This window comes from Maribacter confluentis, assembly GCF_030505015.1.
GTDB classification, from domain to species: domain Bacteria; phylum Bacteroidota; class Bacteroidia; order Flavobacteriales; family Flavobacteriaceae; genus Maribacter; species Maribacter sedimenticola.
On the sequence record NZ_JAUKUC010000001.1, the window covers coordinates 4,267,692 to 4,355,437 of the forward strand.

The 87,746-nt window shown below is 37.0% G+C and carries 97 protein-coding genes and 4 pseudogenes (1 of these 101 only partly in view); 71 read left to right on the forward strand and 30 right to left on the reverse strand.

Going from position 1 to position 87,746, the window contains the following annotated elements; genetic code table 11:
- The 13 genes from Q2T41_RS18695 to hisIE all read left to right on the forward strand — a co-directional run.
- On the forward strand, positions 1 to 633 hold the 3' portion of the coding sequence (locus tag Q2T41_RS18695) for a prohibitin family protein (RefSeq protein ID WP_304437318.1). The gene continues 183 nt to the left of window position 1, outside the view; 633 of the gene's 816 nt are visible here — the last part of the coding sequence; the start codon falls outside the window, past its left edge; the stop codon is at positions 631 to 633.
- 234 nt (positions 634 to 867) lie between these two features.
- A complete protein-coding gene (hisG, locus tag Q2T41_RS18700; RefSeq protein ID WP_058102627.1) occupies positions 868 to 1,725 on the forward strand; it encodes an ATP phosphoribosyltransferase in 858 nt (285 codons plus the stop codon).
- Between the two features lie 147 nt (positions 1,726 to 1,872).
- Entirely contained in the window at positions 1,873 to 3,156 is a 1,284-nt protein-coding gene (hisD, locus tag Q2T41_RS18705) for a histidinol dehydrogenase (protein WP_304437319.1), read from the forward strand.
- A 13-nt stretch (positions 3,157 to 3,169) separates the two neighbouring features.
- Positions 3,170 to 4,246 carry a histidinol-phosphate transaminase gene (gene hisC, locus Q2T41_RS18710; RefSeq protein WP_436798789.1) on the forward strand — a complete coding sequence of 359 codons (1,077 nt, stop codon included), beginning with the start codon at positions 3,170 to 3,172 and terminating at the stop codon, positions 4,244 to 4,246.
- A gap of 1 nt (position 4,247) precedes the next feature.
- Positions 4,248 to 5,384 (forward strand): bifunctional histidinol-phosphatase/imidazoleglycerol-phosphate dehydratase HisB, encoded by a 1,137-nt coding sequence (gene hisB / locus Q2T41_RS18715; protein ID WP_304437320.1) that lies wholly within the window; start codon positions 4,248 to 4,250, stop codon positions 5,382 to 5,384.
- An 83-nt stretch (positions 5,385 to 5,467) separates the two neighbouring features.
- Positions 5,468 to 6,049: an imidazole glycerol phosphate synthase subunit HisH gene (hisH, locus tag Q2T41_RS18720; RefSeq protein WP_304437321.1), complete on the forward strand. Its 582-nt coding sequence runs from the start codon at positions 5,468 to 5,470 to the stop codon at positions 6,047 to 6,049.
- The gene (locus tag Q2T41_RS18725; protein WP_304437322.1) at positions 6,049 to 6,471 is read left to right on the forward strand and encodes a GNAT family N-acetyltransferase; all 423 of its coding nucleotides are present in this window, start codon (positions 6,049 to 6,051) and stop codon (positions 6,469 to 6,471) included. Before hisH ends, Q2T41_RS18725 begins: the two co-directional genes overlap by 1 nt.
- Before the next feature lie 70 nt (positions 6,472 to 6,541).
- Positions 6,542 to 6,892, forward strand: a complete 351-nt coding sequence (locus Q2T41_RS18730) for a four helix bundle protein (RefSeq protein WP_304437323.1) — start codon at positions 6,542 to 6,544, stop codon at positions 6,890 to 6,892.
- Between the two features lie 108 nt (positions 6,893 to 7,000).
- A complete protein-coding gene (gene hisA / locus Q2T41_RS18735; RefSeq protein ID WP_304437324.1) occupies positions 7,001 to 7,732 on the forward strand; it encodes a 1-(5-phosphoribosyl)-5-[(5-phosphoribosylamino)methylideneamino]imidazole-4-carboxamide isomerase in 732 nt (243 codons plus the stop codon).
- Positions 7,725 to 8,240: a DinB family protein gene (locus Q2T41_RS18740; protein WP_304437325.1), complete on the forward strand. Its 516-nt coding sequence runs from the start codon at positions 7,725 to 7,727 to the stop codon at positions 8,238 to 8,240. Before hisA ends, Q2T41_RS18740 begins: the two co-directional genes overlap by 8 nt.
- A 158-nt stretch (positions 8,241 to 8,398) precedes the next feature.
- A complete protein-coding gene (hisF, locus tag Q2T41_RS18745) occupies positions 8,399 to 9,154 on the forward strand; it encodes an imidazole glycerol phosphate synthase subunit HisF (RefSeq protein WP_304437326.1) in 756 nt (251 codons plus the stop codon).
- 175 nt (positions 9,155 to 9,329) lie between these two features.
- The gene (locus Q2T41_RS18750) at positions 9,330 to 10,022 is read left to right on the forward strand and encodes an aspartate/glutamate racemase family protein (RefSeq protein WP_304437327.1); all 693 of its coding nucleotides are present in this window, start codon (positions 9,330 to 9,332) and stop codon (positions 10,020 to 10,022) included.
- 95 nt (positions 10,023 to 10,117) lie between these two features.
- A complete protein-coding gene (gene hisIE / locus Q2T41_RS18755; RefSeq protein WP_304437328.1) occupies positions 10,118 to 10,726 on the forward strand; it encodes a bifunctional phosphoribosyl-AMP cyclohydrolase/phosphoribosyl-ATP diphosphatase HisIE in 609 nt (202 codons plus the stop codon).
- Positions 10,727 to 10,729: 3 nt separating this feature from the next.
- Here hisIE and Q2T41_RS18760 read toward each other — a convergent pair whose 3' ends face one another.
- The 4 genes from Q2T41_RS18760 to Q2T41_RS18775 form a co-directional block, all read right to left on the reverse strand.
- Positions 10,730 to 11,467, reverse strand: a complete 738-nt coding sequence (locus tag Q2T41_RS18760; RefSeq protein ID WP_304437329.1) for a class I SAM-dependent methyltransferase — start codon at positions 11,465 to 11,467, stop codon at positions 10,730 to 10,732.
- On the reverse strand, positions 11,460 to 11,879 hold the full coding sequence (locus Q2T41_RS18765; protein ID WP_304437330.1) for a GNAT family N-acetyltransferase: 420 nt from the start codon (positions 11,877 to 11,879) through the stop codon (positions 11,460 to 11,462). The genes Q2T41_RS18760 and Q2T41_RS18765 overlap by 8 nt, the downstream gene beginning before the upstream one ends.
- A 43-nt stretch (positions 11,880 to 11,922) precedes the next feature.
- Entirely contained in the window at positions 11,923 to 12,084 is a 162-nt protein-coding gene (locus Q2T41_RS18770) for a hypothetical protein (protein WP_304437331.1), read from the reverse strand.
- A gap of 174 nt (positions 12,085 to 12,258) precedes the next feature.
- A complete protein-coding gene (locus tag Q2T41_RS18775) occupies positions 12,259 to 12,579 on the reverse strand; it encodes a winged helix-turn-helix transcriptional regulator (protein WP_304437332.1) in 321 nt (106 codons plus the stop codon).
- Between the two features lie 116 nt (positions 12,580 to 12,695).
- On the opposite strand from Q2T41_RS18775, the gene Q2T41_RS18780 reads away from it, so the two are divergent.
- Positions 12,696 to 13,208, forward strand: coding sequence for a VOC family protein (locus tag Q2T41_RS18780; protein ID WP_304437333.1), 513 nt, complete (start codon positions 12,696 to 12,698; stop codon positions 13,206 to 13,208).
- 211 nt (positions 13,209 to 13,419) lie between these two features.
- Positions 13,420 to 13,563, forward strand: a complete 144-nt coding sequence (locus Q2T41_RS18785; protein ID WP_304437334.1) for a hypothetical protein — start codon at positions 13,420 to 13,422, stop codon at positions 13,561 to 13,563.
- A 375-nt stretch (positions 13,564 to 13,938) separates the two neighbouring features.
- Here the strand turns inward: Q2T41_RS18785 and Q2T41_RS18790 are convergent, their stop codons facing one another.
- The 5 genes from Q2T41_RS18790 to Q2T41_RS18810 form a co-directional block, all read right to left on the reverse strand.
- A complete protein-coding gene (locus Q2T41_RS18790; RefSeq protein ID WP_304437335.1) occupies positions 13,939 to 14,415 on the reverse strand; it encodes a VOC family protein in 477 nt (158 codons plus the stop codon).
- A 74-nt stretch (positions 14,416 to 14,489) separates the two neighbouring features.
- The gene (locus Q2T41_RS18795) at positions 14,490 to 15,305 is read right to left on the reverse strand and encodes an AraC family transcriptional regulator (RefSeq protein ID WP_304437336.1); all 816 of its coding nucleotides are present in this window, start codon (positions 15,303 to 15,305) and stop codon (positions 14,490 to 14,492) included.
- A gap of 291 nt (positions 15,306 to 15,596) precedes the next feature.
- The gene (locus tag Q2T41_RS18800; RefSeq protein ID WP_304437337.1) at positions 15,597 to 15,938 is read right to left on the reverse strand and encodes a hypothetical protein; all 342 of its coding nucleotides are present in this window, start codon (positions 15,936 to 15,938) and stop codon (positions 15,597 to 15,599) included.
- 175 nt (positions 15,939 to 16,113) lie between these two features.
- Positions 16,114 to 16,644 carry a hypothetical protein gene (locus tag Q2T41_RS18805; protein WP_304437338.1) on the reverse strand — a complete coding sequence of 177 codons (531 nt, stop codon included), beginning with the start codon at positions 16,642 to 16,644 and terminating at the stop codon, positions 16,114 to 16,116.
- Between the two features lie 153 nt (positions 16,645 to 16,797).
- Positions 16,798 to 17,574 (reverse strand): DUF1853 family protein, encoded by a 777-nt coding sequence (locus tag Q2T41_RS18810; protein ID WP_304437339.1) that lies wholly within the window; start codon positions 17,572 to 17,574, stop codon positions 16,798 to 16,800.
- Between the two features lie 544 nt (positions 17,575 to 18,118).
- Between Q2T41_RS18810 and Q2T41_RS18815 the strand changes: the two genes are divergently transcribed.
- Positions 18,119 to 19,270, forward strand: coding sequence for a vWA domain-containing protein (locus tag Q2T41_RS18815; protein WP_304437340.1), 1,152 nt, complete (start codon positions 18,119 to 18,121; stop codon positions 19,268 to 19,270).
- Between the two features lie 144 nt (positions 19,271 to 19,414).
- Positions 19,415 to 20,878, forward strand: a complete 1,464-nt coding sequence (locus Q2T41_RS18820; protein WP_304437341.1) for a magnesium chelatase — start codon at positions 19,415 to 19,417, stop codon at positions 20,876 to 20,878.
- A gap of 45 nt (positions 20,879 to 20,923) precedes the next feature.
- On the opposite strand, the gene Q2T41_RS18825 is transcribed toward Q2T41_RS18820, so the two are convergent.
- Positions 20,924 to 21,061, reverse strand: coding sequence for a hypothetical protein (locus Q2T41_RS18825; RefSeq protein WP_304437342.1), 138 nt, complete (start codon positions 21,059 to 21,061; stop codon positions 20,924 to 20,926).
- A 31-nt stretch (positions 21,062 to 21,092) separates the two neighbouring features.
- Here Q2T41_RS18825 and truA point away from each other — a divergent pair, with 31 nt between their 5' ends.
- The 3 genes from truA to Q2T41_RS18840 all read left to right on the forward strand — a co-directional run bounded on the left by truA (position 21,093) and on the right by Q2T41_RS18840 (position 23,746).
- Positions 21,093 to 21,878, forward strand: coding sequence for a tRNA pseudouridine(38-40) synthase TruA (gene truA, locus Q2T41_RS18830; RefSeq protein ID WP_304437343.1), 786 nt, complete (start codon positions 21,093 to 21,095; stop codon positions 21,876 to 21,878).
- A 36-nt stretch (positions 21,879 to 21,914) separates the two neighbouring features.
- Positions 21,915 to 23,009, forward strand: a complete 1,095-nt coding sequence (gene corA / locus Q2T41_RS18835) for a magnesium/cobalt transporter CorA (RefSeq protein WP_304437344.1) — start codon at positions 21,915 to 21,917, stop codon at positions 23,007 to 23,009.
- 197 nt (positions 23,010 to 23,206) lie between these two features.
- A complete protein-coding gene (locus Q2T41_RS18840; protein ID WP_304437345.1) occupies positions 23,207 to 23,746 on the forward strand; it encodes a hypothetical protein in 540 nt (179 codons plus the stop codon).
- A 72-nt stretch (positions 23,747 to 23,818) separates the two neighbouring features.
- Here the strand turns inward: Q2T41_RS18840 and cysM are convergent, their stop codons facing one another.
- Together cysM and epsC are read right to left on the reverse strand one after the other, a co-directional pair.
- Entirely contained in the window at positions 23,819 to 24,703 is an 885-nt protein-coding gene (cysM, locus tag Q2T41_RS18845; RefSeq protein ID WP_304437346.1) for a cysteine synthase CysM, read from the reverse strand.
- Positions 24,696 to 25,487, reverse strand: a complete 792-nt coding sequence (gene epsC, locus Q2T41_RS18850) for a serine O-acetyltransferase EpsC (protein WP_144800487.1) — start codon at positions 25,485 to 25,487, stop codon at positions 24,696 to 24,698. The genes cysM and epsC overlap by 8 nt, the downstream gene beginning before the upstream one ends.
- A gap of 94 nt (positions 25,488 to 25,581) precedes the next feature.
- On the opposite strand from epsC, the gene Q2T41_RS18855 reads away from it, so the two are divergent.
- Positions 25,582 to 26,262: a DUF2461 domain-containing protein gene (locus Q2T41_RS18855; protein ID WP_304437347.1), complete on the forward strand. Its 681-nt coding sequence runs from the start codon at positions 25,582 to 25,584 to the stop codon at positions 26,260 to 26,262.
- Here the strand turns inward: Q2T41_RS18855 and Q2T41_RS18860 are convergent.
- Entirely contained in the window at positions 26,251 to 26,658 is a 408-nt protein-coding gene (locus Q2T41_RS18860) for a glyoxalase (RefSeq protein ID WP_304437348.1), read from the reverse strand. The two genes, Q2T41_RS18855 and Q2T41_RS18860, sit on opposite strands and share 12 nt — an antisense overlap.
- Before the next feature lie 273 nt (positions 26,659 to 26,931).
- Between Q2T41_RS18860 and Q2T41_RS18865 the strand changes: the two genes are divergently transcribed.
- Positions 26,932 to 27,336 carry an acyl-CoA thioesterase gene (locus Q2T41_RS18865; protein WP_089260432.1) on the forward strand — a complete coding sequence of 135 codons (405 nt, stop codon included), beginning with the start codon at positions 26,932 to 26,934 and terminating at the stop codon, positions 27,334 to 27,336.
- Here Q2T41_RS18865 and Q2T41_RS18870 read toward each other — a convergent pair.
- On the reverse strand, positions 27,333 to 28,622 hold the full coding sequence (locus tag Q2T41_RS18870) for a dipeptidase (protein WP_304437349.1): 1,290 nt from the start codon (positions 28,620 to 28,622) through the stop codon (positions 27,333 to 27,335). The genes Q2T41_RS18865 and Q2T41_RS18870 overlap by 4 nt on opposite strands.
- Before the next feature lie 143 nt (positions 28,623 to 28,765).
- Here Q2T41_RS18870 and Q2T41_RS18875 point away from each other — a divergent pair, with 143 nt between their 5' ends.
- The 6 genes from Q2T41_RS18875 to Q2T41_RS18900 are packed head-to-tail and all read left to right on the forward strand — an operon-like array spanning position 28,766 to position 38,368.
- Positions 28,766 to 30,547, forward strand: coding sequence for an ATP-binding protein (locus Q2T41_RS18875; protein WP_304437350.1), 1,782 nt, complete (start codon positions 28,766 to 28,768; stop codon positions 30,545 to 30,547).
- Entirely contained in the window at positions 30,537 to 30,905 is a 369-nt protein-coding gene (locus Q2T41_RS18880; RefSeq protein ID WP_304437351.1) for a response regulator, read from the forward strand. The genes Q2T41_RS18875 and Q2T41_RS18880 overlap by 11 nt, the downstream gene beginning before the upstream one ends.
- A gap of 9 nt (positions 30,906 to 30,914) precedes the next feature.
- Positions 30,915 to 33,215, forward strand: a complete 2,301-nt coding sequence (locus Q2T41_RS18885; RefSeq protein ID WP_304437352.1) for a hypothetical protein — start codon at positions 30,915 to 30,917, stop codon at positions 33,213 to 33,215.
- Entirely contained in the window at positions 33,208 to 34,638 is a 1,431-nt protein-coding gene (locus Q2T41_RS18890) for a glycosyltransferase family 2 protein (protein WP_089260427.1), read from the forward strand. The genes Q2T41_RS18885 and Q2T41_RS18890 overlap by 8 nt, the downstream gene beginning before the upstream one ends.
- 8 nt (positions 34,639 to 34,646) lie before the next feature.
- Positions 34,647 to 37,031: a sulfatase-like hydrolase/transferase gene (locus Q2T41_RS18895; protein WP_304437353.1), complete on the forward strand. Its 2,385-nt coding sequence runs from the start codon at positions 34,647 to 34,649 to the stop codon at positions 37,029 to 37,031.
- On the forward strand, positions 37,031 to 38,368 hold the full coding sequence (locus Q2T41_RS18900) for a YaiO family outer membrane beta-barrel protein (RefSeq protein WP_304437354.1): 1,338 nt from the start codon (positions 37,031 to 37,033) through the stop codon (positions 38,366 to 38,368). The genes Q2T41_RS18895 and Q2T41_RS18900 overlap by 1 nt, the downstream gene beginning before the upstream one ends.
- Positions 38,369 to 38,425: 57 nt before the next feature.
- On the opposite strand, the gene Q2T41_RS18905 is transcribed toward Q2T41_RS18900, so the two are convergent.
- Together Q2T41_RS18905 and Q2T41_RS18910 are read right to left on the reverse strand one after the other, a co-directional pair.
- Positions 38,426 to 39,721 (reverse strand): interleukin-like EMT inducer domain-containing protein, encoded by a 1,296-nt coding sequence (locus Q2T41_RS18905; RefSeq protein WP_304437355.1) that lies wholly within the window; start codon positions 39,719 to 39,721, stop codon positions 38,426 to 38,428.
- A gap of 759 nt (positions 39,722 to 40,480) precedes the next feature.
- Positions 40,481 to 41,344, reverse strand: a complete 864-nt coding sequence (locus tag Q2T41_RS18910; protein ID WP_089260423.1) for a sigma-70 family RNA polymerase sigma factor — start codon at positions 41,342 to 41,344, stop codon at positions 40,481 to 40,483.
- 172 nt (positions 41,345 to 41,516) lie between these two features.
- Between Q2T41_RS18910 and Q2T41_RS18915 the strand changes: the two genes are divergently transcribed.
- The 4 genes from Q2T41_RS18915 (at position 41,517) to Q2T41_RS18930 (ending at position 45,912) form a co-directional block, all read left to right on the forward strand.
- A complete protein-coding gene (locus Q2T41_RS18915; protein WP_304437356.1) occupies positions 41,517 to 42,026 on the forward strand; it encodes a DUF6155 family protein in 510 nt (169 codons plus the stop codon).
- Between the two features lie 3 nt (positions 42,027 to 42,029).
- Positions 42,030 to 42,959 carry a 2-hydroxyacid dehydrogenase gene (locus Q2T41_RS18920; protein ID WP_304437357.1) on the forward strand — a complete coding sequence of 310 codons (930 nt, stop codon included), beginning with the start codon at positions 42,030 to 42,032 and terminating at the stop codon, positions 42,957 to 42,959.
- A 97-nt stretch (positions 42,960 to 43,056) separates the two neighbouring features.
- Entirely contained in the window at positions 43,057 to 44,568 is a 1,512-nt protein-coding gene (locus Q2T41_RS18925) for a DEAD/DEAH box helicase (protein ID WP_089260420.1), read from the forward strand.
- 105 nt (positions 44,569 to 44,673) lie between these two features.
- Positions 44,674 to 45,912, forward strand: coding sequence for a glycosyltransferase (locus Q2T41_RS18930; RefSeq protein ID WP_304437358.1), 1,239 nt, complete (start codon positions 44,674 to 44,676; stop codon positions 45,910 to 45,912).
- Positions 45,913 to 46,119: 207 nt separating this feature from the next.
- Here Q2T41_RS18930 and Q2T41_RS18935 read toward each other — a convergent pair whose 3' ends face one another.
- From Q2T41_RS18935 to Q2T41_RS18945, 3 genes are all read right to left on the reverse strand, one after another.
- A complete protein-coding gene (locus Q2T41_RS18935; protein WP_304437359.1) occupies positions 46,120 to 46,719 on the reverse strand; it encodes a hypothetical protein in 600 nt (199 codons plus the stop codon).
- 351 nt (positions 46,720 to 47,070) lie between these two features.
- Positions 47,071 to 47,400 (reverse strand): DMT family transporter, encoded by a 330-nt coding sequence (locus Q2T41_RS18940; RefSeq protein WP_304437360.1) that lies wholly within the window; start codon positions 47,398 to 47,400, stop codon positions 47,071 to 47,073.
- A 178-nt stretch (positions 47,401 to 47,578) separates the two neighbouring features.
- Entirely contained in the window at positions 47,579 to 48,751 is a 1,173-nt protein-coding gene (locus Q2T41_RS18945; RefSeq protein ID WP_304437361.1) for a metallophosphoesterase, read from the reverse strand.
- Positions 48,752 to 48,970: 219 nt separating this feature from the next.
- Here Q2T41_RS18945 and Q2T41_RS18950 point away from each other — a divergent pair, with 219 nt between their 5' ends.
- Positions 48,971 to 49,786, forward strand: a complete 816-nt coding sequence (locus Q2T41_RS18950) for a sensor histidine kinase (protein ID WP_304437362.1) — start codon at positions 48,971 to 48,973, stop codon at positions 49,784 to 49,786.
- Positions 49,786 to 50,481, forward strand: coding sequence for a LytR/AlgR family response regulator transcription factor (locus Q2T41_RS18955; RefSeq protein ID WP_367186902.1), 696 nt, complete (start codon positions 49,786 to 49,788; stop codon positions 50,479 to 50,481). The genes Q2T41_RS18950 and Q2T41_RS18955 overlap by 1 nt, the downstream gene beginning before the upstream one ends.
- Positions 50,482 to 50,526: 45 nt before the next feature.
- Here Q2T41_RS18955 and Q2T41_RS18960 read toward each other — a convergent pair whose 3' ends face one another.
- Positions 50,527 to 51,288, reverse strand: coding sequence for an SDR family NAD(P)-dependent oxidoreductase (locus Q2T41_RS18960; protein ID WP_304437363.1), 762 nt, complete (start codon positions 51,286 to 51,288; stop codon positions 50,527 to 50,529).
- Positions 51,289 to 51,356: 68 nt separating this feature from the next.
- A complete protein-coding gene (locus tag Q2T41_RS18965) occupies positions 51,357 to 52,085 on the reverse strand; it encodes a phosphatase PAP2 family protein (RefSeq protein WP_089260411.1) in 729 nt (242 codons plus the stop codon).
- Between the two features lie 181 nt (positions 52,086 to 52,266).
- Here Q2T41_RS18965 and Q2T41_RS18970 point away from each other — a divergent pair, with 181 nt between their 5' ends.
- Positions 52,267 to 53,109 (forward strand): 1,4-dihydroxy-2-naphthoyl-CoA synthase, encoded by an 843-nt coding sequence (locus Q2T41_RS18970; RefSeq protein WP_304437364.1) that lies wholly within the window; start codon positions 52,267 to 52,269, stop codon positions 53,107 to 53,109.
- A gap of 485 nt (positions 53,110 to 53,594) precedes the next feature.
- Here the strand turns inward: Q2T41_RS18970 and Q2T41_RS18975 are convergent, their stop codons facing one another.
- Positions 53,595 to 54,926, reverse strand: coding sequence for a serine hydrolase domain-containing protein (locus Q2T41_RS18975; protein WP_304437365.1), 1,332 nt, complete (start codon positions 54,924 to 54,926; stop codon positions 53,595 to 53,597).
- A 42-nt stretch (positions 54,927 to 54,968) separates the two neighbouring features.
- Here Q2T41_RS18975 and Q2T41_RS18980 point away from each other — a divergent pair, with 42 nt between their 5' ends.
- The gene (locus tag Q2T41_RS18980) at positions 54,969 to 55,844 is read left to right on the forward strand and encodes a pirin family protein (RefSeq protein WP_304437366.1); all 876 of its coding nucleotides are present in this window, start codon (positions 54,969 to 54,971) and stop codon (positions 55,842 to 55,844) included.
- Here the strand turns inward: Q2T41_RS18980 and Q2T41_RS18985 are convergent.
- A complete protein-coding gene (locus Q2T41_RS18985; protein ID WP_304437367.1) occupies positions 55,839 to 56,240 on the reverse strand; it encodes a DUF2452 domain-containing protein in 402 nt (133 codons plus the stop codon). The two genes, Q2T41_RS18980 and Q2T41_RS18985, sit on opposite strands and share 6 nt — an antisense overlap.
- Before the next feature lie 183 nt (positions 56,241 to 56,423).
- Between Q2T41_RS18985 and Q2T41_RS18990 the strand changes: the two genes are divergently transcribed.
- From Q2T41_RS18990 to Q2T41_RS19005, 4 genes are read left to right on the forward strand one after another with little or no spacing between them, the layout of a single operon-like run.
- Positions 56,424 to 57,857, forward strand: coding sequence for an FG-GAP repeat domain-containing protein (locus tag Q2T41_RS18990; RefSeq protein ID WP_304437368.1), 1,434 nt, complete (start codon positions 56,424 to 56,426; stop codon positions 57,855 to 57,857).
- Positions 57,858 to 57,862: 5 nt separating this feature from the next.
- Positions 57,863 to 58,285: a 3D domain-containing protein gene (locus Q2T41_RS18995; protein ID WP_315897737.1), complete on the forward strand. Its 423-nt coding sequence runs from the start codon at positions 57,863 to 57,865 to the stop codon at positions 58,283 to 58,285.
- The gene (locus tag Q2T41_RS19000) at positions 58,282 to 58,941 is read left to right on the forward strand and encodes an N-acetylmuramoyl-L-alanine amidase (protein ID WP_304437369.1); all 660 of its coding nucleotides are present in this window, start codon (positions 58,282 to 58,284) and stop codon (positions 58,939 to 58,941) included. The genes Q2T41_RS18995 and Q2T41_RS19000 overlap by 4 nt, the downstream gene beginning before the upstream one ends.
- A 51-nt stretch (positions 58,942 to 58,992) precedes the next feature.
- A complete protein-coding gene (locus Q2T41_RS19005; RefSeq protein ID WP_304437370.1) occupies positions 58,993 to 60,456 on the forward strand; it encodes a M14 family metallopeptidase in 1,464 nt (487 codons plus the stop codon).
- 75 nt (positions 60,457 to 60,531) lie between these two features.
- Here Q2T41_RS19005 and Q2T41_RS19010 read toward each other — a convergent pair whose 3' ends face one another.
- Positions 60,532 to 61,353, reverse strand: a complete 822-nt coding sequence (locus Q2T41_RS19010; protein ID WP_144800507.1) for an OmpA/MotB family protein — start codon at positions 61,351 to 61,353, stop codon at positions 60,532 to 60,534.
- 206 nt (positions 61,354 to 61,559) lie between these two features.
- Positions 61,560 to 62,651 (reverse strand): vWA domain-containing protein, encoded by a 1,092-nt coding sequence (locus Q2T41_RS19015; protein WP_304437371.1) that lies wholly within the window; start codon positions 62,649 to 62,651, stop codon positions 61,560 to 61,562.
- A 203-nt stretch (positions 62,652 to 62,854) separates the two neighbouring features.
- Here Q2T41_RS19015 and Q2T41_RS19020 point away from each other — a divergent pair, with 203 nt between their 5' ends.
- Genes Q2T41_RS19020 through Q2T41_RS19030 form a run of 3 tightly spaced genes read left to right on the forward strand, consistent with a single transcriptional unit; the run spans position 62,855 to position 65,585 of the window.
- Positions 62,855 to 63,862, forward strand: a complete 1,008-nt coding sequence (locus Q2T41_RS19020; protein WP_304434021.1) for an XdhC family protein — start codon at positions 62,855 to 62,857, stop codon at positions 63,860 to 63,862.
- Positions 63,862 to 64,473 carry a nucleotidyltransferase family protein gene (locus Q2T41_RS19025; RefSeq protein WP_304437372.1) on the forward strand — a complete coding sequence of 204 codons (612 nt, stop codon included), beginning with the start codon at positions 63,862 to 63,864 and terminating at the stop codon, positions 64,471 to 64,473. The genes Q2T41_RS19020 and Q2T41_RS19025 overlap by 1 nt, the downstream gene beginning before the upstream one ends.
- Before the next feature lie 5 nt (positions 64,474 to 64,478).
- On the forward strand, positions 64,479 to 65,585 hold the full coding sequence (locus tag Q2T41_RS19030) for an amidohydrolase family protein (protein ID WP_304437373.1): 1,107 nt from the start codon (positions 64,479 to 64,481) through the stop codon (positions 65,583 to 65,585).
- Positions 65,586 to 65,587: 2 nt separating this feature from the next.
- Here the strand turns inward: Q2T41_RS19030 and Q2T41_RS19035 are convergent, their stop codons facing one another.
- On the reverse strand, positions 65,588 to 65,737 hold the full coding sequence (locus Q2T41_RS19035; RefSeq protein ID WP_304434028.1) for a hypothetical protein: 150 nt from the start codon (positions 65,735 to 65,737) through the stop codon (positions 65,588 to 65,590).
- 209 nt (positions 65,738 to 65,946) lie between these two features.
- Here Q2T41_RS19035 and Q2T41_RS19040 point away from each other — a divergent pair, with 209 nt between their 5' ends.
- Positions 65,947 to 66,438: an RNA polymerase sigma factor gene (locus Q2T41_RS19040; RefSeq protein ID WP_304437374.1), complete on the forward strand. Its 492-nt coding sequence runs from the start codon at positions 65,947 to 65,949 to the stop codon at positions 66,436 to 66,438.
- A 3-nt stretch (positions 66,439 to 66,441) separates the two neighbouring features.
- Positions 66,442 to 67,041, forward strand: coding sequence for a hypothetical protein (locus Q2T41_RS19045; protein WP_304434033.1), 600 nt, complete (start codon positions 66,442 to 66,444; stop codon positions 67,039 to 67,041).
- Here Q2T41_RS19045 and Q2T41_RS19050 read toward each other — a convergent pair whose 3' ends face one another.
- The gene (locus Q2T41_RS19050) at positions 67,042 to 67,671 is read right to left on the reverse strand and encodes a GntR family transcriptional regulator (RefSeq protein ID WP_089260396.1); all 630 of its coding nucleotides are present in this window, start codon (positions 67,669 to 67,671) and stop codon (positions 67,042 to 67,044) included.
- A gap of 161 nt (positions 67,672 to 67,832) precedes the next feature.
- On the opposite strand from Q2T41_RS19050, the gene Q2T41_RS19055 reads away from it, so the two are divergent.
- The 3 genes from Q2T41_RS19055 to Q2T41_RS19065 all read left to right on the forward strand — a co-directional run bounded on the left by Q2T41_RS19055 (position 67,833) and on the right by Q2T41_RS19065 (position 70,386).
- Positions 67,833 to 68,615, forward strand: coding sequence for a hypothetical protein (locus Q2T41_RS19055; protein WP_304434036.1), 783 nt, complete (start codon positions 67,833 to 67,835; stop codon positions 68,613 to 68,615).
- Positions 68,616 to 68,976: 361 nt separating this feature from the next.
- Positions 68,977 to 69,435, forward strand: coding sequence for a cold-shock protein (locus Q2T41_RS19060; protein ID WP_304434038.1), 459 nt, complete (start codon positions 68,977 to 68,979; stop codon positions 69,433 to 69,435).
- Between the two features lie 15 nt (positions 69,436 to 69,450).
- Positions 69,451 to 70,386 carry an EamA family transporter gene (locus Q2T41_RS19065; protein WP_304437375.1) on the forward strand — a complete coding sequence of 312 codons (936 nt, stop codon included), beginning with the start codon at positions 69,451 to 69,453 and terminating at the stop codon, positions 70,384 to 70,386.
- Here the strand turns inward: Q2T41_RS19065 and Q2T41_RS19070 are convergent.
- A complete protein-coding gene (locus Q2T41_RS19070; protein WP_304434039.1) occupies positions 70,379 to 70,963 on the reverse strand; it encodes a pseudouridine synthase in 585 nt (194 codons plus the stop codon). The two genes, Q2T41_RS19065 and Q2T41_RS19070, sit on opposite strands and share 8 nt — an antisense overlap.
- A 119-nt stretch (positions 70,964 to 71,082) precedes the next feature.
- On the opposite strand from Q2T41_RS19070, the pseudogene Q2T41_RS19075 reads away from it, so the two are divergent.
- A pseudogene (locus tag Q2T41_RS19075) lies at positions 71,083 to 72,635 on the forward strand (DEAD/DEAH box helicase).
- Between the two features lie 57 nt (positions 72,636 to 72,692).
- Here the strand turns inward: Q2T41_RS19075 and Q2T41_RS19080 are convergent.
- Positions 72,693 to 74,945, reverse strand: a complete 2,253-nt coding sequence (locus Q2T41_RS19080; RefSeq protein WP_304437376.1) for a TonB-dependent receptor — start codon at positions 74,943 to 74,945, stop codon at positions 72,693 to 72,695.
- Positions 74,946 to 75,226: 281 nt separating this feature from the next.
- Here Q2T41_RS19080 and Q2T41_RS19085 point away from each other — a divergent pair, with 281 nt between their 5' ends.
- The 12 genes from Q2T41_RS19085 to Q2T41_RS21040 all read left to right on the forward strand — a co-directional run bounded on the left by Q2T41_RS19085 (position 75,227) and on the right by Q2T41_RS21040 (position 82,147).
- Positions 75,227 to 76,336: an alkene reductase gene (locus Q2T41_RS19085; protein WP_304434043.1), complete on the forward strand. Its 1,110-nt coding sequence runs from the start codon at positions 75,227 to 75,229 to the stop codon at positions 76,334 to 76,336.
- A 64-nt stretch (positions 76,337 to 76,400) separates the two neighbouring features.
- On the forward strand, positions 76,401 to 76,817 hold the full coding sequence (locus Q2T41_RS19090; RefSeq protein ID WP_089260384.1) for an OsmC family protein: 417 nt from the start codon (positions 76,401 to 76,403) through the stop codon (positions 76,815 to 76,817).
- 142 nt (positions 76,818 to 76,959) lie between these two features.
- A complete protein-coding gene (locus Q2T41_RS19095; RefSeq protein ID WP_304434046.1) occupies positions 76,960 to 77,595 on the forward strand; it encodes an SDR family oxidoreductase in 636 nt (211 codons plus the stop codon).
- A gap of 164 nt (positions 77,596 to 77,759) precedes the next feature.
- Entirely contained in the window at positions 77,760 to 78,947 is a 1,188-nt protein-coding gene (locus tag Q2T41_RS19100) for a PQQ-dependent sugar dehydrogenase (protein WP_304434048.1), read from the forward strand.
- 122 nt (positions 78,948 to 79,069) lie between these two features.
- Entirely contained in the window at positions 79,070 to 79,879 is an 810-nt protein-coding gene (locus Q2T41_RS19105) for a sugar phosphate isomerase/epimerase family protein (protein WP_304437377.1), read from the forward strand.
- Between the two features lie 220 nt (positions 79,880 to 80,099).
- Complete coding sequence (locus Q2T41_RS19110) at positions 80,100 to 80,273, forward strand: hypothetical protein (protein WP_304437378.1); 174 nt, start codon at positions 80,100 to 80,102, stop codon at positions 80,271 to 80,273.
- 298 nt (positions 80,274 to 80,571) lie between these two features.
- Complete coding sequence (locus tag Q2T41_RS21015) at positions 80,572 to 80,682, forward strand: hypothetical protein (protein WP_436798783.1); 111 nt, start codon at positions 80,572 to 80,574, stop codon at positions 80,680 to 80,682.
- On the forward strand, positions 80,648 to 80,896 hold the full coding sequence (locus Q2T41_RS21020; RefSeq protein ID WP_436798784.1) for a hypothetical protein: 249 nt from the start codon (positions 80,648 to 80,650) through the stop codon (positions 80,894 to 80,896). Before Q2T41_RS21015 ends, Q2T41_RS21020 begins: the two co-directional genes overlap by 35 nt.
- A complete protein-coding gene (locus tag Q2T41_RS21025; RefSeq protein ID WP_436798785.1) occupies positions 80,844 to 81,062 on the forward strand; it encodes a hypothetical protein in 219 nt (72 codons plus the stop codon). Before Q2T41_RS21020 ends, Q2T41_RS21025 begins: the two co-directional genes overlap by 53 nt.
- A 17-nt stretch (positions 81,063 to 81,079) precedes the next feature.
- Positions 81,080 to 81,541, forward strand: coding sequence for a BatD family protein (locus Q2T41_RS21030; protein ID WP_436798786.1), 462 nt, complete (start codon positions 81,080 to 81,082; stop codon positions 81,539 to 81,541).
- Between the two features lie 47 nt (positions 81,542 to 81,588).
- Entirely contained in the window at positions 81,589 to 81,945 is a 357-nt protein-coding gene (locus Q2T41_RS21035) for a hypothetical protein (RefSeq protein ID WP_436798787.1), read from the forward strand.
- A gap of 43 nt (positions 81,946 to 81,988) precedes the next feature.
- Positions 81,989 to 82,147 (forward strand): hypothetical protein, encoded by a 159-nt coding sequence (locus Q2T41_RS21040; protein WP_436798788.1) that lies wholly within the window; start codon positions 81,989 to 81,991, stop codon positions 82,145 to 82,147.
- Here Q2T41_RS21040 and Q2T41_RS19120 read toward each other — a convergent pair.
- On the reverse strand, positions 82,099 to 82,308 hold the full coding sequence (locus tag Q2T41_RS19120) for a hypothetical protein (protein WP_304437379.1): 210 nt from the start codon (positions 82,306 to 82,308) through the stop codon (positions 82,099 to 82,101). The genes Q2T41_RS21040 and Q2T41_RS19120 overlap by 49 nt on opposite strands.
- 20 nt (positions 82,309 to 82,328) lie before the next feature.
- Between Q2T41_RS19120 and Q2T41_RS19125 the strand changes: the two genes are divergently transcribed.
- From Q2T41_RS19125 to Q2T41_RS19170, 10 genes and pseudogenes are all read left to right on the forward strand, one after another.
- Positions 82,329 to 82,466, forward strand: a complete 138-nt coding sequence (locus tag Q2T41_RS19125; protein WP_304437380.1) for a tetratricopeptide repeat protein — start codon at positions 82,329 to 82,331, stop codon at positions 82,464 to 82,466.
- A gap of 68 nt (positions 82,467 to 82,534) precedes the next feature.
- Entirely contained in the window at positions 82,535 to 82,909 is a 375-nt protein-coding gene (locus tag Q2T41_RS19130) for an SH3 domain-containing protein (protein WP_304437381.1), read from the forward strand.
- 152 nt (positions 82,910 to 83,061) lie between these two features.
- Entirely contained in the window at positions 83,062 to 83,256 is a 195-nt protein-coding gene (locus Q2T41_RS19135) for a hypothetical protein (protein ID WP_304437382.1), read from the forward strand.
- Positions 83,257 to 83,333: 77 nt separating this feature from the next.
- A pseudogene (locus Q2T41_RS19140) lies at positions 83,334 to 84,923 on the forward strand (SulP family inorganic anion transporter).
- A 39-nt stretch (positions 84,924 to 84,962) separates the two neighbouring features.
- Positions 84,963 to 85,085, forward strand: a complete 123-nt coding sequence (locus Q2T41_RS19145) for a hypothetical protein (protein ID WP_304437383.1) — start codon at positions 84,963 to 84,965, stop codon at positions 85,083 to 85,085.
- The gene (locus Q2T41_RS19150; RefSeq protein WP_304437384.1) at positions 85,043 to 85,414 is read left to right on the forward strand and encodes a universal stress protein; all 372 of its coding nucleotides are present in this window, start codon (positions 85,043 to 85,045) and stop codon (positions 85,412 to 85,414) included. Before Q2T41_RS19145 ends, Q2T41_RS19150 begins: the two co-directional genes overlap by 43 nt.
- Positions 85,415 to 85,428: 14 nt before the next feature.
- Positions 85,429 to 85,584 carry a hypothetical protein gene (locus tag Q2T41_RS19155; protein WP_304437385.1) on the forward strand — a complete coding sequence of 52 codons (156 nt, stop codon included), beginning with the start codon at positions 85,429 to 85,431 and terminating at the stop codon, positions 85,582 to 85,584.
- A gap of 78 nt (positions 85,585 to 85,662) precedes the next feature.
- On the forward strand, positions 85,663 to 85,788 hold the full coding sequence (locus Q2T41_RS19160; protein WP_304437386.1) for a hypothetical protein: 126 nt from the start codon (positions 85,663 to 85,665) through the stop codon (positions 85,786 to 85,788).
- Positions 85,789 to 85,794: 6 nt separating this feature from the next.
- Positions 85,795 to 86,451 (forward strand): annotated as a pseudogene (locus Q2T41_RS19165) (carbonic anhydrase family protein).
- A 164-nt stretch (positions 86,452 to 86,615) separates the two neighbouring features.
- A pseudogene (locus Q2T41_RS19170) lies at positions 86,616 to 87,746 on the forward strand (SulP family inorganic anion transporter); the annotation flags it as partial.

Sequence of the window (87,746 nt, forward strand, 5' to 3'; positions counted from 1 at the left end):
TGGAATAAGGTTTTTGTATATGAAGTTAGACAGCAAGAAGTTTTTGAGAAAATGAATGTGCTTTCTAGTAATGGTCTAGATATCAAATTAGATGCCTCAGCTTGGTTTCAACCTAAATTCAATGAGTTAGGAAAATTACATCAAGAAAAAGGCGAGGATTATGTGCAGCGCGTCTTATTACCAACAATAAGATCGGCAGCTCGTTCGGTAGTTGGTCGTTATACACCAGAACAATTATATTCAAGCAAAAGAGATGCAATACAAGCAGAGATTTTTGAGGAGACCAAAAAAATTGTGGAAGATGAGTACATTCAATTAAATGAAATATTGGTGCGTGATGTAACCTTGCCTCCGACGATTAAAGAGGCTATTGAAAGAAAGTTACGTCAAGAACAAGAATCATTGGAATATGAGTTTCGTTTGGTGACGGCTAAGAAAGAAGCAGAAAAAGTGACGATTGAGGCGCAAGGTAAAGCCGATGCCAACAGAATATTAAGTGCTTCCCTGACCGATAAGATATTGCAGGACAAAGGAATCGATGCAACGTTAAAGCTTTCTGAATCTCCCAATACCAAGGTGATAGTAGTTGGTGGTGGAGAATCTGGTCTTCCTTTAATTTTAGGTAATAACTAAAACACGCAGCGCATTATTTTTGTTTCATTTTAAACTTTTGTTTTGCGAAATGAAAAATACCTTTTACTTTTACAACAGAATGAAAAACAGAACTACACATCATCATATTCATACACACGCTCAGGCGAGGTAGGAATGTATTGTAGTAGAACAACATATTTAAAAACCCGTTTGAGCAATCAAACGGGTTTTGTATTTAAATCTCTTTTGGTTGCAAAGCATTAAATTAAAACAATGACTAAAATTAGAATTGCTATTCAGAAATCGGGAAGACTTAATGAGGAATCCCTTCAAATTTTAAAAGACTGCGGAATTTCAATTGATAACGGCAAAGATCAATTAAAAGCATCTTCAAGAAATTTTCCAATGGAGGTTTTTTATCTAAGAAATGGTGACATCCCGCAGTACTTAAGAGATGGTGTAGTAGATATTGCTATTATCGGAGAAAATGTATTGATTGAAAAAGGAGAAGATATTTCCATTGCAGAAAAATTAGGTTTTTCTAAATGCAAAGTTTCGTTGGCCGTACCAAAATCCGTTAAATATAATTCGGTTAAGGATTTTGAGGGTAAACGTATTGCTACGTCTTACCCAAATACAGTACTTAACTATTTGAAGGATAAAGGGGTTAAGGCAGACCTGCACATTATTAACGGTTCTGTTGAAATAGCGCCTAATATTGGACTTGCAGATGCTATTTGTGATATTGTATCTAGTGGTAGTACTTTATTCAAGAATAACTTAAAAGAAGTAGAAGTAATGCTTACCAGTGAGGCGGTGTTGGCGGTTTCTCCCAAAATATCTAACGAGCGAAGAGAATTGCTTGAGAAACTACAATTCAGAATTCAATCGGTTTTACGTGCAAGAGCTTCAAAGTATGTCTTGTTGAATGCACCTAATGAAAAATTGGAAGGTATTTTAAAATTATTACCGGGCATGAGGAGTCCTACAGTTTTACCTTTAGCTGATGCAGGATGGAGTTCTGTGCATACCGTAATCAATAAAGATACTTTTTGGGAAGTGATCGATGAATTAAAAAAAGCCGGTGCAGAAGGTATCTTGGTTTGCCCAATTGAAAAGATGGTATTGTAAAATAGTATTAAGTACTAAGTAGTATTATTTGGAATTGATATTAGATGGAAATGTTCATTGTTCTATTTACATTTCGTAAACCAAAAACGAACAACTATCAACGAACAACTATCAACGAACAACCATCAACGAACAACTAAATAAATAATGAACAAAATATATAATCCACAGAGAGTAGATTGGAACAACGTTTTAAAACGACCTACGCAAACCGTTGCTGATATAGAAGGTTTGGTGAATGGTATTTTTGAGGAGGTACGATCAAATGGTGACGATACCATTAAAAAGTATACAGAACAATTTGATAAGGTGGTCTTGGAAAATATGCTTGTGACAAAGGCGGAAATTGAAGAGGCACAAAAATTGGTTTCAGATGATTTGAAAGAAGCCATAAAGCTCGCAAAAACTAATATAGAAATATTTCATAAAGCCCAAAAAACCGAGCGTATTGAAGTAGAAACTGCTGCGGGAGTTTCTTGCTGGCAAGAGAAACGACCAATTCAGAAGGTAGGATTGTATATACCTGGAGGTACGGCACCTTTGTTTTCAACAATTTTAATGCTGGCCGTGCCTGCAGCTATAGCTGGTTGTAAAGAAATTGTATTGTGCTCTCCACCGGATAAGGAGGGTAAACTAAACCCGGCTATTCTTTATACGGCAAATTTATGCGGTGTCACCAAAATAGTAAAAGTAGGTGGTATACAGGCTATTGCAGGAATGACTTTTGGTACAGCCACTATTCCTCAGGTGTATAAAATATTTGGACCGGGTAACCAGTATGTAACCGTCGCCAAACAGATTGCCACCAAGTATGGTGTAGCCATAGATATGCCGGCAGGTCCTTCAGAATTATTGGTGGTTGCAGATGATTCTGCAAACGCCGCCTTTGTTGCTTCAGACTTACTGAGTCAGGCTGAACATGGGGTAGATAGTCAAGTGATTTTGGTATCGACTTCAAAAAGTATGATCGATGCTGTTGAGAAGGAAGTAGCCCTTCAAATAGAAGAATTGCCACGTAAGGAAATCGCAAAGCAAGCAATTTCAAATAGTAAATTAATATATGTTGATAATGATCAAGATGCTATTGATTTAATAAATGAATATGGACCGGAACATTACATTGTTTGTGTAGAAAATGAAAATTTCTACATTGACAACACCCAAAATGCAGGTTCAGTGTTCATAGGAAATTATACGCCTGAAAGTGCCGGGGATTATGCATCGGGTACCAATCATACCTTACCTACCAATGGTTATGCCAAGCAATATAGCGGTGTAAACTTAGATAGTTTTATGAAGAGTATGACCTTTCAAAAGATAAATGAAAATGGTATCCAAACCATAGGCAAAGCAATTGAGCTAATGGCTGAGGCTGAAGGCTTGCAGGCTCACAAAAATGCTGTTACCTTAAGATTAAACAGTTTAAAATAACGTCATTTTGGTTATGCTGAATGACCAATTCAATGTTGAACTAATGAATTTCAATTTAAAGAATATTACAAGGGAAAACGTTAAGGGTTTAAGTCCGTATTCTTCGGCACGTGACGAATATGTGTCCGATGGTTCTACCATGGTTTTTTTGGATGCTAATGAAAATCCGTTTGAAAACGGTGTCAATAGATATCCTGATCCACAACAACGTAGTTTAAAGACAATTTTAGCTGCACAGAAAGGTATTAAGGAAGAAAACATCCTTTTAGGCAATGGTAGTGATGAAGTATTGGATCTATTGTTCAGGGCTTTCTGTGAGCCTAAACAGGATAATATTATCACTTTGCCGCCTACATACGGTATGTACAAGGTACTTTCGGGTATCAATTTAGTCGAAAATAGAGAAGTATTACTGACTACTGCATTTCAGCCGAATATTGCAGAAATTACAAAGGCAATTGATGAGCATACAAAATTGTTGTTTATATGTTCTCCAAATAATCCTACAGGCAATAGTTTCTCTACTGCAATTATTGAAGAGCTTTTAAATTCTTTTAATGGGCTAGTAGTAATCGATGAAGCGTATATCGACTTTTCATCCGAAGAAAGCTGGACATCGAAATTAGCAGATTATCCTAATTTAATTGTTACTCAGACCTTGTCAAAAGCTTATGGTATGGCAGGTATTCGTTTGGGTATATGTTTGGCATCTCCGGAGATTATCGCGGTAATCAATAAAATTAAACCGCCATATAATGTCAATCAGCTTACCCAAGACAAGGCTATTGAAAGGGTATCTGACCAAAAAGCCGTGCAAACAGAAGTTGCTTCAATTCTTGAAGAGCGTGAAAAACTTATGGAAACATTGAAAACCATATCTTTTGTTTCTACCATTTATCCTACCGATGCTAATTTTATTTTGGCTAAAGTTGATGATGCTACACGTCGTTATAATCAGTTATTGGAAAAAGGTATAGTTGTACGTAACCGAACTACGCAACCCTTATGCGAGAATACGCTTAGATTTACCGTGGGTACATCAGAAGAAAATAATATTGTAATTACCGCTTTAAGAGCACTATCAAACTAATATGAAAAAAAGAGTACTATTTATAGACCGAGACGGTACAATTATAAATGAAACTGTAGATGAGCAGATCGATGCATTTGAGAAAATGATTTTCTATCCTAAGGCATTTACATATTTAGGTAAAATAGCGAAAGAATTGGATTATGAATTGGTCATGATTACCAACCAGGACGGATTGGGTACAGATGTATTTCCAGAGGATACCTTTTGGCCGGTTCATAATTTCATTCTTAAGTCTTTCGAGAATGAGGGCGTTGTTTTTGATAAGGTTTTTCTTGACCGTACTTTTCCCCATGAAAATGCAGATACTAGAAAACCTGGCACCGGATTATTGACCGAATATTTTTCCGAGGATTATGATCTGGAGAATTCCTTTGTGATCGGTGACCGATTAACGGATATGGAATTGGCTAAAAACCTTGGTTCTAAAGGGATTTTTATTAATGACAATACAAATCTTGGTACCGGTGAAATCACAGTAAAGCGTGATGAATTAGATAGCCATATTGCTATTGAAAGTAATGATTGGGAAAAGATATATGAGTTTTTAAAGCTGAATGATAGAACGGCTGAAATTCATAGAAAGACCAATGAAACCGATATTGCCATACAATTGAACTTAGACGGTACCGGTAAAAGTGATATTAATACCGGATTAGCATTTTTTGATCATATGCTAGACCAATTGGCTCGTCATGGGCAAATGGATTTAACCATTAAGGTTGATGGCGATTTAGAAGTTGATGAACACCATACTATTGAAGATACCGGTATTGCATTAGGTGAAGTTTTTTATAATGCCTTAGGGAATAAATTGGGCATAGAACGCTACGGATTCTGTTTACCAATGGATGATTGTTTGGCGCAATCCGCTATTGATTTTGGTGGTAGAAATTGGCTAGTATGGGATGCAGACTTTAAGCGTGAAATGGTAGGCGATATGCCAACGGAAATGTTTCACCATTTCTTTAAGTCGTTCACAGACGGAGCAAAAGCCAACTTGAACATTAAAGCCGAAGGTACCAACGAACATCATAAAATAGAAGCTATATTCAAAGCTTTTGCAAAAAGCATTAAAATGGCCGTAAAAAGAGATGTAGAAAAGATGGTGTTACCAAGTACTAAAGGAGTTCTATAATAGTACAAAGTATTAAGTATAAAGTATTAAATCGTTCTAAGATTTACTTTGTACTTCATACTGAGTACTTAATACTAGTTTTAATGAAAATTGTTATCATAAATTACGGCGCCGGAAATATACAGAGCATAAAATTTGCCATCAAAAGGTTAGGTTTTGATGCTGTTTTAAGTAGCGATGCCGAGGAAATAAAAAATGCCGATAAAGTAATTTTTCCGGGAGTAGGTGAGGCAAGTAGTGCCATGAAAATGCTGTTGAATAGTGGTCTGGATAGCATAATACCAACCTTAAAACAGCCTGTTTTAGGCATATGTTTAGGCATGCAATTAATGTGTAATTCATCCGAGGAGGGGAATACCAAAGGATTGGGCATTTTTGATGTTGATGTCATAAAATTTGATACTAGCGTAAAGGTTCCCCAAATTGGTTGGAATCAAATATCAAACCTAAAATCAAATTTGTTTAGCTCGATTGCCGAGGATGAGCATATTTACTTGGTTCATAGCTTTTATGCCCCATTGTGTAGCGAAACTATAGCTGAATGTTCATACGGACTCAACTATAGCGCAGCATTACAAAAAGGAAATTTTTACGGTACGCAGTTTCACCCAGAGAAATCTAGTGATGTTGGTGAGAAAATTTTAGAGAACTTTTTAAAAATGTAATGAAGCCTAATTACTTTATTTCCAAAGATAAAAGTCTATTAAACGTAGAAGCCATACAGGAGTTTATCGCAAATTCTTATTGGGGAAATAATAGGACTATTAAAGATGTAAAGACCACTATTGAACATTCGTACTGTTTTGGTATTTATACCACTGATAATGAACAAATTGGTTTTGCCAGGGTAGTAACCGACTATATCTATTTTGGTTATTTTATGGATGTCATTATCCTTGATAAATTCCAAGGTCAGGGTTACGGTAAAAAATTGGTAGCCTTTATGTTAGAAGACCCAATCATAAAAAACCTAAAAACACTTGCATTAAAGACCAAGGATGCCCATAAAATGTATGAGCGTTACGGATTTAATAAAATAGGAGATTCAGCATTGTGGATGTCTTTTGATAAACAAATTTTAGAATAGTTAGTGAATAGTACAGAGTATTAAGTATGAAGTAAAGAGTGCAAAATGCAAAGTACATAGTATTACGTGGATGAATAATTATAGAGAACTCCATATTTGGAAAAAAGGGATGCAGCTTGTTGAGGAAATTTATTTCTTATCAAAAAAATTACTGGATGATGAAAAATTTGGATTGACTTCTCAAATTAAAAGATGTAGTGTTTCTATACCATCAAACATTGCAGAGGGAGCAGGTAGAAATTCGAATAAAGAATTCGCCCATTTTCTTAGTATTGCAAATGGCTCAACCACAGAACTTGAAACACAATTAATACTAACTGTAAACTTGAAATTTTTACTAGAAACAGATATAAATAATGCTTTGGTGTTATGCCAAGAAATTAAGAACATGAATTATGCTTTACAAAAAAGCTTAAAATAATGATAGTTAACATAAGTAAGATGTATGTAGTTTAGTAATGACTTATTCCTAAGGACTAAATACTTTGTACTTTTTACTTAATACTAAAGACTTAATACAACTATTAAAATGAGAATAATACCAGCCATAGATATCATAGACGGTAAGTGTGTACGCCTTTCTAAAGGGGATTATGATACCAAGAAGATATACAATGAAAACCCGTTAGAAGTTGCCAAAGAGTTTGAAGCGCACGGAATAAAACATTTGCATTTAGTGGATTTAGATGGTGCAAAATCCAAACATATTGTGAACCATAAAGTGCTAGAGCAAATTGCAAGCAAGACTGGTCTACAGATTGATTTTGGCGGCGGATTAAAAACGGATGAAGATTTACGTATCGCTTTTGAAAGTGGTGCCAAGCAAATTACTGGGGGTAGTATTGCGGTCAAGGATGCTGAAACATTTATGGGTTGGATAGAAAAGCATGGTTCCGATAAAATAATATTAGGAGCCGATGCTATGGATGAAAAAGTAGCTGTTTCGGGCTGGTTAGAAGAATCTAAAGAAGAGTTGATTCCTTTTATACAATCGTACCAAGTAAAGGGAATTCAATACGTAATTTGTACGGATATTAGCAAGGATGGTATGTTAGAAGGTCCGTCTTTTAATTTATACTCAAAAATTATCAGTTCAACGGAATCTGGAATTAAATTGATTGCAAGCGGCGGAATATCTACTTTTGATGAGTTGCCTAAACTAGCCGAAATGGGTTGTGAAGGGACAATTATAGGTAAGGCTATTTACGAGAACCGTATTGGTTTAAAACAGTTGGAATCTTATATTTTAAGCAATGGATAAGGAATTTCAAATCATTGAAGAGCTAAAGCAAAATGCTTTGTATCGTATGGATGAAAGTACACGTATGATCAAGAAAAGCCTTGCTGATATTTCTGAAGAAGAAGTATGGCAAAAACCGAACGCTTCTTTAAATAGCATTGCAAATTTAATTCTTCATTTATGTGGTAATATATCGCAATACGCCATATCGTCTTTAGGAGAAAATGAAGACACAAGAAATCGTGATGTAGAATTTGCGGCTACCAATGGTTACACTAAAGAAGAGCTGCTAAAAAAGTTGGACGATGTGCTAGATTCGGCAAAAAGAATCATTTTTGATGCTTCAACAGCTCAATTGGTTCAAAAACGTTCGGTACAGGGATTTTCCTTTTCTGGAATAGGTATTATTCTCCACGTAGTAGAACACTACTCATATCATACTGGGCAAATAGCCTTTTGGGTAAAACAGCTGAAGAATAAGGACCTTGGCTTTTATGACGGTATAGATTTGAATATAAAAAATAAGTAACGAGATAAAAGTACAGAGTAATAAGTATCAAGTACAAAGTGCGTAGTACTTAGTTATACGTTTTGGATAGCTATAAAAAGTAACTTGATGTTAGAATAAAATATTTATTATAAAAAACTTAGTACTAATTACTTAGTACTTAATACTTTTAAAAAAAAATGCTTGCAAAAAGAATAATTCCCTGTTTGGATATAAAGGACGGTAGAACGGTTAAAGGCGTAAATTTTGTTGATTTGCGTGATGCCGGTGACCCTGTTGAACTTGCTGAAATTTATAGTAAAGAAGGGGCAGATGAATTGGTCTTTTTAGACATTTCTGCAACGGAACAAAAACGCAAAACATTGGCTGATTTGGTGTACAGAGTTGCAGAAAAAGTGAATATCCCATTTACCGTAGGTGGCGGAATTTCCTCTGTAGAAGATGTAGATGTTCTATTGCAAAATGGTGCAGATAAAGTGTCTATAAACTCATCGGCAGTAAAGAATCCGCAGTTGATTAATGATTTGGTGGCTAAATTTGGTTCACAATGCATTGTGGTGGCTATAGATGCCAAACAGATAGATGGAGAATGGATCGTGCATTTAGTGGGTGGAAAAGTACCTACAGAGCGTAAGTTGTTTGAATGGGCCAAGGAAGTTGAAGAGCGCGGTGCTGGTGAAATTCTATTTACATCAATGGATAATGATGGTACTAAAGATGGTTTTGCCAATGAGGCTTTGGCTAGATTATCCACAGAATTGAATATCCCGATTATCGCTTCTGGTGGTGCAGGTAATATGCAGCATTTTTCAGATACTTTTATAGAAGGAAAAGCAGATGCAGCTTTGGCGGCAAGTGTTTTTCATTTTAAGGAAATAGGGATTCAGGAACTGAAACTTGAATTACAGGAGAACGGAATTCCTGTGAGGGTTTAGTTTCAATAAGTAGTCGATCATTGGTTAGTAGGTAGTTACAGTTTTCGTTAGTCGGAATGTCTCCTGAATTTACCTGCAAAGACAGACGCTTTAGAAGGCTTTAGGACACGATTTTTCAAATCGCTTACACTGAGTGAATTGAATAAAAATAGGGGCAACAAGAAGAAGTTATACAATGAAAAAAATAGGATTAATAGGTGGTATTACTTGGCAGTCTACTCAGTTGTACTACCAATTGTTAAATACAATGATGGCAGAAGAACTGGGCGGACAAAGTTCTTGTCACTGCATTATTGAATCTGTGAACTTTGCTGAGTTTTCTAAAAAACAAGCTGCAGGAGATTGGGACGCTTTGCATAAAGAAATGACGAATATTGCATTAAGGCTACAAGATGCCGGAGCGGAAATTATCGTTATTTGCGCCAATACCATGCACCTAAGTGCTCCAATAATGAAGAAAAGTTTGACTGTTCCGGTGCTTCATATTGTTGAAGTAATCGGTAAGGCTATACAAGCCAAAGGTTGTAAAAAGGTTTTGTTATTGGGTACCAGGTATACCATGGAGATGGATTTTTTCAAGGATATTCTTAGAGATCAATTTGGTATTGAAGCTTTGGTTCCAAACAAAAATGATAGAGATACGGTGCATAACATCATTTATAATGAACTTGCAAAAGGTGTAATTAAAGATGAGTCTAGAAAAAAATATGTGGATATCATCAAAAAAGGGGAGAAGGAAGGTGCACAAGCCGTAATTTTGGGCTGTACGGAAATACCATTGTTAATTTCCCAAGCAGATTGTGACATACCTGCATTTGACACAACAAAGGAACATGCTAAAGCTGCCGTTGAATTTGCATTAGGGTAACAGCGGACAATTTTCAAAACTGCACGTCATTTTGAGTTTACCTTACGGTTAACAAGATTTAGAATAATATAAAGTAAAAATAGAAGATAGTATATATGGAGTTTAAAACACCAGATTGGAATAAAACAAATGACGGATTAATACCTGCAATCATACAAGATGCACGTACCAAAAACGTATTAATGTTGGGTTACATGAATGCTGAAGCGCTAAGTAAAACCACCGAAACGGGTAAGGTTACTTTCTTTAGTAGAACTAAAAACCGATTATGGACCAAAGGTGAGGAAAGTGGTAATTTTCTAAATTTGGTATCCATTAAAAATGATTGCGATCAAGATTCTTTACTAATAATGGTAAATCCTATAGGTCCTACATGCCATACAGGTACCGATACTTGTTGGAAAGAAAGCAATGATTCAAACTTCGGGTTCTTTTCTGAATTGGAAGCGACTATTGAACAAAGACGCACGAATGCCGATGGAGAAAAATCATATGTAGCTTCATTATTTGCAAAAGGTATCAATAAAGTAGCCCAAAAAGTGGGAGAGGAGGCCGTTGAAACTGTAATTGAGGCTATGGATAATAATGATGAGCTTTTCTTGTACGAAAGTGCCGATCTATTGTTTCATTATCTAATGCTCTTACAAGCAAAAGGTTTTACACTTAAAGATATTGAGGCTGAATTGATGAAACGTAAAAAATAATCTTTACAACCCATATTTTTTTACCGTATATGCGCTTAAAAATGTGTTTGCTTTTATTGTAGTATGGGTTGTATTCAACTTGGTTTCTAATTCTTGTTGTAGCTTTTCAAATAAATTTTCTGTTCCAAAAGTATTTGCCATTGTTGTGTAGTCGTTTTTAGAGGACAACAACACATGTGCTAAATCGGCTACTGTGATATCAAAGCGAATTGACTGTTTGTACTGGCTATTTAAATGTACGTTCGTGGTGTGTAGTCCAGAAAAGTTGATTTCATGATCATAGCCAGAAGTAGAATCTGTTTCTGTACCTACGCCAAGCAGTTTTAATATATCTGTCAAAAGAATTTCAAAATCATAAGCTATGATGAGGGAATTAGCTTTTGATACCCTTATGCATTCATCTAGTAGTTCTTGAGATTTTGCATAAAATAATGACCCTGCAAACGTAATGATATCAAACCTATCACTGTCAAAGTTCAGGGTTTTGGTTTCCATTAATTCATAGCTAATGCCAGTATGTTTAATGGACTTTTTGATCATCTCCTTACTTGGGTCAACTCCAATTACGGTATTACAAAATTTGGATAGGGCTATGGTAGATTGCCCAGTACCGCAACCAATGTCTAATCCATAATTACTTTTAAGGGTAGTGGGCAGATACGTTTTTAGAATATTTGCATGTAAAGAAGGTCTATAAGCTGCGTAATGCAAGGCTGTTATTTGGTCATACTCTTTACTCATATTCAAAAGTTCTTTCCATGATTACGAAATCAATTCCCCCTTTCACATAGGTTTTATTGGTTTTGTGCATTTGGAATTTGGTGTAAAAGGTGCTTTTGTTCTGTCTGGCATTACACCAAATCTTTGTCAATTTTTTTGTGTTCGCAATGTGCATTATTTCTTCTAATAACAAGCTTCCATAGCCTTTTCCTTGGTAGGCTTCTAACGTAGCAAATTTTCGAAATTGGCCTTCATCGCCATCAATAAATAAAGAAATAACCGATATAAGTTTGTGGTCTATAAATAGTCCGTAATGCAGACCTTCATGGTCTTTTGGAAGCTTTACATAGTCCAATGGTTGATTTGGCCACATAACCAAATGTCTTATAGGTAGTGTGTCTGCGGCAGAAATCTCAATTATTTTTGTGGTCATTGACATGGTATATGCATGACCTCAAATATAACTAGGTTCTAGATTATTCAAGTACTAAACAATCTTGAACTTTTTCAATTGACACCCAATTAAATGAAATAGGGTGCCATTCTGTTTTTAGGTTTTTTTTTAGCGAAGTAATTTTCTTTATGAATACCTGATTATTCTTCGTAAATACATGTTGTGTTTTAATTGCCTTTTTCAAACAAACCTTTTTAGAATTCTCTTTATCTATCATCACACTATATACTAATAACTGACCCAATGGGAGTGGTTGAACTTTATTGTATTAAGTATGCCTAATCTTTAAATTGTCACATTACTTTTTTATAAACCTAAATTTCTACATTTTGTTGTGCAAAAATCCCTCTAATTGCTTTTAAACTAGCTTATTAGAGGTGTCATTGGCGCCCCATGAGTCAAGACTAAGTAAAATAGTTTTAAGGGATTTTCCACGTTCGGTCAAACCATATTCTACTTTTGGTGGTACAACAGGATACACTCTACGTTCTACCAAGCCATCTTTTTCCAATTCGCGCACGGTTTGTGTAAACATTTTATTGGATATTCCCGGTACTTTTTTCTGTAATACACCAGATCGTAATGCGCCATCCAATAAATGAAAAAGTACAATAGGTTTCCATTTGGTACCAATTAGATTCATCGTATGGTCTAACGGGCAATATTTTTTAGTATTCATTTAAGATTTAATTATTTAAAAATCAATATTTTACTCTTTTTGGTAACTATAGCACTTTTAGGTAAGTTATTGTCCATAAGGCAAATATAGATTTATTTTGTAGTAAAAATAGAACTATGGATAAGAATAAAGAATACCCAAAATCATTTTCGCATATTGGCATTACAGTACCGGACTTAAAGAAAGCGGTAGAATTTTACTCAGAAGTAATGGGTTGGTATGTTATTATGAAACCATCAAAAATTAAAAATGAAAAAGAAACAGCGATCGGTTTAATGTGTATTGATGTTTTTGGTGATGACTGGGAAGAGTTTGAAATTGCACATATGTCCACTTCTGATGGTATAGGCGTAGAATTGTTCTCTTTTCCTCATGGAGTTAAAGTAGCACCGGAATTTAATCCGTTTAATACAGGATTATTTCATTTTTGCATTCAAGACCCAAATATAGAAGATTTGGTCGCTAAAATTGTGGCGCATGGAGGCAAACAGCGTATGCCTATACGTTCATACTACCCAAATGACAAACCCTATAAAATGTGTTATGTTGAAGATCCTTTCGGGATTGTTTTTGAAGTATATACGCACAGTTATGAACTAACCTATTCGTCTGGTGCGTATTCAGAATAATAATTCTTAAATGTTGATAAATGCGATTGCAATCTATTGATTGTCATCGCATTTTATATATACTTCTCTATTCCTCAGACTGTTTCATTTAAAAATAACTCAATACATGGAATAATCTGTTCAAATCTTTCGATTATTTCTTATTAGTATTATCTGGCTTTCATTTGTTTCCCGTTCTAAATCTTTTGATCACTATTTAAATCCTATGGTTTTGGCAGAATGGGAGTTTAAAACAGACGGACTCTATTTTGTCGAATTTTACGATTATATTTTTCGTAGTCATTTTGAGAATCTGGAAATGAAAAGGGACGATATGTTCTTTTTGGTCATTTTCGATAAATATTTACGTGCTTAAGGTGGACAATACGATTCTTATTTACTAGCAGATATAGATTAAGTTTTGAATCATGTCTGTAAGACGTAAGAGATTATAAAAAAGGTTGGGGAGATATAATTAGTAGGATTTCTGTCTAATATACTTGAATTGGTAGTGGTTTGTATTCCAAGCCGGAACTTTATACCGCCTATGCGGAAATTGATTAAATTTAATGGTCGGAGGCTTTTCTCATTACATTTGAAAACGGATTACCCAATTGCATTTAATTTTCTGACTTTCCGCAAAACCATTAAACACCCAATGGTGGTAAATTAGCCAATTATGAAGTGCGAAAGTACGCCAAATAATTATTTACAAATAAAATACATCTAAATTCAGTGCTTGGTTTTTCATTTAGTTTGGTGAATGCAGGCCCATTTTATTGCCTTCAGAGTCTAGGAATATAGCGTAATAACCGCTTTCGTCTGCATGAAGCGATTTTGGAACCATAATTTCGCCACCGTTGATTTCGACTTTGTCGAGTATGGATTGTAAGTTATCACCACCATTTAAATAAATGGTTATTCCGTTTGCAGAAGGGGTATAGCCTTCAGCTTTCATGATAACTCCAGTGACCATTTGATTTTCATAGGGGAATATACCCATTTGCATTTCCGGAAATTCCATTTTTTCAATTTCTATGTCCAAAATAGCTTGGTAAAAATTTACCGCCCTAGTAATATCCGTAGCCGGAATTTCAAAAATGGAAATAAAACTTTTCATATCGCTTTTGTTTTCAGTGGTATGCGTATTCATTGTTTTGTCTTGAGCATTACAGTCAATTACCCAAAAAGTAAATAATACCGCACCTAATAGTATTGCCTTTTTCATTTGTAGTGTTTACATGTAAAATACAAATATGGAATAGTATTCAACTAAAAAATTGTAAAAATGCGACACGCAGGCTATTTATAGAACAAGGTAGAGAGTGCCATTTGTTCATTGCTTAAGAATGCTGTGGGGCTAATGCCGGTAAATTCCTTAAAATCCTTATTGAAATGGGCTTGGTCAAAATAGTCGCTTTCGTAGGCAATTTTGGTAAGGCTGTCCGTTTCTTTGTTCAGTAGCATTTTTAATGCAGATTGCAATCGTATGACCTTGCCCAATTGTTTAGGACTAACGCCAATCTGCTTTTTAAAATTTCTCTCCAATTGTCTTCTTTTGGACAAATCTTCTTTGAGAATGGTGGTAATAGCCGCAGTACCGTTTGAGGTTAAAAGTGCATCTACGGTTTGCTTTACAATAGTATCAATGGTGGATTGTTCATTCAACCTTTCTAAAAGAAATTTTTCAATTATTATAATGCGTTGTTTTGTGCCTTCTGCATTAATGATGTTGCGTTCCAGTGTATTGACAATTGAAGCATCAAACAGTGAGGTTAACGGGGTTTCTTTATTTGCCAATTGTTCAATGGGTGTAGTAACAAAATTGGCAAAGCCATAAGGGTAAAAACGTATGGCAAAAGTGTTTACATATCCCGTGGGTTCAATAAAAAAGGGTGCTAGGGTTTGCCCAAGTACCATGGCACGAGGCTGTAGTATAAATTCATCTAGCGAAGTATAGCGTTTTATATCATCCCCAAGAATAAACGCCATTTCAATACAACCATCGGGTACTATGCGCTGTCTTTCTGCACTATATTCAGCAGGAATTTCCAAAGTCCAATAACAACTGACCAAAGCTTCCAGGTCTTGATGTGGTTGAAATGTTTGGTAGTTCATTGTTTTAGGATGTTGTTGGTTTGGAGTGTAGCTGTTGGGCTAAGCGTAGTGCGGTAATAAGGAAATCTTTCGTTTCCGTCTTAGCAGGAAGCTAGAGCTTATTGCCTGTCTACAAGCAGGCAGGCTTAGTTTAATTTTTCCTTGCACAAAGCTAACTCCATAATATTTAGCAACTTCATAAATATACACAGACCTTTCGAATTAGCCCATGAGTCCGCATTACGTTTAGGTTGTTTATAGCAAGTATTATTTATACGCAAATTAGAGCTTTTAAGAGTTAAACAGAATTATTTATCTATCCAATTTATCCACAATTTGATATACTAGCGCAATATGTAATATTAAAAGGCCAGCCAAAATCGGGTTAATTCCGAAGCTTCCAAATCCAACTTTGAAAGTTGAATAGTAAAAGTCAAGAAGCCCGAATATCCCAATCAGAAGAGTTAGTCCATAAAGTACGTAGTAAGTCATTCTATTTTTAATGTAGAAATAGATTGAAAGCACCACACATCCAATTCCTATATAGTGTTTTAAGCTTAGAGCATAATTGGAGGTAGCAATTACCACTAATGAAACTAGAATTAGAATTATGGAAATTCCTAATGGTATAAAATCGAAATCTAGTTTTTTCATATTTGCTACAATAATTGCATATGCACACAATTGCACATATCGGTTGGGCTATGAGTAGTTGCGTGGGTTAGCACGTAATTTTGTAAGTACTCGCCAAACTGAAGATCTGTGAGGATTTTCAGAAGTAGGCGAGGACGAGCAAATAATTATACACGTTATTTTACGCAGTTTTTATTCAGTATTTTATTTTTTCCAAGTTCATAATTTTGTCATATACGTAAAGAATTCTGTCAGCTTCATAGAACGGAATTTGGTATAAATTACAAACGTTTCTCAATTCTGTTAAATAGTCCAAATACTGAATTATATTATCGTTTAAGTTTGTTTTTAATTTCAGTTCGGCTCCGTAAATCATTCGATAAACTCTTTGGTCGATAATTTGATAAATTCTTGGATTCCGAAATCTCAAAATGGTCGAAGCCATTGGTAAGCGAATTCCTTTCGTTTCGAGTAAATGCATTAGGATTTCGCCAGTCAGGGCAGAATCGATAAATTCCGATTTTTGGTCAATTTTATTTATCAAATTCAGCGTTTTGTAATTCAATTCAGCGTAACGATTGGTTTTCCACAACACAATTTCGTTTATCAATTCCTGATTAAAGTCAGATTTAAATTTATCTAACTTTTCGGTCAATTCAGGTTGAAAGTTATACTCCAAATTCAGAAGTTCGTCTGTAGATGGATTATATTCTTGTATTTTCTTCATTTCGTTGGTTTGGTTAAATTGCGTAGAACTATTGTATATGCACACAATTGCACATATTTCATCTATAAAAGTAATCTAATTCCCACCCACATTAAAAAAGACCTATCAACAGTTATTAACAGGCATTTGTGTGTTTAAACTTAGAAGTTATGCTTACCACCATACCACAAAGAACTTCTCAAACGTGTTGTTTTTCTTCATCCAAACCATAGGTGCGCTGTTGTTTTCTAAGCGTTCTGTAATAGCTATAGCTATTTCTTTGTGTGAGCGCCATGCTACGGTGTCCATGGGGTGCAACACCCATTCGCTTTTGGTAGGGATATAAAATGTATGTGGTGTAAAGTCAGCCGTATAAAATGCTGCCAAGCGTAGCCAATAGCCTATAATACAATTTTTGTTTAACGGTGCAATGGATAATGCCTCACTAGAATAAGGTTGAAATAACTGGGCTTTATAGCAAACTTGCTGCGTCATGTTTTCGGGATCAATTCCTTTTTCCAACAATGCGGAGCGCCCAATAGGCGTGTGAATCAATGAAAATTGGTTGTTCTTTATCTTTTCTAGCTTGGCATAAAAGGCATCGCGCCGGTTGGGTCCTACCATTTGGTGTATGGGTTCTTTGATATCAGTGTCGATCAAATAGAATTTATAGGTCAATTCTATATGAATTAACTGCTTTGTAGCGGTTTCCTGAACAATAAAATCAATTTCACCAATAGTCCGTTTTTCTTCCCGTATGGGTAAATTATGCAAGAGTACATTATACGCATTACTAGCCTCTAATAACTGTTTGCACACAAATTCCATTTGATGCCCCAAACGTAATTTTTCCGGTATTTCACTTACTACAAAACTATCTACTGCCACCTCAGGAAACTGGAACTGAGATACACCAAACTGCACACCTTCCCAAAGCGGTGGAGTGCTCAAAAACCCTTGTATCTGTTTGATGGTTGCTAGTTGGTCGATGGTTTATCTTTTTAATTGTTGGTTCTCGGTTGTAGGTTTTTTGTAAATAGTGTTGCTGAATACCGGTAACTGAGCGTAGCCGAAGTTACTTTTTAAAACGCTACGCGCAAAACCTTGCATGTTATTCGTATTGTACTGGTATCTTTTCGCTATGATATGTAGATATATAGCTTATCTGCATAATAAATGAATCTTGAGTTCACGACACAAATAGCTTGTTTCTTCCCTAAAAAGCTTCTCGCAAATACGAATTTTTTATGCCAAGCGCTAATCGCTTTAAGCTATTCGCTTTGCCTCAGCAACTATCCTAAAGAAAAAAGCGCACAGCGTATTACGTTCGGTGACCAGCGAACAGCCGACAACCATCAACGATCAACCAACAACGAACAACCAACAACGAGCAACCGATAACGAATAACAAACAACCAACAACCAATCTTAAACAACAACGTTAACATTTCCCAAAAGCCGTGGGCATCCAAGGTAAAAGTGTTAATTTTATAGTATGGCTATGAACGTAAGAAAAGGGTATCGGTTTCAGAAATACGAAGCACCCGAACAATCAATTTTTGAGCGGCTTTTTGATGTTTTTCAAGAGCTGATCACACATACTTCTGGCGATTTTGACGAAGCCATAGACTGGTTACGTGAGCTGGACAAGGAATATGAACTGACTACCCAAGACTATACCATTGAAGATTTTATTGAAGATTTAAAGTCGAAAGGGTACATACGCGAAGAGTTTAAAGATGGTGGTGGCGACGGTGAAGATGGGGAAGAAGGTTCTGGCGGCGGAGATATTTCCATAACCGCAAAAATGGAACGTATTATTCGTCAGCGTGCATTGGACCAAATTTTCGGCAAGTTAAAACGTAGTGGTGCGGGTAACCATAAAACAGGCAAATCCGGACAAGGTGATGAGCACACGGGCGATTTTAGGGAGTACCGTTATGGCGATGGACTGGATAATATCTCGATGACCGAGAGCCTTAAAAATGCCCAGATCAATCACGGTATGGGCAGTTTTCAATTGAGTGAGGAAGATTTGGTGGTAGAAGATACGCAGTACAAAGCGCAGATGAGTACCGTACTCATGATCGATATTAGCCATAGTATGATTCTCTATGGCGAAGACCGCATTACGCCCGCAAAAAAGGTGGCAATGGCTTTGGCCGAGCTGATTACCACGCGTTACCCAAAAGATACACTTGATATTTTGGTGTTCGGTAACGATGCGTGGCCCATTCCAATTAAAGACTTACCGTATTTAAAAGTGGGTCCGTACCATACCAATACCGTGGCCGGTCTACAATTGGCGATGGATATGCTACGTAGAAAACGGAATACCAACAAACAGATTTTTATGATTACCGACGGAAAGCCTAGTTGCCTGCGCATGCCAGACGGTACCTATTATAAGAACAGTGTGGGCCTGGATGATTTTATTGTGGAAAAATGTTACAATAAAGCCAGGGAAGCGCGTAAATTACATATTCCCATTACCACTTTTATGATTGCGCAAGACCCGTATTTAATGCAGTTTATACGTCATTTTACGGAAGCGAACAAGGGAAAAGCGTTTTTCACGGGACTAAAAGGCTTGGGGGAAATGATTTTTGAAGATTATGAGGCAAACAGGAAGAAGCGACTTAAATAGTTGTTCGTTGTCGGCTCATAGTTGAATTATATAAAAGTATTGAACAGATAAGATTTAAAATAAAAGGAAAATAATATAACATTCAAAGGTTGAAACTGGTTCGGTGATACCGTCAACAACCAATTATCAACCATCAAGAAATATATGAAGCATACAGAAATAAAAACTTTGGGCCAATTGGTCAAGTCCGGATATCAATTCAAAAAAATAAAGGACGAATTACGTGATAATCTTCGCGAAAATATAAAAGCAGGAAAAGATAGCTTTGAGGGAGTTTGGGGATATGAGGATTCCGTTATACCGGAATTGGAGCGTGCCATTCTATCCGGCCATAACATTAACCTATTAGGATTACGGGGTCAGGCAAAAACACGTTTGGCCAGATTAATGGTCAACCTGTTGGATGAATGGATTCCCGTTGTAGAAGGTTCTGAAATTAATGATGACCCATTGCTACCCATGTCACGTTACGCGTTGGAACTCATTGCCGATAAGGGTGATGACACACCTATTTCATGGTTGCACAGGGAAGACCGCTTTTATGAAAAACTTGCTACTCCAGATGTTACCGTGGCCGATTTAATTGGTGATGTAGATCCCATTAAAGCTGCTAATTTAAAGTTGTCCTATGCGGATGATCGTGTTATTCATTTTGGAATGATTCCCCGTGCCAACCGTTGTATTTTCGTCATTAACGAATTGCCCGATTTACAGGCACGTATACAAGTATCCCTTTTTAATATTTTACAGGAAGGTGATATTCAGATTAGGGGATTTAAGTTGCGATTACCGTTAGACCTTCAATTTGTTTTTACGGCAAACCCGGAAGATTATACCAACAGAGGTAGTATTGTTACCCCATTGAAAGATAGAATTGGTTCCCAGATCTTGACCCATTATCCAGAGGATATAGAAACGGCTCGTAAAATTACCGAGCAAGAGGCAAAATTGGATGCGCGGCAGTCAGAAAGTATTTATGTGCCCAGCCTGGCCAAGGATTTATTGGAACAAGTAAGTTTTGAGGCTCGTGAGAGTGAATATGTAGATTCCAAAAGTGGGGTCAGTGCACGTACCAGTATAACGGCATTTGAAAATTTGCTCAGTACGGCCGAACGTAGAACCTTATTGAACGGAGCCGATACGACCATGGTACGGTTAAGTGATTTTACGGGAATTATTCCTGCAATTACAGGGAAGATAGAATTGGTATATGAAGGTGAACAGGAGGGTGCGGACGGTGTAGCCGAAATATTAATAGATGATGCCGTAAAATCCCTATTTCCACAGTATTTCCCAAAAATCAATAAACTGGAACGAAAGGATGAAGAAACCGTATATGACGAGTTGCTGCATTGGTTTTTTCAAGGAGAGGGGTTTGAACTGTTAGATGATTTTACCGATGAGGAATACAAACGCGCCTTGGACAGTATACCTGCATTAAACCAATTGATCAAGGACCATCAACCGGAATACCCAGAAAAAGATGTGTATTTTCTAAAGGAACTTTTGCTATGGGGTCTTGTGTCGCATAAAAAACTAAACAAGCAACGTTTTACGGACGGTTATGAGTTCAAGGACCTGTATAGTAGTTTTTTAAAGGGTATTTAATAACAAGATTTAAAAATCTATACGGCCCTTTCACGAATGAAAGGGTCATGTTATATATCGTACATTTGTTGGATTATAGTAGTTCTTAAGATTATCTATTTTAAATGGTATTGTTTCTAAACCCATATAATCCATTAGGTAAAACTTGTTTCCTTTAAAGGTTTGTACGGCCCCTTCGTTCAAAAATCTACTTTTTGTATATACATTTACACCTATGAGCAAGTACCGTTATCGTTATATTGTCCGGTTACAATACTTAGGGTTTAGATATAGTGGCTGGCAAATCCAGCCCAAGCACAAAACAATTTCAGGAATGCTTGAAAAAACCTTTGTGTTTCTTAATCCCGACCAAGATTTTAAAATATTGGGAGCAGGCCGTACGGATGCCAAGGTTTCTGCCTTAGATGCCGCTTTTGAGCTTTTTTTAATTAATGAATTACCAGATTTGGGGATATTTCTTGAAGACTTCAATAAGAATTTACCCTCGGATATCAGATTGGTTTCCATAGAACCTATAGGTGAGGATTTTAATATAATCAAGGACAGCAAAATCAAGGAATATCTCTATTTCTTTTCGTTCGGGACTAAAAATCATCCGTTCAGTGCTCCTTTTATTACCAATTATTTAGAACCATTAAACCTTGATCTAATGAAAGAGGGTGCTACCTTGTTTCAAGGAAAACATGATTTTTCGGTCTTTACAACGGCAGATAAGCCCAGGCATAATAAAATAAGGACTATAACTTCATGTAGTATTATTAAAAACACCCTTTTAGAGGCCAATTTTTTTCCGGATGATAGTTACATATTAAAAATTCATGGTGAAGGATTTATGCGTTACCAAATACGGCTGATCATGGGCGCATTGGTACAATTGGGCAGAAACGAACTGACTCTTGACCAAATTAAGTCGGCCTTAGAACCGGGTAGCGAGCATAAACTTACTAGTATTGCCCCTGGTTCTGGTTTGTTATTAAACCAAGTAAATTTTAAAGGGTAGATTTCAGTTTTAGTATATTTAAGAAAATTAAATTAGATGGCGCTTCGTAAAAAGTTAGCATTCCCAAAGAGAAAAAAGAAAAAATCCCGTGTACATAATAAAATGGGCAAGGCTCCCGGTACGGTGAGCTATATGGGTAATAAAGAGCGATCGGACAGTACTATTTTCAATATTTTATACAATCCATCGGGTTTTGAACAACAGGAATTCAACATTCTCGATGATTTTTTGGCTTCTAATCGTAGTGAAAAAATTTCATGGGTCAATATCGTAGGTATATCAGACGAGCCTTTCATAGAACAATTGGGCAAACACTTTAATTTAAACCCTTTGGTACTTGAAGATATAGTGAATACGGAACAAAGACCAAAAATAGATGAATACGAGGATTATATTTTTGGGGTATTCAAAATGTTATATATCTCAGAAGAGGAAAAAGTAGTGGGGGAACATATTGCCTTGGTACTGTTGGAAAATACGGTATTGGTATTCCAAGAAGTTAAGGAAGATGTATTCAACGGGCTTCGGGACCGTATTACGGGTAAATTGGGCCGTATTAGAAGTAGGGGGGCAGATTATCTTTTCTTTGCATTGTTGGATGCCATTGTGGACAATTATTTTCTTGTCATAGAAAATCTAAACCATAGGATAGAGCAATTAGAAGACGAGGTCTACAATAACCCGGAACCGGAGGTTGCCAAAAACATTCAATTGCTCAAAAAAGAAATACTTCAGGTAAGAAGGTGGATCTATCCGGTAAAGGAATTGATCAGTAGGCTTATCGACACGGAAAACAATCTGATAAAAAAAGATACAAAGCTGTTTTTACGCGATGTACAGGATCATACCATAGAGATTAACGAGAGTTTGCAAATTTATCGTGAAATGTCCATGAGTTTAATGGAAATGTATATGAGCAATATGAGTAATAAAATGAACGAAGTCATGAAGGTATTGACCATAATGGCTTCCATTTTTATACCACTCACCTTTATTGCAGGTATTTACGGTATGAATTTTGAACATATGCCCGAACTTCACTACAAATATGGCTACCATGCCGTTTGGGCAGTAATGATTGTTCTATTTATTGGTATGATGATATATTTCAAAAAAAAGAAATGGCTATAGGAACCAAAACTCTTTACAATTAAAGGTTTGTTCATTTGGGTCAGTGCTTACGCTCGTAACACCATATCTTGCACATAGGCTATGTTGCCATAGAAAATACATAATATGATTTTTCTGATTTTTTTATGCTATGTCATTGGCAAATAGTATTGGGTATACCATATTGGTATGCGTAGAACTAAAAAATGAATATTGCTATGAAAAAGATAATTCTTACACTTTGTATTACCGGGCTGTTCTTAACGAGTATACATGTAACGTCCCAAGAAGTTGACCCAGAGGTTCTTGATACGAAAATATCTAAATCGTATACGATTAATGATGGTAAAAAACTTATTAAAAACACCGTAGAAATCACCACAAAGCGACTAAATACTATAGAAAGGGACGAAAAGGACGAAGGCAAAATAGATCAGGCCAGGGTAGTGGACAGTATTGCCACAATTGTAAAAACGGTTAGAATAGACAATGATGAAGACGATGATTTTGATGAGAAAATTGTGTTCAGTTATGAATCTAAATCGCCAGAGGATTTCGTGTTGGTCTCTAAAAACGATGAACTGGTCGTTGCCATGGACGATGGTGAAAATTTAAAAATCGTAGAGAACCTAAATTTAAAATCCAAGAAAATGGATAATGATAGGGCTACTTATATTTTTACGAACGAGCAAGGTGAAAATATTGAATTTTTAGTGGAAGAATATAATAAATCTTATAGCCACACTTCCAGTAGATAAACAATTCTATTATCAAAATTTAAAAAGAGCCTATTATGGCTCTTTTTTTTTATTCAAATTATGGAGTTGTTATTAACCAAAAAGATCAGAGGAAAGATAACGGTCTCCACGGTCGCACACAATAGATACTATAGTTCCTTCTCTTAGTTCGTTTGCCAGTCGTAAGGCTACTGTAGCGGCGCCACCACTGCTCATACCTGAAAAAATACCCTCTTCCTTCGCTAAACGTTTCGCCATTTCCTTAGCTTCATCCTCACTTACTTCCATAACTCGGTCTACTTTGGAACTATCAAAAATTTTCGGCAGATATTCTTTTGGCCATTTTCGTATGCCCGGTATACTAGACTCATCCGTAGGCTGTACGCCTACTATTTGAATCTGATGGTTCATTTCCTTTAAATAGGTAGATGTTCCCATAATGGTACCGGTTGTACCCATAGCAGAAACAAAATGGGTAACATTACCTTGGGTATCGTTCCAAATTTCTGGACCGGTAGATTTATAGTGTGCCTGCCAATTGTCATTATTTCCAAATTGGTTCATCATTATGAATCCTTCGTTCCGTACCTTTTCCTCAGCATAATCACGCGCTCCTTCAATACCAATATTTGCTGGGGTAAGGGTAACTTTTGCTCCATAGGCGCGCATGGTCTGTACCCGTTCCTTGGTCGCATTCTCTGGCATGACCAATTCAATATCCAATCCGTATATACCTGCGATCATGGCCAATGCAATACCGGTATTTCCACTGGTTGCCTCGATCAATTTACTGTTTTCGTTAAAATCACCGCGCTCCAAGCCCATTTTAATCATATTATAGGCTGCCCTGTCCTTTACACTGCCTCCGGGATTATGACCTTCCATTTTAAAATATAGGCTTACATTGGGGTTAGTGTTAAGTACCCTTGACTTCACCAACGGTGTATTACCGATTAATGCTTCTATGGTATTAGACATTTGGTAAGGTTTTAATTTTTATTTCAGGCGTATGGAAAACAGTAGAATGGGGTGGAACGGAAGCGGTTATCCAAGCATTTCCTCCAATAACACTATTGGCGCCAATTATGGTATCACCTCCTAATATAGTGGCATTTGCATAAATAGTTACATTGTTTTCTATTGTTGGGTGCCGCTTGGTCTTTTGTAGGTTCTTGGCAACAAATAAGCCGCCAAGGGTTACCCCTTGATAAATTTTAACATCATTCTTAATAATAGCGGTTTCACCAATCACTACACCGGTACCATGATCTATGTGGAACGATTTGCCGATCTGTGCCCCAGGATTGATGTCTACGCCGGTTTGCCTATGGGCATACTCCGTCATTAGTCGGGGTACCAAAGGAAAGCCAGATTTGTAAAGTTCATGTGCCAATCTATATACGGATATGGCATAGAATCCGGGGTAGGCCATGTATACCTCTTCTATGGATAATGATGCAGGATCGCAATTTACGGTCGCTTCCGCATCCAAATTCAAGCTCTCCAAGATATTAGGCAACTGCTCTACATAATTCTCCCAAACTTTTTTACAGGGTTTGTCACTTTCCCAACAGGCCAATTCCACAAGGTCATCAAACTGGGATTGTAACTTACCCAAATTGTCGGCAACCGGGGTTTCTATATCAAAAAGCGTATAAAAAAGTAAATCCGTAAATTCCTCTACATTTCTTTTTAGACGAAACCTTAAATTAGGTTGCTTTTTGTGGGCGTTTATTTTTTCGATTATTGATCGATGGTCCATGGTTATGCATTAGTTCCCCAAAATTAACCAAATAAATAAAAGGACTTCCTGTCTATTGGTTAACTTTAGCTTAAAATCACAAGAGCTAGGTCGTATGTTAGAAACAAATATTACAAAGAGTACCTTTCAATTTTTAAAATCACTACAAAAGAATAATAATAGGGACTGGTTTGCTGAACATAAGAAACAATTTAATGCAGAAAATGAGGCTACTAAAAGTTTCTTTGGCCATCTTTTGGAACTGTTAAGCGCCCATGATGAAATAGAGCGTTTAAAAGTGTTCAGGATATATAGGGATGTTCGTTTTTCCAAGAATAAAACGCCTTATAAAAATAGCTTTTCAGCATCTTATGCTAGAGCGGGACTTCACCGCCGTGGGGGATATTATGTGCACTTAGAACCAGGAAACAGCTTTATTGCTACCGGATTCTGGAATCCGGAAAAGGACGATTTGTTGCGTATTAGAAAGGAATGGGAACTGGATATTTCTGAACTTGAGCAAATCATCAACGAACCTAAATTTAAAAAAGTGTGGGGCCCATTGATAGGCGATGAACTAAAAACCGCACCCAAAGGGTTTAACAAGGAAGACCCCAATATTGATTTAATTAGAAAAAAACAGTTTGTATTTACCAGAAAATTTACCGATGCCGAAGTACTTTCAAACAATTTTGCTCAAGAAATCAATACAAGTTTCAAAATCATTCGCCCTTATTTTGATTTAATGAGTTCAATTTTAACTACAAATCTTAATGGGGAATCCTTATTGGATTAATTGTAGTTTGTCAAAATATTGAATCTGGTCCTGTAAACGTTTTATGACCATATTCATCATACGCTTATTGTACGCAGATGAATTCAGGATATACGTTTCATACTCATCTTGGGTAAATTGACCAATGATCATTCCCTTTAACGCATTACGATATTTGATGTCCTTTTGAATGGCGTTTGCAATGTAGTTCATCTGCTTTTCCAGACCATATTCGTAAAATGTGTTCTTCATTTTTTTAATATAGTTTTGAAAGGATATGAGGAACAGATCGTTCTGTAATTTTAATATGGGCCGTAAGGTTTGGTTTTGAAATCGTTCTTCTTCACTCATGTTGGGAAGAATTTGGGCCGAGGGAATAGTGGGACGAATATTGAGTAATTTCTGGGTCCTTTCCATAGCATTATAGAATTTACTTAAAGGTACATATTAGTTTAGGCTATTGACGGGGACGTTGTAGAAGTTTTAAACCTGTTATGAACAACAATATATACTAGTATTTATATTGATCTTTTAGGTTTAATCCAATTTCTTCTTTGGCTAATTATCATAATCTAAAATTACCTTAGAGACCATTTTGGTATTGACAATTCTGATGTCCAGAATGAATTAAGTAGAAGTATTCTTATTTTTACGTATAACTTTGTACTCGTAAAAGTAAAACACTACGACATGAGATTTCATACTAGAAAATTGGTGAAGCCTGGCGATTTAAATTCTAACGGAACCCTATTTGGAGGAAGACTTTTGGCTTGGATAGATGAGGAAGCAGCACTTTATACCATTATACAATTGGAGAACGGTAAGATCGTTACCAAATATATGTCCGAAATCAACTTTATGAGCGCAGCAAAAAAAGGGGATGTTATTGAAATTGGTATAGAGGTCGTAAAGTTTGGCAAAACGTCCTTGACCCTAAATTGTGAAGTGCGTAATAAAATGAACCATGAAACCATTGTTACGGTAGACAATATCATCATGGTAAATTTAGGGGAAAACGGTAAGCCCAAGCCACATGGAAAAACTAAGATAGAGTTTGTAAAAGACCGCTTGGCCGCCCTTGGAGAAGAGGATTAAGCTTTGCTAAGTTCTTGGGACACTTCCTGTACTTCGTCCAGCACCCTTAAAAGGTTCTCTCCCCATAATTTGGCTATTTGTTCTTGGGTGTAGCCCCTTTCAACCAGTTCTAAGGTTACGTTCAAGGTTTCGGACGCATCGCTCCAACCTTCAATACCACCTCCGCCATCAAAATCTGAACTGATACCCACATGGTCTATTCCCATAAGTTTGACCATATAATCTATATGGTCCACAAGATCCTTTACATTGACGGCTTCTGGTGCATCGGGACGGTTTTTGGCCAATTCCTTTCCTATTTGCATCACTTTAGGATAATTTTCCATAAATGCTTCTTTCTGTTCGTCGCTAAGTGTAGAAAATTGTGAACGTTCATACCATTCAATCCCCAAGGAATCTGCTACAGTTACATAAATAGCCTTCATGTAATCCGCTCTTGCATTATGCTTTTCGGTATTTAGATACGAACTAAAAGCAACGGTCTGTACCACACCACCGTTCTCTTTTATTTTCATTAATAATTCGTCATCCAAATTTCTACTGTGATCACAAAGTGCTCTTGCAGAGGAATGTGATGCTATGATAGGTGCCTTTGAAAGTGCAAACATTTGCTTAATAGCTTCTTTGGAAGGATGAGAAATATCAATCATAATTCCCAATCTATTCATTTCATTAACAGCTCGTTTGCCCAATTCACTTAAACCATTATTTAACCATATACCATCTGCTTCTCCGGTATTGGAATCAGAGAATTGACTATGGCCGTTATGGGCTAATGAAATATATCTGGCGCCTAGATCATGGTATCTTTTAAATTCGCCCAAATCAGTGCCCATAGGATAGGCATTTTCTACTCCGATCATGGCTACCTTCTTTCCGGAACCTATTATTTTCCTGACATCGCTGGAATTTAATGCCAATGATATGTCGTTAGGTGCTATGGTTTCTGTCAGTTTATGAATGGCCTCAAATTTTTGCATAGCATTGGTTTTTGCATTTTGATAGCCTATTTCCGTTAAACTGTCCTGTCCCGTATAAACGATTAACCAAGATACATCCAGGCCTCCTTCTTTCATCTTTGGTAAATTTACCTGGGTTTCAAGACGTTGCGTGTAATTGACGCTGTCCGTGAAGTTCTTGATATTGATATCGTTATGGGTATCAATCGTAATTACTTCTTCATGTATTCGTTTTGCTTTTTCCAAAGTGTTTTCAATAGGTTTTTCAGCTTTTTCTTCACAGGAAAAAATCGTTAACAAGCAAATAAAATAGATGACCGGTCTCATTGATTATTTATTAGACCTACAATTTAAGAGTATTCACAACAAATAACCACCCCTAGGAAACATTTTATTGCTGAAAAAGGGATAAAGGCGCATTTTTAAATTAAATAACTAATTGAGCATAAATAATTAAAGAACCATTTGTCATGTCCATTTCAAAAACTAAGGATTTAATTGGTCAGCTATCTAATTTGGAGCGAGCGGTAAGTGAATTTTCATTTGAGGAATTGAGCGCCGAAGATGCCAAAGAACTACAGTTGTCATTTAATAGCTTTAGAAATAGCATAGAGCATCACATTTACACGCCTAAAACTTGCAAAAAAAATAATGGTAGTGAAATCAAGAACAAGGAGAAAGAGGAAATAGAGAGGAAATTATTGAATCAAAATCAATTTATTGCACATGTTAGCCATGAAATTCGGACACCTTTGAACAGTATTATTGGTTTTGCGAATTTATTGAAGGAAGAAAATCTTAATGAAAGTCAAGATAAAAAAGTACAGGCTATACAATTTGCATCCACTTCTTTGTTAAAAATCATTAATGAGGTTTTAGAGTATTCCAAAATATCATCGGGAAATATCAATTTTGAGACCATTGATTTTAATTTATCGTCCTTGATCAATGATGTAATGTTTCTCTGTCAGACCCTTATGTTAGACAATAACATAAAAATGATCGTAGATATAGATGATGACGTTCCAACTATAATTAAGGGTGATCCAACCAAATTGTCTCAAGTATTGTTGAACTTATTGGGCAACTCCATAAAATTTATCAATAAGGGATTTATAAAATTATCCGTTTCTGTAAAAAATGCGCACAAGGACCATAATGAATTGAAGTTTACTGTAACGGATACGGGTATTGGTATATCAAAGGAAAAACTTAAAAAAGTATTTAAGCGATATGCCCAAGCAGAAGACGATACGGCAATTAAATATGGTGGTACGGGACTTGGTTTGTCCATTACCAAAGAAATTGTAGAAAAGCAAAAAGGCTCAATAACGATTGAGAGTAAAGAGGGTAAGGGCACCATAATTAGCTTTACCATTCCCTATGCGGTTGGTAATGCAAAAAACATTCCCTTAAACCTTATAGAAAGTTCCAATATAGAAAATGGCAAAAAGTTACTTGCCGGAACAGAAATTCTTGTATTTGAGGATAATTTAATGAATCAGCATTTAATCAAGGAACAGTTGATGAAGTGGGATTGTAAGGTGCACACCCACATTAATTTGAATAAAGGACTGGCCGTGTTGGCGAACAAAAAAATTGATTTAGTACTGATGGATTTAAAAATGCCAAGCATAAATGGTTTTGAAATGTCCAAAACCATACGCCAACATAAGAACGCTCAAATAAACACAGTGCCCATTGTGGCATTCAGTGCAGATTTTACCGAACAGGATAGTAAGGACTGTAAGAATATTGGTATTAATGATTTTTTGTTAAAACCGTACACATTAAATGAATTGATGACCGTCATCCTCAACAACAAAAGAGAAAAGACGAAAAGAACAACTATAAAAAAAATGCTCGAGAAACAAATGATAGAACCTAAGGAAACCACAAAAGTAGATCTTGACAACCTGTTAAGCGATTGTTTTGGTGAATTGGATATGCTTAATGAACTTATTAAGCTATTTAAATTGAACGCCTTGGAATTTATTGGCAATGTTAAGATGCATCTAAAAACGGAAAATTTGCAAGAAATAGCATTGTCCGCCCATAAACTAAAGGCCGGTTTTGCTATGCTAAAGGCTAATGGCATGCGACAATTGATCGTTGATCTTGAAGCAAACTCTAAGGCCGGAAATCTGGAAAAGGTTAAGAATTTATACCAGATGTTTTTGTTGGATTATCCAAGATTGGAAGAGAATATAGATTACCACCTAAAAATGCTAAATAATAAAAATGATGGGTAAACACGTGCTGTTGGCAGATGACGACCAACTATTGGCCTCATTGTTGAATTTTAGGCTTAAAAAAGGAGGTTATGAGGTGCACCATTCCTCTAATGGTAAGGAGGTAAAGGAATACCTTATCAAACAAAGACCGGACATTATTGTCAGCGATATCATGATGCCCTATTTTTCTGGTATTGAGCTTATAGATTTTGTGAGGAATGAATTAAAACTAAGCACCCCGATCATCATCATATCCTCCGCAGGTAACGAACAGAACGTTCTTAGTGCTTTTGAACTAGGCGCAAATGATTTTATTACTAAACCGGTTAGTCCCACAGAATTATTGGTACGTGTAGCAAGAGAATTAAATAAATAAAGCTGAAATTTGTTAACTCCCCCTAAACAAATCATATATCCGCTGATCAAGGCCCCCGAATTCGATGCTGAATTTTTAGGGTGGCTGACCGTGGTATTTTTGGTTTTAGCGGTTTTGTATTTTTTGGGAACGTTTTTGATCCGTAACAAACTGGGCTCTCAGAGTGCGCTTACCAAAGACAAAAAAATGGAGTTTTCGCCCATGATCAGTGAATTTTTGTTCTACGAGGATTCCAACACCAAGGAGGAAAAGAAAACATACCTCAACTTAAAGGTCCAAATAAGGGAATCCATTAAGAATAATTTTGATAGAAACGTTTTGACAGAAGTCCTTTTAGATTTACGTAAAGATCTTTCAGGTCAATCCCAAGATGTGTTAATGGCATTGTATAAGGACTTAGGATTGCATATTACGGCATACGACAAACTTACTAGCAGAAGGTGGCAAATCATATCCAGTGGAATTTTGGAACTAACGGCCATGGAGGTACACGAGGGGTATACGCTAATCATTAAATTCATAAACCATAGGCAGAGTACTATCCGTAAACAGGCAGAAAGGGCGGTGGTAAGCCTTAAAGAAGAAGGAATTTGCTATTTCTTGGACAATACCAAGTATAGGATTTCTGAATGGCAACAGCTTAAATTATTGGATATTTTAAGACATAAGAGTGATTTTGTACCTCCCCAATTTAGTTTGTGGTTGACTTCAACCAATGTGGATGTAGTACTTTTTTCCTTGAGACTCATAAAATATTTTAAGCAGAATAATGCCGAAAAGTCTATCATCACCTTATTAAAGCATAAAAAGAAAGTAATACAATTAGAGGCCATTGATTGTATCAAGGAATTCTATTTTATAAATGCCATACCCACTTTAAAGTTGGTTTACCCAAAAGCAGGCAATGATGTAAAAATTGCCATTTTAGATGCTATAGGTGAAATCGGAACCAAGAGCGAGTTACCTTTCTTACAGCATTGGCATTCCAAGGAACGAAATTTTAATATTAAGAGTAAGGTCATTGGAACCATTAACAAGATCGATCCGGAAAGTATACTTCCAACAAGTAATATCAAGAAAACTACATTTTTCACATCAGATATTGAGGAGGATATTGAATCAACGATCATAGTTCAACAAGAAGAGGAAATAGAACAATTGGCCACCCAGTTAGATGAGACGGAACAGGTAAATAAACCTGTGGAATTGATTTCAGAGGAGAAGGAAACTTTTGAACATGAAGAAGTTACAGTCCCAGAAGTGAAGGCTATTGAGGAAATTACGCCAGAAACTCATGACATGGATGAGGAAATTTTGGTTTTGGATGACTTGATGCCGATGGAAACATTGGGGGATGAACTTACCGAAATGGATAATCAGTTGATCGATTTACCACAAGAAAACACTGAGGAACCTATAGAAGACTTAGAGGAAAATATTGAAACAGAACTGGTTTTGGATTTTCTGCCCTTGGTCATTGATAAACTACAAGAAGAACCGTTATTATTAATTGAAGGAATTGATGAACCGGATTTTGATTTTGCCCTTGAAGATAGTCCACTGCAACAAGAGGAGCTAACAGTACAACAGGTCCTGAACAAATCACTTTTGGACTTTAAGGAAATTGATTGGGTAGCATTAACCGAAGACGTCAGTGAATCACCTATGCAAGAAACTACTGATGCCATAATTTTTAATAATACATCAAGAACCAATGTACTCAGCTTAAGTGCAGACTTTCTTGATGATGAGGAGCTTGAAACAATGGTACTTCTTGAAAATATAGCCGATATGGGCGATAATAGGGAACTACCGGTCCTACAGAACATACTGGACAATAGTACTTCAACAATTATTGCTGATCGTGCCAATGAACTTATTCAGAAATTCAGCTATGAAATGCCTAGACCGGCAGAACTATTTGCCCCGGAAAACGCATTATCGGAAAGTGTGTTTGCTGAAATTTTCCACCTATCGGATATAGAAACCCAATTCATACTTCTAGATGAAATAAAAAAGATAGGTGATGAAAAAGAAATGGCACTCTTACAAAGCCTGATAAACGGAAACAATGAAGCTTTAGCCAAAAAAGCGGAAGAAGTTTTACAGGTCGTAACGGATAATTTGTCGAAAACCGAAAATCGTGACGGTGATGAAATGGAGAATAATTTGTTTCAATTGGATTTTGAATTGGAACTGGAATCGGCAACTAAAAGTAATAGCGCTAATTCGTTAATAGAAGGTGGTTCAACCTTGTTTGACCACCTATGTGCAATGACTAGTAGCTTTTATACTAAAAAGAATGGATAGTGAATTATTTGGCATAGTACTGGAATACATCAATTTTGTATTCTTTATGTTTACCATGATCTTGTTTATCATGTTCTCTGCCATGGCTTATTTTTCCACAAGAAATTCCATTCACTATAGAAACAAGAACAGTTTCACGGATGTTTCCAAAATTATGGCCTCTCCCTTGGCGCCGACCATTACCATTATTGCTCCGGCATATAATGAAGGATTGACCATTGTTGAGAATATACGTTCCTTGTTGTCCTTACAATATGTAAACTATGATGTAATGGTGGTCAATGACGGTAGCAAGGATGACACCTTACAAAAATTAAAGGATGCCTATGACCTTGTAAAGATCGATGTGGAAATGGATCCTGACTGGAAAAGTAAACCTGTAAAGGCAATTTATAGATCCAACAATAGGGCATTTTCCAAATTGACCGTAGTGGATAAAATGAACGGAGGAAAATCCGATGCGCTCAATACGGGCATTTCATTGTCCACAAGCAAATATGTAGGCTGTATAGATGTAGATTGTCTCTTACAACCGGATGCCTTGCTGCATGTGGTGAAATCTTTTTTTCAACGTTCCCAAAAAAGAGTGATCGCGGTTGGTGGTGTAATCAGGGTTGCCAATTCCTGTATTATAGACGGTGGGCAATTGGAAGAAATAAGATTACCTACAAATTGGTTGGCTAGATTTCAATTATTGGAATATACACGCTCTTTTATTCTAGGTAGAATGGCCTGGGGAAGAATAGATAGTTTATTGATCATTTCCGGTGCATTTGGTTTTTTTGAACGTGAGATCGCCCTGGCCGTAGACGGTTATGATACTAAGACCGTAGGGGAGGATATGGAAATTATCTTTAAGATGCGCCGTTATATGCACGAACGTAAGGAGCCCTACACCATTGAATATATACCGGATCCATTATGTTGGACAGAGGTACCGGAAGATTTAAAGATATTGGTCAACCAACGCGATCGTTGGGCACGTGGCAATTTGGAGACACTGTTCAAGCATAAGGACATGTTGTTCAATTCCAAGTTTGGTAGATTGGGACTCTTAAGCTATCCGTACTGGTTCTTTTACGAATGGCTATCCCCATTATTGGAATTCTTTGGATTTTTCACGGTGATTATGTTTGCCTATTTGGGCATATTGAATTGGAAATTTTTTATCTCCATATCCTTGGCCATATATCTTTTTTCCATAATGATCTCCTTTTATGCCATATTATGGGATGTATATTCCTATAACCAATACAAGAAAACAAAGGATATTTTGATCCTTATGGGCCTTGCCCTTTTGGAACCTTTTATATTCCACCCCATTGTGGTCTATGCAGCGGTTAGAGGTAATTATAAAAAATTGTTTAAAGTTAAATCCGGATGGGGCTCACAGGTTCGCAAAGGATTTGCAAAAGCTAGTTAAGCGAAAAAATGAATACAAGTCAGTTAGATAGATATACCTTAAAGCAATATACCAGGCTTATGATATCCTTTTTTGGATGCTTGCTCGTATTAACGCTTTTTCAATACGGCATACTCTATTTTAAGGGTGTTTTGGATACCATTTGGTCTACCAGCTTGTTGAAAGCGGTTATTCACCAAATAGGGTTTACTGCGCTAATGGGCATCATTATGGTATTTCCTTTTAATTTCTGGGAAAATTTAAGGCCTAGATATGGTTTTAACCTGGTCTTTGTGTTATTGGGCATTGTACTTATAATTGAAGCCATGCTGATAGGGTATTATTGTACCACATTGGTTCCATTGGGATCTGATCTTCTGGGGTATAGCTATTCCGACATTAAAATCACCATTGCCAATTCTGGCGGATTAATGCTTTCCATTTACCTATTTATTGGTATAGTTATCCTAATCGGTATATTTTTAGGATTGTATAGGGTTACTTCCAAATTTTATCACCGTATAAGCAGCATGTATCCTTTTACAATCATTCTGTTCAGTTTATTTTTAGGATCATTGTTTACAGATGGTAAACCCATTAACCAAAATAAAACACAGTATTTGGCAATAAACCTCTATAACAGTAGTACGGAGGACAATACCTACACTTCAAATGAAGAATATCCACTTATTAAAAATCCTACGGTAGAGAACGTACTTGGTGAATATTTTGAATTGAAAGAGGAAAAACCAAATATCGTTTTTATAATGGTAGAAGGTCTTGGGCGTGATTTTATGGGTGAAGGGGCAGAATATGGTGGCTTTACACCATTCTTGGATTCTTTGAGCACCCAGTCGCTCTATTGGGAGAACTTCTTGAGCAATACCGGTAGAACCTTTGGCGTATTGCCATCCTTATTGGGTTCCTTGCCTTTCGGTAAAAGTGGCTTTATGGAACTGGATGAATTTCCAAATAAATTGACCCTTTTTAGTGTACTTAAGAACAATGGATACCATACCTCGTTCTATCAAGGAACCAATAGTTCTTTTGATAAGGTAGACCGGTTTCTTAAGAGTGAAAACATAGACTTTGTGCTGGATAAATCTGGTTTTGGGGTCAATTACCAACAACAGGCAGAGGATGCCGCCGGCTCCTCATGGGGGTATCCTGATAAGGAATTGTTCAAGAAAAGCATCAGTTTGCCTAGAGCGGAAAAACAGCCAAGGCTAGAGGTCTATATGACCATTAGCACCCATGAGCCTTTTATTCCGCCAAACCAAGCCTATTATGAGCAGGAAGTATCCAAGTTATTGAAAAAAGGAAATTATGACTCCAGGGTAGAAAATGTTATTGAAAAGAACGATAATGTATTCGCAACCCTCTTATATACAGATGAGTCCATAAAATGGTTCATGGACGCCTATAAATCACAACCTAATTATGAGAATACCATTTTCGTAATCACAGGAGACCATAGGCTAATTCCTATTCCGCAACGAAATAACATAAGCCGTTTTCACGTACCGCTGATCATGTACAGCCCTATGTTAAAGCGTATGCGCAAGATGAGTTCGGTTTCTTCTCATTTTGATGTGACCCCAACTATTTTATCCATGCTCAAAAATCGGTATGAATTAAAAATGCCCAAAAAAGTAGCTTGGATGGGCGGTGCCATAGATATGGAAACCTCATTCAGATCAACCAAAAATATTCCCTTAATGCGTAATAAGAATGAGTTGAAGGAATATATAAGTGGCGATAATCTTTACACGGATGGCGATGTAGTGGAGCTGGAGGATAATATGAACGTAAGTTCTTCGTTCAGTAGTGGATCCAAGATAGAGTCGCAGCTAGAATCCTTCAAATCCATGAACCATTACGTTACGAGCGAAAATAAAATTATCCCCGACAGTTTGGCCATTTTTACGATACAAAAAGAAAAATTTACGGATAGCGAAACGGTATGGCTCAATAGTGTTTATGACGGAAAAGATTCTGATAAGGGTTATTTTAAGGCCAGGGATTTGGCATGGAACAAAAAATGGGACCAAGCACTTTTGTTATGTCGTTATAATCTCTCTGAAGCGCCTAGCCATATCGACACCAAAATCCTTATGGGAAGGGTCAATTCCTGGAAAGGCAACCATAAGGAAGCCATTAGGATCTTAAAGGAATGTATTGAAGTAAATCCCAATTATATAGACTCCTATGCAGCTCTATTTGATATTTATTACTGGTCAGACCATTATAAGGAAGGACTGGAATTAACGTACATCGTTGAGGAAAATAGTGCCAGCGCCCATGAAATCAAGGACAAGATCGATCGTGCAAGAGTATTGGCAAGAAAAGCGGGTATTAAGATTGCTTCTAAAACCAAATTAACGGCATCTAATTCCTTGGCAGCAACTAAATAATGAATAGCAGTAAGAAACATATCGTTCTTTGGTTTTTCATCCTATGCTTAGGAGGCATTTATGCGCAATCTCCAGAAAATTCAACCGGGTATTCCCTTACTTATGATAGTGCCTATGACTTGGCGTTTGCAGGCAAAACATCCAAGGCCAATTCCATATTGGGCAATTTGGCCAAGGAACAGCCGCAAAATACGAAAGTGACCGCTCTTTGGGCCAGTACGTTAAGCTGGAAGGGGAGTTACGACCAAGCTCGCAATGAGTTCAACAAAGTGCTAAGTGCGGACAAGAAAAATAGAGAAGCATGGATTTCCGCCATTAAAAATGAACTTTACGCCAAAAATTATGCTACGGCCTTAGGATTGGCCAACAAGGCATTGGTGAACATAAATGATGATACCGAACTTGTCCGACTCAAGGATTTAGCCTTTCAAAATGTCCAAGGAACTTCGTATCCAGAAAATGGGTGGTATAATGTGGATAGTAAAATCACCACTTTTGGGAAAGCTAAAAAGAAAATGGATAATGCTGGTAAACCAGAAAATGAGGTAGCCTCGCAAAACAAGGAAAATAGTATCAGAAAAACTCCTGTGACGGAAGAAGTAGAGAAAAATAGGGTAGCGGTAAATAGTTCGGTTACCGTATTTGACCAGCGTTTTGACCCCATTACTTCCTCAAGTATCTCCTTTAAACGGCAAACCGAATTTGGCAGTATAATTCCACGATTAAACTTTAGTAGCCGTCAAGGAAAGAACGGCCTTCAATATGATATTGATATGTACCCCAAAATTGCCAAAGGATTCTATGCCTATGTTAATTACGGGTATTCAAATTCAGAACTATTCCCCAATCACAAGGTAGGAGGAGATGTATATTACAACCATAAGAGTGGTATAGAATTTTCCGGTGGTGGGCGCTTTATCAACTTTGCCACCAGAAATGTAAAATCGATTACTAATTCACTAGGGTATTATAGGGGCAACTATTATTTTTCATTACGTTCCTTTATTACGCCCGGAGAGGAAGCTGAGCTGACCAAAGCCTCAGGAAATATATTGGTCCGTAAATATTTAAAGGATGCGGAAAATTATATGGGCCTCAATTTTGGTATTGGTTTTTCACCGGAATTAAGACAGTTCTCTTCAGGAGATCAGTTATTGGCAGAAACCTTGCTATATATTGAATCTCAACGGTTGAGCTTTGAATATCAATTTACGAGCAAGAACAATCTTAGCGCCTACCGTACCAACATAGGAGTGCTTAGACAAGAGCAATCATTTGCACCAGGCACCTATTTTTATTCCTTTTCTGCAGGATTGACCTATCAATTTAATTTTTAATAGGTTACCCTTTTATCAATCCTACTTTAAGTCGAACATCTTGTATGAAAAATAGCGCTATTTAGGGATTTTCATATCGGAAATCCACTTATCTGCATACATACCATAGACCAATCCCAATTCATTATCCTGAACATATTGCTCATCCTTGCCGGGATCAAAGTTTACGTTGTATACATAAACCTTTATACCGGCTTCCCTTAATTTCAATAACAGTTTGTTTTGACTGGCTATCATTCTTCTGGATAGGCCCACATATTTAACATTGTTTACTTTAAGAAAATTAATCTTGTCGCCCTTAATGGCAAGCAGCGGTTCTTGGGATATCATGGCTTGGATACCATGTTCAGAAGCTTTTTCAACGGACATAACGCTAAACAGCTCCATAATAAGACGGTCCTTGTCTATAAAGGCATCGGCAAAAGCAATAGGATCATTTACCTTATCCGTAACCAGAATTGCATCTGGATGTGATTTAAACCATGCGTTGATGCCATGCATATCCATGGTAGTATAGTCCCCATAAATTTTTTGTTGCATAAACTGTTCATGTGTAGGAGGCAGGCTACCTGTATAATCTGTAAATCTGGCCCACATGTTCCAATCGTGTGCAGCCACCAAATGCCCGTCCGAAGTGGTAATAATATCCAATTCAAATAAGCGGAACCCTCTTTTGTAGTTTTGATCTAGGGCATCTTTGGTGTTCGTGGATTTTACCCCATTTACCTCACCACCTGCATGGGCAATATATCGATTTATATTGGGTTCAAATTCATATTTGATCTTAGGGAAATATTCCTTTTGATTACCAATACTTGTAGGTATTTCCACTGTTTTAACAATGCTGGTATCATGAATTTCTTCTGTAATCGTTGCATTAAAATTATGCATGATATATGCTTGTCTACCCTTTAAATTACTTAGTTGTACAAACCCCAAGTCCTGTAAGGCCTTAGTAACATCCCCTAGACTGGCTGCAGCGGAATCATGTGCTAAAATGGCCATATTTGCTTCATCTGCAATCATAGTGCTCAAGACTGTAATAAATTCCTGCGCCTCGTCCTTACTTCCATAGGTGTCAAATGTTTTGTATTCAAGTTGGTCGGCATTTATAAAATGAATGATGGTAAGACCACGTTCCAAATGCTCTTGTTGGGATAAATAATTAAACGAGCTTCTTTTTTTGGCATTAAAACTATGACTGTTCAATTCTAGGGTTGCAAATGAAATACCTTCTTTTTGCGAAGGTTCAATTACATTGGCCCACCCTTGAAAAAAAGCGCATAACATTACAACTTGTAACACAAATGTAAATCGGATAAAATGGATAGGGGTAGGGGAAAATTTTTTCATTGCTATACGGAATTGTTTACTGCTATATTTTAGGTAAAATGATTATATGATTAACGGAAAATTGGGGTTCATATTGTTGTAATACAAGCCACTATATTATTCGTGCATTACGCACCTTTTACCTGCAAAAACTTAGGACAATAAATGGATTAAGTATATTATTTTTAATTATTTGGTGGTCCAATTACATATTTAATAATGAAATATATAGCCGCCAATGTGACGGAATATCGATAAAAAACCAATATCATAGATAAACGGCACCTCTCAAAACCCCTATTTTATAAGGGCTCAAGGTGATTTTAAAAACTCAAACATCACTTTTTTGTAGGTTTTACAACAAAATTAAAATAGTTCACCACAATTAATTGTCGCAGCATGGTCTTACAATTATATTTACTTCATTGAAATTAATGACCCAAATTAATATTAATTAAACCTACGCACATGCTTTATGACACCTACGGTGAAGAATACTTAGTGTTTCTTCAAGATTTAAATGAAATTTTAAGTTTAAACGAATTAGCCGAATTGGATTACATGTAGAATGTTTTCCAATTGAATCAACCAAAAAACAAACCTATGGCACATCAAAACCAAGATTTTTCATCCTATCAGAATTTTATTCAGGATTTAAATGACATTCTAGTAAATTTTAATATCAGTAAATTAACCTATTCATAGGTTTATATCCCTGTTAACTAAAAAAGCGTCCATTTTATAATGGACGCTTTTTTTATTTGTGGTAGTAGGCTGCTATTAGCCTAAATAGGTCTTCAGTAATTTGCTTCTTGAGGCATGACGCAATTTACGGATCGCCTTTTCACGAATCTGACGAACTCGTTCCCTGGTCAGATCAAACGTTTGCCCAATCTCTGCCAATGTCATGGACTGTTGGTCACCAATACCGTAATATAGTTTTACAACATCTGCCTCTCTTGGGGACAAGGTATCCAAAGCTCTATTAATTTCGGTATTTAGGGATTGCTGCAATAAGGAATTATCTGGCCTAGGAGATTCGCCTGAGCGCAAAACATCATAAAGGTTGGAATCTTCCCCTTCTCGTAACGGTGCGTCCATAGATACGTGCCTGCCAGAGTTCTTAAGACTTTGTTTCACCTCGGAAACGGTCATTTCAAGTTCTTTTGCAATTTCTTCTGGAGATGGCGGACGTTCATGCGCCTGTTCCAAATAAGAAAATGTCTTTTTGATCTTATTGATAGAACCTATCTTGTTCAATGGTAAACGTACAACTCTTGATTGCTCTGCCAAGGCCTGTAGAATAGATTGCCTGATCCACCATACCGCATAAGAGATAAATTTAAAACCTCTTGTTTCATCAAATCTTTTCGCCGCCTTTACTAATCCTAAATTTCCTTCGTTAATTAAATCGGGTAATTTTAAACCTTGATTTTGATATTGCTTTGCAACGGATACTACGAACCTTAAATTCGCTGTCGTTAGCTTTTCCAAAGCTGCTTGACTACCTTCCCTTATCTTTTGTGCTAACTCAACTTCTTCATTTGCGGTAATCAAATCTATTTTACTGATATCTTGCAAGTACTTGTCTAGTGATTTTGATTCACGGTTCGTTACCTGCTTAATAATCTTTAGTTGCCTCATATGTGTGTATGGAATTTAGAAGTTATACAAGTTTACAGTATACCACAATTTATTGTCTTTACCAAGGAAACTTCATTATAGTTCTACAGGATTTATTAGCTTTAACAAAGAATTAGGTATTTAGGTCTTTAACCGTGTATGGTGTATTTTTGATGTTTTACAGACGTGTTTTATGAGTAAAAGGGCCTTAAAGACATACCTCTCCAAAATGCCAAAAAAAGCGTTGGAAGAACAGATACTGGAATTGTATACAAAATTTCCTGCGGTAAAGACCTATTACGATTTTGCCTTTAATCCTAAAGAGGACAAATTGATACAGGAGGCCAAGGCCAAAATATCCAATGAATATTTTCCTGTTAGAAGAAAGCGCCCAAGGGCACGGCGTTCCGTAGCCCAAAAATTCATTAAACATTTTATAAAATTAGGGGTAGAACCCAATTTAATTGCAGATGTTATGTGCTATAACCTGGAGATCGCACAAACATTTTCCTTGGAAAGAAATGTAGCGGATTCCTTTTATAAAAGTATGCTCAATTCTTTTAATGAAGTAATACAGTTTACGGTCAACCAAGGTGTTTTCCCTGATTTTAAGACTAGAATAGTAAAGATTTATAAAGAAACCCAACAGCAGCGATGGCCGTTAGAGGAAGATTTCTCAAAGGCCTTGGATATAATAGAATAGTATATGGCAATAGTTATCATTCGTCAAGACCAAAAAATAGCACTTTGGAAGAATGCTCTCCTTAATGCGGACAGCTCGTTAAAAGTGTATAGTTATCTGGAAGAGCATCCTAAGGAGGAAATTACTATGGCGGTCATCTGGAAGCATCCTGCCGGTTCGCTCAAAGGTTATCCTAACTTAAAATGTATAGCCTCTGCCGGTGCAGGGGTAGATTATATATTTGAGGATCCAACACGTCCACGGCACATTCCAATTACCCGTATCGTTGACCCCTTATTGGCCAGTGATATGTCTGAACATGTGCTTGCGGTAATTTTGGCGCACATTAAAAATTTAAATCTTTACAAACAGCAACAAGTGGCCAATTTGTGGCAGCCCGTGGAGTATACACGGATAAAGGATACCACCGTAGGTATTTTAGGTCTTGGGGAGCTAGGGGCACTAACCGCAAAGGATTTGGCCAAAGTAGGATTTAAGGTCCAAGGTTGGAGCAGGGGCAGGAAAACTATTGACCATGTGACCACTTATGCCGGGAAAGACGAACTCAACGTTTTCCTCACTTCTACACAACTATTGGTATGCTTGTTACCATTGACTCCGGAAACGGAAGGTTTTTTAAACAAATCGCTCTTGGAACAACTTCCCAAAGGAGCCTATCTTATCAATGTGGCACGTGGCGGACATTTGGTTGATGGAGACCTATTAATACTATTGGATAACGGACATTTATCCGGTGCGTGCCTAGATGTTTACCATAAAGAACCCTTACCAACGGCGCATCCTTTCTGGGACCATAAAAAGGTTCATATGACCCCGCATTATGCAAGTGTGTCAGATACAGATTCCGTAGTCCCTCAACTGATAGAGAACTATTATCGATTGGAAAACGGGGAGGAGCTAAAAAACAAGATAGATATGGACAAGGGCTATTAATATTTCTTAATTCAGGATTTATATTTCTTTTACCCATAAAAATCACATAATTTTATAAGGTTTTTGCATTATTAACCTATTAACGCCTACAACCCTTTTGAAGCTACAAAAAGAAACTACGGAAAAAACCTTGTACGATTATCAAGAGGACGATCTAAACAGCATTTTTAAGTTTTTAGACGAGAACAAGGATAATTCCAACTTATTATATCAATTGCCCACGGGCGGAGGTAAGACCGTAGTGTTTTCGGAGATTGCCAAAAGATATATAGAGAAAACCAAAAAAAAGGTCATTGTCCTTACACACCGTATTGAACTGAGCCTACAGACCTCTAGAATGCTAAAAGGTTTTGGGGTCAAGAACAAAATTATTAACAGTGAAGTCAAGGAATGGCAGGACCAGAACGAATACATGTGTTTTGTGGCCATGGTAGAAACCTTGAACAATAGGCTGCAGGAAGAAAAAATTGAAATCAATAATATTGGACTGGTCATCATAGATGAGGCCCACTACAATTCGTTTAGAAAACTGTTCAAATATTTTGAGGAAAGTGTGATCATTGGGGTTACCGCCACACCGCTTAGCTCAAATATTAAATTGCCAATGAAGGACAACTATAAGAAGTTGATCGTTGGGGAGTCCATAGAATCCTTGATTCAGAAAAAGTTTCTGGCCAAGGCCAATATGTATAATTACGATGTAAGCCTCCAGACCCTTAAATTGGGTATTAGTGGTGACTATACCGTGAAATCATCAGATGAGCTTTATGGGAACCATAATATGCTGAACAAACTGGTATCGGCTTATAATGATATTGCAAAAGGTACAAAGACATTGATATTCAACAACGGTATCAATACCTCTAGATATGTTTGCGAAACGTTTAAAAAGGCTGGGTATAACATTAGGCATTTGGACAACAAGAACAGTGCCAGCGAACGTCGTGAAATTCTACAATGGTTCAAAGAAACACCGGACGCCATTTTAACCTCCGTGAGTATCCTGACCACTGGTTTTGACGAACCCAGTGTAGAAACCATCATACTGAACAGGGCCACAAGATCGTTGACACTGTATTTTCAGATGATCGGTCGTGGTTCGCGCTATTTGCCCAACAAAGAGGAGTTCAACGTTATAGATATGGGTAACAATGTGGCCCGTTTTGGATTGTGGAATGCGGGTATCGATTGGCAAGAAATATTTCATTTTCCGGATTTTTATTTGGAGAACATCAAGAACGATGAAGAAATTGAACGTGAGTTCGTATATGAAATGCCGGCGGATCTACGGGCGGAGTTTGCCAAATCCACAGATATAGATTTTGACATCAAGGCAGAATACAAAAAGAGTTTTGCCAACGGTGAAAAATCTAAATTGGTATTAGAGAAAAGTATTGAACAACACGCAAAAATTTGTGTAGAAAATTCTGAGGATGTTTTTGATGCCCGTATTCTTGCGAAAAAACTGAAAGAGGAAATCAAATACCGTGTTCGTCAGTATTCATACTGCATCATGAACAATACCAAGAATTATAAAGAGTGGCTAGAGGAAGATTATGAGCGTAAATTACGTTCAAAAATCTCCAAAAAGTTTGCCGCTAAAATGTAGTATTTGATTATCGTCATTGTTAACTGTAAATTACTATTTGATTATTGTTTCACGTATTTTGTATTTCTTAAAAAGCACGCATAATCAATTCGAAAAATCAGCTCCTTGAATCATTCTAAATCTTTACTCGTAATTGCCCTTGTATGGCCGGAACCTGCTTCTACGGCAGCGGGAGTGCGTATGATGCAATTATTAGATGTATTTAAACGGGACGGATATTCAATTACCATTGCTTCGGCCGCATCTACGTCTGAACATTCGGCAGATTTAGAGTCCTGCGGATATAAAACAAAGGCTATACAAATGAACGATAGTTCATTTGATGCTTTTGTGGCGGAATTGAATCCCGATGCGGTGTTGTTCGACAGATTTTTGACCGAAGAACAATTTGGATGGCGTGTGGCGGAACAGTGCCCTAATGCATTGCGAATTCTAGATACCGAAGACTTACATTCACTGCGTCATGTACGGGAAACCTGTTTTAAAAAGGGAGTTGAGTTTACGACCGATGCCTGGTTACAGGACGATAAAACGAAACGGGAAATTGCAAGTATATATCGGAGCGACCTTTCATTGATTATTTCTAGCTATGAGTTAGAATTGTTGACCGATGTTGTCAAAATAGATAAAAGTCTACTTTTGTTACTCCCTTTTATGTTACCTGAGATTCCGGAAGATAAAGAATGGAAAACCTTTGATCAGCGAACGGATTTCCTTTTTATTGGTGGCGGAAAACATGCTCCCAATATAGATGCCATAAAATATCTTAAACAAATTATTTGGCCCTTACTTCATGAACGATTACCAGAGGCAAAACTGCATATTTATGGCGCTTATTTACCCCAACAAGTCTTAGAAATGCATAACCCCAAAGAAAGGTTTTTGGTAAAGGGTAGGGCAGCCGATGTAAATAAGGTGATGGCTGCTGTAAAAGTTTGTTTGGCACCGCTACGATTTGGAGCTGGAATCAAAGGAAAATTAGTAGCCGCTATGGCAAATGGAACGCCAAGTGTAACGACTACCATTGGTGCCGAAGGCATGTACGGAATTTTGGAATGGAACGGTTATATAGAAAATGACCATACCGCATTTGTAGAAGCGGCAGTACGCTTATATACCATACCCACTGCTTGGAACAAAGCACAAGAACAGGGCAAGACCCTTATAAACACTTTATATTCAGAGACGAGCCTAGCACATCTACTACTACAGAAAGTAACGGAACTCCAAACAGGTTTACAACATCACCGAACACAAAATTTTATCGGTGGCCTTTTACAGCACCAGACCATGAGCGCAACAAAGTTTATGGGCAAATGGATAGAAGAGAAGAATAAGGGGTGATGGTTGGGATTGGTAATTATCAGGGGGTCTATGTTTTGTTTCTTGTGACGGTCGATTGCCTTTTTTTACAAGCGAGAGTAGCCACGTAAGCGACAAAAAGATAAAATAACACTCATTTCTCAAGCAATGAAATATAAACACTGTTTGGCCTGTAACCTCCGTAATACTTTATCAACTATGCACATAATTAAAAAAGTATTAAATAAATCATTCAGGCAAATATATTATTTCACCTAATGAGTTAAGGGTTAATTTAAATGATGTTGTATCGTTAATGATATTATTATACAACCAAGGTGTTTTGTATTTCAAGACTATTTTAACATGAGCATTCTCAATACTATTCACTTCATTACTTTTTATTAAAAGCGGTTGTACCGAACTTGATTTATAAGCGGGTATTTCAAAAATACGATATGAGTTTCCAATGTCATAATCTTTCATGTAAAGCATTTTGTTTAACATAATATCGCCTGTACCATAAACAAGTATGTCAATATTATCTATAGAATAACTGTTTGGGTTATGGATAATTATAGCATTTGAAGATACATATTCAGGATTAACTAATTTTTCACTAACAATTAAATTTTTAGGATAATATGAGAAGTAAACAACGACAAGAGAAAAAATTAAAGAAAATGAAATCCATTTCCTATAATTCCAGACTTTATTAAACAAAGTCAAATCCTTCTCGCTTTGATTTTGTTTTTTATTTGATAGAGCTTTTATTATTGCTCTTTGTCGTTTGGCAAGGGATGTATTGGATTGATTCTTTTTTCTTTTAGTTCTTTTTCTTTTAGCCATTTATTTTGAAAAATTTAGTCCTGCTCATATTTCAGAATAGGCAAGTTCTTTTATATTTTAATAGACCTCTGACATTGAGCGCTATTAGATTTAAGGGTGTAATGAAGTCACGTAGTTCTTTAATCATATCCTAAGTAATGGCTTATATAAGCCAAGCCGTTACTATGGATATTGCGCTCAACAAGTAACCAAAAAGGGTTTCAATACTCCAGCAAGCTCTGCAAAAAAATATTATAGGGGGATATATCAAAGTAAGCAGTTTTTTCAATTAATATCAAGTGCCTAGTTCGCTGTTTTGTAAGAAGTTATTAACTAATACTAATATAAAGCTGGTAAGTTATTGTGTAAAAACTAAGTATGCGAAACCACCTTAAGTCCAATGATGGAGCTTATTAATGTCACGATAAAAAAGATTTTCCAAAAGCTTGCCGGTTCTTTAAACACTAAAATGCCCAATAACACCGTGCCTACGGCACCAATACCTGTCCATACGGCATATGCAGTCCCTAACGGCAAGCTTTCCGTTGCTTTTATCAGTAAGGTCATACTTGCCAACAAACAAACCAAAAAACCGCCGTACCACATATACATTTCGTTTCCGGTGGCTAATTTTGCTTTTCCTAAACAAAAGGCGAATGCTACTTCAAATAGGCCGGCAATAATTAAGATAATCCAGTTCATTCATCAAATAATTATCCAACAAAGGTCGAAATTACAATGGATTAAAAAATTTAAAACGGTTAAAAAATGCTTTAATCTTTACGTAACAAATGAAGTACGTTATAATCACAGTAATATGCTCAATATAAGGAGTATAAGTAGCCACATGATAGTATTATTTTTAAATGAGATATTCGTATTAAAGTTCTTTTCTAGTTCCATCAGCCAAGGCTCTTGCGTAAGTGTCCTTATCAATATATAGGCCTTCAGAACTTTTAGTGGGCCAGTTTTTATTGTAATCTTTAGGGTGTTTTACATCTATGGCCAAAACTTTTCCTTCAAAATATTTTTTTGGTTTCCATTGAATCGTATGTCCTACTACAATGGCTTTTCCACCAAATTTTCGAATGCCTTTTTCAACTTCTTCCTGCGATATAGCATCTTTAAAATAACCGCGATACCAACATATTCCCGTCTTACTTGAAATTATTAATTGCGCAATATTTTCTTCGGGTTTTGGAAAGTAAGATTTCCGGTAGTACGCACGATTAATAGTATTTACCTGCTCGATAGTAATATCATGATTAGCGATTTCCGGATCAATACCACCATGTGCGAACAATACGCCATTAATATGTTCTAAGGTATTTTTACTTGCCATCCACCTACCTAAAAATGATTGTTCATTATACAAATCGTGGTGCTGCTTGCCTAATATAGAGGCAACTCCGTAATACTTATATGATGCCGATGTATACTTACCCTGTAAATTGTACAGCTCATGATTACCTAAAATAAAATGAACGTTGCCACCTTGTTTTTTAGCATCCTGTTCTAGCTTATAAATGAACCATAATACTTGAGTGGTAGAAAACCCACGGTCTACAAAATCACCAACTAAAACCAGATGCCCTTTGCCGAAAGTCCAATCCAGTTGGTTATTGATCACCTTGTTTTGAATTAGAAAATCACGAAAGGTCTTGTATCCGCTTTCTATATCTGAAATTGCCAAAATGGGTTCATCATCAGAATAGGTACTTTGTGGGATTTCAAATTCCGATTCTATAGTGAACCGAAACGTGGTTGAATCCAATGGGAAAAAACAACTTGCCTTTATTTCTTGGGTTGATGCGTACTGTTGCTCATCCAAATAAAAACCATCATTCTTGTTTCCTTTTATATAGTTGACGGCCATTGTACTGTCATTCTCATAGAATACATAAGGCCCTTCTTTATCTAGGTGTGTACTTTGTGGATTGGTGCCGTAACCAATACTACCGTGCATAGATATGACGACAATGATACCGATTACCAATACTATAAAAATGGTTGCGAAAATGTGTTTAAAATAGCGGAGAATTTGTTTTTTCATGTGGATTGATTTAATAACTGTTCGTTTTATGATGATGACAAAGATGAAGGGACAAACCTGTATACTTACATTTTTGTGATGAGTAGTCGCATTTGAGGGACACATAAAAGAATTGGTTCGAAAAGTTCATTAATAGCATGCTCAATGATGTATGTCCTTCAAAGAAGTACGTTCATCACAATTACTACTCGACCTTATAGATTCTATTACTTTTGTACTATGATTTCGATACTTAAAAAAAAGAATTGGCTTGCTGTAAAGATTATTGCACTTGTTTCTATCGCCATCCCATTAGGGATTATGGCCTATGAGTTTATTATTCTCGGTAATGAATCTGTAGTATTTTTAGAAGATTACCCAATTGCCATCGGTATTCTAATTATTATATATTACACCATTCTTTTAGTACTAGGCATACTTTGGATACTTTCTCAATTATCGTCTTTATTAACCTTACGTAATGAGACCAAGAAGAATGAAATCATGCATTTACAGCAACAGGTAAATCCGCATTTTTTCTTCAATATGCTCAACAATATATATGGAATGGTAGATAAAGATGCCGAAAAGACCAAGAAGTTAATTCTTAAGCTATCTGAACTTATGCGGTATAGTATCTATGAAGGGGAACGGACTACGGTTACGTTAGACGAAGAGGCCGCCTATATCCAAAATTTTATCGATTTACAAAAAATTAGATATCATAAGCCCATCGACATTCAATTTAAGACAGCTATTAAAGTAAATGCTAGTATTATGCCCTTGTTATTCATAATTCTGGTAGAAAACGCATTTAAGCATGGTGTTGAGAATTTAACTGAACATGGGTATGTTCATATTAACCTTACGGGTAATGCACAAAGAGTGGTTTTTGAAATTGAAAATAACTTTGATGCTAAAAATACATCAACAAAAGAGGGGATAGGTCTAAAGAATTTGAAACGAAGGTTATATTTGGTGTATCCTAAGAAGCATAATTTTTCAATTACTTCAACAAATGGTATCTATAAAGCTAAACTTGAATTACTCTTATAATGCGGTACTTAATTATAGACGATGAGCCCATTGCACATGATATTATTAAAGAATATTGTGACCTATTACCGCATATGGAACTCATGAAGAATTGTTATGATGCGTTAGAGGCCCTCGACTATTTACGTGAGCATACGGTAGACTTGCTTTTTTTAGATTTGAACATGCCCAAATTGAAAGGTTTTGAATTTTTAAAAACCTTGAGCGAGCCACCACATGTTATTGTTACGACCGCATATCAAGAACATGCCCTTGAAGGGTATGAATTAAACATTACCGATTATTTATTAAAACCGTTCAGTTTTGAGCGATTTTTAAAGGCGGTGAACAAAGTGGCATTGTCGTTCACGGCTAGCTCAACTACCAATTCACATCATACATCATTAAAAAATAGCATATTTCTGTATAGTGATAAGAAACATGTGCACGTTAAGCTTGCAGACCTTTTATATGTTGAGGCCGCGGGCAACTATGCGAAAGTAGTTTTAAAAGGGAGCACCATAGTAATTAGAGAAAAAATATCTGATGTTCTGGAACTGCTCCCTTCAAGCCAGTTTATACAAGTACATAAATCTTTTATAATATCTAAGAATCATTTACAAACGATTGAAGGAAACAGAATACGTATAAATGATATTATAATCCCCATTGGGAAACATTATAAAGATAATTTAAAGACTAGTCTAAAATTGTGACTATTGTTGAAAATACTCGGATTTTTTCTCTTGTTTAAGTAAGTATTACAACATGATTCCTCCAGAGGCCTCAATACGTTGTCCGTTGATCCAACAGCTATCTTCGGTGCATAGAAATGCTACAATACCACCTATATCCTCTGGTTCGCCAACGCGGCCCAATGCAGTATTTTGACTAATTAAGGCTCTTTTTTTATCGTTCTCTTTATTTTCGCCACCGCCAAAGTCTGTGGCCACAGCACCTGGAGCAACAACATTGGCCCTGATTTTTCTATTGCTTAATTCTTTTGCCAAGTATCTTGTAAATACATCGACCGCACCTTTCATACTGGCATATGCAGACGAGCCAGGCAGTGAAAAGCGTGCCAATCCTGAAGAAATATTTATGATTCCCCCGCCATCGGTCAACAACGGTACGGCATGCTGGGTAAGGAAATATACACCCTTTATATGAATGTTCATCATCTCATCAAAATCACTTTCGGTGGTATCCAAAAAGGGCTTATAGATACCCGTTCCCGCATTATTGATCAGGTAATCGAACGTATTTTGCTGGAACGTATCCTTTAGGTGCGTAGATATGTTCTTGAAGAAAGTGTCAAATTCCGCTACTTTGCGCGTATCCAATTGTAAGGCTATTGCTTTTTGCCCCATATCTTTAATAGAACGCACCGTATCCTTTGCGGCATCTTCATTGGAATGGAAGGTAAGTATGACATCCAAACCTTTTTCCGCAATGCGCAGTGCCATTTCTTTTCCCAACCCTCTACTACCTCCTGTTACCAATGCTATTTTTCGCTTTTCCATGTTTCAATAGTTTATGGTATCAAAGTTAAAAATAGTTATCAAATATGCCCTCTCCCGGATTATGGATTTCAGGTCTTTGGATCTCTTCTAAACAGCTCGATCAAATCGAAAACTAAAACACAAAAAATTACCCAAATGGCACCGGCTATAAAACCACCGGCAATATCAGATGGAAAATGGACACCTAAATAGATTCTACTGATGCCAATACTTAGAATTATAAGTGCCAAAAGAAACATAAGTAAAACCTTTGCCACTTTTTGTATGTTGAATTTATACATCAAAAACATTAGAAAACCATAAAATGCCATGGCACTCATGGCATGACCACTGGGGTAACTTAATGTTTCTACGGAGACCAAATGTTCAATTCCAGGGCGCGCACGGTCAATAAATCGTTTCAACATCATATTGGAAACTGTTGCCAAACCTAACACTAACGTAGCCTGTACTACGTATTTCCACCGCCTAAAAACCAAAAGTGACAGTAACAAAAAAATTGCCAGAACAATTAAATAACCGTGAAAATCCCCTACATCTGTCATGAATATAAAATATTTTGTCAATGCCGGTGTACGGTATGAAATTATATAATCGGTAATCTGAGTATCGTACATGGCCAAGGTCTCGGTCTTTAAGGTATCTGTAAGTTCAATAAACAGGTTTATTCCACCTACTACCAAAATTAAGGCAACGACAACCGTAATCACATACGGTAAGGTTGTATTGTACTGATGTAATTTTTTTTCTAAAAACTCCCGTAGTTTCTTTATAAACGTAAAAAGTGATTGCTTCATAATCAACAATAATAAGACCGTAAACTTAGCGGTATTTGCTTAAATCTAATAGTACAATGCATTGGATAAATGACTCTTTTACGTGTTATTTTGAAATTTTAATAGTTTGGCGATATAGGTATTTTTGGTTGGGTAAGCGCCTAAACCGTATCTTTATACCTTAAAAAACCTGTTATAGACTATGAATTCACCCAATTGGAAAACTGCTATTGAATTTGATGATATTACCTATAAAAAATGTAATGGTGTAGCCCGTATTGCTTTTAACCGACCCAATGTTCGTAATGCGTTTAGACCGCACACTACAAGCGAGCTGATCAAGGCCTTTTATGATGCGCAGGAAGATACGTCAATTGGTGTGGTACTCTTATCTGCGGAAGGACCTTCCATGAAAGACGGAATCTGGTCTTTTTGTAGTGGTGGTGATCAAAAGGCTAGGGGAGAAAAAGGATATGTGGGTGCTGATGGGCAACACCGTCTTAATATTTTAGAAGTACAGCGTATGATCCGTTTTATGCCAAAGGTGGTCATTGCCGTAGTCCCGGGTTGGGCCGTTGGTGGTGGACATAGCCTGCATGTTGTATGTGATATGACATTAGCCAGTAAGGAGCATGCCATATTTAAACAAACCGATGCCGATGTTACCAGTTTTGATGGTGGATATGGCTCTGCTTACCTCGCAAAGATGGTGGGACAAAAAAAGGCACGTGAAATTTTCTTTTTAGGAAGAAACTATTCTGCCCAAGATGCCTTTGAAATGGGTATGGTAAATGCCGTTATACCCCACGATGAATTGGAAGATACCGCTTTTCAGTGGGCCCAAGAAGTATTGGAAAAATCGCCTACCTCAATTAAAATGTTGAAATTCTCCATGAACCTCACAGATGATGGTATGGTAGGCCAGCAAGTATTTGCGGGTGAAGCAACCCGTTTGGCATATATGACGGAAGAAGCCAAAGAAGGTAGGAACGCATTTCTTGAAAAGCGTAAACCTGATTTTGGAAAAGACAATTGGCTACCGTAGGTTGGTTGATGGTTTTCCGTTGATGGTTGTCTGTTGATGGTTGTCCGTTGATGGTTGTCCGTTGATGGTTGTCCGTTGATGGTTGTCCGTTGATGGTTGTCCGTTGATGGTTGTCCGTTGATGGTCGCTAGTATAAAACGCTTCGCGTTTTTGTACACTTTAAGTGATACATAATACAGAGTACATCATTTATGTATTCAGAAACTGACTACTGCTACTGGAAACTGATAACTGGAAACTGCTAATGGAAACTGATAGCAGTAAACTGAATTACCCTAAACTAAAAAGAGTCTAACCATTTGAAGGTCAGACTCTTTTACGAGAACACTATATGAAAATGAAAAAATTTAATTCGTTTTTTATAACACTGTAAATGTAGAAATGATCCTTAGTTTTGAGAAACTATTGTTGCCACATTAGAGGATTCTGTTGTGAAAGGGCTCAAAAATGTGGTTTTGTAGGAAAAAAGCTAAACTTTTTGTTTTTTATTGAATAGCCAATAAAATTTCGGACAGTAAGGTATTGTATTGTTCATCGGTTTGTTCTTCCAAGCCGGTACGGACCACAACCATATCTTTTGAGGGAATGATAAAAACACGCTGACCTTGAAATCCGTTCGCAGAATATACATTGGTTGGTATATCCGGAAAAATTCCACCGGCATTCAACCAAAAATGTCCACCATATTTACCGTCGGAATTTTGTGTAGGTGTTTTGATATAGTCCACCCACTCCTTTGAAAACAGTTGGTCACCGTTCCAATTACCGTTATGTAAGTACAATAGTCCAAATTTGGCCCAATCTCGCGTAGTGGCCCAAGCGTAAGAAGAGCCAACATAGTTTCCCTCCAAGTCTGTTTCCAGTAACATGGAATGCATTCCAATTCTATCAATAAGTTCTTTGTATGGAAAATCTAAATACGTTTGATGGCTACCAAACTGATTGCGAAGAATACCCGATAAAAGATTACTGGTGCCTGAGGAGTAGTTCCAGATTTCACCGGGTGGGGCAATCATTTCGTTCTTGCGTTGTGCAAGGGTCATATCAGAATCTAAAAACAGCATTTTCGTAACATCCGATATTTTAAAATAATCCTCTTCCCATGCCAATCCGCTTTGCATACGTAGCAAATTGTTAATGGTAATGGCCTTTCTCCCGTCATTTTGCCATTCTTTAATGGGAGCTGGAGCAGTGACATCAATTTGTCCTTGGTATTGCAATATCCCGTATAATGTTGCCAGAACGCTTTTTGTCATAGACCACCCTAGAATTGGAGTATCCTCGGTAAATCCATTAATATACCGTTCACCAATAATCTGGTCTTTATAGACTACCAATAATGTTCTTGTTTTTTCCTCGGGATGTTGAAAGGCATTGTTTAGCGCCACCTCCACCTGATCATAATCAACATTGGGCAATAGGGTATCGGTCAGGCCATTGTTTCCATAGGGAAAAGGTAAGGTATCTTTTTTTGTTTTTCTGTGAGGAACCGTATTGAACGCATGTTGGCTATATTCTTTATTGGTCAATACCGCACCCAATCCCTCTTTATAAAATGCCGTTCTTTCCATTAATCCGTAGACTTTTGCACTGGCCGTATGTTCTTGATCTGAAACCGTTGCATTGGCTAATTTTATCAAGGGCATGTCATGATCATTAAATTGAACATCCTCAGTACTTCTACCGGCTACATACACGCTAGATGCCATATTTTTTGCCGCATAACCAGAAATAAGGTTCAGTTTGGGATAATTAAAATAAGCCAGTATTACGACCACTACAAGTATAATACCCAGAAGTAATTTTATTTTTCTCATGCGCAACTTTTCATTTTATGTAAATTTATCAAAAGCAAGCGTATGTCTAACATCGGATTAATAATTGAGGAAAGAAGTAGGGATATTGGTGACTTTCTTGTGGGTAGATTGTTACCATTTAGAAAGAAGAGAATGATAGGCCCTTTTATCTTTATAGACCATATGGACCCTACGCAATTAGGTCCGCACCACTATATGGATGTAGACCAGCATCCACATTATGGCCTATCTACCCTTACTTTTATGCTTGAGGGTGAAATTCTTCATAAAGACAGTTTGGGTACGGAACAGGTTATAAGTCCCGGTGCAGTAAATTGGATGGTGGCCGGTAGAGGGGCAACGCATACGGAACGTACACCGGAAAGCCTACGAAAGGGCAATGAATTTATTGCCCACGGTTACCAGATTTGGGTAGCATTGCCTAAGGATAAGGAGCAAATAGCACCTGAGTTCCATCATTTTACAGCGCAGGAGTTGCCACAATGGACAGACCATAACGCTTCATTTAAATTGATTGCGGGCTCAGGTTATGGGCGTACATCACCCGTACCGGTACATTCCCCTTTGTTCATGATAGAAATAAAGACCGATGAGCCGTATGAATTGGACACCATGAACAACCTTAGCGGTGAAATTGGTATTTGTATTGTAGATGGAAGTATTGAAGCCTGTGGGGAAGAAATAGGAAAAGGTAACATTCTTGTAGCAAAAGTATCGGACACCTGCAAAACGCGTATTCGTGCAGGTAGCCATATTCTTTTATTTGGTGGGGAACCTTTACCGGAAGAGCGCCATATATTTTGGAACTTTGTTTCCTATGATAAGGCCAACCTAGAGAAAATTAAGAAACAATGGGCACAAAGATCGTTCCCTATGATGAAAGGTGAGCAAAGTTATATTCCATTGCCCGGTCTATAGTTTCTCCCAAATCTTATCGGCCGTAAGCCTAAAGTTGCCCAAATGGTCAAAATTACACTCGTGCGGTTGAATTAATGATAAAAATGTACTCTCATCCTTAGATTTATATAGGTGGTAGGTTTTTCCCACTATAGGTTCAAAATTGAACTTTGCACTATAGACCAAATTATTGTATTCATACTTTTCCATTAATACCCTATAGGCTTTTTCCAGCTCTTCATATTGTGCCTTAATTTGGTTATTGGCACTGATAATGTGGCTGTTTTTCCACGAAGTTACGTCTGGCGGGGTTATTTTTGGTGCGGAAACACTAGATGCAAATGGCAGTAATTTTCCATGATATTCCTGTGTTTTCTCATTGTAGACTACATAGTCCGGTTTTTTATCTTTTTTCATAGCAGTACAAATTTAAGAAAAGCCTGCATTTATCCCTTGTTAGATTATTAGGGTATAGGTATCTTCCATTATTAATTGAACCTTTAGGTAACATATTCCTTTCTAATGATCCTTAAAAAAATACTTTTCTTTCTATTTTTTGCTGCCCTGTTTTCATGCAACACAGAAAACAAACCTAAGGAAGTGGTATTATATGAAAGCTATTGTGCCAGCTGTCATATGGCGCCAGATATTCAAGATTTACCAAAACATATTTGGGAGGATAACGTACTACCCGCTATGGCTGCGCGTATGGGTATAATTACCCAAGAAAACCACCCTTATTATAAACTGCCGTTCAATGAACAATCTGCCATTATTAAAACAGGTATTTATCCTTATCAACCTATAATCGATTTAAAGGACTGGGAACTTTTAAAAAATTATATTATTGAGCTTGCTCCGGAAAATTTGCCTTCAAGATCAGATACTATCCATAGTGTACCCCTTACGCAGTTCAATGAACAACCGGTTACTCTGGATAGCGTAAAGGGCAGCTATTTAACATTTTTGGAAGTAGATACATTACGACAACAGATTGTTACGGGATCTAGGTTTGGTGAGTTAATGACGTATGATCTAAGCACCCATACAGCCCAAAATGTCGGATATTTTGATAAGGCTATTACTACGGCCAGATTTGTGGGGGATAGTATTTATGTAACCAATATGGGCGTTATGGATCCTAATGAAATACCTAGGGGACGCACGGTATTAAGACATGGGCAAGCCACGGCTATCTTACAGGATTCCTTACACAGACCGGTGCAGACCATTTATGCAGATTTAGATGATAACGGTACGGAAGAAATTCTACTTTGCGAATTTGGAGACCTTACCGGTAATCTTTCAGTTTTGGTAAAGGACAAATACGGTTTTTATTCCAAGAACATTCTATTGAACCTCCCCGGTGCCTTGCGTGTTGTTGTAAGGGATATGAATAAGGATGGTAAGGATGATTTAGTTGTATTGATGGCACAAGGTGATGAAGCAATGTATATATTTTATCAGCAGGAAGCCTTACAATTTAAAGCGGAAAAGATAATTAGGTTTAGTCCCGTATATGGCTCCAGTTGGTTTGAGCTGGTCGATTTTAACGGGGATGGTTTTGATGACATTATTACCGTTAACGGGGATAATGCGGATAAGTCATTTGTTAGCAAACCGTATCACGGCATGCGCATTCATATCAATGATGGCAAAAATAATTTTAAGGAACACTATTTTCATCCTTTAAACGGCGCCACCCGGGTAATTGCAAAAGATTTTGATGAAGACGGGGATATAGATATGGCTCTACTGGCAACATTTCCGGATTATGAAAACTATCCGGATTATAATTTTGTTTATTTGGAAAATATGAACGGTAATAGCATAGCATTTAAGCAGCAACATTTGGCCAATATAGCCTTGGGTAGATGGTTCTTGATGGATGCCGCGGACACAGATGACGATGGTGATATTGATATTGTACTGAGTGCTATGTCGTTTGGGTTTACTCCGGCAACAGAAACCTTGAACAAGGTTTGGAAAGAAAGCTATACCGATCTGCTAATTCTGGAAAATAAATTACATTAGAGCTTGTGAAGTACAAGGTATTCGTTATATCCATTTTTTTACTCGCTTTGGGATGTAGTCCAAAAGTGGTAGAAAAATATGAATGGATACCTTTAGAGGTCACGGCTACGGCCTATAATTCCTTACCAAACCAGACCTCATACGAGCATCCGGCAATAACTGCGTGGGGAGATTCCATAAAACCAGGTGTAAAATGGATTGCCGTATCTAGGGATTTATTGAAAAAAGGCCTAGCGTATAATACCATGGTTAAAATAGATACTTTGGAAGGTATTTACCTTGTAAAGGATAAAATGCATTCCCGTTGGCGAAACCGCATAGATATCTATATGGACGAAGATGTAAAAAAAGCCAAGGAATGGGGAAAACGAAAAATTACCATTACCTATGCCGTATTAAAGGACACTATTAACAATACCAATCCATGAAACGTGTTTTTATCCTATTAGCCCTATTTCTACTATTTGCATCCTGCTCAACGAGCAAAACCATTTTGGAGCATCCCATTACTTTCAAGGAACAGCGTGAACAACTGACGTTAAATTATTTAAAAGATAGGTATGGCCTCGTGCAAGAAACTCCTAAAATAATACCAAGCATGATTGTTTTGCATTGGACGGTAATTCCCACTTTTAAGGAATCATTTGAAGCTTTTGACCCGGAAACATTGCCTAATTGGCGTCCGGATATTAAGGATATAAGTGGGTTGAACGTGTCTTCACAATTTATGGTAGATAGGGACGGTACCATTTATCAACTATTACCGGAAACTACCATGGCACGTCATGTCATTGGCCTTAACCATTGTGCGATAGGTATTGAAAATGTAGGCGGAACAAATGAATTGCCGTTGACCAAGGCCCAACTAAAAGCCAATATATGGCTGGTAGGTTATCTGAAGAAGAAATATGATATTGATTATTTAATAGGCCATTATGAATATACCCGTTTTGAAAATCATCCGTTGTGGCTAGAAAAAGATGAGGGGTACAGGACTATAAAAACCGATCCGGGTGAAGACTTTATGAAAAAAGTGCGCAGAGCGGTCAGGGATTTAGATTTTAAACCTTTGCCGGCACAGTAAAGCAAATCGTATTTTTATCCTATTAATCAATAAGAACAAATAATAAAACATATGAAACAAATAGCACTGGCACTTTTATGCGCATTACCCATGCTAGGTCTTGGTCAATCATCCGCATTGACCACCCAGTTATATGATACCTACGAAAATTATAAAGAGGGTTCAATTGGGAAGAGAAGGATCAAAAGAGCCGATATACAGCCACTAATAGCTACGTATAGTAGCAACCCCAAATTCAAGGTTTCTACCGTGGGCCGATCAATAGGAGGTAAGGAGTTAAGCTTAATTAGTTTGGGTACGGGAGACGTCAATGTTTTTCTTTGGTCACAAATGCATGGTGATGAGCCTACCGCTACACAGGCTATATTCGATATTCTGAATTTTTTTGACAGTAAGGATTTTAAAGAAGAAAAAGAGGCCATTTTATCCAATCTCAGCATCCATTTTTTACCAATGCTAAATCCTGATGGAGCTGAACTTTTTCAACGACGTAATTTGTTGGGCATAGATATAAACCGTGATGCGCTTAGGTTACAATCGCCCGAATCAAAAACCTTAAAAAGGGTTCGGGATAGTCTAGCGGCGGATTTTGGCTTTAACCTTCATGACCAAAGTACCTACTACAATGCCGAAAGGACCGACAAACCGGCAACGATATCCTATTTGGCACCAGCTTACAACTATGAAAAGGATATCAACGAAGTACGTGGCAATGCCATGAAAATAATAGTTTTCATGAATTCCATCCTTCAAAAATATGCTCCGGGACAAGTTGGTCGCTACAATGATGATTTTGAACCACGTGCCTTTGGTGACAATATTCAAAAATGGGGTACAAGTACTATTTTAATAGAATCTGGAGGCTATCCTAACGATACCGAAAAACAGGAAATAAGAAAACTTAACTATGTGTCCATTCTTTCCGCAATATATACCATTGCCAAACAGAACTATAAAGAAATAGCTATAGGTGAATATGAAAAAATTCCGGAAAACGACCGTAAACTCTTCGATTTAAAAATAACCAATGCCAGTTATAACTTGATGGGGAATTCATATAAAATTGATGTAGGCATCCATCAGGTTGAAGTGGATTATGCAGACCATAATTCTTTCTGGTACAGTAGCCGAATTCTTGATCAGGGAGATCTTTCTACCTATTATGGTTATGAAACCTTAGATGCTACCGGTTACACCTTAAAACAAGCTACAGCGTATCCAAAAACCCTAAATACCCTCAACGAGGTACAAAGTTTGGACTTTGGTCAATTATTGAAAGATGGCCACGCTTATGTTCGTATGTCCACGATACCGGCCAAACAACTTAACTCGCCTTTTCCGGTTCATTTAATTGGTGCCAATTATAAAATACCGGAACTTAAACTACAACCAGGTATAAACCCAACCTTTTTTCTGGAAAAAGATGGCCGTTTGGAGTATGCGGTCATTAATGGCTTTTTGGTCAATCTATCACAATCAAATATTGAGGTGCCCAATGGCATGATCTATAAATGATTGCTCAAAAAATATTGAATATAAAAAAAGGGATGGTTTAACCATCCCTTTTAAATTTATAACCTAATTAGAAGATTACTCAGCATCTAACAATGCAAAGAACTTATCCAAATTAGGAAGAATAATGATTTTGGTTCTTCTGTTTTTTGCCATGTTTTCCTTAGAATTGTTTTCTACCAATGGCAAATAACTACTTCTACCTGATGCAATTAATTGAGATGGGTCAACACCATATTCCTTCTGTAATTTACGTACGATAGAGGTGGCACGTTTTACACTTAAATCCCAGTTATCCGTAACCATTGGGGTATTGATAGTTCTAGAATCCGTATGGCCTTCAACCATTACTTCCATACTTGGCTCTGATTTAATGACATCTGCCAATTTCTTTAAAATAGAATTTGCCTTACTGCTTACATTGTAACTGGCCGTATTGAACAAAAGTTCATCAGAAATATTGATCATCACTACCGTTTTATCAATACTTACGTTTACATCTTCATCCTCATCTGATATGGATTGTTTTAGCTTATAGGACACCGCCAAGTTCATAGAATCCTGTAGTGTTTTTGCGCCTGCCAATTTTGCCGGGTCTACATTCTTCAACGTATTTCTCATTTTGGCTTTGGTGTTGTTACTCATTACGGTAACATCGTCAACGCTGGTAAATTGGCTATCGTTCATTTCTTTCAATGAATTGATCTTAGCGTTGTACTCTTCTACACGGGCTTCTATTTTTGACATTTGAGCCTCTAATTCTTCTTTTTCAACCTGTGTTTTTTGAAGCGTGCTCTGTGTCTGTGAAAGGTTGTCTTCTAAGGCAACATATTTCTTCTTAGAAACACATGAAGTAAGCAATGCTACCGAAAATATAGTAACCAAGGATAATCTTTTCATTTTATATATTTTAAATTAATAATTGTGTAATCGGTTTTATATACGGGGCAAATCGGTAAACGGACGTTTTGTGTCCATGCACCTACTTTAAAATTAAGTGTGATTTTAACGCCAACAAAATGAGTATCAACATGTTGTTGGTGCTGGAATAAAACAAAAAAAAAGAAGCGTATTTACGCTTCTTTCCTTGTGATTTCATATTAAACTTATTCGCAACCTCCGGTAAATCCGTTGGCACTGAACTTGGTCTGTACCGCACCTTTTCTGGCTCCGGTATTAAGTTCTATGGCCAAATTATTATCACCGCTACCATCTCGTTTAGGGCTACAGTATTCAAATAAATAATAGCTATTGGCCCTTTCGGATACTTTTTCGGAAATATCCCTGAACGTACGCTCCAGTTCATCTTTGTTCTGTGCAAATACACTGGCGGTCTTACCTATATCGGTCAAGACCTCTGTATCGATCTCACCACCTAATCCTATACTGAAGAAAGAAATGTTGGCATTTGCTTCGTTCACTTTCTTAAGGGCGGCGTTTTCGGTATAACGAGATGCTTGATCCGTACCATCCGTAAACAAAACAACGGAGGCAGCTCCAATTTTACCACCTGCGGTAGAAGTTTTTACCAAATCCGATGCTATATCGGTAGATTTAATTACCGCACCATATAAATCTGTAGATGGATCGTTACTGATATCATCGGTTATACCATCTATAGATGCGATTAGTTCATCTTTAGAAGGGGTCAAAGCATTCAATAGGTGAAGTTCATCTTCACCATCAAACCAATAGATAGCCATTTTTACGGACTCTTGGGTGGTAGATGGCATTACGGCGTCAATAAAACTGGTGGAGGCCAATTTTAATTCCTGCAAGCTACTGCTCAACACGCTATTACTTAAATCTAACACCAATAAGGTATTGTTAGAGAATATTTGGGAATTTGGAGAAATCCTTGCAGAAGACTCAGAGGTGGAAATGGTTTTGAAACAATCATCATTACGTCCTTGCTCATAAATGGTAAATTGATTTGCCGTTAAGCCTGGAACGGGATTTCCGCTTGTATCGGATACTCTAAAGAAAACGGACACTTTTCCAGGCAATGTGGTATACTGTTCCTGAATGGAAAGCACCAACTCACCTTCTTCCAATCCTAAGCAATCATCTACCGGCTCTCCTTTCCCTAGACCGTCCCCAAGATTCAGGTCCAAACTTACATCATCATCTGCATTACCACACGAAACCAGTAAAGACAGTACAAAAAACACACTGAAGGTCTTTAAAAAATTTTTCATATTCAATATTTATATGTTCAACTAGCAGAACGGACAAAGTGTATTTAAATTATAGAAGATTTTAAAATTAATGTTAAAGATTGTTAAAGATGAATTACCTGTTTATATTGAAAAATTAAAAGCCCATAATTTTAGTAGCTTTATAGCAAATCTAATAAAGTCCTAAGCTATATAAAATGTTACTTATAAACATAATACAATAAATGACCCACGAACTTAAGACTATTTTTAATGCGTACGAATTGGCAAAAAAAGAAAATGTTAGTTGTGTTCTGGCAACCGTAGTTTTTCTTGAAGGTTCCTCGTATAGAAAACCAGGTGTCCGTATGCTGATCCGTGAAGATGATACAATGATCGGAGCTGTCAGTGGTGGTTGTGTGGAAAAAGAAGTACTTTTTCAGTCACAGTCCGTCTTTAAGGACCATTCTGCCAAATTAATGACCTATGACGGTCGCTTTCGTTTAGGGTGCGAAGGTATTTTGTACATCATGTTGGAATTTTTCTCTCCAAACGAATCCGTTGTACATGCCTTTAAAAAGGTAATAGAGAATAGAATGGACTTTACATTATCAACAACATATGAGAAAGAATTTGGGCAATTAAATGGTTATGGTACCTTTATAACACTAGGTGCAAAAACATATCCTTTAAATCCTTACACCAAGCAACAGTCTAACGCGCACTCCTTTGAGCAAACAATGCCTCCTTGCAAACGGTTATTGCTTATAGGTGGTGAACATGACGCGGTTCAGCTAGCTCACTTTGGAGTTAGTATGGGTTGGGAAGTAAGGGTGGCCGTAACTCCACAAGAGAATAAGTCCATACTGGATTTTAAGAATATAGATGAATTATTGAATTATGAACCCGAACTATTCCCCGTAGAACAAATAGATGAAGAAACGGCTGTGGTACTTATGACGCATAGCTTTGCCAAGGATTTAAAATATCTAATGGCCTTAAAAAATGTAAAGCCTATGTACTTAGGTGTTTTAGGACCTATTAAAAGGAGGGAAAAATTACTGGACCATCTATTGGAACAGGATATGGACATTTCTGTAGATTTCCTTGAATCTATTCATGGTCCTGCCGGATTAAATATTGGTGCAGAAACGCCTCAGGAAATTGCAATTTCAATTTTAGCGGAAATACTAACGGTTATTAGGAAAACCGAACCCATGATGCTAAAAAACAGGGCACAAAAACCGGTTTAATGATTTCTGGAAAAGACATAACTGTTTTAATAATGGCCGCAGGGGAATCTAAACGCATGCAGGATATTAAACAACTTTTACCGTGGAAAGATTCCAATTTCTTATTAGAGATCATAAAAACAGCCAAAAATAGTAGGGTAGGCTCGGTACACCTTGTTTTGGGCGCTCATGCAGCGCGTATTGTGGATAAATGTTCCCTCAACGACCTCCATGTTGATTATATGATAAACCCCAATTGGCAAATGGGTTTGGGAAATAGTATAGCATATGGTATAAACCATTTACTTTCATTGGCATCCAGACCGCAAGGTATTTTAATTTGTCTTGCGGACCAACCATTAATGACATCCGATTATTTAAATTTAATGGTGGAAAATTTTATACAAAATCCAAATAGAATAATTGCGACCAATTATACCCAAAAAACGGGTGTACCGGCTTTGTTTCCTATTACCTTTTATGAAAAACTTTCCCAGCTTAAAGATGATTATGGGGCCAAAGAAATATTGAAACGTTATAGAAAAGAGACCATTGGCCTAAATGCAGGAAAAGGAATTATTGATATAGACACTAAAGCGGCATACGAACAACTAATTACAGATACCCAATAACCAACATGATAATTAATATGATGTACCACCTTAAAGCAATACTAATCTCCAGTGTTTTCCTTATTCTAGTTAATTTTGCATATTCCCAAGAATTGGGATTTGAAGAGTATAACCCTATTTCTACATTGGTTATACCGGGCAAAGAAATTAAAACGGCCAAATTTCCATTTATTGATGTGCATAGCCACCAAAGGGATATGTCAGTAGAAGCACTTACGGCATTGGTAAAAGATATGGACGCCATGAACGAAGCCATAATGGTGAACTTAAGTGGACGTTCAGGTGAAAGTCTTAAAGAGAAAGTTGACAATATCAACAAAAGTTATCCCAATAGGTTTGTTGTTTTTGCCAATGTGGATTTTGAGGGAGCAAAGGATTTACAGTGGGGCAAAAAGGCTGCCGCCCAGTTGGAACTGGATATCAAGAACGGGGCTAAAGGCTTAAAGATTTTTAAGAGTCTAGGTTTGCGTAATAAAGATGCCGATGGAAATCGTTTGGCAATTGACGATTACAGATTAGATCCTATTTGGGAAAAATGTGCGGAAATGGGCGTCCCAGTATTGATTCATGCAGCTGACCCCAAATCATTTTGGGACGAAATGAATGCGGAAAACGAGCGTTGGTTAGAATTAAAAACACATCCTAGAAGAAAAAGGTCTGCCACGGATCCGGCACCTTTTGAACAAATTATACAGGAACAGCATAACGTTTTTAAAAAACATCCAAAGACCAAGTTCATTAATGCTCATATGGGATGGCATGCCAATAATTTGGAAAAGCTAGGCGAGTTACTTGATGCAATGCCCAATATGAATGTAGGTATATCTGCCGTAATTGCGGAGTTGGGTAGACAACCACAGCATGCAAGGGCATTTTTTATTAAATATCAAGACCGTATCCTGTTTGGTAAGGATAGTTGGAAACCAGAGGAATTTCCGACATATTTTAGGGTGTTGGAGAGCAATGATGAATACTTTCCGTATTACAAGAAATATCATGCCTTTTGGGCAATGTACGGGCTTGATCTACCAGACGATGTGTTGAAGAAAGTATATTATAAAAATGCGCTAAATCTCATTCCAGGACTGGATAAATCCTTGTTTCAGGAATAAGATTACACTTTTTTCAATACTACTACATCCTCTGCTTTGACAGGGATATCCTTAGTATCTTGAAAAATACCACATGATATTTGCTTCTTGGCTAGTGCAGCGGTTTTTTTACGTTTTGTCAAAGCCTCAATTTCCTTGTTTAAAAATTGCATAACCTAATAATTTTTAAATAAAACGAACATTTGTGCCCTATGTTGCATAGACAGTTTTAAATATATGCTAAACAGCTGGTTATCGTTATCCTAACCATAATGGGATAGACGTTATGTACGAACCAAACGATAGCAAAAAACAAAAAAATTATAATTATCTGTGACAAAAAGGTTTGTTCATATACCAATAGGGAAAATAACGGTTGTACATGTCCAAAGAAGTTGAATTTACCAATTTGATAAGAGATCATCAAGGTTTGTTGTTTAAGGTTACCTCTATATATACCGATACCAAACAAGACCAGGAAGACCTTTTTCAAGATGTGGTATTTCAGTTATGGAAGTACTTTGATTCGTTCAGGAATGAGTCTAAAATTACCACTTGGATGTATAAAGTTGCCATGAATACGGCCATTACTTTTTTAAAAAAAGATAAAAGAAGACCGGATTCCGTTTCTATGGCAGATACAGTTTCACAAATTATGGAACCTGGCAATGATGACGTATATGAAGAGCGATTACGGTTGTTATATGCACATTTAAAGCATTTAAATCATTTGGACAAAACCTTGATTTTTCTTCTACTAGAGGCAAAAAGCTATAAGGAAATAGCAGAAATAACTGGGTTACAGGCCAGTAATGTGGGAACGCGAATCTCAAGAATCAAACAAAAATTAAAATCTAACATGATAAAATCATAATCTATGGAACTGGAGGAATTACAATCTGCCTGGGTGCAAATGGGCAACGAACTGGAACGGCAGAAAAAATTGACGAATACAATTATCTTGAACATGACCAAAGAGAAATATCAAAATAAATTTAAAAGCGCACTAACCTTAGAAACAATAGGTGCTGTAGTATGTTTTGCACTGGCTTTACTTTTCTTATATAAATTCAATGTTTTGGATACTTGGTACTTACGTTTATGTGGAATTTTGACCATAGGCTATATGGTTATTTTTCCCATTCTGGTATTGGATGCCTTGCGTAGGATTAAAAATTTAGACCTTTTAAACGGTAGCTATAAAGCCAATCTTTCCCATTATTTAAAATCTAAAAATCGCCTATTGCGCATACAGCAGATAGCTATGGGTATTGGAATGGCCGGTATGGTATTTATTTTACCTACTTTTTCAAAAATTAGTTCAGGCAAGGATATCTTTATGGAAGGTTTACGATCTACACAATGGATATTCCTAACCATAACTTTAATGATTACCCTTATTTTTTGCTTATGGGGTTATAGAGGATATATGCGATTGACCAAATCTGCACAAGAAATTTTGAAAGAACTGGATTAATTATTCGGTCAATTTTTTCTGGATGTAGTTTAAGATAAGCATCCAGTTCATTTTTAATAGCAGTGATGCCGTAGGAACGTTATTATCGGCAATGGCGGCTATTATGGATTCATGTTGGTTATCGGATTTGTTATAGAAGGAGTCATCATTGGTAAAGGCCCTTTCATAAAAGAAAATACGGGTTTTAAGGTCGTTTAGTATCTGTAAGGCCAAATCGTTCTCATAACCCTTGGTAAGCAGCCTATGAAATTCCAAGTCCGCTTGTATCCGGGAAATGGCATCTTTGGCATTTTCAAATACTTCTTGCTGCATTTTTAGTTGTTCAATATCGTCTTGGGTAAACTCCGTGTTTTCAATGGCCATTACTTCTAGATTGGCAACTAGGCCATAAAGGTCCTCGGCTTCTTTAACATCCAGTTCGGCAATGATGAACCCTCTGTTAGGTACGGCCTTGATGATATGTGCCTGCTGCAATTGTGCCAACGCTTCCCTAATTGGGGTTACACTAACATCTAAATCGCGCGAAAGGGCCGCCAAATTAATGGTCTTGCCCGTTTTTAGATTTCCGGTAATCATCTGAGAAAGAAGGTAATCCCTTACTTGGTCCCTTAAGTTTACTTTTACCAACATGAGTCAAAAATAGTATATCGTATATGATTATAAGCGAATATTTTAATGTTTTCGTATACTTTGTGGATTTTATATTCTAAGAACATGGCATAAAATTAACGGTCTTTATAATTAATGGTGTTTTTGTACGTTTTTATAGCACAACCCTACAAGCAAACAATATGAAAAAAGTAACATTAATTTTAAGAAAATTATCTGCCGTACTTCCGGTATTATTCATTGCCTATAGCTGTAGTGATGATAATGCTATGGATGAACAAGCAGTTATTACAGAAACAGAATTGCAAGCAGTTTTAACCACCGATGATTATTTGGACGGTGTGGACCTTGCACTTTACAATATGTCATCTGCCCAAGGTACTTCGGGAAAATCATCGAATGAAGAATGCTATACCGCAGAATATACGGATACCGGCTACACAGCGGTATTCAACAATTGTGTATTGAACGGAACGGATCAAGTAAACGGTACGTTGACCGTAACCTATGACCTTCAGGGAGAAGAAGGTTCCTTTACCGCAAGCTATGTGGATTTTTATATTGGGGAAATCAAAGTCAACGGTTCCAGATCTTATGTGTTCAGTAGCAATGATAACGAAAGTGCCATAACATTTGAGGTTACAAGCGATATAACTGTAGAAATGGAAGATGGCTCAATAATATCCGATAACGGAACAAAAAGTACGACCATAACTTTTGATGAAACGGCTTCATATAGTGTAACAGGAGAGTGGACTGTGGTATATGAAGGAAACACGTATAAAATTGAGGTAAATTCCCCCTTAAAAAGCGACTTAGGCTGTACCTATATTGCTGCAGGTGATTTGGATATCTCCAAAAATGGACTTACCGTTAATGTAGCATTTGGCGATGGTACTTGTGATGATAGTGCCACTATGACCTATCCTAACGGCGTTCAAGAGAATATTACCCTAAAGGATTAGGGTATATATCATATTAATAATTTAAAAGAGGGGTTTAAACGACAGTAGTTTAAACTCCTCTTTTCATTTTCAGGACTATTATTTCCTGTATTATGACATCTTATAATCCATATTTCTTGGCTATCTATTAAATAATGGTAAACTCTTTTAAAAGTTTATTAGTTTGATGCCCCGTAATGCTAAATAATTGAAATACAAATCATATCTTTGTTGGACTTTAAAGGGGTGCAGATGATTCTTGCAATGGCCTTACAACAAATGGCAGCATAGTTTACTCAAAAAACTTACCATTGGTTCTATACGTCACCACGTATTTCAATTCCTTTACAGTAAAATTCAAGTATTATCATTAAAATTTCGAATGGCAAAATCACAACAGACATTTAATAAAACTGAAAAAGAAAAAAAACGCTTAAAAAAGCGAGAAGAGAAAAAGAAAAAAATGCTTGCGCGCAAGGCAGCGGCGAAGGAAAGTGGTACTTCTGGCATACCATTGGCCTATGTGGACTTCAATGGTAATTTGGTAGATACACCGCCAGATCCTGCCATGAAGGTAGAAATAGAAGCTGAGGATATTGTTTTGGGTATTCCTAAAAAAGAGGAAGGTGATGTTGAGGAATTTGATCCGGTAAGAAACGGTAAGGTTTCATTTTTTGATACTTCTAAAGGTTTTGGTTTTATCATAGACGCTGAAAACAATGAAAAATATTTTGTTCATGTGAGCGGTCTTATCGATGAAATCATGGAAAATGACAAGGTTTCGTACGAGCTTGAAAAAGGAATGAAGGGTATGAATGCCGTTCGTGTCAAAAAAATATAGCCAACACATTTCCCTATGGCAAAACTGCAACGCAATACCGTTCTGGTAGTATTGTCTTTCTTTGCCATTTACTTCATCTGGGGATCTACTTATTTATGGAACAAAATTGCGGTAACGGAATTACCTGCCTTTATGCTGGCAGGTATTCGTTTTTTAACGGCCGGCAGTTTAATTTTCATCATATCCAAAATTTTGGGTCTATCCTTAGGCATTACCAAAACACAATTTAAGAATACGTTTATTGCAGGGTTTCTTTTTTTAACATTTGGAAATGGGGTAGTGGTGTGGGCCTTGAAATTCGTAGATAGCGGTTTTGCGGCCTTGGAGGTTTCCGCACAGCCCTTGGTAGTTTTATTGATGATGCGTGTGTTGCAAGGTAAAAAAATTCAACCCATGTCCGTAATAGGTGTAATATTGGGTATTACCGGTATTTTTTTATTAGTTGGGCAAAAGCAAATAATAACCCAAGAAGGCGCAGTATTGGGAATGTTCCTCATCTTTATCTGTATGTTGAGTTGGTCTTATGGAAGTTTATTTGTCGGTAAGGCAGATTTACCACAAAACTTTTTTGTCAATACCGGCTATCAAATGTTGACCAGTGGTTTTTCCCTTATTATTATTAGCTTTTTACTTGGAGAGAATTGGTCTTGGCCATCACAATGGAGTATACCGGTACTTTGGTCCATGTTATTACTTATTATTTTTGGCAGTATTGTAACCTTTACGGCCTTTAATTATCTGTTACGGTTTGTTTCTCCAGAAAAGGTGGCCACTTCTTCGTACGTTAACCCGATCATTGCTATGGTATTAGGCTGGTATTTCTTAAATGAACAGATTACATTACAATCCATAGTTGCCTCAATATTGCTTTTGACAGGGGTCTATTTTATCAATTCTAAAAAAAGCTTAACGATTTTCTCTAGGTTTTCAGGTAAAAAAATTCCTAAATAATATCCGTATTTAAGGTTATTGGCTCCACTTGTCCGGGTTGCATGTGTCCCAAATAGATATTCCCTATACGTACACGTACTAGTCGTATGGTAGGATAACCGACCGCAGCCGTCATTTTGCGTATTTGCCTAAATTTACCTTCGGTAAGTATAATTCGTATCCATGAAGTTGGTCTATGCCTTCCAATACGGAGCTTAGCACTGGGTTCGGGTAATGTGGGGTTAGTCAATAATTGCTCTACCGTACAGGGTTTTGTACCATAGGTAGTGCCAAAAAGTCCAATATTTACCCCGCTACTTAGTTCTATAATGGCTTGTGTACTAATTAGCCCATCTAACTGTGCCAGATACTCTTTTTCAACTCCTTTACGATTTATGATATCGCTTAATTTACCATCAGTTGTCATGAGTAAAAGACCTTCTGACTTCTCGTCCAATCTACCAATAGGCATAATTTCAGAATTGAACGAATAAAGTTCACTTAAAAACTTTTTCTTGCGCAACTGCCGTTCTTCGTTGGAAGTCAATTGACTCAACATTCCAAATGGTTTATACACTTTAAAATGGTAATGTTTCATTATTTTGTATGGTCTGTAAAAAATTGCTTACCAATGGTCGCAAAAGATACCCTTTTTAACCCATGAATTAGTAATCTACTATTGATAATGTTACCTTTGCAACTTCCAGAAAAGATTTTATGCAAGAGACAGTTTTTGAACTACAGGATAAGAAAACCGATAAGGAACTATATAGCTACCAACAGGGTGCTATTCAACAAATTTTTAACAAGTTCGATTCTGAACGTGAAGATTACCATCTTTTATATCAATTGCCAACCGGTGGTGGTAAAACTGTTATTTTCTCTGAAATAGTAAGACAGTACCTTAAAAACCATAGCAAAAAAGTTTTGGTGATGACCCACCGTATAGAACTTTGTAATCAAACTTCTGAAATGCTCACCAATTTTGGCGTCGTTAACAAAGTGGTTAACAGTAAGGCAAATTTGGATGACCAAGAGCGTTACAGTTGTTATGTGGCCATGGTAGAAACCTTGAACAATCGTCTAAACGACGACCAGCTGGATATTTCAGATGTTGGCCTGGTCATCATTGATGAGGCGCATTACAATTCATTTACCAAACTGTTCAAATTTTTTGAAAATTCATTTGTTCTTGGTGTAACGGCCACTCCTTTAAGTTCCAATAAGGACTTGCCCATGAACAAGAATTATGATGAACTTATACCCGGGAAAGTATTGAAAACCTTATAGAGAACGATTTCTTGGCTAGGGCAGAGGTGTTTCATTATGATATGGGGCTAACTTCATTGGAAGTAGGCTCTAATGGTGATTATACCGTAAAATCATCTGCCGATCTATATACTAGCCCGGCTATGCTGAACAAGCTATTAGAAGCTTATTCAAAACACTCCAAAGGTAAAAAAACATTAATTTTCAACAATGGTATAGAAACGTCCATACAAGTATACCATACATTCAAAGCCGTAGGATTGCCCATTATGCATTTGGATAATACGGCGACCAAAAAACAACGTAAACAAATATTAAGGTGGTTTAGGGAAACGCCAGATGCAATCTTAACATCCGTAAGTATCTTAACAACCGGTTTTGATGAACCGACCATTGACACCATTATCCTTAATAGGGCAACAAAATCTCTTACGCTTTACTATCAAATGATCGGTAGGGGATCTAGGGTCTTGAACAATAAATCCAAATTCACCGTAATTGACCTAGGGAACAACCTTTATCGTTTTGGTCCTTGGGGTGCGGACCTAGATTGGGGCGCTATTTTCAAATCCCCTAATTTCTACATGGACCGTATTAGGGATGATGAGGATATTGAAAGTGATTTTAAACTGGATTTGTCCGAAGAGGTCAAAGCAGAATTCAAAAACTCAAAGGAGACCTATTTTGATATCAAGGAAACGTATGAAACCGCTACGTTTGCAGGAGAATCATCTAAAGTGGTTCTGGAGCGTTCCATAGCACAGCATGCCCATATGTGTATTGAAAACAGTGAAGATGTTTATGATGCCATAGCATTGGCAAAGCTATTAAAAGAAGATATTGATAATAGAATTCACGTTTACGGAAAATGTATTAGCAAAAGCACCTATAACTTTTTAAGTTGGTTAAAGGACGACTACCAAAAGAAATTGAACGCATACCTAAGAGAAAATTTCGATACTGTTTTTGAAGACATTCATGGACATCCGCCAGAGGATTAACTTTCGACTAACCTATACGTTCATTTTTTTTATTACTTGTAGATACTTGCAAAATTCCTAAAACCTTACCGACACTTTGCCTCTAAGATAGAATGGTGTTCCGGGAGTAAAGTGAATTTCCTCAACAGATGCGGTTTCATTAAACAATCTGCTTTCTGTAGCAAATTGGGTCTCGTTCCACTCCGTATCAAATAAATTCTCAATTATCAGACCCAATGTCCAATTTTTAATATGATAATTCAAGTTTAAATCGGTTACAAAATAACCTTCCGCTACTATACTATTATCTTCGTTTGCGGCCCTATCACCTAAATAACGATAATTCAATGACCCGGAAAAGTTACCTAAATCACTTATGGATAAGCCACCAACCGAGGTAAGGTCCGGCGCAAGTGGAATATAATCCTCTTCTTCTAACTCCTCCGTACTTCTGGCGTAGGTATAATTAATATCATTATATGCATATAACCAGTCCAATAATTGATAACGGGCTCCTAGTTCTATTCCTAACCTTCGTGTCTTTCCACTAGGTTCAACAATACCGGCATCACCTACGTACACAAATTCCTGATCTAATAAAAGTCCCCATAACGTAGCGTTCAATACAAGTTTATCCACAGGTTTTACTATAGTACCCAAATCTAATCCATACGCTGTTGGCAATATATCCCTACCTTCATTCGCGGTTACAACACGTGTATCGTTAGAATGAAATCCTAAACCTGTTTTTAAGAACATTTGCCAATTGCGGTTTACCGTATATAACGTATTAAGTTTTGGACTAACTTTTGCTTTGTTTTCACTTCTGCTATCGTAAGCTTCGCTTAATTTATTTTCATAATCGAACTTAAAATAATCTAAACGTACAGAGGGATTAAAAGTCCAATTTCCGGTTTTATAAGTGCCATCCAAAAATCCGTATATATTGGTTTCATCGACATCCCCAAATGCATACTGCTCTAAAGTGGTCTTCCTGTTTAAGGTATGTGATAGCGACACATCATCTACATTATCATTTCTAAAACCTATTCCTGCTTTGTACCCAACCATATCATTTTCACCAACCGTAATATTGATTTGCTCAAAAGCTGTTTCAGCACCCATAACCGTCCTATCCTCAAATTGACGAATTTGATCTCCGTTTACCGGATCTTCCAAAAAGAATGTAAAGTTTGAGAATAATTCAAAATCATATTTGCTTACAAATGCCCTCGTCTTTAAAAACTGGTCATCGCCCAAAAATCTGGTATGGTTCAACATTAAATTTGTTCTACTGGTCTGTCCTCCTTCGGTATCATCTATGGCGCCAAACCTGCCAATAAGGTTTTGATCAACCGCCCTTTGAGGAATTTGTCCCGAGGCATCCCATTTGCTTTGAAAATGAGAGGCGGTCAATGTAAGCTCTTCCTTACCAAGGTCCTTATAATTGTAACGTCCTAAAATATTTATCCTATTGAAATTTTGTGGGGAATCAAACGGTCCGTCGGTAAGATAAATTTCCGAAGCCAAATAGGCATCACTTTTATTTCCTTCCAATAATTTAAATAGTCCCACAAATCTATTGGTATTGAACTGTCCGGTTTCATAGGATACCATACTTTTGTCAATACTTTTTTTCAAGCCAAGGTCAACGTACCCAGCGGTGTTAAAATTTCCCTTATCGGCATAATACAATCCTTTTCCAAAATTTATATGTTCTATTGTTTCCGGTATCACAAAGTGTAGATCTGCATAGCCCTGGCCATGCGCATGAGATACCATATTCACCGGCATACCATCTACACTAATGGCTACATCCGTACCATGGTCAATATCAAAACCTCTTAAAAAAATCTGTTCTGCCTTACCGCCGCCTGCATGTTGGCCAATTAAAAGCCCCGGCACTTTTCGTAAAATTTCCTGGGAAGATTTTACCGGATCATTCTGTACATCTATATTCACAATTTTACTCATTGCATCTACTTTGGACACCACAACAACTTGATCTAAGTTTATGCTGGACTCCTCCAAGGTAATCTGTACCTGCTCATTAAAATGTTTAGGTTCTATGACTAGAACAAAAGTTTTATAGCCCAAATTGGAAAAGTATACGGAATCGTTTATATGTGTAGCAGGAAGTGAAAATGCCCCCGATAAGTTGGTATGGCTATGTTGGCCTGAAGTCTGGTTGAAAATACCGACATTTTCCAAGGCCGTACCTTTATAATCGGTAACCTTACCTTTAATGTTCTGTGCTTTTACTGAAGTGGATATTAATATTATGGTTAATACTTGTAACAGCCTAAGTGCCCACTTGTAGCTATAGTTCATTTTTATATTTTTTAGGTTAAAGAATGTCTTTAACGTACCTACGACAAAAAAATAATATGGTTTTGTAAATCTGCAAATTTATGGTAGAACCCTAAATTTAATATCCTCAGCAATTATTTTTTCCACATTTATTTAGCATTCAACAGCACTCATTTATGGTAAAACCTAGTAAAGATTTGCAGTGTCCATTTTTCATATATGATAAGTTTTTATTGAGACGAGTTAATAATCATGCCGATAATGTTAGACTTTTATGAACTGTTAGAAAACAAAAGATAGCTATGAATACAGAAATATTATTAACACCATATCGTAAAAACATACAACTTAAAAATAGGGTCGTTATGGCTCCCATGACCAGGAGTAGGGCGGCTAATGACGAGAATGCCCCTACGGAGGATTTACACGTACCTTATTATACGCAAAGGGCTTCTGTGGGACTTATCATTACTGAAGGTTCCCAAGTTTCCAAAGCTGCAGTAGGTTATGTAAACACTGCTGGAATACATTCCAAGGCCCAGGTGGAAGGGTGGAAAAAAGTTACCGAATCGGTACATGATGCAGGCGGTACCATTTTTATACAGCTTTGGCATGTTGGCAGAATGTCTCATCCAGATTTTCATAATGGTGATCTACCTATGGCACCATCAGCCATCAACCCTAATTCAAAATCGTTTACCTCAGAGGGTTTCAAGGATACCGTTACTCCTAAGTCAATGAGCAAGGAAGAAATCAAGGCAACCGTAACAGATTTTGTCAATGCGGCAAAAAATGCGGTAGAAGCCGGATTTGACGGCGTAGAAATCCATTCCTCAAATGGGTACCTGTTTCATCAATTTTTTAACGCTACGTCAAATACAAGGACAGATGAGTACGGTGGTTCTATTGAAAACAGAGCGCGTTTTTTCTTTGAAGTGCTTGATGCCGTTAAAGAGGTAATACCACAAGAAAAGATAGGCGCGCGCTTTAATCCTTCTCTAAATGGTTTATTTGGTATGACTATGGATGAGGAGACCATTCCCACTTTTGAATATATCATTAAAAAATTGAACGACTACAATTTGGCCTATATTCATTTGTCAGAACCATTCACCGATGTTTCCGATATACCTTATGCTGTGCAGCATATTGCAAAACACTTTAGACCATTGTATAATGGTACTCTAATGATAAATGCAGGATTTGACCAAGAAAGCGGCAATAAGGTAATTGAAGAGGGCAATGCAGATTTGGTGGCCTATGGTAAACTATATATTTCAAATCCGGATTTGGTGGAACGTTTTAAAAACGGCAATGAATTATCTAAATGGAACGAGGATACCTTTTACACACCTGGAAAAGAAGGGTACTTGGATTATCCCACATATCAAGAAAAAGCGCAAATTGTCTAATACATAGTGTTGGGAAATAGCACTTAAATCAAATAAACTACATTATTAATTAAAATATAAGAAAATGAATTTTACAAGAAATGCAAAGGCACAATGGAAAGGTAGCGGCAAAGAGGGCAAAGGAACGTTATCTACCGAAAGTACCGTTTTAGACAATACCCCTTATGCCTTTAATACAAGATTTGAAGATGAAAAGGGTACAAACCCCGAAGAACTTATTGGAGCGGCCCATGCAGGTTGCTTCTCCATGCAATTGAGTTTTTTATTGGGTGAAGAAGGCTTTACGCCAACCACACTGGACGTAGCGGCAAAAGTAGCGTTCAAGGATGGCGAGATCGTGAAAGTAACTTTGGACCTAGTAGGTGACGTACCGGAAATTAAGGAAGAAGAATTCAAGAAAATTGCCCATAAAGCTAAAGAAGTATGCCCTGTTTCCAAATTACTAAAGGCCGAAGTAGTTCTTAATGCCAGTTTATCTTAAATTTTAAAATAGATTTTATAAGGCGGCCATAGCCGCCTTTTTTATGCACTATAGTCCCCTTATGATTCAGGTCAATTAAATAGGTATTTGCATTGATCAATACCAATGACAATCATGAACTTGCGTAAAAAATAACAGGAAAATGGAAAATGTATTAGTTGCCGGTGCCAATGGTACAACGGGAAAAAAAATTGTAAACCTTTTAAAAGTTTCACAATATTTTGTTCCAGTGGCCATGGTTAGAAAAGAAGAACAGCAAGACCAATTTAAAAAAGAAAATATTAAGACCGTAATAGGTGATTTGGAAAAAGATATTTCACATGCGGTCAAGGATATTGATAAGGTCATATTCGCTGCTGGGTCAGGTGGAAAAAAAGTAGTTGAAGTAGATCAAGAAGGCGCAAAGAGATTGATCGATGAAGCCAAAAAAGCAAATATCAAAAAATTTGTAATGCTCAGCTCAATGGGGGCAGACAATCCAGAAGAAACGGAAGATTTACAGGAGTATTTAAAAGCTAAACATAATGCGGACGAATATTTAAAATCTACAGAACTTGTACATGCCATAGTAAGACCAGGATCCTTAACAAATGATAAGGGTACAGGAAAAATCAAATTACAGTCCAAGCTTGGGGAAAAAGGTTCAATTACCAGAGATGATGTTGCCCAAACTTTGGTGCGCTCTTTACATGATGATTCTGCCATGAACGAAACATTTGAAATTATCAATGGTGAAACCCTGATCGGTAAGGCATTGGATGCTGTTTCCGCTCAATAAACCTATTTATTGATTAGTTTACAATTAAGGCTAATTTCTTGACGGATCTCAGCTTTTTTTTTGTTCGTTTATCTTTTTCTCAAAACAGCTTTTAATTGACTAGAGTGCCTTGTTTTAAAACAACTTATGGTTATGTATCTTCGTATAAACAAAAACGAACCCTTATGACAACTAAAATTTATAACATTATATCGCTGGCCATTTTGGTCATAGCGTTTTCCTCCTGCAAGGACAAAAAACAGAAAGAGGCTACAGAGGTAGCCAATGAAGTAGTAATGGACAGTACAGACTTAGCTTTGCTAGAGTTAAACCTACCAGAAGGATTTAATATAGAAGTGTATGCTAGAGGAATAGATGGTGCGCGCTCAATGGCTATGGGTGATAACGGTACCCTTTTTGTTGGCACTAGGAATGAAAACACGGTGTATGCCATACAGGATAATGATGGCGACTTTAAAGCGGACAATGTTATTATACTGGATACCATGGAAGTTCCTAACGGTATAGCCATTAGAAATGGGGATCTGTATGTTGCGCAGGTAGGTAGTCTTTGGAAATATCCCAGTATTGAAGACCAATTGGGCAAATCTGTGGAAAAAGAATTGGTATATGATGATTTCCCAACTGAATTTCATCATGGTTGGAAATATATTGCTTTTGGACCGGATGATAAATTATATGTGCCGGTAGGTGCACCTTGTAACATTTGCAACCGTACCAATGAAGATGAACGTTTTGCGACCATTTCCAGAATGGACCCTGATGGTAGCAATCGTGAAATTTATGCCCGTGGCGTTAGAAACTCCGTTGGTTTTACTTGGCACCCAGAAACCAAGGAAATGTGGTTTACGGATAATGGCAGGGATATGCTCGGTGATGACATACCTCCTTGTGAACTGAACAAGGTGACCGAAGCTGGTCAGCATTTTGGGTATCCGTTTTGTCATGGTGGTATTGTCAAAGATCCGGAATTTGGTGACGAACATCCGTGTTCGGATTTTGTTTCGCCGGCACTTCAACTTGGAGCTCATGTGGCTCCCTTAGGTATCAAATTTTATACCGGCACCATGTTTCCCCAAGAATATAAGGGCAGGGCATTTATTGCAGAGCACGGTTCTTGGAACAGAAGCAAAAAAGTAGGATATAGGATAATGATGGTAGATATAGAAGAAGGGGAGGTCATAGGCAACGAAGTATTTATAGATGGCTGGTTAGATGAAGTAGAGCAAAAAGCATCTGGAAGACCAGTGGATATGTTGATGTTAAAGGATGGCTCCATGTTGATTTCTGATGATTTTGGAGATGCCATTTACCGAGTCACCTATAGCGAAACTGCGCTAGCACAAAAGTAAACCTAATGTTGAAGTAAATAAAAAAAGCGATCAATATGGTCGCTTTTTTATGCGTATCATATTAATTTTAATGACTATGATTTATATTTATTAATCACAAGTACAGTTTTAAATCTATACGTATGAATAATCCCAATTCACGCAGGACCTTTTTGAAAAAAACAGGTGTATTGTCCGTTAGTTCCATGTTACCGTTATCGGTATTGCCATTGGATTATAAATATAAAATGGGATTGCAATTATTTACTATTCGTGATGCTATGGCAAACGATCCTATTGGTAGCATAGCTTATGCAAGAGGGCTGGGATATGAGGATGGGGAAATATATGGTTATGATGGGGAAAATGATAGCTATTATGGTATACCTTCCAAAGAATTTAAGAGACAATTAGATGACCTGGATTTTACGATATCTAGCGGCCACTATAACTTTTCTAATCTATTCAATGAACCGGAAAATGTACTTATGCGTTATGTGGACCAATGCATAAAAGGTGCAAAAACCTTACAAAGTACATATATAACCTGGCCATGGTTGGCACCTGAATACCGAACCATAGAACATTTTAAAATATTGACCGATAAATTAAATAAAATAGGGGAGCAGGTCAACAATGCCGGACTACAGTTTGCCTACCATAATCATGATTTTGAATTTACCGATCATAACGGCGAACAAGGGTATGCTATAATCTTAGCGGAAACCGACCCCAATTTGGTGAAATTACAAATGGATATGTATTGGGTTGAGCATTCTTCCACCAAAAGCATTCATGATTTAATACGGGAAAATCCGAAACGATATGTTATGTGCATATTAAGGATATGGATAGGAATACGCGGGATTATTCTGAAATGGGAAATGGTTCAATTGACTATAAACAAATCTTGGCCAATATCAATAAAGAGGATTTACAGTATTATTATTTAGAACAAGGCGGTAATTTTGCAAAGAATTCCATGCAAAGCATAACGGATAGTGCCCAGTATTTTAAAAAACATCTTCAACGTTATTTATAACCTATGTCGTACCCTGAAAAAGTATATCTAAACGGTAGACGATAAGGACGAGGACAAAAAGGACCAGGACGAAAACAAGGACCAGGACAAAAAAGACGAAGGGGAAAACGAGGACAAAAAAGACCAAGGAGATGAAGGGGACAAAGGTGAGGAAGGCGATAAAAATGAAGAGCAAAAAGACGAGAACAAAGATGGTGAAGGCGATAAAAAAAATCAAAAGAAACAACCTGAACAAGGGGATAAGGAGCAACAGCAGCAACCTAGGCCAAATCAACTTTCCAAACAGCAAGTTGAAAATTTATTAAGGGCAATGCAAAACGCCGAGAAAAAAGTTCAAGATAAAATTGACGCCAAAAAAGTTAAAGGTGTTAAGATTAAAAACGAAAAAGATTGGTAAAGATTAAGGGCATTTTAAAATACTCATTGGCACTATTGTTTTTGCTATCGTCCTCTTGGTGATGGCACAGGACTAGAGTGGAGTAACGTTTGAAATGAAATTAAGCAAACCCAAATTAGGCTTAAATGAACGTTTGCGGGTAGATTTGTCATGAACCGTGACGGCGATAATTTTTATCCCCCGATTTTGAAGGATTTAGGGTCATCATGGGTCCGTCACAATCCATAAGTTCTTCATGGATAAATGGGGTAAGGAGTTACTCCAAATCCTATTCCTATAACATTGGCCCCTACAGCAAAGGGAAAATTTACCATTAAGCAGGCATCCATATCAATTGGGGGGAGAAACCTACAAATCCTTGGCAAGGAAGTTGAAGTGACCGCTGCGGTAGATAAACCAAGTGATCAAATGACGGCAGATGACATTGCCGATGAAAACTTACATTTAGTTGCTGAGATTTTCCAAAACCAACCCCTATTTGAACGAGGCTATTACAGTGGTCTACAAATTATATGTAAGTCCAAATATTAGTGTATCCAATTATCAACCCTTGGACAATCCTACCTATAATAATTTCTGGAGCCAAGATATTAAGGTATCCGCGTTAAGTGCCCAAAATGGAACTTATAAGGGCAAACCTTACAGATACGTAACTTTAAAACGTGTAGTGCTGTATCCCAAAAATCCGGTAAGCTAGACATTGAACCCTTATCCTTGGATGTAACCGTGGACGTTCCCACAGGAAGACGCGATTTTTTTGGTAGCCGTATGTACGCCCAAACCAATAAAACGGTTTCCGCAGGCAGTAGGACCATAAATGTAAAGCCGTTACCGGTTGAAAACCAACCGGCTAATTTTAACGGTGCCGTAGGGGAATTCAATTTTAACGTGTCTACCAGAAAAACAAGTTTAAACGCTACGGAGTCATTACAGGCTACCGTAGAGGTCAGCGGTAAGGGAAACCTTAAACTTTTTAAACTTCCAGAACCTGAATTACCTAGTGCTTTAGAAGTATACGAACCTGAATTTACGGAAGGGGTAAGAACTACGTTGAGCGGCATGCAGGGAAAAATCAGTAACCAATATACCATTGTACCGGCCTTTAGGGGAAAATACCCAATTGCCCCAATGAGTTTTAGCTATTTAACCCTTCAACAGAAAAGTACACTACCTTAACCTCTGATGAAATTATCATCAATGTCATAGAAGGTCCTTTAAATGGATTGAATACCCCATCTCCAAATGTAGCGAATAGCAAACAGGCCGTGATCGCCAGTGGTACAAAGTTCAATTTTATAAAACTGACCCCTAACCTATCCGATAAAACAGTTTCATACTTTTTTAGGTCCACCAAATTTTATCTTTGGCTGCTACTACCTTTGTTATTAATACCCTTGGCAATCATTTTTAGGAAAAAGAGAGACGCCATAGCAGGAGACGTTGCCGGAAACAAGGTCAGAAAGGCCAATAAATTGGCTCGTAAATATTTGTCGGCGGCTAAAAAGGAATTGGGTAACAAAGATTCCTTTTATGTGGCATTGGAAAGGGCATTGCATAATTATTTAAAAGGCCAAGCTTAAAATTGAGACCTCAGAATTCAGTAAAGATAAAATTGCCGTGTTATTGGACAAAAAAGGCATTGAAGAAAGCACCATTACCAATTTCATATCCTTATTGCAAAGTTGCGAAGCCGCAAGATATAGTCCATTTTCCGATGTTCAAATGCAGGCAGATTATGAAAAGGCCAGTGAGGTAATTTCATTAATGGATAAACAATTATAATCATGTTTAAAAAGATAGCATTCATCATTGGTCTTTTTACGGTTATTTGCTGTAGCGCCCAGAACAATAAATTGTTCGATCAAGCTACCACAGCCTATAATGCCGGTGAATATGATAGTGCCATAGAGTATTATACCCAAATATTGGATAACGGCAAGCATTCTGCCGCGGTTTATTTAATATGGGCAACGCCTATTATAAACTTAATAAAATTGCCGAAAGCATATATTACTACGAAAAAGCTTTGTTGCTGGCGCCAAATGACCAAGAAATAAAGACCAATCTCAGTTATGCCCAAAATATGACCTGGACGCTATAGATACCCTGCCAGAAACCGGACTATCCAAATTATATAAGAATATAAACCGGCAAGCTAACCTTTGATCAATGGGCATACTAGCAATTGCCGCTATGTTGGCATTTGTAATTCTGTACATCCTATTTTATTTTTCAAATTATTCCACACGAAAAAGGTGGACCTTTATTGGTAGCCTTTTAGCATTGTTCGTTAGTTTGGTGGCCATTGTATTCGCCTATATTCAACAGAGCGATTTCAACGCTTGGCAACCGGCCATTATTTTTGCTGAAGAAAGCGTCATAAAGTCCGAACCCAATACTGCCGGCCAACAATTATTTATTCTCCATTCGGGAACCAAAGTGAATGTGTTGGATGAATTGGAGCAATGGAACAAAATACAATTGACCGATGGTAAGACAGGGTGGGCCAATAAGGAAGATTTAAGGCTGTTGAAAGATTTTTAGATATAATTTAACAGATATTTAAAGACTCGGGCTTATCTTTGTCATCGATTCAAAAAAATGAAACATATAGCGCGCATTACTTTGTTATTATTATGGCTTTTTGCAATTACTGCACCTAGCATAATAACCTGTGCGATACCGAAAACCCTATTGTGGTTACCAATCTTAATGAAGAGGAACAACAAGAGACCGGTAAAAAGTCAATGGGCGAAGAAAAATATGTAAAGGAAAATGCTATTGATTTTTCCTTAATTGCGCTTACCCAAAACACCAACAGCCGTAAGCATTATTTACTAGGCTGTTTTGATTTTGCTTTAGAAGTTATCTCTCCCCACCGAAATACCTAGGTTAGTTTACCATTTTAATTTTTTTTAAGTAACTAATCAATCCTAAGCAGAGCGCTAGGATATAATTTCATTATTTTATGTTTAAGCACATTAAGAGCGATATTCCATCAAGTATCGTAGTATTTTTCGTAGCACTACCTTTATGTTTAGGTATTGCGTTGGCCAGTGGGGCCCCATTGTTTTCAGGATTAATTGCCGGTATTATTGGCGGTATAGTAGTAGGAGGTTTAAGTGGCTCTAAAATTGGGTCAGTGGACCAGCAGCAGGTTTGGCGGCAATTGTATTAACAGCAATTGGAGCCTTGGGCGGTTACCAGAATTTTTTGGTTGCCGTTGTTTTAGGTGGCATGATCCAAATTATTTTTGGTGTTTTAAAGGCCGGTGTCATTGGATATTATTTTCCTTCTTCCGTTATTAAAGGAATGCTTACCGGTATTGGTATTATCATTATTTTGAAACAAATACCTCATTTTTTTGGTTATGACCCTGATCCGGAAGGAGATTGGGCCTTTTTCCAGGTTGATGGTGAAAACACTTTTTTCAGAAATAATCAATACCGTTAACAATATAAGTCCAGGAGCTACACTAATTGCAATTATAGGGTTCTCAATTTTGTTATTATGGGACAAGGTTTTATCTAAAAAAGGCAAAGTATTTCAACTGATTCAAGGACCATTGGTGGCCGTGGCCGTAGGTATTTTGTTTTATGTGCTGACCAAGGACAGTGATGTACTTGCAATATCCTCTGACCATTTGGTAAGTGTACCTGTACCAGAAGATGCCGCATCGTTTTTGGGACAATTAGCTTTCCTAATTTCAGCGCCATAACTAACCCACAAGTTTGGGTTACTGCATTTACTATAGCTTTGGTGGCCAGTCTTGAAACCTTGCTTTGTGTTGAGGCAACGGATAAATTGGATCCCCACAAAAATGTTACCCCAACCAATAGGGAACTTTTGGCGCAAGGTACAGGCAATATTATATCTGGTTTAATCGGTGGATTGCCAATTACACAGGTAATCGTTAGGAGTTCTGCCAATATACAATCTGGGGGTAGAACTAAATTATCTGCTATAATACATGGTTTCCTTTTATTGATCTCGGTGATTCTTATTCCAAGATTGTTGAACATGATTCCATTATCGGTCTTGGCAGCAATTCTGTTCATAGTAGGGTACAAATTGGCAAAACCTGCCCTTTTCAAAAAATGTATAAACTAGGGTGGAAACAATCCGTGCCATTTTTCGTAACCGTACTTGGTATTGTATTTACCGATCTTCTAATAGGTATAAGTCTAGGATTAGCGGTTGGTATTGTAGTTATTCTTTTAAAGAGTTACCAAAACTCGCATTTTTTACATATTGAGGACAATAGTAATGGTAAACACAAGATTAAGATGACCTTGGCAGAAGAAGTGACCTTTTTTAACAAAGGTGCTATTTTGAACGAGTTGGATAGTTTACCACGAGATACCTATTTAGAAATAGATATTATGAAAACGAGATATTTAGATCATGATATCGTTGAAATTCTAGAGGACTTTAGCCTTAAGGCCAAAGAAAGAAACATAGATATAAAATTGGTTTCTAAACGTGGGTGGTAGAAAATCCTCCAAGCTACATTGGATTCTTTGAAGAAAGGCCCAAGTCAAAATTGAGCCTCAGTTAATTAACATGACCAAATCTTACGGTCTATAAACTTGTAATTATGAAAACTAAAAAATATAAAATTGTCATTTTTACAGAATTAAAGGATTCCTTGGAAAATACCCTTAAAAGCACATTAACTTGGCAAAGGTATTTAAAGGTGAAATTGCCTTGTTCCATGTAAAAAAAGCAACCGATGTTGTAAAAAAAGAAAGTCAATTATCTGCCATGCGCAATCTAAATGCAGGGTATATGGAAATGGAAAAGCAAATAAATGCCATAGTAAACACCTATTCTAAAAAATTTGGTGTTCCATTATCCTATTCCTGTGCCATAGGTAACGTAAAACATGAAATTGAACATTATATAGATAATGAGAAACCGGATTTTATAGTCATGGGCAAAAGAAAGCCTAAACTATTTAATTTATTAGGTGACCATATCATACCTTTCGTCCTAAAAAACATCATGGACCGGTATTTTTTACCGATCAAAAAAATGTTCTGGAATTAAATGGAGACCTTTCTTTGGGTATGTTAAGCGATTCTGAGGAAAATTCATTGACAGAATTGGTTACACGGTTGGTAACACATACTCAAAAACCATTGAAATCGTTTAAAATTTCCAAAAACAGTATACCAAAAAGTAGTGAAAAAGAGGAAATTGGCACTAATAAATATTGAATTTGTATTTGATAAAAACGACAATACTCAAAAACCATTTCCAACTATATAACCTTCAACAAGGTAAATCTACTATGTGTGGATAGAGGTGAATTAAGCACGGATAAAAAGGGAAAATCTTTTTCAACGACCACCAATATTACCGATATTTTAGATAACCTTAATATTCCTTTATTATTAACAGGACAAATAACTAAAAATTAAAAACATATGAAAGCACATACTAAGGAAACACAAAGCCACAATGACACCGCAAAAGTCATTGGACTTTCTTAAGGAAGGAAATTTAGATTTCAAAATAACCTTAAGGCCAATAGAAATCTTTTAGAACAAGTAAATGATACTAGTGAAGGACAATTTCCTTTTGCTACGATATTGAGCTGTATAGACTCTAGGGTCTCTGCAGAGTTGGTGTTTGATCAAGGCTTGGGAGATATTTTCAGTGTAAGGATTGCAGGTAATTTTGTGAACGAGGATATCTTGGGCAGTATGGAATTTGGCTGTAAACTTGCAGGCACAAAACTTATAGTAGTTTTGGGACACACAAGTTGTGGTGCAATAAAAGGGGCGTGTGATCACGCAAGGTTGGGTAACCTAACTGCATTGATCAACAAGATAGAACCTGCAGTAGATGCCGTTACAGAACCAAAGGACGAAAGCCTTAGAAATTCTAAGAATCTTGATTTCGTTGATAAAGTTGCCGCTAAAAATGTAGAAATGACCATTGCCAATATAAAAAAGGACAGTCCGGTATTGGCAGAAATGGAGAAAAACGGAGAAGTTTTGATCGTGGGCGCCATGTATGATATATCTACAGGTGCGTGGAATTTTTCGAACAATAATTATCCTTGGTTTAATCGATTATGAGAAACCGATGAATACTTCATCGGTTTTTTTAAACCATTATGTTAAAGCCAATACACCACTGTTTACTACTGAATTTTTTAATTTAACTTTCACTAAGAAGCAAGAATCACTTCTAACAAATTTGATACTATTTCATTAAATTATAATTAAATATATGAAAGAATCTGTTTTCAAATTTTAAGGGAGATTTATTTGGCGGTATCACCGCTGGAATCGTAGCATTGCCATTGGCATTGGCATTTGGTGTAAGTTCTGGAATGGGTCCAGTGCCGGTCTGTACGGAGCAATTTTCATTAGCTTTTTTGCTGCACTATTTGGAGGTACCAATACCCAAATTTCAGGACCTACCGCTCCCATGACAGCAGTTAGTATGGTCGTCATTGCCGGTATCGTTGCCATTAACGATGGTAGCTTAGAAAAAGCCCTGCCCGCCATATTAATTGTTTTTCTACTTGCCGGACTTATGCAAATAGGTCTCGGACTATTGGGAATTGGTAAATATATACGTTACATACCATATCCTGTAGTTTCCGGCTTTATGACGGCAATTGGTGTCATAATCTTGGTTACCCAAATTTTACCTGCCATAGGGTACTACCCTAAGGAAGATTCCGAATTTTGTAGCACAATACAAACCCATGGCCGAAGAAATCATCCTTGACAATATTTTTAAAGGAAGAAGCGGGCGAAGGTATTTTGGTTCTTGAAAATTTTAAGGAAACCATAGCACGCACGTGCCGAGCATATTACCGATGAGGACATGCTCAAAGAAGCCCAAACTTTGGCAAAATCCGAAGCTTCTGGAGTTATCGGTGCAATTAAAGTAATGCCAAGGGCCTTGAAAAAATAAATTGGTTAGAATTGATCTTGGCACTTTCTACCATTATCATCATTTATGGATTTAAACGCATTTCCACCACTATACCAAGTGCCCTTGTGCTTTGGTAGTAGTTTCTGGGGTGGCCTATGGTTTGGACCTGGACTATAGGCCCATTGAGCAGATACCCGGTGGTTTCCCAATTCCTAACCTTGGTATATTTACCCAATTTGAACTTTCATCTGTTACGCCATACATATTTACGGCATTGACCCTAGCACTTTTAGGTGCCATAGATTCCCTTTTAACTTCTATAGTTGCGGATAATATGACAAAGACAAAGCACCAGCCCAACAAAGAACTTGTGGGTCAAGGTATAGGGAACAGTATTGCCGCAGTTTTTGGTGGTATACCAGGTGCCGGTGCAACCATTAGAACCGTAGTCAATATCAATGCAGGCGGAAAAACCAAATTATCA

What these genes read in the sequence shown, in the direction of transcription:
- hisG (WP_058102627.1), top strand. Translation starts at nt 868, where the DNA reads ATGACTAAAATTAGAATTGCTATTCAGAAATCGGGAAGACTTAATGAG.
- hisD (WP_304437319.1), top strand. Translation starts at nt 1,873, where the DNA reads ATGAACAAAATATATAATCCACAGAGAGTAGATTGGAACAACGTTTTA.
- hisC (WP_436798789.1), top strand. Translation starts at nt 3,170, where the DNA reads ATGCTGAATGACCAATTCAATGTTGAACTAATGAATTTCAATTTAAAG.
- hisB (WP_304437320.1), top strand. Translation starts at nt 4,248, where the DNA reads ATGAAAAAAAGAGTACTATTTATAGACCGAGACGGTACAATTATAAAT.
- hisH (WP_304437321.1), top strand. Translation starts at nt 5,468, where the DNA reads ATGAAAATTGTTATCATAAATTACGGCGCCGGAAATATACAGAGCATA.
- Q2T41_RS18725 (WP_304437322.1), top strand. Translation starts at nt 6,049, where the DNA reads ATGAAGCCTAATTACTTTATTTCCAAAGATAAAAGTCTATTAAACGTA.
- Q2T41_RS18730 (WP_304437323.1), top strand. Translation starts at nt 6,542, where the DNA reads ATGAATAATTATAGAGAACTCCATATTTGGAAAAAAGGGATGCAGCTT.
- hisA (WP_304437324.1), top strand. Translation starts at nt 7,001, where the DNA reads ATGAGAATAATACCAGCCATAGATATCATAGACGGTAAGTGTGTACGC.
- Q2T41_RS18740 (WP_304437325.1), top strand. Translation starts at nt 7,725, where the DNA reads ATGGATAAGGAATTTCAAATCATTGAAGAGCTAAAGCAAAATGCTTTG.
- hisF (WP_304437326.1), top strand. Translation starts at nt 8,399, where the DNA reads ATGCTTGCAAAAAGAATAATTCCCTGTTTGGATATAAAGGACGGTAGA.
- Q2T41_RS18750 (WP_304437327.1), top strand. Translation starts at nt 9,330, where the DNA reads ATGAAAAAAATAGGATTAATAGGTGGTATTACTTGGCAGTCTACTCAG.
- hisIE (WP_304437328.1), top strand. Translation starts at nt 10,118, where the DNA reads ATGGAGTTTAAAACACCAGATTGGAATAAAACAAATGACGGATTAATA.
- Q2T41_RS18760 (WP_304437329.1), bottom strand. Translation starts at nt 11,467, where the DNA reads ATGAGTAAAGAGTATGACCAAATAACAGCCTTGCATTACGCAGCTTAT.
- Q2T41_RS18765 (WP_304437330.1), bottom strand. Translation starts at nt 11,879, where the DNA reads ATGACCACAAAAATAATTGAGATTTCTGCCGCAGACACACTACCTATA.
- Q2T41_RS18775 (WP_304437332.1), bottom strand. Translation starts at nt 12,579, where the DNA reads ATGAATACTAAAAAATATTGCCCGTTAGACCATACGATGAATCTAATT.
- Q2T41_RS18780 (WP_304437333.1), top strand. Translation starts at nt 12,696, where the DNA reads ATGGATAAGAATAAAGAATACCCAAAATCATTTTCGCATATTGGCATT.
- Q2T41_RS18790 (WP_304437335.1), bottom strand. Translation starts at nt 14,415, where the DNA reads ATGAAAAAGGCAATACTATTAGGTGCGGTATTATTTACTTTTTGGGTA.
- Q2T41_RS18795 (WP_304437336.1), bottom strand. Translation starts at nt 15,305, where the DNA reads ATGAACTACCAAACATTTCAACCACATCAAGACCTGGAAGCTTTGGTC.
- Q2T41_RS18800 (WP_304437337.1), bottom strand. Translation starts at nt 15,938, where the DNA reads ATGAAAAAACTAGATTTCGATTTTATACCATTAGGAATTTCCATAATT.
- Q2T41_RS18805 (WP_304437338.1), bottom strand. Translation starts at nt 16,644, where the DNA reads ATGAAGAAAATACAAGAATATAATCCATCTACAGACGAACTTCTGAAT.
- Q2T41_RS18815 (WP_304437340.1), top strand. Translation starts at nt 18,119, where the DNA reads ATGGCTATGAACGTAAGAAAAGGGTATCGGTTTCAGAAATACGAAGCA.
- Q2T41_RS18820 (WP_304437341.1), top strand. Translation starts at nt 19,415, where the DNA reads ATGAAGCATACAGAAATAAAAACTTTGGGCCAATTGGTCAAGTCCGGA.
- truA (WP_304437343.1), top strand. Translation starts at nt 21,093, where the DNA reads ATGAGCAAGTACCGTTATCGTTATATTGTCCGGTTACAATACTTAGGG.
- corA (WP_304437344.1), top strand. Translation starts at nt 21,915, where the DNA reads ATGGCGCTTCGTAAAAAGTTAGCATTCCCAAAGAGAAAAAAGAAAAAA.
- Q2T41_RS18840 (WP_304437345.1), top strand. Translation starts at nt 23,207, where the DNA reads ATGAAAAAGATAATTCTTACACTTTGTATTACCGGGCTGTTCTTAACG.
- cysM (WP_304437346.1), bottom strand. Translation starts at nt 24,703, where the DNA reads ATGTCTAATACCATAGAAGCATTAATCGGTAATACACCGTTGGTGAAG.
- epsC (WP_144800487.1), bottom strand. Translation starts at nt 25,487, where the DNA reads ATGGACCATCGATCAATAATCGAAAAAATAAACGCCCACAAAAAGCAA.
- Q2T41_RS18855 (WP_304437347.1), top strand. Translation starts at nt 25,582, where the DNA reads ATGTTAGAAACAAATATTACAAAGAGTACCTTTCAATTTTTAAAATCA.
- Q2T41_RS18860 (WP_304437348.1), bottom strand. Translation starts at nt 26,658, where the DNA reads ATGGAAAGGACCCAGAAATTACTCAATATTCGTCCCACTATTCCCTCG.
- Q2T41_RS18865 (WP_089260432.1), top strand. Translation starts at nt 26,932, where the DNA reads ATGAGATTTCATACTAGAAAATTGGTGAAGCCTGGCGATTTAAATTCT.
- Q2T41_RS18870 (WP_304437349.1), bottom strand. Translation starts at nt 28,622, where the DNA reads ATGAGACCGGTCATCTATTTTATTTGCTTGTTAACGATTTTTTCCTGT.
- Q2T41_RS18875 (WP_304437350.1), top strand. Translation starts at nt 28,766, where the DNA reads ATGTCCATTTCAAAAACTAAGGATTTAATTGGTCAGCTATCTAATTTG.
- Q2T41_RS18880 (WP_304437351.1), top strand. Translation starts at nt 30,537, where the DNA reads ATGATGGGTAAACACGTGCTGTTGGCAGATGACGACCAACTATTGGCC.
- Q2T41_RS18890 (WP_089260427.1), top strand. Translation starts at nt 33,208, where the DNA reads ATGGATAGTGAATTATTTGGCATAGTACTGGAATACATCAATTTTGTA.
- Q2T41_RS18895 (WP_304437353.1), top strand. Translation starts at nt 34,647, where the DNA reads ATGAATACAAGTCAGTTAGATAGATATACCTTAAAGCAATATACCAGG.
- Q2T41_RS18900 (WP_304437354.1), top strand. Translation starts at nt 37,031, where the DNA reads ATGAATAGCAGTAAGAAACATATCGTTCTTTGGTTTTTCATCCTATGC.
- Q2T41_RS18905 (WP_304437355.1), bottom strand. Translation starts at nt 39,721, where the DNA reads ATGAAAAAATTTTCCCCTACCCCTATCCATTTTATCCGATTTACATTT.
- Q2T41_RS18910 (WP_089260423.1), bottom strand. Translation starts at nt 41,344, where the DNA reads ATGAGGCAACTAAAGATTATTAAGCAGGTAACGAACCGTGAATCAAAA.
- Q2T41_RS18915 (WP_304437356.1), top strand. Translation starts at nt 41,517, where the DNA reads ATGAGTAAAAGGGCCTTAAAGACATACCTCTCCAAAATGCCAAAAAAA.
- Q2T41_RS18920 (WP_304437357.1), top strand. Translation starts at nt 42,030, where the DNA reads ATGGCAATAGTTATCATTCGTCAAGACCAAAAAATAGCACTTTGGAAG.
- Q2T41_RS18935 (WP_304437359.1), bottom strand. Translation starts at nt 46,719, where the DNA reads ATGGCTAAAAGAAAAAGAACTAAAAGAAAAAAGAATCAATCCAATACA.
- Q2T41_RS18940 (WP_304437360.1), bottom strand. Translation starts at nt 47,400, where the DNA reads ATGAACTGGATTATCTTAATTATTGCCGGCCTATTTGAAGTAGCATTC.
- Q2T41_RS18945 (WP_304437361.1), bottom strand. Translation starts at nt 48,751, where the DNA reads ATGAAAAAACAAATTCTCCGCTATTTTAAACACATTTTCGCAACCATT.
- Q2T41_RS18950 (WP_304437362.1), top strand. Translation starts at nt 48,971, where the DNA reads ATGATTTCGATACTTAAAAAAAAGAATTGGCTTGCTGTAAAGATTATT.
- Q2T41_RS18955 (WP_367186902.1), top strand. Translation starts at nt 49,786, where the DNA reads ATGCGGTACTTAATTATAGACGATGAGCCCATTGCACATGATATTATT.
- Q2T41_RS18960 (WP_304437363.1), bottom strand. Translation starts at nt 51,288, where the DNA reads ATGGAAAAGCGAAAAATAGCATTGGTAACAGGAGGTAGTAGAGGGTTG.
- Q2T41_RS18965 (WP_089260411.1), bottom strand. Translation starts at nt 52,085, where the DNA reads ATGAAGCAATCACTTTTTACGTTTATAAAGAAACTACGGGAGTTTTTA.
- Q2T41_RS18970 (WP_304437364.1), top strand. Translation starts at nt 52,267, where the DNA reads ATGAATTCACCCAATTGGAAAACTGCTATTGAATTTGATGATATTACC.
- Q2T41_RS18975 (WP_304437365.1), bottom strand. Translation starts at nt 54,926, where the DNA reads ATGAGAAAAATAAAATTACTTCTGGGTATTATACTTGTAGTGGTCGTA.
- Q2T41_RS18980 (WP_304437366.1), top strand. Translation starts at nt 54,969, where the DNA reads ATGTCTAACATCGGATTAATAATTGAGGAAAGAAGTAGGGATATTGGT.
- Q2T41_RS18985 (WP_304437367.1), bottom strand. Translation starts at nt 56,240, where the DNA reads ATGAAAAAAGATAAAAAACCGGACTATGTAGTCTACAATGAGAAAACA.
- Q2T41_RS19000 (WP_304437369.1), top strand. Translation starts at nt 58,282, where the DNA reads ATGAAACGTGTTTTTATCCTATTAGCCCTATTTCTACTATTTGCATCC.
- Q2T41_RS19005 (WP_304437370.1), top strand. Translation starts at nt 58,993, where the DNA reads ATGAAACAAATAGCACTGGCACTTTTATGCGCATTACCCATGCTAGGT.
- Q2T41_RS19010 (WP_144800507.1), bottom strand. Translation starts at nt 61,353, where the DNA reads ATGAAAAGATTATCCTTGGTTACTATATTTTCGGTAGCATTGCTTACT.
- Q2T41_RS19015 (WP_304437371.1), bottom strand. Translation starts at nt 62,651, where the DNA reads ATGAAAAATTTTTTAAAGACCTTCAGTGTGTTTTTTGTACTGTCTTTA.
- Q2T41_RS19020 (WP_304434021.1), top strand. Translation starts at nt 62,855, where the DNA reads ATGACCCACGAACTTAAGACTATTTTTAATGCGTACGAATTGGCAAAA.
- Q2T41_RS19025 (WP_304437372.1), top strand. Translation starts at nt 63,862, where the DNA reads ATGATTTCTGGAAAAGACATAACTGTTTTAATAATGGCCGCAGGGGAA.
- Q2T41_RS19030 (WP_304437373.1), top strand. Translation starts at nt 64,479, where the DNA reads ATGATAATTAATATGATGTACCACCTTAAAGCAATACTAATCTCCAGT.
- Q2T41_RS19035 (WP_304434028.1), bottom strand. Translation starts at nt 65,737, where the DNA reads ATGCAATTTTTAAACAAGGAAATTGAGGCTTTGACAAAACGTAAAAAA.
- Q2T41_RS19040 (WP_304437374.1), top strand. Translation starts at nt 65,947, where the DNA reads ATGTCCAAAGAAGTTGAATTTACCAATTTGATAAGAGATCATCAAGGT.
- Q2T41_RS19045 (WP_304434033.1), top strand. Translation starts at nt 66,442, where the DNA reads ATGGAACTGGAGGAATTACAATCTGCCTGGGTGCAAATGGGCAACGAA.
- Q2T41_RS19050 (WP_089260396.1), bottom strand. Translation starts at nt 67,671, where the DNA reads ATGTTGGTAAAAGTAAACTTAAGGGACCAAGTAAGGGATTACCTTCTT.
- Q2T41_RS19055 (WP_304434036.1), top strand. Translation starts at nt 67,833, where the DNA reads ATGAAAAAAGTAACATTAATTTTAAGAAAATTATCTGCCGTACTTCCG.
- Q2T41_RS19060 (WP_304434038.1), top strand. Translation starts at nt 68,977, where the DNA reads ATGGCAAAATCACAACAGACATTTAATAAAACTGAAAAAGAAAAAAAA.
- Q2T41_RS19065 (WP_304437375.1), top strand. Translation starts at nt 69,451, where the DNA reads ATGGCAAAACTGCAACGCAATACCGTTCTGGTAGTATTGTCTTTCTTT.
- Q2T41_RS19070 (WP_304434039.1), bottom strand. Translation starts at nt 70,963, where the DNA reads ATGAAACATTACCATTTTAAAGTGTATAAACCATTTGGAATGTTGAGT.
- Q2T41_RS19080 (WP_304437376.1), bottom strand. Translation starts at nt 74,945, where the DNA reads ATGAACTATAGCTACAAGTGGGCACTTAGGCTGTTACAAGTATTAACC.
- Q2T41_RS19085 (WP_304434043.1), top strand. Translation starts at nt 75,227, where the DNA reads ATGAATACAGAAATATTATTAACACCATATCGTAAAAACATACAACTT.
- Q2T41_RS19090 (WP_089260384.1), top strand. Translation starts at nt 76,401, where the DNA reads ATGAATTTTACAAGAAATGCAAAGGCACAATGGAAAGGTAGCGGCAAA.
- Q2T41_RS19095 (WP_304434046.1), top strand. Translation starts at nt 76,960, where the DNA reads ATGGAAAATGTATTAGTTGCCGGTGCCAATGGTACAACGGGAAAAAAA.
- Q2T41_RS19100 (WP_304434048.1), top strand. Translation starts at nt 77,760, where the DNA reads ATGACAACTAAAATTTATAACATTATATCGCTGGCCATTTTGGTCATA.
- Q2T41_RS19105 (WP_304437377.1), top strand. Translation starts at nt 79,070, where the DNA reads ATGAATAATCCCAATTCACGCAGGACCTTTTTGAAAAAAACAGGTGTA.
- Q2T41_RS19110 (WP_304437378.1), top strand. Translation starts at nt 80,100, where the DNA reads ATGAAGGGGACAAAGGTGAGGAAGGCGATAAAAATGAAGAGCAAAAAG.
- Q2T41_RS21015 (WP_436798783.1), top strand. Translation starts at nt 80,572, where the DNA reads ATGGGTCCGTCACAATCCATAAGTTCTTCATGGATAAATGGGGTAAGG.
- Q2T41_RS19120 (WP_304437379.1), bottom strand. Translation starts at nt 82,308, where the DNA reads ATGCTTGCCGTTATCCAATATTTGGGTATAATACTCTATGGCACTATC.
- Q2T41_RS19125 (WP_304437380.1), top strand. Translation starts at nt 82,329, where the DNA reads ATGGGCAACGCCTATTATAAACTTAATAAAATTGCCGAAAGCATATAT.
- Q2T41_RS19130 (WP_304437381.1), top strand. Translation starts at nt 82,535, where the DNA reads ATGGGCATACTAGCAATTGCCGCTATGTTGGCATTTGTAATTCTGTAC.
- Q2T41_RS19145 (WP_304437383.1), top strand. Translation starts at nt 84,963, where the DNA reads ATGAAAACTAAAAAATATAAAATTGTCATTTTTACAGAATTAAAGGAT.